This window comes from Cedecea sp. Ae19-4 (assembly GCF_059801165.1).
In genome coordinates, this window is record NZ_JBCHWG010000001.1 from 2112327 (window position 1) to 2227669 (window position 115343).

Annotated in this window: 106 protein-coding genes, 3 tRNA genes, 1 pseudogene and 1 other annotated feature (2 of these 111 cut by a window edge); of the genes and pseudogenes, 34 read left to right on the forward strand and 76 right to left on the reverse strand. The window is 52.9% G+C overall.

Annotation, left to right across the window (positions count from 1 at the left end):
- On the reverse strand, positions 1-274 hold the 5' portion of the coding sequence (locus AAIE02_RS10050) for a hypothetical protein (RefSeq protein WP_034808929.1). The gene continues 92 nt to the left of window position 1, outside the view; the window shows 274 of its 366 coding nt (coding positions 1-274); it begins with the start codon at positions 272-274; its stop codon lies off the left edge, out of view.
- Positions 275-465: 191 nt separating this feature from the next.
- On the opposite strand from AAIE02_RS10050, the gene AAIE02_RS10055 reads away from it, so the two are divergent.
- Positions 466-541: transfer RNA gene (locus AAIE02_RS10055), tRNA-Asn, on the forward strand.
- Positions 542-1099: 558 nt separating this feature from the next.
- Complete coding sequence (locus AAIE02_RS10060; protein ID WP_008457988.1) at positions 1100-1735, forward strand: acyl-homoserine-lactone synthase; 636 nt, start codon at positions 1100-1102, stop codon at positions 1733-1735.
- Positions 1736-1744: 9 nt separating this feature from the next.
- On the opposite strand, the gene AAIE02_RS10065 is transcribed toward AAIE02_RS10060, so the two are convergent.
- From AAIE02_RS10065 to AAIE02_RS10080, 4 genes are all read right to left on the reverse strand, one after another.
- Complete coding sequence (locus tag AAIE02_RS10065; RefSeq protein ID WP_336818010.1) at positions 1745-2449, reverse strand: helix-turn-helix transcriptional regulator; 705 nt, start codon at positions 2447-2449, stop codon at positions 1745-1747.
- 151 nt (positions 2450-2600) lie between these two features.
- Complete coding sequence (nfsB, locus tag AAIE02_RS10070; protein ID WP_498532470.1) at positions 2601-3254, reverse strand: oxygen-insensitive NAD(P)H nitroreductase; 654 nt, start codon at positions 3252-3254, stop codon at positions 2601-2603.
- A gap of 62 nt (positions 3255-3316) precedes the next feature.
- Positions 3317-3622: a putative quinol monooxygenase gene (locus tag AAIE02_RS10075; RefSeq protein ID WP_498532471.1), complete on the reverse strand. Its 306-nt coding sequence runs from the start codon at positions 3620-3622 to the stop codon at positions 3317-3319.
- A gap of 1 nt (position 3623) precedes the next feature.
- Entirely contained in the window at positions 3624-4631 is a 1008-nt protein-coding gene (locus AAIE02_RS10080) for a zinc-binding alcohol dehydrogenase family protein (protein WP_008457981.1), read from the reverse strand.
- Between the two features lie 111 nt (positions 4632-4742).
- On the opposite strand from AAIE02_RS10080, the gene AAIE02_RS10085 reads away from it, so the two are divergent.
- The gene (locus AAIE02_RS10085) at positions 4743-5663 is read left to right on the forward strand and encodes a LysR family transcriptional regulator (RefSeq protein WP_498532472.1); all 921 of its coding nucleotides are present in this window, start codon (positions 4743-4745) and stop codon (positions 5661-5663) included.
- Here AAIE02_RS10085 and AAIE02_RS10090 read toward each other — a convergent pair.
- The gene (locus AAIE02_RS10090; protein ID WP_498532473.1) at positions 5660-7297 is read right to left on the reverse strand and encodes a methyl-accepting chemotaxis protein; all 1638 of its coding nucleotides are present in this window, start codon (positions 7295-7297) and stop codon (positions 5660-5662) included. The genes AAIE02_RS10085 and AAIE02_RS10090 overlap by 4 nt on opposite strands.
- A 200-nt stretch (positions 7298-7497) precedes the next feature.
- Between AAIE02_RS10090 and AAIE02_RS10095 the strand changes: the two genes are divergently transcribed.
- The 3 genes from AAIE02_RS10095 (at position 7498) to AAIE02_RS10105 (ending at position 10959) form a co-directional block, all read left to right on the forward strand.
- On the forward strand, positions 7498-8952 hold the full coding sequence (locus tag AAIE02_RS10095; protein ID WP_008457975.1) for an AMP nucleosidase: 1455 nt from the start codon (positions 7498-7500) through the stop codon (positions 8950-8952).
- A gap of 21 nt (positions 8953-8973) precedes the next feature.
- Entirely contained in the window at positions 8974-10752 is a 1779-nt protein-coding gene (locus AAIE02_RS10100) for an aminopeptidase P family protein (protein ID WP_498532474.1), read from the forward strand.
- A 131-nt stretch (positions 10753-10883) separates the two neighbouring features.
- Positions 10884-10959: transfer RNA gene (locus AAIE02_RS10105), tRNA-Asn, on the forward strand.
- A 125-nt stretch (positions 10960-11084) separates the two neighbouring features.
- Here AAIE02_RS10105 and AAIE02_RS10110 read toward each other — a convergent pair.
- The 3 genes from AAIE02_RS10110 to AAIE02_RS10120 all read right to left on the reverse strand — a co-directional run bounded on the left by AAIE02_RS10110 (position 11085) and on the right by AAIE02_RS10120 (position 14270).
- Positions 11085-12473 (reverse strand): APC family permease, encoded by a 1389-nt coding sequence (locus AAIE02_RS10110; RefSeq protein WP_008454957.1) that lies wholly within the window; start codon positions 12471-12473, stop codon positions 11085-11087.
- Positions 12463-12666, reverse strand: coding sequence for a hypothetical protein (locus AAIE02_RS10115; protein ID WP_157141374.1), 204 nt, complete (start codon positions 12664-12666; stop codon positions 12463-12465). The genes AAIE02_RS10110 and AAIE02_RS10115 overlap by 11 nt, the downstream gene beginning before the upstream one ends.
- A gap of 185 nt (positions 12667-12851) precedes the next feature.
- Positions 12852-14270, reverse strand: a complete 1419-nt coding sequence (locus AAIE02_RS10120) for a glutamine synthetase family protein (RefSeq protein WP_008454958.1) — start codon at positions 14268-14270, stop codon at positions 12852-12854.
- A gap of 212 nt (positions 14271-14482) precedes the next feature.
- On the opposite strand from AAIE02_RS10120, the gene puuD reads away from it, so the two are divergent.
- The 5 genes from puuD (at position 14483) to AAIE02_RS10145 (ending at position 19322) form a co-directional block, all read left to right on the forward strand.
- Complete coding sequence (gene puuD / locus AAIE02_RS10125; protein ID WP_498532686.1) at positions 14483-15247, forward strand: gamma-glutamyl-gamma-aminobutyrate hydrolase; 765 nt, start codon at positions 14483-14485, stop codon at positions 15245-15247.
- Between the two features lie 25 nt (positions 15248-15272).
- Complete coding sequence (gene puuR / locus AAIE02_RS10130) at positions 15273-15830, forward strand: HTH-type transcriptional regulator PuuR (protein ID WP_008454961.1); 558 nt, start codon at positions 15273-15275, stop codon at positions 15828-15830.
- Positions 15831-15967: 137 nt separating this feature from the next.
- Entirely contained in the window at positions 15968-17461 is a 1494-nt protein-coding gene (puuC, locus tag AAIE02_RS10135; RefSeq protein WP_498532475.1) for an aldehyde dehydrogenase PuuC, read from the forward strand.
- Entirely contained in the window at positions 17458-18738 is a 1281-nt protein-coding gene (locus tag AAIE02_RS10140) for an NAD(P)/FAD-dependent oxidoreductase (protein WP_008454965.1), read from the forward strand. The genes puuC and AAIE02_RS10140 overlap by 4 nt, the downstream gene beginning before the upstream one ends.
- Positions 18739-19061: 323 nt before the next feature.
- The gene (locus AAIE02_RS10145) at positions 19062-19322 is read left to right on the forward strand and encodes a YdgH/BhsA/McbA-like domain containing protein (protein WP_336707530.1); all 261 of its coding nucleotides are present in this window, start codon (positions 19062-19064) and stop codon (positions 19320-19322) included.
- A 45-nt stretch (positions 19323-19367) separates the two neighbouring features.
- Here AAIE02_RS10145 and ldtA read toward each other — a convergent pair whose 3' ends face one another.
- Positions 19368-20303 carry a L,D-transpeptidase gene (gene ldtA, locus AAIE02_RS10150; RefSeq protein WP_336707528.1) on the reverse strand — a complete coding sequence of 312 codons (936 nt, stop codon included), beginning with the start codon at positions 20301-20303 and terminating at the stop codon, positions 19368-19370.
- 160 nt (positions 20304-20463) lie between these two features.
- Between ldtA and AAIE02_RS10155 the strand changes: the two genes are divergently transcribed.
- Entirely contained in the window at positions 20464-21705 is a 1242-nt protein-coding gene (locus AAIE02_RS10155) for a mechanosensitive ion channel family protein (protein ID WP_166872702.1), read from the forward strand.
- Here the strand turns inward: AAIE02_RS10155 and AAIE02_RS10160 are convergent.
- Positions 21702-23156, reverse strand: a complete 1455-nt coding sequence (locus AAIE02_RS10160) for an EmmdR/YeeO family multidrug/toxin efflux MATE transporter (protein ID WP_498532476.1) — start codon at positions 23154-23156, stop codon at positions 21702-21704. The two genes, AAIE02_RS10155 and AAIE02_RS10160, sit on opposite strands and share 4 nt — an antisense overlap.
- Positions 23157-23353: 197 nt before the next feature.
- Here AAIE02_RS10160 and AAIE02_RS10165 point away from each other — a divergent pair.
- A tRNA-Asn gene (locus tag AAIE02_RS10165) sits at positions 23354-23429 on the forward strand.
- A 66-nt stretch (positions 23430-23495) separates the two neighbouring features.
- Here the strand turns inward: AAIE02_RS10165 and AAIE02_RS10170 are convergent.
- The 5 genes from AAIE02_RS10170 to AAIE02_RS10190 form a co-directional block, all read right to left on the reverse strand.
- The gene (locus AAIE02_RS10170) at positions 23496-23852 is read right to left on the reverse strand and encodes a putative T6SS immunity periplasmic lipoprotein (protein ID WP_008454976.1); all 357 of its coding nucleotides are present in this window, start codon (positions 23850-23852) and stop codon (positions 23496-23498) included.
- Positions 23853-23976: 124 nt separating this feature from the next.
- Positions 23977-24333: a putative T6SS immunity periplasmic lipoprotein gene (locus AAIE02_RS10175; RefSeq protein WP_498532477.1), complete on the reverse strand. Its 357-nt coding sequence runs from the start codon at positions 24331-24333 to the stop codon at positions 23977-23979.
- Complete coding sequence (locus AAIE02_RS10180) at positions 24330-24866, reverse strand: type IV secretion protein Rhs (RefSeq protein WP_498532478.1); 537 nt, start codon at positions 24864-24866, stop codon at positions 24330-24332. Before AAIE02_RS10180 ends, AAIE02_RS10175 begins: the two co-directional genes overlap by 4 nt.
- 357 nt (positions 24867-25223) lie before the next feature.
- Entirely contained in the window at positions 25224-26351 is a 1128-nt protein-coding gene (locus AAIE02_RS10185) for a DNA alkylation repair protein (protein WP_498532479.1), read from the reverse strand.
- Positions 26352-26435: 84 nt separating this feature from the next.
- A complete protein-coding gene (locus AAIE02_RS10190; protein WP_008454985.1) occupies positions 26436-27104 on the reverse strand; it encodes a Crp/Fnr family transcriptional regulator in 669 nt (222 codons plus the stop codon).
- Between the two features lie 281 nt (positions 27105-27385).
- On the opposite strand from AAIE02_RS10190, the gene deoD reads away from it, so the two are divergent.
- Both deoD and AAIE02_RS10200 read left to right on the forward strand, forming a co-directional pair.
- Positions 27386-28099 (forward strand): purine-nucleoside phosphorylase, encoded by a 714-nt coding sequence (gene deoD / locus AAIE02_RS10195; RefSeq protein WP_498532687.1) that lies wholly within the window; start codon positions 27386-27388, stop codon positions 28097-28099.
- A gap of 22 nt (positions 28100-28121) precedes the next feature.
- Positions 28122-29648 (forward strand): purine-cytosine permease family protein, encoded by a 1527-nt coding sequence (locus AAIE02_RS10200; protein WP_498532480.1) that lies wholly within the window; start codon positions 28122-28124, stop codon positions 29646-29648.
- 17 nt (positions 29649-29665) lie between these two features.
- Here the strand turns inward: AAIE02_RS10200 and AAIE02_RS10205 are convergent, their stop codons facing one another.
- Positions 29666-30565, reverse strand: coding sequence for a LysR family transcriptional regulator (locus AAIE02_RS10205; protein ID WP_498532481.1), 900 nt, complete (start codon positions 30563-30565; stop codon positions 29666-29668).
- A 110-nt stretch (positions 30566-30675) separates the two neighbouring features.
- Between AAIE02_RS10205 and AAIE02_RS10210 the strand changes: the two genes are divergently transcribed.
- Together AAIE02_RS10210 and AAIE02_RS10215 are read left to right on the forward strand one after the other, a co-directional pair.
- Entirely contained in the window at positions 30676-32052 is a 1377-nt protein-coding gene (locus AAIE02_RS10210) for an MFS transporter (protein WP_498532482.1), read from the forward strand.
- 3 nt (positions 32053-32055) lie between these two features.
- Entirely contained in the window at positions 32056-32430 is a 375-nt protein-coding gene (locus AAIE02_RS10215; RefSeq protein WP_008454996.1) for a DUF4440 domain-containing protein, read from the forward strand.
- A gap of 34 nt (positions 32431-32464) precedes the next feature.
- Here the strand turns inward: AAIE02_RS10215 and proR are convergent, their stop codons facing one another.
- From proR to fusA, 3 genes and pseudogenes are all read right to left on the reverse strand, one after another.
- The gene (proR, locus tag AAIE02_RS10220; RefSeq protein ID WP_008454998.1) at positions 32465-32767 is read right to left on the reverse strand and encodes a transcriptional regulator ProR; all 303 of its coding nucleotides are present in this window, start codon (positions 32765-32767) and stop codon (positions 32465-32467) included.
- A pseudogene (locus AAIE02_RS10225) lies at positions 32752-33126 on the reverse strand (type II toxin-antitoxin system RelE/ParE family toxin). The gene proR and the pseudogene AAIE02_RS10225 overlap by 16 nt, the downstream one beginning before the upstream one ends.
- A gap of 221 nt (positions 33127-33347) precedes the next feature.
- Positions 33348-35447, reverse strand: coding sequence for an elongation factor G (gene fusA, locus AAIE02_RS10230; RefSeq protein WP_008455002.1), 2100 nt, complete (start codon positions 35445-35447; stop codon positions 33348-33350).
- 202 nt (positions 35448-35649) lie between these two features.
- Here fusA and AAIE02_RS10235 point away from each other — a divergent pair, with 202 nt between their 5' ends.
- Positions 35650-35958: an ArsR/SmtB family transcription factor gene (locus tag AAIE02_RS10235; protein WP_008455004.1), complete on the forward strand. Its 309-nt coding sequence runs from the start codon at positions 35650-35652 to the stop codon at positions 35956-35958.
- A 37-nt stretch (positions 35959-35995) separates the two neighbouring features.
- Here the strand turns inward: AAIE02_RS10235 and AAIE02_RS10240 are convergent, their stop codons facing one another.
- The 5 genes from AAIE02_RS10240 to dacD all read right to left on the reverse strand — a co-directional run bounded on the left by AAIE02_RS10240 (position 35996) and on the right by dacD (position 39948).
- Positions 35996-36331, reverse strand: a complete 336-nt coding sequence (locus AAIE02_RS10240) for a DUF496 family protein (RefSeq protein ID WP_008455006.1) — start codon at positions 36329-36331, stop codon at positions 35996-35998.
- A gap of 173 nt (positions 36332-36504) precedes the next feature.
- On the reverse strand, positions 36505-37563 hold the full coding sequence (locus tag AAIE02_RS10245; RefSeq protein ID WP_008455009.1) for an FUSC family protein: 1059 nt from the start codon (positions 37561-37563) through the stop codon (positions 36505-36507).
- A 154-nt stretch (positions 37564-37717) separates the two neighbouring features.
- Entirely contained in the window at positions 37718-38152 is a 435-nt protein-coding gene (locus tag AAIE02_RS10250; RefSeq protein ID WP_008455011.1) for a VOC family protein, read from the reverse strand.
- Between the two features lie 12 nt (positions 38153-38164).
- On the reverse strand, positions 38165-38629 hold the full coding sequence (sbmC, locus tag AAIE02_RS10255) for a DNA gyrase inhibitor SbmC (protein WP_008455013.1): 465 nt from the start codon (positions 38627-38629) through the stop codon (positions 38165-38167).
- Between the two features lie 152 nt (positions 38630-38781).
- The gene (gene dacD, locus AAIE02_RS10260) at positions 38782-39948 is read right to left on the reverse strand and encodes a serine-type D-Ala-D-Ala carboxypeptidase DacD (protein ID WP_166872653.1); all 1167 of its coding nucleotides are present in this window, start codon (positions 39946-39948) and stop codon (positions 38782-38784) included.
- Between the two features lie 252 nt (positions 39949-40200).
- On the opposite strand from dacD, the gene AAIE02_RS10265 reads away from it, so the two are divergent.
- Positions 40201-41352, forward strand: coding sequence for an acyltransferase family protein (locus AAIE02_RS10265; protein ID WP_498532483.1), 1152 nt, complete (start codon positions 40201-40203; stop codon positions 41350-41352).
- 76 nt (positions 41353-41428) lie between these two features.
- Positions 41429-42856, forward strand: coding sequence for an exodeoxyribonuclease I (gene sbcB, locus AAIE02_RS10270; protein ID WP_498532484.1), 1428 nt, complete (start codon positions 41429-41431; stop codon positions 42854-42856).
- A 61-nt stretch (positions 42857-42917) separates the two neighbouring features.
- Here sbcB and AAIE02_RS10275 read toward each other — a convergent pair whose 3' ends face one another.
- The 4 genes from AAIE02_RS10275 to AAIE02_RS10290 all read right to left on the reverse strand — a co-directional run bounded on the left by AAIE02_RS10275 (position 42918) and on the right by AAIE02_RS10290 (position 46478).
- Positions 42918-44282 (reverse strand): APC family permease, encoded by a 1365-nt coding sequence (locus AAIE02_RS10275; RefSeq protein WP_166872643.1) that lies wholly within the window; start codon positions 44280-44282, stop codon positions 42918-42920.
- Complete coding sequence (locus AAIE02_RS10280; RefSeq protein WP_494493252.1) at positions 44272-44334, reverse strand: hypothetical protein; 63 nt, start codon at positions 44332-44334, stop codon at positions 44272-44274. Before AAIE02_RS10280 ends, AAIE02_RS10275 begins: the two co-directional genes overlap by 11 nt.
- Positions 44335-44709: 375 nt before the next feature.
- Entirely contained in the window at positions 44710-45624 is a 915-nt protein-coding gene (locus tag AAIE02_RS10285) for a LysR substrate-binding domain-containing protein (RefSeq protein ID WP_008455025.1), read from the reverse strand.
- Between the two features lie 26 nt (positions 45625-45650).
- On the reverse strand, positions 45651-46478 hold the full coding sequence (locus AAIE02_RS10290; RefSeq protein WP_498532485.1) for an SDR family oxidoreductase: 828 nt from the start codon (positions 46476-46478) through the stop codon (positions 45651-45653).
- A gap of 200 nt (positions 46479-46678) precedes the next feature.
- On the opposite strand from AAIE02_RS10290, the gene hisL reads away from it, so the two are divergent.
- The 9 genes from hisL to hisIE all read left to right on the forward strand — a co-directional run bounded on the left by hisL (position 46679) and on the right by hisIE (position 53913).
- Positions 46679-46729: a his operon leader peptide gene (gene hisL / locus AAIE02_RS10295; RefSeq protein WP_126358378.1), complete on the forward strand. Its 51-nt coding sequence runs from the start codon at positions 46679-46681 to the stop codon at positions 46727-46729.
- Positions 46705-46827, forward strand: a sequence feature (His leader region). Its footprint overlaps the gene before it by 25 nt.
- Positions 46828-46864: 37 nt before the next feature.
- Positions 46865-47764: an ATP phosphoribosyltransferase gene (hisG, locus tag AAIE02_RS10300; RefSeq protein ID WP_008455029.1), complete on the forward strand. Its 900-nt coding sequence runs from the start codon at positions 46865-46867 to the stop codon at positions 47762-47764.
- Positions 47765-47768: 4 nt separating this feature from the next.
- A complete protein-coding gene (gene hisD, locus AAIE02_RS10305) occupies positions 47769-49076 on the forward strand; it encodes a histidinol dehydrogenase (RefSeq protein WP_498532486.1) in 1308 nt (435 codons plus the stop codon).
- Positions 49073-50155 (forward strand): histidinol-phosphate transaminase, encoded by a 1083-nt coding sequence (hisC, locus tag AAIE02_RS10310; protein WP_166991315.1) that lies wholly within the window; start codon positions 49073-49075, stop codon positions 50153-50155. Before hisD ends, hisC begins: the two co-directional genes overlap by 4 nt.
- A complete protein-coding gene (gene hisB, locus AAIE02_RS10315) occupies positions 50152-51219 on the forward strand; it encodes a bifunctional histidinol-phosphatase/imidazoleglycerol-phosphate dehydratase HisB (protein WP_498532487.1) in 1068 nt (355 codons plus the stop codon). The genes hisC and hisB overlap by 4 nt, the downstream gene beginning before the upstream one ends.
- The gene (gene hisH, locus AAIE02_RS10320) at positions 51219-51809 is read left to right on the forward strand and encodes an imidazole glycerol phosphate synthase subunit HisH (RefSeq protein ID WP_498532488.1); all 591 of its coding nucleotides are present in this window, start codon (positions 51219-51221) and stop codon (positions 51807-51809) included. The genes hisB and hisH overlap by 1 nt, the downstream gene beginning before the upstream one ends.
- Before the next feature lie 3 nt (positions 51810-51812).
- Positions 51813-52550: a 1-(5-phosphoribosyl)-5-[(5-phosphoribosylamino)methylideneamino]imidazole-4-carboxamide isomerase gene (gene hisA, locus AAIE02_RS10325; protein WP_498532489.1), complete on the forward strand. Its 738-nt coding sequence runs from the start codon at positions 51813-51815 to the stop codon at positions 52548-52550.
- Positions 52532-53308 carry an imidazole glycerol phosphate synthase subunit HisF gene (hisF, locus tag AAIE02_RS10330; RefSeq protein ID WP_336981488.1) on the forward strand — a complete coding sequence of 259 codons (777 nt, stop codon included), beginning with the start codon at positions 52532-52534 and terminating at the stop codon, positions 53306-53308. Before hisA ends, hisF begins: the two co-directional genes overlap by 19 nt.
- On the forward strand, positions 53302-53913 hold the full coding sequence (hisIE, locus tag AAIE02_RS10335) for a bifunctional phosphoribosyl-AMP cyclohydrolase/phosphoribosyl-ATP diphosphatase HisIE (RefSeq protein ID WP_008455044.1): 612 nt from the start codon (positions 53302-53304) through the stop codon (positions 53911-53913). Before hisF ends, hisIE begins: the two co-directional genes overlap by 7 nt.
- A gap of 58 nt (positions 53914-53971) precedes the next feature.
- Here hisIE and wzzB read toward each other — a convergent pair whose 3' ends face one another.
- The 38 genes from wzzB to AAIE02_RS10525 all read right to left on the reverse strand — a co-directional run bounded on the left by wzzB (position 53972) and on the right by AAIE02_RS10525 (position 97122).
- Positions 53972-54967, reverse strand: a complete 996-nt coding sequence (wzzB, locus tag AAIE02_RS10340) for an LPS O-antigen chain length determinant protein WzzB (protein WP_336981490.1) — start codon at positions 54965-54967, stop codon at positions 53972-53974.
- 233 nt (positions 54968-55200) lie between these two features.
- Positions 55201-56610, reverse strand: a complete 1410-nt coding sequence (gene gnd, locus AAIE02_RS10345; RefSeq protein ID WP_336981492.1) for an NADP-dependent phosphogluconate dehydrogenase — start codon at positions 56608-56610, stop codon at positions 55201-55203.
- 242 nt (positions 56611-56852) lie between these two features.
- Positions 56853-57743: a glycosyltransferase gene (locus AAIE02_RS10350; protein WP_336981494.1), complete on the reverse strand. Its 891-nt coding sequence runs from the start codon at positions 57741-57743 to the stop codon at positions 56853-56855.
- 51 nt (positions 57744-57794) lie between these two features.
- The gene (locus AAIE02_RS10355) at positions 57795-58856 is read right to left on the reverse strand and encodes a glycosyltransferase family 4 protein (protein WP_336981496.1); all 1062 of its coding nucleotides are present in this window, start codon (positions 58854-58856) and stop codon (positions 57795-57797) included.
- 85 nt (positions 58857-58941) lie between these two features.
- Entirely contained in the window at positions 58942-60072 is a 1131-nt protein-coding gene (locus tag AAIE02_RS10360) for an EpsG family protein (RefSeq protein WP_336981499.1), read from the reverse strand.
- Positions 60073-60113: 41 nt separating this feature from the next.
- A complete protein-coding gene (locus AAIE02_RS10365; RefSeq protein WP_336981501.1) occupies positions 60114-61124 on the reverse strand; it encodes a glycosyltransferase family 2 protein in 1011 nt (336 codons plus the stop codon).
- A gap of 60 nt (positions 61125-61184) precedes the next feature.
- A complete protein-coding gene (locus AAIE02_RS10370; RefSeq protein ID WP_336981503.1) occupies positions 61185-62549 on the reverse strand; it encodes an MATE family efflux transporter in 1365 nt (454 codons plus the stop codon).
- 26 nt (positions 62550-62575) lie between these two features.
- The gene (locus tag AAIE02_RS10375; RefSeq protein WP_336981506.1) at positions 62576-63523 is read right to left on the reverse strand and encodes an SDR family oxidoreductase; all 948 of its coding nucleotides are present in this window, start codon (positions 63521-63523) and stop codon (positions 62576-62578) included.
- Positions 63524-65230, reverse strand: coding sequence for a thiamine pyrophosphate-binding protein (locus AAIE02_RS10380; protein WP_336981508.1), 1707 nt, complete (start codon positions 65228-65230; stop codon positions 63524-63526).
- 60 nt (positions 65231-65290) lie between these two features.
- Positions 65291-66604 (reverse strand): lipopolysaccharide biosynthesis protein RfbH, encoded by a 1314-nt coding sequence (gene rfbH, locus AAIE02_RS10385; RefSeq protein ID WP_311888956.1) that lies wholly within the window; start codon positions 66602-66604, stop codon positions 65291-65293.
- A gap of 25 nt (positions 66605-66629) precedes the next feature.
- Positions 66630-67709, reverse strand: coding sequence for a CDP-glucose 4,6-dehydratase (gene rfbG, locus AAIE02_RS10390; protein WP_311888955.1), 1080 nt, complete (start codon positions 67707-67709; stop codon positions 66630-66632).
- A 4-nt stretch (positions 67710-67713) separates the two neighbouring features.
- Entirely contained in the window at positions 67714-68487 is a 774-nt protein-coding gene (rfbF, locus tag AAIE02_RS10395) for a glucose-1-phosphate cytidylyltransferase (protein ID WP_038481303.1), read from the reverse strand.
- 15 nt (positions 68488-68502) lie between these two features.
- Entirely contained in the window at positions 68503-69477 is a 975-nt protein-coding gene (locus AAIE02_RS10400) for a CDP-6-deoxy-delta-3,4-glucoseen reductase (protein WP_311888954.1), read from the reverse strand.
- A gap of 5 nt (positions 69478-69482) precedes the next feature.
- On the reverse strand, positions 69483-70031 hold the full coding sequence (gene rfbC / locus AAIE02_RS10405) for a dTDP-4-dehydrorhamnose 3,5-epimerase (protein ID WP_311888953.1): 549 nt from the start codon (positions 70029-70031) through the stop codon (positions 69483-69485).
- A 3-nt stretch (positions 70032-70034) separates the two neighbouring features.
- Positions 70035-70913, reverse strand: coding sequence for a glucose-1-phosphate thymidylyltransferase RfbA (gene rfbA, locus AAIE02_RS10410; protein WP_336981723.1), 879 nt, complete (start codon positions 70911-70913; stop codon positions 70035-70037).
- Positions 70914-70970: 57 nt separating this feature from the next.
- The gene (rfbD, locus tag AAIE02_RS10415; RefSeq protein WP_336981518.1) at positions 70971-71867 is read right to left on the reverse strand and encodes a dTDP-4-dehydrorhamnose reductase; all 897 of its coding nucleotides are present in this window, start codon (positions 71865-71867) and stop codon (positions 70971-70973) included.
- Positions 71864-72949 carry a dTDP-glucose 4,6-dehydratase gene (gene rfbB, locus AAIE02_RS10420; protein WP_336981520.1) on the reverse strand — a complete coding sequence of 362 codons (1086 nt, stop codon included), beginning with the start codon at positions 72947-72949 and terminating at the stop codon, positions 71864-71866. The genes rfbD and rfbB overlap by 4 nt, the downstream gene beginning before the upstream one ends.
- A gap of 395 nt (positions 72950-73344) precedes the next feature.
- A complete protein-coding gene (gene galF, locus AAIE02_RS10425) occupies positions 73345-74244 on the reverse strand; it encodes a UTP--glucose-1-phosphate uridylyltransferase GalF (RefSeq protein ID WP_166991277.1) in 900 nt (299 codons plus the stop codon).
- A 174-nt stretch (positions 74245-74418) separates the two neighbouring features.
- Positions 74419-75843 carry a colanic acid biosynthesis protein WcaM gene (wcaM, locus tag AAIE02_RS10430; protein ID WP_498532490.1) on the reverse strand — a complete coding sequence of 475 codons (1425 nt, stop codon included), beginning with the start codon at positions 75841-75843 and terminating at the stop codon, positions 74419-74421.
- Positions 75844-75869: 26 nt separating this feature from the next.
- Positions 75870-77090: a colanic acid biosynthesis glycosyltransferase WcaL gene (gene wcaL, locus AAIE02_RS10435; RefSeq protein ID WP_498532491.1), complete on the reverse strand. Its 1221-nt coding sequence runs from the start codon at positions 77088-77090 to the stop codon at positions 75870-75872.
- A complete protein-coding gene (gene wcaK / locus AAIE02_RS10440; RefSeq protein ID WP_498532492.1) occupies positions 77087-78367 on the reverse strand; it encodes a colanic acid biosynthesis pyruvyl transferase WcaK in 1281 nt (426 codons plus the stop codon). Before wcaK ends, wcaL begins: the two co-directional genes overlap by 4 nt.
- A 56-nt stretch (positions 78368-78423) precedes the next feature.
- The gene (locus tag AAIE02_RS10445) at positions 78424-79902 is read right to left on the reverse strand and encodes an MOP flippase family protein (RefSeq protein ID WP_498532493.1); all 1479 of its coding nucleotides are present in this window, start codon (positions 79900-79902) and stop codon (positions 78424-78426) included.
- Between the two features lie 12 nt (positions 79903-79914).
- On the reverse strand, positions 79915-81309 hold the full coding sequence (wcaJ, locus tag AAIE02_RS10450; protein ID WP_166991262.1) for an undecaprenyl-phosphate glucose phosphotransferase: 1395 nt from the start codon (positions 81307-81309) through the stop codon (positions 79915-79917).
- A gap of 195 nt (positions 81310-81504) precedes the next feature.
- Positions 81505-82875, reverse strand: a complete 1371-nt coding sequence (cpsG, locus tag AAIE02_RS10455; protein WP_336981531.1) for a phosphomannomutase CpsG — start codon at positions 82873-82875, stop codon at positions 81505-81507.
- 74 nt (positions 82876-82949) lie between these two features.
- Positions 82950-84389 carry a mannose-1-phosphate guanyltransferase gene (cpsB, locus tag AAIE02_RS10460; RefSeq protein ID WP_498532494.1) on the reverse strand — a complete coding sequence of 480 codons (1440 nt, stop codon included), beginning with the start codon at positions 84387-84389 and terminating at the stop codon, positions 82950-82952.
- 3 nt (positions 84390-84392) lie between these two features.
- A complete protein-coding gene (gene wcaI / locus AAIE02_RS10465) occupies positions 84393-85613 on the reverse strand; it encodes a colanic acid biosynthesis fucosyltransferase WcaI (protein ID WP_498532495.1) in 1221 nt (406 codons plus the stop codon).
- On the reverse strand, positions 85610-86089 hold the full coding sequence (locus AAIE02_RS10470) for a GDP-mannose mannosyl hydrolase (protein WP_039295183.1): 480 nt from the start codon (positions 86087-86089) through the stop codon (positions 85610-85612). Before AAIE02_RS10470 ends, wcaI begins: the two co-directional genes overlap by 4 nt.
- A 2-nt stretch (positions 86090-86091) precedes the next feature.
- A complete protein-coding gene (fcl, locus tag AAIE02_RS10475; RefSeq protein ID WP_166991250.1) occupies positions 86092-87057 on the reverse strand; it encodes a GDP-L-fucose synthase in 966 nt (321 codons plus the stop codon).
- A 2-nt stretch (positions 87058-87059) separates the two neighbouring features.
- Positions 87060-88181, reverse strand: coding sequence for a GDP-mannose 4,6-dehydratase (gene gmd, locus AAIE02_RS10480; RefSeq protein WP_008455078.1), 1122 nt, complete (start codon positions 88179-88181; stop codon positions 87060-87062).
- Positions 88182-88284: 103 nt separating this feature from the next.
- Positions 88285-88824: a colanic acid biosynthesis acetyltransferase WcaF gene (wcaF, locus tag AAIE02_RS10485; protein WP_336707482.1), complete on the reverse strand. Its 540-nt coding sequence runs from the start codon at positions 88822-88824 to the stop codon at positions 88285-88287.
- Positions 88825-88841: 17 nt separating this feature from the next.
- Positions 88842-89594, reverse strand: coding sequence for a colanic acid biosynthesis glycosyltransferase WcaE (wcaE, locus tag AAIE02_RS10490; protein ID WP_336981540.1), 753 nt, complete (start codon positions 89592-89594; stop codon positions 88842-88844).
- Positions 89594-90826, reverse strand: a complete 1233-nt coding sequence (wcaD, locus tag AAIE02_RS10495; RefSeq protein WP_498532496.1) for a colanic acid polymerase WcaD — start codon at positions 90824-90826, stop codon at positions 89594-89596. The genes wcaE and wcaD overlap by 1 nt, the downstream gene beginning before the upstream one ends.
- Positions 90801-92018 (reverse strand): glycosyltransferase, encoded by a 1218-nt coding sequence (locus tag AAIE02_RS10500; protein ID WP_498532497.1) that lies wholly within the window; start codon positions 92016-92018, stop codon positions 90801-90803. Before AAIE02_RS10500 ends, wcaD begins: the two co-directional genes overlap by 26 nt.
- Complete coding sequence (gene wcaB, locus AAIE02_RS10505; protein ID WP_498532498.1) at positions 92015-92500, reverse strand: colanic acid biosynthesis acetyltransferase WcaB; 486 nt, start codon at positions 92498-92500, stop codon at positions 92015-92017. The genes AAIE02_RS10500 and wcaB overlap by 4 nt, the downstream gene beginning before the upstream one ends.
- A 2-nt stretch (positions 92501-92502) precedes the next feature.
- Positions 92503-93351, reverse strand: coding sequence for a colanic acid biosynthesis glycosyltransferase WcaA (gene wcaA / locus AAIE02_RS10510; RefSeq protein ID WP_008455089.1), 849 nt, complete (start codon positions 93349-93351; stop codon positions 92503-92505).
- A gap of 10 nt (positions 93352-93361) precedes the next feature.
- Positions 93362-95530 carry a tyrosine-protein kinase Wzc gene (wzc, locus tag AAIE02_RS10515; protein WP_498532499.1) on the reverse strand — a complete coding sequence of 723 codons (2169 nt, stop codon included), beginning with the start codon at positions 95528-95530 and terminating at the stop codon, positions 93362-93364.
- A gap of 2 nt (positions 95531-95532) precedes the next feature.
- Positions 95533-95976, reverse strand: coding sequence for a low molecular weight protein-tyrosine-phosphatase Wzb (gene wzb / locus AAIE02_RS10520; RefSeq protein ID WP_008455093.1), 444 nt, complete (start codon positions 95974-95976; stop codon positions 95533-95535).
- Between the two features lie 6 nt (positions 95977-95982).
- Complete coding sequence (locus AAIE02_RS10525) at positions 95983-97122, reverse strand: polysaccharide export protein (RefSeq protein WP_166862848.1); 1140 nt, start codon at positions 97120-97122, stop codon at positions 95983-95985.
- Between the two features lie 726 nt (positions 97123-97848).
- Here AAIE02_RS10525 and AAIE02_RS10530 point away from each other — a divergent pair.
- Positions 97849-99432: a TerC family protein gene (locus AAIE02_RS10530; protein WP_498532500.1), complete on the forward strand. Its 1584-nt coding sequence runs from the start codon at positions 97849-97851 to the stop codon at positions 99430-99432.
- Between the two features lie 30 nt (positions 99433-99462).
- Here AAIE02_RS10530 and asmA read toward each other — a convergent pair whose 3' ends face one another.
- The 3 genes from asmA to udk all read right to left on the reverse strand — a co-directional run bounded on the left by asmA (position 99463) and on the right by udk (position 102709).
- Complete coding sequence (gene asmA / locus AAIE02_RS10535) at positions 99463-101316, reverse strand: outer membrane assembly protein AsmA (RefSeq protein WP_336981554.1); 1854 nt, start codon at positions 101314-101316, stop codon at positions 99463-99465.
- A 46-nt stretch (positions 101317-101362) separates the two neighbouring features.
- Positions 101363-101944, reverse strand: a complete 582-nt coding sequence (dcd, locus tag AAIE02_RS10540) for a dCTP deaminase (RefSeq protein WP_008455101.1) — start codon at positions 101942-101944, stop codon at positions 101363-101365.
- A gap of 123 nt (positions 101945-102067) precedes the next feature.
- Positions 102068-102709, reverse strand: a complete 642-nt coding sequence (udk, locus tag AAIE02_RS10545) for a uridine kinase (RefSeq protein WP_008455103.1) — start codon at positions 102707-102709, stop codon at positions 102068-102070.
- 355 nt (positions 102710-103064) lie between these two features.
- Here udk and AAIE02_RS10550 point away from each other — a divergent pair, with 355 nt between their 5' ends.
- Positions 103065-106397, forward strand: a complete 3333-nt coding sequence (locus tag AAIE02_RS10550; RefSeq protein WP_498532501.1) for a diguanylate cyclase — start codon at positions 103065-103067, stop codon at positions 106395-106397.
- 123 nt (positions 106398-106520) lie between these two features.
- Here the strand turns inward: AAIE02_RS10550 and AAIE02_RS10555 are convergent, their stop codons facing one another.
- The 4 genes from AAIE02_RS10555 to alkA all read right to left on the reverse strand — a co-directional run bounded on the left by AAIE02_RS10555 (position 106521) and on the right by alkA (position 111507).
- Complete coding sequence (locus AAIE02_RS10555) at positions 106521-108419, reverse strand: polysaccharide biosynthesis protein (RefSeq protein ID WP_498532688.1); 1899 nt, start codon at positions 108417-108419, stop codon at positions 106521-106523.
- A gap of 116 nt (positions 108420-108535) precedes the next feature.
- Positions 108536-109564, reverse strand: a complete 1029-nt coding sequence (locus AAIE02_RS10560) for an MraY family glycosyltransferase (RefSeq protein ID WP_336981558.1) — start codon at positions 109562-109564, stop codon at positions 108536-108538.
- Entirely contained in the window at positions 109564-110508 is a 945-nt protein-coding gene (locus tag AAIE02_RS10565) for an NAD-dependent epimerase/dehydratase family protein (protein ID WP_498532502.1), read from the reverse strand. Before AAIE02_RS10565 ends, AAIE02_RS10560 begins: the two co-directional genes overlap by 1 nt.
- Before the next feature lie 156 nt (positions 110509-110664).
- Entirely contained in the window at positions 110665-111507 is an 843-nt protein-coding gene (gene alkA / locus AAIE02_RS10570; protein ID WP_336981562.1) for a DNA-3-methyladenine glycosylase 2, read from the reverse strand.
- A gap of 161 nt (positions 111508-111668) precedes the next feature.
- Between alkA and yegD the strand changes: the two genes are divergently transcribed.
- Positions 111669-113021: a molecular chaperone gene (gene yegD, locus AAIE02_RS10575; protein WP_336981564.1), complete on the forward strand. Its 1353-nt coding sequence runs from the start codon at positions 111669-111671 to the stop codon at positions 113019-113021.
- Positions 113022-113066: 45 nt separating this feature from the next.
- Here yegD and AAIE02_RS10580 read toward each other — a convergent pair whose 3' ends face one another.
- Together AAIE02_RS10580 and AAIE02_RS10585 are read right to left on the reverse strand one after the other, a co-directional pair.
- The gene (locus tag AAIE02_RS10580; RefSeq protein WP_166872510.1) at positions 113067-113363 is read right to left on the reverse strand and encodes a helix-turn-helix domain-containing protein; all 297 of its coding nucleotides are present in this window, start codon (positions 113361-113363) and stop codon (positions 113067-113069) included.
- The gene (locus AAIE02_RS10585; protein ID WP_336981567.1) at positions 113347-113712 is read right to left on the reverse strand and encodes a type II toxin-antitoxin system RelE/ParE family toxin; all 366 of its coding nucleotides are present in this window, start codon (positions 113710-113712) and stop codon (positions 113347-113349) included. The genes AAIE02_RS10580 and AAIE02_RS10585 overlap by 17 nt, the downstream gene beginning before the upstream one ends.
- A gap of 270 nt (positions 113713-113982) precedes the next feature.
- Here AAIE02_RS10585 and AAIE02_RS10590 point away from each other — a divergent pair, with 270 nt between their 5' ends.
- On the forward strand, positions 113983-115236 hold the full coding sequence (locus AAIE02_RS10590; RefSeq protein ID WP_166991194.1) for an MdtA/MuxA family multidrug efflux RND transporter periplasmic adaptor subunit: 1254 nt from the start codon (positions 113983-113985) through the stop codon (positions 115234-115236).
- A protein-coding gene (locus tag AAIE02_RS10595; RefSeq protein ID WP_336707464.1) for an MdtB/MuxB family multidrug efflux RND transporter permease subunit crosses the window boundary here: on the forward strand, positions 115236-115343 show its 5' end (the start). It continues 3015 nt past the right edge of the window; only the first 108 of its 3123 coding nucleotides appear in the window; the start codon lies at positions 115236-115238; the stop codon falls past the right edge of the window. The genes AAIE02_RS10590 and AAIE02_RS10595 overlap by 1 nt, the downstream gene beginning before the upstream one ends.

Sequence of the window (115343 nt, forward strand, 5' to 3'; positions counted from 1 at the left end):
CGGGCGCCAGTAAGGAAAGCAGCAGGCAAAGTGCGAACAACGCCCCATCAAACAAGACTGGCGGCACGCTCAATAATGATTTAGCGCTAAGTTCGCACGGCGTGACCGGCGAGTCAGCGTCAGCCTGCGGGTTATCCGCCTGGGCAGCAACGGCGCTGGCCGCGGTTTCCATCTGCAACGCGTGCAGGCCCGCCATGCGCTGCGCGGTACAAACCAGTACCACAACACATGCCAGGCAAAGAAACCAAATCCCTATACGCCGCTGTTTTACCATCAGGTCCTCACTGTTTAACCCGGCTTATCTTAGCGGCTGGCGAAAGATTGGCAATCTTTGTGCTGTAAAGTTATGTCTGAGCCTGTTTTCTGGCAATTTTTGCTTGTTTTATCGGCAAACGATACAAAAGACGCTTTGGAGGCTTTGACAAGGCCGTGTGGCCTCGCTAATATGCGGCCCGTTCACACGATTCCTCTGTAGTTCAGTCGGTAGAACGGCGGACTGTTAATCCGTATGTCACTGGTTCGAGTCCAGTCAGAGGAGCCATATTTAAGAAGCCCGCTTAAGGAAACTTAAGCGGGCTTTTTGCTTTTGATTTTTCACAAAGTTTTCTTTCCTTCACAAAATTCATTTTTCCTCTGCATCAGCCGTTCACTTTTTAAATTAGTCGGCTACTATTCAGTTATACCGTACGCTTTTCACGCAACCCAGCCCCGCCGCGTTATAAAATATTTACCCCACATGCAGGCCGTTATGTTAGTAAATTTTCGCGGAGAATTGCAGCATATTGCAGGGAACTGCATTGAACGAGCAGGCTTCTTAATCGATATAAAAGAAAAGCCCCCGCAAATGCAGGGGCTTAATTTTCTTTATTTTTATTTTTTGTAATGTAAAATTACAAGTGCTTACAATCTTGTGCATCGGGAAATCGGTGTACTAGATAATAATCTGTGAACATTTCCCTTGGTGTTGCTCAGGTCTTTGACCGCCTGACCCGCTTGCGTGTTGGCGCGGCCGGTCAGGATTTTTTTAAGTTTAGAGAAGGCCTTAGGCAAAAAAAAGCTGTCTTTAAGTACAGGGGACCTCCACATACAGGGATACGCGATGTGTTCTGCAATTGAATTTTTTATAAGTAATCATAATGATTTACACCCCGGTCTCGCCCGGGAATTGTATGCGTTACGCAAAAAAACATTTCACGAACGGCTCGAATGGAAAGTGGAATGTGAAGATAATCAGGAAAGAGATCAATTCGATAACGCAAATACAACTTATTTAATGGGCATGTTGGAAGGTAAATTATTTTGCGGCGCACGCTTTATTGATGCCAAACATCCGACAATGACAGATGAAATATTTTATCAATATTTTAATAACATTAGTTTACCAAAAGATATTCCATGCTGTGAAATTACCCGATTATTCCTCGACAAAGATCGTCGTGACGAAGGTAATTTACGCACCCTACCCGCCAGTAAAGCATTATTTCTGGCGATGATTATGTATTGCATGAAAAATGGCTATCCCGGTATGCACGCGGTGACAAGTCGGGGAATGTACGCCATTTTCCGTCAGGCCAACTGGAAAGTTGATGTGCTGCAGAAGGGGCTCTCAGAAAAGGGCGAAGCGGTTTATTATATTTACATGCCTGCTAATCAACAGGTTATAGAAGATATTATTAATAAAGATAAAAACAGCGCATGGTTGCGTGAGACGCTCACCCAGCTCAATAACCTGTAACCTCGTCGGTCAGGCACCCAGATCCAACAGCCTGAGTTCGATACTTAGTTTAACCGCGTGACGCGCATTGTTAACGCCAAGCTTTTTCATGGCATTGCCCATGTGGAATTTCACCGTGCGCTCGGTAATGGACAAGATAGTTGCAATCTCGGCATAGGTTTTTCCGGTATAGACCCATTGCAAAATTTGCTGCTCACGCGGTGACAAGAAAACATTCTTTTTCTGCCGAATATCGCTGTATAAATTCAGCATTTTTTGGTGCAGCTTGATAAAGAAAGCGATCGCCGCCTCACGGTTTTCAGTGAGGTTAACATCTGAAGGCTGATGGCTAATCAGCGAAAGCACCGCAAGATTGTTCACATAGTCGTGGAGCGGATAAGTATGCCCCTGCACAATATTGTGCTGTGAACCTTCGTCAAAAATACGCTTCAGCGTATACCCGGAAGAGACCATCATCCCGCTGTCCCATGAAAAATCCTCCAGGGTGCTGAGAGACCGGACAATCACTGGGTCAATAAATTGATATTTATTCTCGAGATAAATGTTAAACCATTGCGGATTGTTATTAATAATACGCATTTGGGAAGGGTCTTTCTTATTCATCACAGCATACGCGTAGGTCGTATGTTTGTAATCCAGAATAAATTCATCAAGTTCGCGCTGAATTAATGAATTTACTTTGCTGTCATTATAATACGTGTCCTTCACAACCATCGCCGTCCGTAGAATTAAGAGAACAAAGTATAGATCATTTCCCTTCGCTTGCCACACCTCAATGCCACCGATTTGATGAATAAACGCAGGAATGGCCTAATATCCATTCCTGCGTCAGCCAGGAAAAGTTAAATCAAGTTATTATCACGCCTTAGATTTCGGTCAGGATCTGACGGAAATCGAGGCGCGACTTTGGCAGTCCAGCGTTAAAGTCCTCCACGCTGCGATAGCCCAGCGCCACCATCACCACGCTGGTCAGGCCCTTCTCGCGCAGGCCAAACTCTGCGTCCAGCGCGGCGGCATCAAAACCTTCAATCGGCACGGCATCAATGTTCAGGGTGGAAACGCCCAGCAGCAGCGTACCGAGGTTGAGGTAAACCTGTTTCTCCATCCAGTGCTGCGCATCTTTCAGGTCAAACCGGTGTTTATTGGCATAGAAAGAGCGGCCTTTGTGCTGCCCTTCTTTGGCCTGTTCCGTGGCAAAGCGCCCATCATCCTGCTCTTTTTGCAGCAATGTTTGCAGGTGCGCATCGTCATAAACTGTTTTGGCGCAGAACACCACGACATGTGAAGCATTCAGCACTTTAGGCTCGTTTGCCGCGTAAGGCCCGGTGGTCGCTTTGGCAATACGCGCCTTGCCTTCATCACTGCTTACCAGCAAGAAATGCCACGGCTGCGAGTTGGTGCTCGACGGGCTCAGTCGCAGCAGATTTTTGATTTTATCCACGTCTTCAGCGGCAATTTTTTTAGACGCATCAAAAGCTTTCGTGGCATAGCGCCGGGAGGCAGCATCAACAATGTTCATTATTTTTCCTGAATAAGTCGTTGTGTTTTGCAGCGGCCAGCCTGGCCGCCGCGAGTAAAGTGTTAAACGGCAACTTCGTCCAGCGGAACCAGCTTCAGCGGTTCCGCCAGCAGGGCGTCCATTTGTTTCACAAAGGCCTGGAAGTGAGGCAGCGTATTGTGCAGGTCGAGCGCCTGCTGCCCGCGCCATGACTCGCGAACGTAAAACGTATCCGGCTCTTGCTGAAGCTGAAACAGGGTGTAGTCGAGGCAGCCTGGCTCAAGGCGGCTCGGCACGACCAGCGCTTTCAACGCGGCTTTCAGGTTTTCCTGCTGGCCAGCTTTCGCCTTCAGCATGGCAATAATCGTCAGGGTTTCTGTCGCTGCCATATCAGAATCCCTCCAGCACAATTTTACCCACCGCACGCCCGGTTTCCAGCAGCGCATGGGCGCGGCGAAGGTTGCCCGCGTTGATTGTGCCATAGTGTTCGCCGAGCGTAGTTCTTAACACGCCCTGGTCGATAAGCGTGGCTACGCGCGTCAGCAGATTATGCTGCTCAATAATATCGCTGGTGACGAACATCGAACGGGTGAACATAAACTCCCAGTGCAGCGAAATGCTTTTGGCCTTCAAGGCGCGAACGTCCAGCGCGGTCGGATCATCAATTAGCGCAAATTTCCCCTGCGGGATGAGCGCCTCAATCAGCTGGGCATAATGTTGTTCGGTATTGGTCAGGCTGGCAACGTGCGTAACGTGCTTTACGCCAATACGCTGTAATTCTTCCGTCAGAGGCTGGCTGTGGTCGATAACGTGGTGGGCGCCGAGTTCGTTCACCCACTTTTGGCTTTCCGGGCGAGAGGCGGTGCCAATCACAGTGGCTTTTGTCAGCCTGCGGGCAAGCTGGGTCAGAATTGAGCCCACGCCGCCGGCCGCGCCCACAATCAACAGCACGGCATCTTCACTGCCGTTTTCCTGAATACCCAGGCGGTCGAAAAGCATTTCCCACGCGGTAATTGCCGTCAGCGGTAATGCGGCAGCAGCGGCATTTTCCACGGACTGAGGCTTAAGTGCCGCAATGCGTTCGTCCACCAGCTGAAACTCACTGTTGCTGCCCGGGCGAGTCAGCGACCCGGCGTACCACACGGCATCGCCAGGCTTGAACAGCGTGACGGCTTCCCCCACTTCCACAACGGTACCCACGGCGTCCCAACCCAGTACGCGAGGGGTTTCGCTACTAAAGCCGCTGCGAACTTTGGTATCAACGGGGTTCACGGAAATGGCGTTCACCGCCACCAGAATGTCGTGCCCCTGAGCAACGGGCTTCGGCAGCGTGATGTCCTGCAGCGCATCAATATTGCTGCCGTCTTTTGCGGCGCGTGTAATAGCAATAGCTTTCATAGCAGCTCCAATAAGGTAATGGGTTCATCAATTGAGTAAAATCATGGTACAAGGAGCGCGTCAGGTGAAAAACCGGCGTCAGGAAACAACACTTATACTCGGAGAGTGAAAATGCTCAGGCTGGAAGACCTTGCGCTGTTTGTCAGGGCGGCGGCGTTAAACAGTTTTAGCGATACCGCCAGGGAAGCCGGGCTGCAGCCAGCTCAGGTCAGCACCGCCATTAAGCGCCTGGAGCAGAACCTCAATATTCGCCTGTTCGCCCGCTCAACGCGCAGCCTGCGCCTGACGCCCGAAGGTGAAGCCTGGCTGCCATACGCCCAGCAGGTGCTGCAGACGCTGGATGCCGGGTATGAACAGATCCAGCCCCCCAGCGACGAAGTACGCGGCACGCTGCAAATCGCCGTCCCTTCGGATCTTGGGCGAAATCTCCTGTTGGATGTTTTTCAGCAATTTCGCAGCAATTACCCGGCGCTAAGCCTGAAACTTCTGTTTTCCGATCGAATCACCGACGTGTTTAAAGATCCGGTGGATGTGGCTTTTCGCTACGGTAATAACGATGATGCGTCTTACATCGCCCTGCCGGTCGCGCCAGAAAACCGCCGCGTGCTGGTTGCATCTCCCGCCTATCTGGCACGCTATGGCGAACCCCAAACCCTTGCCGACCTGGCCCAGCACAATGCGCTGACGTTTGTGCTTCGCGGGCGGGTGCACAATAGCTGGTCGTTCAGCCTGCGCGGCAAAATGCAGCAGGTGGCGGTGAAAGGTTCAATGATGAGCGATGATGCGGAAGTCATTCACCGGCTGGCGGTAAAAGGGGAAGGTATTACCTACAAATCCTGGCTGGATGTCAGCGAGGATGTGCAGGCAGGCCGTTTAAAGCTGCTGCTGCCGCAGTATGAAGGGGACAGCATTCCACTGAATCTGATTTGCCCGCACCGTAAGCAACTGTCGTCCACGGTGCGGCTGCTGCACGAAGCGGTCAAGGCGCGCTGCGAAAACGCGATGCGCACCCTGCCCGCTATCGAAACTTAAAACGTGACCCAGTCATCTCCTGCCGTGGTGGCTGCTGCGGCTTTTGCCTGAGGTTTGACTTTCGTTTCCACCACGGCGTGTTCTTCGCGCCCGGACAGACGGAAACGCGCCACCGCTTTTTGCAGCATTTCAGTCTGGCCTTCGAGCGCCGCCGCCGCCGCCGAGATCTGCTCCACCAGCGCGGCGTTTTGCTGCGTCACGCTGTCCATTTCGCTGACCGCCACGCTCACCTGAGAAATACCTTTGCTTTGCTCGTCCGTTGCCGAGGCAATCTGCTTCATAATTTGCGTGGTGTCAGACACCGCCTTCAGCACCTCTTTCATGGTGTTGCCTGCCTCGTTGACCAGCGCCGCGCCGCTGTTCACCCGGTTTACCGAGTCGGCAATCAGCGTTTCAATCTCTTTCGCCGCGCCCGCACTGCGGCTGGCCAGGTTGCGCACTTCCCCCGCTACCACGGCAAAACCTCTGCCCTGTTCACCCGCGCGGGCGGCCTCAACGGCAGCGTTTAGCGCCAGAATGTTGGTCTGGAAGGCAATGCTGTTGATGACGCTGGTGATCTCACTGATTTTGCGGGAGCTGTCGGAGATCCCTTCCATCGTGACCACCACATCGCCCACCAGCTTGCCGCTGCGGCTGGCGGTTTGTGAAGCTTTTTCCGCAATGCTGCTGGCCTGGCGCGCATTCTCGGCGTTGAATTTAACCGTGGCCGTGAGCTGCTCCATGCTGGCGGCGGTTTCTTCCAGCGCGGCGGCCTGTTCTTCGGTGCGTGAAGAGAGATCGTTATTGCCGGAAGAGATCTCCGCCGAGCCACGATAAATGTTCTCCGTGCCGCTGCGAATCGCGCTCACCGCATCACGCAGGCTGCCCTGCATCTCGGCCAGCAGCGGGAACAGTTTGCCGACGCAGTTCCGCCCAAAGTCCTCCACCGGATGGCTGAGGTCGCCTTTCGCAATGACCGAGAAATGATCCCGAATGCGGTCCAGCGGTTTCACCAGCAGGTTCACCAGATAACGATCGGTAAACAGCAGGATCAGCAGCCCAATCACAATCGCCACCAGCACGGTGATTTTCATCAGGCGAGTCAGAGAGTCCACGGCAACCCGCGTCCGGTCCAGTCGTTCTTCGGCCACGGCGGTAAACTTGCTGCTGCTGGCTCCGAAGGCACGGCTGAGCGGCGGCGTGACCTGGGTGGCCTGCTGGCGATAATCCGACGCGCTTCCCTGCTGGGCAAGCTGCATCTGCACCGCCACGCCGTTATCTAAAAGCTGCTGCCATTTTTCGATCACGTCGGCGGAAACGGCCGGATCCATTGGCCCAGGCGAAACGCTCTTCAGACGCTCAAGTTCGCTTTTCATGTTATCCAGCGCTTCCTGCACGGGCTTAAAATCGGCAGCTTCCCCCGCCGCCTTCGCCTCCATCACCCGCGAAAGACGCGTAATAAAGCGAAAATACTGGTCGTTGCCTTTGCTGAGTATCGTCATCTGCGACACCAACTGATGGTCAACGGCGTTGCCGTCCCCCAGCTTCGCCAGCGAATAAACGGTAAACACGCCCACGGCTGACCACAGCAGGCAGAAGAGCCCCAGCACGGTGAGCAGCACCCGGCGTACGGTAAAATTCTTTAACATTCCCATGTCGTTCCCCTCATCGTTATTGTCGTTATCCCATCAAGCTCGGGTATCAATGGGGTTATCGGCAGCCTCTGCGCGGGTATTCATTTTTTTGTGATGAATTTTTTATGAGGCTCGCAACTCTTCCCGTCTTCCGCTTCCGTTCTGCGCCCGGCGTGACATACTGAGACACTAATCCGGCGAGAACCGGTAAAGGAGAATCAATGAATAATAACGTTGTATGCCAGGGGCTGACGCCTGCTGAAGCCCTGGACAAGCTGGAAGCATTGTACGAAAGTTCGGTAACCGCCCTTCGCGATGCGATTGCCCTCTACACCCAACATGGCACGCTGCCGGACGTAGACGCGCGTTCCGACGGGCTGTTTGTCTACCCCGAACTGCGGGTGAGCTGGGACGGCGTTCCCCGTGGCCCGAAAAATACCCGCTCCTATGCCCGCTTTACCCACTCCGGCAGCTACACCACCACGGTGACCCGTCCCGCGCTGTTTAAGAGCTACCTGCACGAACAGTTGAACCTGCTGAGTGAAGACTACGGAGTGCACATTGAGGTTGGCCCTTCTCAGCATGAGATCCCTTACCCATACGTGATTGACGGCCTGAACCTCGACCGCACGATGAGCGCCGGACTGACGCGCCATTTCCCAACCACCGAGCTGTCACAGATTGGCGATGAAACTGCCGACGGCCTGTTCCACCCGACGGAAGCCTGGCCGCTGTCGCACTTTGACGCCCGCCGCGTGGATTTCTCGCTGGCTCGCCTGCGCCACTACACCGGCACGCCGGTGGAGCACTTCCAGCCCTTCGTGCTGTTCACCAACTACACCCGCTATGTGGACGAGTTTGTCCGCTGGGGCTGCCAGCAAATCCTCGACCCGGACAGCCCGTATATCGCCCTGTCCTGCGCCGGAGGCACCTGGCTGACCGCCGAAACCGAAGCCCCGGAAGAGGCGATTTCCGACCTGGCGTGGAAGAAACACCAGATGCCAGCCTGGCACCTGATCGATAAAAACGGCAGCGGCATTACGCTGATTAACATCGGCGTAGGCCCGTCCAATGCCAAAACCATCTGCGACCACCTCGCGGTGCTGCGCCCGGATGCCTGGCTGATGATTGGCCACTGCGGCGGCCTACGTGAAAGCCAGCAAATTGGCGACTACGTGCTGGCTCACGCCTACCTGCGTGACGATCACGTACTGGATGCTGTGCTGCCGCCGGATATTCCTATTCCAAGCATCGCGGAGGTGCAGCGCGCCCTTTATGACGCCACCAAGCAGGTCAGCGGCATGCCGGGCGAAGAAGTGAAACAGCGCCTGCGCACGGGCACGGTAGTCACCACCGATGACCGCAACTGGGAGCTTCGCTATTCAGCTTCTGCGCTGCGCTTCAACCTCAGCCGCGCGGTGGCTATCGATATGGAAAGTGCGACGATTGCCGCACAGGGTTATCGCTTCCGGGTGCCTTATGGCACGCTGCTGTGCGTTTCAGACAAACCCTTGCACGGCGAAATCAAGCTGCCGGGCCAGGCCAACCGTTTCTATGAAGGGGCGATTTCCGAGCACCTGCAGATTGGCATTCGGGCCATTGATTTGCTGCGTGCCGAAGGTGAAAAGCTGCACTCGCGCAAGCTGCGTACCTTCAACGAACCTCCGTTCCGTTAATAAAAAGAATAAGGAAGCTGGATGCCACACACTTCATCACTCGGCGCACTGCGGGCGCTGCTCCGGGAGCGCGAGCTGGATGGGATCATCGTGCCGCGCGCCGATGCCCATCAAAGCGAATACTGTGCGCCTTATGACAATAAACTCGAGTTTATCAGCGGCTTTACCGGTTCCGCCGGGCTGGCGCTAGTGCTTGCTGACCGCGCCCTGCTGTTTGTGGACGGGCGCTACCAGGTTCAGGCTCGCCATCAGGTGAATCTGGCAGAGTTCGAGATTCATCATCTGCACGACGAGCCGCTGCACCTTTGGCTCCGCGATAATCTTCCGGCAGGTAAACGCATCGCCTTCGAACCGCTGCTGATGGTCAACAGCCAGTACGAAAGCCTGCGTACCAGCGGCTGCGATCTGGTGGCGTTAGATGACGATCCGCTTGATGCAATCTGGCCCGATCGCCCGGCAGCACCCTGCGGGGAAATCATCGCCATGCCGGATGAAATCAATGGCGAAAGCGCTGCGTCAAAGCGTGAGCGGATCGCCCAGGGGCTGAGCACAGCCGGGGCGGATTATCTGGCGCTGACGCAGCCGGACAATATCGCCTGGCTGCTGAACGTACGTGGCTCGGATATTCCAATGAGCCCGGTGCCGCACTCCTTCGCACTGTTGAGCGCCAGGGGGGACATTGAATGGTTTGTAGCGGAAGAAAAACTGCGGAAGCTGGATAAAGCCTGGCTCAACGGCATCACGCTCCGCCCGATGAGTGAATTCCTTGCCCGCTGCCAGCAGTTGGCAACCGGGAAACATACCCTCATCGACGCGGACTCTGCGCCGGTCGCCGTGCGCTTTGCCGTGGAGCAAGGCGGAGGCAGGGTGCTGTGGGCGCCGGATCCTGTCACGCTAATCAAAGCCAATAAGAACGAAACCGAACTGGCAGGCTACCGCGACAGCCACATCGAAGACGGCGTGGCCTGGGTGAATTTCCTTGCCTGGCTGACCCGAGAAGTGCCGCGCCGCGAAGCCGCAGGTAACCCGGTCACCGAGCTGGAGGCGCAGGAAAAACAGCTGAGCTTCCGCCAGCAGGGCTCCACCTTTACCGAGCAAAGCTTTAGCACCATTTCTGCCGCGGGCAGCAACGCCGCGATGTGCCACTACCACTCTTCGCCGGAAACGAACTTCGCCCTAACCGCCGCGCAGTTCTACCTCAATGATTCCGGCGGGCAGTATATCAACGGCACGACGGACGCCACCCGTACGCTCAGTTTTGGCGAGCTGGATGCGACCCGCCGCCTGCACTACACCGCCGTGCTGAAAGGCTTCCTGGCGCTGATCTCGCTGCAGTTCCCGCAGGGGACTCAGGGCCACCAGCTCGATGCCTTTGCCCGCGCTCCGCTCTGGGAGCTGGGACTGGACTACGACCACGGCACCGGGCACGGCGTCGGCCACCGGCTGATGATCCACGAAAACCCGCACCGCATGGCGAAGAAGGTAAACCCGTGGCCGATGCTGCCGGGCAACATCCTCACCATTGAGCCGGGTTATTACCTGGCGGACAGCCACGGGATCCGCATCGAAAACCAGGTCGAGGTCATTGCCTCCCTGCCTGGCTTCTGCAAGTTCTCGTCGCTGACGCTGATCCCTATCGATCTGTCCGCCGTTGACGTTGATTTGCTCAGCTCACAGGACATCGCCTGGCTGGACGATTACCACCGGCAGGTGCGGGAAACGCTCTCCCCGCGCGTGAACGGAGAGGTTCGGGAGTGGCTTGAGGCCGCCACACAGCCCGTCGGCCAGTTGTGCAAGTAGTAACCTTTCAAGGCCGCGTTTGCGGCCTTTTTCATTGATTTGCTGGATTAATCGGCAGTTAAACGCATTTCACCAAAACAGCCTTTGACAACCCGGACTCACGCCGTTAGTATTCGCCCCGTTCACACGATTCCTCTGTAGTTCAGTCGGTAGAACGGCGGACTGTTAATCCGTATGTCACTGGTTCGAGTCCAGTCAGAGGAGCCATATTTAAGAAGCCTGCTTAGGAAACTAAGCGGGCTTTTTGCTTTTCTGAGCTGACAAAATCTGGAACAAAAAAGCCCGTTTAATGCATATTAAGCGAGCTTCTTCTTCTCTAACGCAACCTTCCCTTACTCCCAGGCGCGCTCGGCCTTCGTGGCGTCAAACACCGGCGGTGGCCTGCGGAAGCGGCGGGTGAGGAAGGCCAGATACAGAATACCGACCGCCGCCCACACCAGCCCCAGCGTCAGGGACGTCACTTCCAGGTTCACCCACAGCACCGCCACCGTCGCCGCGCCAATCAGCGGCAGAATGAGGTAATGCAGCTTCTCGCGCCAGGTTTTGTTGCGGCCTTCACGACGCCAGAAGTGGTTAAACACCGACAGATTCACGAAGGTAAAGGCCACCAGCGCGCCGAAGTTGATCAGCGCCGTCGCCGTCACCAGGTCAAAGAACAGCGCGGACAGGGCCACGATCCCGACCATGATCACGTTCAGCGCCGGGGTGCGCCATTTCGGGTGTACGTAGCCGAAGTATTTTTCCGGGAAGACGTTGTCGCGGCCCATCACATAAAGCAGGCGCGAAACGCTGGCGTGGGAGGCCAGCCCGGATGCCAAAGTGTTAACGAAGGTGGTGCAGAGGAAAATCGACTGGAACAGCTTGCCGCCAACGTACAGCGCAATCTCCGGCAGCGCTGCGTCCGGGTTTTTAAAGCGGCTGATGTCCGGGAAGAACAGCTGCATAAAGAACGAGGCAACGATAAAGATAATGCCGCCGTAGGCCGCAGTCAGGAAAATAGCTTTCGGGATGGTGCGCGCCGCATCGGGCGTCTCTTCCGACAGCGTGGTCACCGCATCGAAGCCGAGGAACGAGAAGCAGACTATCGTCGCGCCGGTAATCACCGGGATCAGGTGCGCATTTTCGCTGATAAACGGCTGCAGCGACCAGACGGTGCCCACGCCTTCGCCTTTGTGCAGCCCCTGCACCACCAGAATGATAAACACCACCATAATGGCGATTTGGACCAGCACAAACAGAGTGTTGAAGTTCGCCACCAGATTGACGCTCTTCAGGTTGGCCGCCGTCAGGATACAGACAAAACCGACCACCCAGATCCACGGCGGGACTTCCGGGAACAGCGCCGAAAGGTAGATTTTTGCCAGCAGGACGTTAATCATCGGCAGGAACAGATAATCCAGTAACGATGACCAGCCCACCATAAAGCCTACGTGCGGACTAATGGCCTTTTGGGCGTAGGTATAAGCTGATCCGGCCTGCGGGAACTGGCGCACCAGTTTGCCGTAGCTGATGGCGGTAAACAGCACGCCCGCCAGCGCAAGCAGGTAGGATGCCGGGACATGGCCGTCGCTGATGCCGGACACAATCCCGAAGGTATCAAACACCGACATCGGCGTGAGATAGGCCAGGCCCATCACCACCACCTGCCAGAGTTTCAGAGATTTACGCAGCTGCGGTTTTCCCGCCTGCGAAACAATATCTGCGGAAGAGTTAGTCGCCATGACGATGTCCCCCCACGCGAATACAGGTTTGCGAAACGTTGTTCGTTCGGGCAAACCTGCTTAGCCTGGGGGTTAATCGTAACTGTCGGGGAACGGCAATGGGGTTCACGCAGGCCACTGGCCCGTCGTTGTCAATACGGCAGCAGCGTTCGCCCTCGCCGTGCGGATATTTAAACATTTGCATCTGCATCATTTCATTTCCTCGTCGTACACATTGTCGTTAACTGAAGACCCGTTGCCGCCCGCGCTCCATTACGCGACTTCGGGAAATGGCAGGTTGCCCTGCAAAACGTCCGGCCTGGCTCCGCTCAGTCCGTATGATGCTACTTATTTATTCGCGTGCCCGGACACGTAAGCTCTGCCGGGCAGGCGCCACACTCAGGCGTTTTTCAGCATCCACTCAATTTCAGTTTCTGTGATTAAACGCTCAAACTGCACCAGCTCATCGTGCTTGCACGCATGGAAAACGTGGCTGAAACGCTCGCCCAGCAGGTCGCGCAGACGATCGTTCTGGGTGAATTCCCAAAGCGCGTCGCTCTGGCGGATCGGGAACGGCAGCCCTTCCTGCTCCAGCCCGTTGCCCTCTACCTCTTCCTGCAGCGGCAGGTCGTTATCCAGCCCATGTAAAATCCCGGCCAGAATAGTCGCCATCACCAGATACGGGTTGGCATCCGCCCCCGCCACGCGATACTCCACGCGATGGTTGTCTCTGTCGCCACAAGGAATACGCAGCGCCACGGTGCGGTTGTTATGCCCCCACGACGCCTGAGTCGGGACGTACATCCCCGGCTGGAAACGGCGCCATGAATTCACGTTCGGGGCTAGCAGCGCCATAGAAGAAGGCATCAGGTGGATCATGCCCGCCAGCGCGCGCTTCAGCAGCGCTGAGTCTTCGCCGTCGGCGTCCGCCAGCACGTTTTCACCTTTGTTATTCAGCACGCTGATGTGGATATGCATCCCGCTGCCCGCATGCTCTTCATACGGCTTCGCCATAAAAGTGGCGTGCATCTTATGCTTCTCGGCGACAGTTCGCACCAGGCGTTTTAACGCCAGCGCATCATCGCAGGCATCCAGCACGTTATCGGTGTGGTGCAGGTTGATTTCGAACTGCCCCGGCGAGGCTTCCGCCACCGCGCCATCGGCGGGGATCAGCTGCAGGCGGGCCAGGTCGTCGATGTCGGTCAGCACGTCGGCGAAGTGGTTAAGGTTATCGACGGAGTAGACCTGGCTTTGGGTATTGCGATCGTCGGTGCCCGGCGCGCAGGGCGGCTGCAGGTAGCCTTCGGCGTCGCGCTGGCGGTCAATTAAATAGAACTCCAGCTCTACCGCTACCACGGGGAATAGACCACGCTGGCGCAGCTGCTGCCAGAGTCGGTTCAGCACGTTCCGCGGCTCAACGTCAAAGGGAGCGCCATCTTCATCCAGCATGGTCAGCATCATCTGGCCGATAAATTCCGGGTCAGCCGCCGAAGGGGTCAGCGTGCCCAGCACCGGCACGCAGCGGCGGTCCGGCTCGCCCAGTTCCTGCCCCAGCCCGGCCTCTTCTACTACGTTCCCGAGAATATCCATGGCAAACACGGACGCCGGGAAGTAACAGCCCTTCTCTACCTTACGCAGCCCGGCCACCGGAATACGTTTCCCCCGGAAGCAGCCGTTCAGGTCAGTGAGCAGGACATCGACATATTGGGTATTGGGATAACGTTCAAGGAAGGTATTCACTTCGCGTGCAAACGCGCTACTTCGTCTCTCTTCGGAATGCTGAACAAAATTCTCAACTTCTACGATATTGGTTTCCATGATTCACCGCCGTTGCGTTGGATGCCGGTCGCTGATGTCGACCGTTAAATATAATGTCCACTTATCGACAATGGTGTGAAACAAAATGTTTGTCAAATGTTAATTTAAGTTTGCAAGACAGTTAAACCGCTGCTAAGTTGAGAAAATATTGAACGGAAATGGCCAACATGGAATCGTTTGGAAATAATTTAGTCCAGAATGTGAGGTTGATCATGGTCGATATATTTGACAAGCCATTAATCGGCGTTGTGATGTGCAGAAACAGGCTTAAGGGTCATCTGACCCAAACATTGCAAGAAAAGTACCTGAACGCGGTATTGAATGCGGGCGGCTTGCCCATTGCCCTGCCCCACGCGCTAGCAGAGCCGGAACTGCTGGAAGCGCTGCTGCCAAAACTGGACGGGATCTTCCTGCCAGGCAGCCCCAGCAACGTGCAGCCGCACCTCTATGGTGAAAACGGCGATGAGCCTGACGCCGACCCCGGGCGTGATGAACTGAGCATGGCGCTTATCGCCGCCGGGCTCAAAAGGCGCATCCCCATTTTCGCCATCTGCCGGGGTTTACAGGAACTTGTTGTCGCCACCGGCGGGACTCTGTATCGTCGCCTGAGCGATTGTCCCGAGTTTCTGGAGCACCGTGAAGATCCGGAACTCCCGGTGGAGCAGCAGTATGCCCCATCACACGAAGTCCAGGTTCATGAGGGAGGATTGCTTTCGCAGTTGATACCGGGCTGCAACACGTTTTGGGTGAATTCATTACATGGCCAGGGAGCGAAAACGCTGGGTCCGCTGCTGCGCGTCGAGGCGCGTTCACAGGATGGTCTGGTGGAGGCCGCGAGCGTTCACGATCATCCTTTTGCCCTCGGGGTTCAGTGGCATCCGGAATGGAACAGTATCGAATATGCACTATCGCGTTTGTTGCTTGAGGGTTTTATCACCGCCAGTCAGAACCACCTCGCTGAAAAGCAGCGGCTCTGACCACTACCGTTAAGGAAATGCCATTATGAGCGATGACGGCCTGGCGCCGGGTAAACGTTTGTCAGCGATCCGCCAGCAACTGGGTCTCTCTCAACGTCGTGCCGCCGAACTGTCTGGATTAACGCATAGCGCCATCAGCACCATAGAACAGGACAAAGTCAGTCCTGCTATCAGTACGCTGCAGAAGCTGCTGAAAGTCTACGGGCTGTCGCTCTCCGAGTTCTTCGCGGAACCGGAAAAACCTGATGAGCCGCAGGTCGTGATTAATTACGACGATCTGATTGAAATAGGCAGTCAGGGTGTTTCAATGAAATTAATACACAATGGGAATCCTAACCGTACGCTGGCGATGATCATTGAGACCTATCAGCCGGGAACCACCACCGGCGAGAGGATCAAACACCAGGGTGAGGAGACAGGCACGATACTGGAAGGTGAAGTGGTTTTGACCGTAAACGGCCAGACCTGGCACCTGGTTGCGGGGCAAAGCTATGCCATTAATACCGGCATGCCGCACAGCTTCAGCAACACCTCGGCAGGCATCTGCCGCATTATCAGCGCCCATACCCCCACCACGTTCTAATTATTTTCAGGCCTGAGTAATCAGGCCTTATTTCAAAACCTTTTTTAACAGGACTTATTTCCTGGGGCTTTTTGCAGCCCAAATTTGCCTGAAGAACCCAGTAAGGCCATTTATCCGATTGAATAAAAGGAGTCATCATGGACTTTCAGCATCTTAATTACTGGCAGGAGAAAGCCAAAAATACCTCGCCGGAAACGCGCTTGTTTATTAACGGCGAATATTGCGCGGCACAGGACGGCGAAACATTTAGTACCGTCGATCCTTTTGCCCAGCGTGACCTTGCCGAAGTGGCGCGAGGCAAAAAAGCGGACGTCGATATTGCGGTGAAGGTCGCCCGCGATGTCTTTAATCGCGGCGACTGGGCGCAGGCTTCCCCGGCCAAACGCAAAGCCGTGCTCGGCAGGCTGGCAGATTTAATGGAGCAGCATCGCGAGGAGCTGGCGCTGCTGGAAACGCTCGACACCGGCAAACCTATTCGCCATAGCCTGCGCGATGATATTCCGGGCAGCGCCCGCGCTATTCGCTGGTACGCCGAGGCCATCGACAAAGTCTACGGCGAAGTAGCCACCACCGGCGTCAACGAACTGGCGCTGATTGTGCGCGAACCCATTGGCGTAATTGCCGCCGTTGTGCCGTGGAACTTCCCGCTGCTGCTGGCCTGCTGGAAGCTAGGCCCGGCGCTGGCGGCGGGCAACAGCGTGATCCTTAAACCTTCTGAAAAATCACCGCTGTCGGCAATCCGTCTTGCGGCGCTGGCTAAAGAAGCTGGCCTGCCGGACGGCGTGTTTAACGTCGTGACCGGGTTTGGTCACGAAGCGGGCCAGGCGTTGGCTCAGCACCCGGACGTGGACGTGATTACCTTCACCGGCTCCACCCGCACCGGTAAACAGCTGCTGAAAGATGCGGGCGACAGCAACATGAAACGCGTCTGGCTCGAAGCCGGCGGGAAAAGCGCCAATATCGTTTTTGCCGACTGCCCGGATCTGCTCAAAGCCGCGGCAACCACCGCCGCCGGTATTTTCTATAACCAGGGCCAGGTTTGCATCGCCGGGACTCGCCTGCTGCTGGAAGAGAGCATCGCCGACGAGTTTATTGCCCTGCTGAAAGAGCAGGCAAAAAACTGGCAGCCCGGCAACCCGCTCGACCCGGAAACCACCATGGGGACGCTGATCGACTGCGCCCACGCCGACAACGTTCACGGCTTTATTCGCGACGGGGAAAGCCAGGGCAAGCTGGCGCTCGACGGGCGGAACAACGCTCACCCGGCGGCTATCGGCCCGACGATTTTTACCGATACGGCGGCGGATGCGCGTGTGGGCCGGGAAGAGATCTTCGGCCCGGTGCTCGTCGTCACCCGCTTCACCTCCGAAGCCCAGGCGCTCGCCCTTGCCAACGACAGCGATTATGGCCTCGGTGCTGCCGTGTGGACCCGGGATCTCTCCCGCGCCCACCGCATGAGCCGCAGCCTTAAAGCCGGTTCCGTTTTCGTCAATAACTACAACGACGGCGATATGACCGTCCCGTTCGGCGGCTACAAGCAGAGCGGCAACGGCCGCGATAAATCCCTGCATGCCCTTGAGAAATTTAGCGAACTGAAAACCATCTGGATTGCCCTGGAGCCTTCATCATGACTGAACATACCACCAGCTATTACGCGGCCAGCGCCAACCACTATGAGCCGTTCCCACAGCTGAATGAATCCGTGACCTGCGACGTGTGCGTGGTTGGCGGCGGCTATACCGGCCTTTCGTCTGCACTGCATCTGTCTGAAATGGGTTATGACGTGGTGCTGCTGGAGTCTGCACGCATCGGCTTTGGTGCCAGCGGGCGCAACGGCGGGCAACTGGTGAACTCCTACAGCCGCGACATCGACGTGATTGAGCGCCGCTATGGCCCGGAAGCGGCCAAAATGCTCGGCAGTATGATGTTCGAAGGCGGGGAAATTATTCGCGAGCGCATCAAGCGCTACCAGATTGACTGCGATTATCGTCCGGGCGGCCTGTTTGTGGCGATGAACCATAAGCAAATGGAAACCCTCGAAGAGCAAAAGGCCAACTGGGAGCGCTACGGCAACACCCAGCTTGAACTGCTGGACGCCAGCGAACTGAAGCGGGAAGTGAACAGCGACCGCTACGTCGGCGCTCTGCTCGACCACAGCGGCGGCCATATTCACCCTCTCAACCTGGCCATTGGCGAGGCTAATGCAATTCGCCTGAACGGTGGACGCATTTTCGAACAGTCCCCGGTGACCCACATTGAGCACGCCAGCCCGGCCATCGTCAGCACGGAGAAAGGCAAGGTCACGGCGAAGTACGTGATCGTCGCCGGGAACGCTTATCTCGGCAATAAACTCGAACCTGAACTGGCGAAGCGCAGCATGCCGTGCGGCACGCAGGTGCTGACCACCGAGCCGCTGGGAGAAGATCTCGCCCGCTCGCTGATCCCCAAAAATTACTGTGTGGAAGATTGTAACTACCTGCTGGATTACTACCGCCTGACCGCCGATAACCGCCTGCTGTACGGCGGCGGCGTGGTGTACGGCGCCCGTGACCCGGCGGATATTGAACGCCTGGTGATGCCCAACCTGCTGAAAACCTTCCCACAGCTGAAAGGCGTGAAGATTGACTACAGCTGGACCGGGAACTTCCTGCTGACCCTGTCTCGCCTGCCGCAGGTGGGCCGTCTGGATAAAAATATTTACTACAGTCAGGGCTGCAGCGGGCACGGCGTGACCTATACCCACCTGGCCGGCCGCCTGATTGCAGAGCTGCTGCGCGGCGATGCGGAGCGCTTCAATGCCTTCGCCAACCTGCCGCATTACCCGTTCCCGGGTGGCCGCACGTTCCGCATCCCGTTTACCGCGATGGGCGCGGCTTACTACAGTCTTCGCGATCGCCTTGGGGTTTAATTTGCCTTCGCTATTGCGCTAAAGGCTCAGCGACGCTGGGCCTGACGAGCAATAACCCGACGCACGGAGCGATCCCCTCCGTGCGTTTTTTTATTAGCGGCCCACCGTTTTATAGCCACCAAAACTTCACGTTGCCGCAGATTAATGAAAGAAAAAAATAAGCTGGCTGATATTAATTTACAGTCAATAACACCCGGATATTACCAGCCAGAATTTTTGAAAGTCTTCATCAATAATGCCAGCTGTTCATTGCCCGGACGGCAACCTAACATGCAACGCATCAACCGAAACCTTGTTTAATTATTCACAATGAGAGATTTATTATGATGCGTAAACTGATTAATTCCGCCCTTGCCCTTACCGTATTGACCGCCCTTAGCGGCACGGCTTTAGCCGCCACCGAAGTCCAGTCAACCACCGCCGGCCAGCGCATGGGCTATGTTTCAGTCACCGGTGCCACAACGCTTGACGAGGCCGTTAACAAACTTGCCGATAAAGCCAGCCAGGCCGGGGCAACCACATTTAAAGTCACGTCGGCAGGCGGAAATAATAAACTTTACGCTACGGCAATATTATTCAAATAAAAGAAAAGCTCGCAACGCGCGAGCTTTTCTTTTTCTTACTGATTATTACAGTCGCCCTGTTTCCGTGGCGGCTGAATTTATTTGTACCGGCATTCCCGAGCGGCGATTAAGTGCTTCACTCACCACAGCCGTATTTACACCTGAAGCCTGAGTTTCGCTGCGCAATAAGGTAGTCATCGGCAGCGGCACTTTCTTGTCGGACTCAAACTCCGCACGGTTGCGCGACAGCGGCTCGTGAACTTCCAGCCAGCGCTTGCCGTCCGGCTCGGCGGTCACCTTCACCGGCTGGTCGATGAGCTGAACGCGGGTCCCGACCGGCACATTATCGAACAGGAATTTGATGTCGTCGTTGCGCAAGCGGATGCAGCCCTGGCTGACGCGCAGGCCGATGCCAAAGTTGGCATTGGTGCCGTGGATGGCGTACAGCTTGCCGATGTAAATGGCGTACAGGCCCATCGGGTTATCCGGCCCCGGCGGCACAAAAGCCGGCAGCGTTTTGCCCTCTTTGGCGTATTCGCGACGGGTATTCGGGGTTGGCGTCCAGGCCGGGGCATCCTGTTTGCGCTCGACGCGGGTCACCCAGTTGCGCGGCGTTTCGCGCCCCGCCTGTCCAATACCTATCGGCAGGATTTCTACGGTGTTAGTGTCCTTCGGATAATAATAAAGGCGCATTTCCGCCACGTTCACCACAATCCCTTCCCGCACGGTATCCGGCAAAATCACCTGCTGCGGAATAACCAGCTGCGTACCGACTTTGGGCAGGAACGGATCGACGCCTGGGTTGGCCTCCAGCATATTGCTGAAGCCCTGCCCGTACTGAGCGGCAAAGTGTTCCAGCGGCTCTTTGTTCCCTTCCGGCACGGTAATCGTCAGGGGCGCACCCACCAGGCGGCTGCCTTCAGGCGGTAAAGGATAGGTCACGGCCATCGCGCTCTGCGTGACCGCCGCCAGAACAAATGCCAGCGTGGAGAAACGAATCATAATTTCCCTGTTAGTTAACATGATGTGAATGCATTAAGCATAACCGTCCTGAGACAATTCTGTAAGGATTGCGCGTTAATATGTCTACTAATTGTACAGTCGGGTTGCGACCGCGGACCGCAGAAGGCATGATGTCCTCTTGTTTTTTAAAGGAGACGTTATGCAGGAATTGATATCCGCCCTCGAGCAATACGGCATCCAACCCAGCCACACCACTTCCCTGATCGTCATTTTCGGCATCATTTTTCTTACCGCGCTGGTGGTGCATTTTATTCTGCACGGCATAGTGCTGCGTGCCTTTGAGAAGCGCGCACAGTCCAGCGCCAGCCTCTCTTTGCAGATAATCACCCAGAACAAGCTGTTCCAGCGGCTGGCGTTTCTGCTGCAGGGCATCATCGTTAACGTTCAGGCGGTGCTGTGGCTGCAAAAAGGCAGCGACGCGGCCACCATTCTGACCACCTGCGCCCAGCTATGGGTCATGCTCTACGCGCTGATGTCCTTTTTCTCGCTGCTGGATGTGATCTTCGGTCTGTCGGGGAAATTCGCCTTTGCTTCTCAGCTACCGCTGAAAGGCATTTTCCAGGGCGTGAAGCTGCTGGCCGCGATTGTCGTCGGCATCATGATGGTGTCGCTGCTTATCGGGAAATCCCCGGCAATATTGATAAGCGGTCTCGGTGCGATGGCCGCCGTACTGATGTTGGTGTTTAAAGATCCGATTCTCGGCCTGGTCGCTGGCATTCAGCTTTCTGCCAACAGCATGCTGAAAATGGGCGACTGGCTGGAAATGCCGAAATACGGCGCGGACGGGGCGGTGATCGACATCGGCCTGACGACGGTGAAAGTGCAAAACTGGGACAACACCATTACCACTATCCCAACCTATGCGCTGGTGTCCGACGCGTTTAAAAACTGGAGCGGGATGTCGGCCTCAGGCGGGCGCCGCATCAAGCGCAGCGTGAACATCGACACCACCAGCATTCGTTTTCTTTCGCAGGACGAGCAGGAGAAGCTCCTTAAAGCGAAACTGCTGCAGCCGTATATGGCGGAACGTGGGAAAGAGATCAGCGAATACAACCAGCAGCACGCCGACGACTCGGTGCTGAACCAGCGCCAGATGACCAACGTCGGCACCTTCCGGGCCTATCTGAATGAGTACCTGCGCAACCACCCGCGCATTCGCAAAGACATGACGCTGATGGTGCGCCAGCTTGCTCCTGAAAGCGAAGGATTGCCGGTGGAGATTTATGCCTTCACCAACACCGTGGCCTGGGCCGAGTATGAAAGCATTCAGGCCGACATTTTCGACCATATTTTTGCCGTGGTGGACGAGTTTGGCCTGCGTATTCACCAGACACCAACCGGCAACGACATGCGGGCCATTGCCGGGGCTTTCGAACGCTAAACGGTGCTTTCTTCCTGAACCGAAAGTGGTTCTTTTGGCGGTCGCGGGTATTTTTTCAGCCAGCGGCCGCTGACCATTCGCCAGTAGAAGCAGGCGCCGCGCACCGCCCAGTCGCCGAACATCCCCAGCCAGACGCCCACCACGCCCATGCCCAATACAATCCCCAGCGTGTAACCGGCGATAACGCGGCAACCCCACATCCCCGCCATCGACACCCACATCGCAAAACGTGCGTCACGGGCGCCCTTCAGCCCGGCAGGCAGCACCCAGGACGCGGCCCAGATTGGCATAAAGGCGGCGTTCATCCACAGCAGGACTTTAACGACTTCTTTGACGTCATCTTCGCTGGTGTAGAACGAGGCGAATAACCCGGCGAACGGCGCGGTTCCCCAGGCAATGATCGTCAGGCCAATGGTGGCGAGCCAGAACGTATGGCGCAGCTGGCGCTCGGCCTGGCCGATTTGCCCTTTCCCTAACCGTCTGCCGACGATGATCGTTGACGCCGACCCGAGGGCGTTACCCGGCAGGTTAATCAGCGAGGCCACCGAGAAAGCAATAAAGTTACCGGCAATCACGTTGGTCCCCATCCCGGCAACGAACATCTGCGTCAGCAGCTTACCGCCGTTGAACAGCACCGACTCGACGCTCGCCGGAATGCCGATGCCGAGCACTTCCCACAAAATGCCCCAGTTGAGCGGCGTAAAATAACTTTTCAGCGAGATACGCAGCGCCGGGTTAAAGCCAATCATCAGCACGAAGATAATGCCCGCCGCACCGATGTAGCGGGAAATCGTCAGCCCCAGTCCCGCGCCAACAAAGCCCAGCCCGCCCCAGCCAAAGATGCCGTAGATAAGAATGCTGCTGATGATGATGTTGAGGATGTTCATGCCGCCGTTAATCAGCAGCGGGATTTTGGTGTTCCCCGCCCCGCGCAGGGCGCCGCTACCGATAAGCGCTATGGCTGCCGCCGGGTAGCTCCAGACCGTGGTTTGCAGGTAAGAAAGTGCGAGAGCTTTAACTTCCGGCGTGGCGCTACCGGCAATGACATCGATAATGTGCGTGCCCGCCAGATGAATGCCTGCGGCCATGATAAAAGAAACCATGGTCATCAGCACCAGAGACTGCCGGGCCGCCGCCCTCGCCCGCTCCGGATCCAGCCTGCCAAAGCTGAACGCCACCACCACCGTGGTGCCGAGATCGATAGCGGCGAAGAACGCCATGATAACCATGTTAAAACTGTCGGCGAGCCCTACGCCCGCCATCGCCTCTTTCCCTAACCAACTGACGAGGAAGGTACTCAACACCCCCATCAGCAATACGCAGGTGTTTTCGAGGAAGATTGGCACCGCCAGCGGCGTTATCTCACGCCAGAACAGCACCCGATAACTCTTACGTTTGGCGTACCACGGCGTTTTCGCCACGCTCTGGCGAAGGACTGCATGTAAGTTCAAGCGAGGACCTGCAAGGAAAGATAAAACGGCATTTCAAATAATGGGCGACAAATCGTTATCCTGCAAAGGATTTTTTTGTCTCTGATTGCCTGAAAAGGCAACAAGATGTTGATAGTTTCCGCAAACGCACCACAGGGTGAGATTTTGCCTTTGACAAGCCCCGGAGCCGCCGCTAATATTCGCCCCGTTCACACGATTCCTCTGTAGTTCAGTCGGTAGAACGGCGGACTGTTAATCCGTATGTCACTGGTTCGAGTCCAGTCAGAGGAGCCATATTTGAGAAGCCCGCTTAAGGAAACTTAAGCGGGATTTTTGCTGTTGGTGGTTCAGGCAAAGGCGTTACTTCCCACAGCCGAGCTCGATGAATAATCCGTTGTTGTCGATGAAAAAGCCATATCGATAGACTTTGTTATTCAGCGTATAGGACGTTTGGTAGATGTAGCCACGGGTAAGCGGAACCTTTATGCAGGTATCTGGATAAATGAGGTGTTTGTAGTCAGCAACAGCAAGATTTTTAAAGTCGTCACCTTGTAATGAAGAAATTGAATAGCGACTTAGTACATCGGATTTATCAACGGTAAAACAGAGATTGCCGTTAATAATGTCATAGCTTCGCCACTCGCCTACACCTAGATTTTCACCCACACAGCCAGTAAGCAAAGAACAAGCAGAAACAAATGCAACAACATGCTTCATAAAGGAAATCTCCCCAGTATTTTCTTGTACCGTGAGAACAGTGAAACCGTCGGCTCTGCCGGGTTAAGGTGGCGAAGATTGGTGATGTCGTTCAGGTGGTTGTGTAAGTATCCCGGCAAAGGTGTTACTTCCCACAGCCGAGCTCGATGATTTGCCTGTCATTATCAATAAAAAAACTGTACCGATAGTTTGCTTTATTCATCGTGTAGGATGCCTGGTAAATATATCCCGGTGTTAGCTCGATGTTTATGCATGTATTCGGATAAGAAAGATTATCGAGATCGGTTACGGCAAGGACTTTATATTCGCCACCCTGAGTCGAAGAAAGCACATAGCGAGTCAACACGTCTGATTTGTCCACGGTGAAACAAATGTGGTTTCCGTCAATATAAAGACTCTTCCAATCTCCAACGCCCAAACCTTCGCCGACGCAACCAGACAACGCGGAACACAAAAATATTAACTTGAATAAGCGATTCATAAAGGAAATCTCCCCAGTATTTTCTTGTACCGTGACAACAGTGAAACCGTCGGCTCTGCCGGGTTAAAGTGGCGAAGATTGTAGGTATTAGAATTGCCTTTAAATCCGTGAGTCTTCAATAGCCAGTAATCGCTAACGATACAGGCTTGTTGCTCCAGGCCGTAATCGAGCAGTGTCGGTTTTTCGAGATCATAGTAGTAGTCAGCGGCCCAGGAAAAAGCACCGCGAGTGCGCACCCACATCCCCCGCTGATGCTGCCAGACATGCATCATTTCATGCATGAAGAGATGACTGGCATCGATGGGATTACGTTGAGCTGAGGAGAAATCAGGCTCATAGACACCTTCCTGAAACCATATTTCCCCGTAAGGCGTCATAGCGAAGCTGTTTTTTTGCATATTAAATGGCAAATAGCTCCCACGATGAATCCAAACTTTGTGATATTCAATAGCGTTACCGTAGAGTGTTCTGGCGAGCTTAATTTCCCCAAGCGTCAGCAGCCGTAGGCCACCTCGCTTTATTCCTATAGACATAAACCCTCCTTTTGGAAGGGTTTATGTTACCATCGGATTAAAATCATACAATTATTTAGTTTATGAATGAATTACGATAATGTAATCATGCGGGAAATAGTATGTGGCCGATATATCTTTGAGTCTTAGTAGATTTTCATTAATATTTTTCTTCTTTAAAATTCATCTCCGGCCAGAGAAGCCAAACTGTGAAGCCCATTCAAGAATTTTTCCCTTTACTGCATGAACTTATTTATTCCAGATCTTTTAAATCCATTTATTAAATAGCTTTAAGGCAAAATCTGTTCTTTTGGTATAACCAATGCTTAGGCGCAATAAAACCCTCGCCACCCGCAAAACGCCGGCGGCGGATCCTTGCTATAAATCCAACACCCACTCCTCTCCCCCAAGCACCTTGCCGTTGACCTGGATCTCAATCCGCTGCACGCCGGAGTAATACTGGCGGGTGGTGATTTTCTTCACCGCGTGTTTTTTCTCTATCGTTACCGAGCCGTTGGCCGGGAGTTCGAACGCGCGAAGCTTGAAAACCTTCGGGGCGGTGCTGCCGTTGGCTTTCATAAAGTGGAGCACGTAGTCCACCACGATATTTTGCGGGGTGCTGCTGGTTGAGCGGAGGCTGACTTTAAATGCCAGGTATTCGCCCAACGCAATCGCTTTTTGTTTGAGGGAGAATGCATCCAGCGCGACGTCCGCGCCGTGCTGCACGCCAATAAGCGCCAGCGCATCCGGGTGACCATTCTTAATTAAGGTGCGCAGCGAGTGGCGGGTTATCCAGGCGACTTTCTTTACGTCGTCACCGCCGGACTGTTTCGCCTGCTGCTGCCAGTTTTGCAAAAGCTGAATCACGTAGTCCGGGTGGTCTTTGGTGATGTCGTTCAGATGGTTGGAGACGCTTTTTCTGACGTAAAGCTCCGGGTCGAACTTCAGGGCGTCCAGAATGGCTCTGGTTCCCGCCGGGTCTTCGATAAACAGATGCAGTTTTTCGCCCCACGGCACGCGCGGGCGGGTGCCCTCTGAGGCCCAGCGGCGGATGTCCACGCTTTCGTCCTGCGCACATTTAAGCAGAAACCGCATGGTCGCGTCGGGATCCTGCTTGATAAAAGGCCTCACCGCCCATTCGGCGGTAAAGCAGGCTGTCACCACTTTCAGGGCTTCGAGGGAAAGTGTCGGGTGGTTCAGGCCATAGACCTGAATAAACTCCGCAAAAGGCCAGACGGCAAAACCGCGCAGCTTATGCTCTTTTAATACAGCAACCACCACGCCCAATGCAGCCGGGTAGTCCTGCGGGAGCTCAGACGCCAGTGCGTCGCGGATGGCCTGAACTCTGGCCTTCATTTCCAGCTTATCGAGGTCTTCCGCTTGCTTTAAAAACGCTTTGGCGTTGAAGGCGGGATGATGCCGCGCGATTAAGCTCGCGATGTCCTGCAAAAGCCCATGATTAAAAGCATGTTTAAACGCGTTCTGATTTTCGACGGGCTCACTCACTGCACTACTCCATGGCGGATAACGTATTGCCGGAGTCTATCACTGTTTTTTCTTTGCTTTTTAGCCGTTTGCTACAAAAAACTGCTAACTAATTCGCCCAGGGTTCGTCAGCACCTGACGGAATTTTTCTATGTCACAAATCACGTATTCATGGGCCACTTTCTGAATGTACTGCTCTTCTATCAGCTGGTTGATCACCCGGCGGTAGGTTCTCTCGGAGCAGCCAAACCGTTCAGCCTCGCGGGATACCTGTGAGAAGTCCACCAGCGGCTTGCTCTGCTGATGGCGTTCATACAGGTCGGCCACGATGTTAAACACCAGCGGCTGCAGGAAACGCTCCATGGTTCTCGCCATCCCGCGCTGGTAGCTGGTGGAAAGCAGCTGGCTGAGCCAGACGCCGACTTCCGCGTGGCTGGTCAGAATGGTGTCCATCATCGCCAGCGGGATGACTTTGACCGTCATGGTATCGTGGGCGACGACCGAGAACTGGCTCGGCGTGTGGGTAAGATATTCTATTTCGCCGATGATAGTGTCGCTGACAAAGCGCTGCCCGAGACTGAACGCTTTCCCGTTTTCGGCGTTGTAATGCATGGTGTACTCGCCAAGCGTGATCCAGTAGAGCGCTTTGATCTCTTCGCCCTGGCGCAGAATAAATTCATCGGGGCCGATCTCTTTGCTTTTCAGCGGCGCGGCGTACACGGCATCGCGTAGGATCTGATGCCCGCGCTGAGCGAATTGCTGAATAATATTCATGGTGTTGTCGCTCTCCGGCAGGCTGCCTCGCAGCTAAATAACGTCAAGTATTGCCTGTTTCGCCAGAATCTGCGGCGAAAAAGGCGGCTGAGATTAACTATCGCCCCTCGGTATTGTCAATACTCCGCGTTTTACTCCCCCCTCGCCAGCCCTGGCGTGTCACTTTTCTTGCAAAGGCAAAAATCAAATTTGTGATCGCCGTCGGCCTGGTCGGACATTTGCCTTTTTCTGCAAGCTACGGGGTTTCTATCGTAATGGCATGAAACCAGCCAGGAGATCGTCTGATGACGCCACATATTAACGCCAACCCCGGCGACTTTGCCGAAACCGTGATCATGCCCGGCGACCCGCTGCGCGCGCAGTACATTGCGCAGACGTATTTAACCGATGCAAAGCGCGTGTGCGATACCCGCAATATGTTTGGCTTTACCGGCTACTACAAAGGCAAGCGACTTTCCGTGATGGCTCACGGGATGGGCATTCCGTCCGTTTCCATATACGCCCATGAATTGATCAACGCCTTTGGTGTGAAACAGCTTATTCGCATCGGCACCTGCGGTGCGGTGGATGAAAGCGTGGATATGCGTAAGGTAATTGTCGCCACCGGCGCAGGTACGTCTTCTTCGGTAAACCGCGACCGCTTTAGCGGCTACGACTACGCAGCCGTGCCTGATTTTGATCTGCTGCGCCGCTGCTGGACGGCAGCTGAGCAACATAATATTCCGACCCAGTTCGGCAATACCTTTACCAACGACCTGCTGTACGACAAACCCGAAGGCATGCTCCCTGCCCTCAAAAAGATGAACATCCTTGCGGTGGAAATGGAAACCTCGGCGCTGTTCACCATCGCCGCGCAGTACCGCGCCAAAGCCCTGAGCCTGCTGACCGCCTGCGTAAGCAGCGTCACGGGGGCAGAGCCGACGGCAGAAGAACTACAAAACACGTTAGACAACATGATTGAGCTCGCTTTAGAAACCGCACTTCTCTGCGATTGATTTCTCCCATAAGGGTTCTTCGATGACAAACTCTACACATCAGCCGGCCTCGGGCGGCATAAAAGTTGAAGCAAACGGCGTGAATGCCGTCCCGGAAGCTGAGCGCTACGGCAAACCCGCCGGGCTGTTTCCGATTTGGTTTTCCTGGAACGTTTCTATTCTGGGCATGACCTACGGCATTTACGTTTACTCTCTCGGCCTGAGCGTCTGGCAGTCGATCACCGCCGGGATTATCGGCTACCTGCTGTCCTGCTGCCTGGTTGGCGTGCTGGCGGTGGGCGGGCCAAGAACTGGCCTGCCTACGTTGACGCAAACCCGTTTCTGCTTCGGCTATCACGGTAATAAATTCCCGACCCTGTTCGCCTATATTTCCAATATGGGCTGGAAAATCACCATTATTACCCTCGCCTCGTCTACCGGCGCGGCGCTGTTTGCCAAACTTTGGCCTGCGGCGTTTGCGCTGGCAGACGGCAAACCTACGCTGGTGTGCATTCTTGGCTGGTTTATCGTCAGCCTTGTGCTGACCATGTCGGTCGCCATTTATGGCCACCAGCTGATCATGAAGGTGGAGAAATACATCGCCTGGCTGACCGGGTTTATGAGCATCATCTTTATCTTCCTGATGCTGCCGCATATTCACTGGGAAAAGCTGGGCCAGAGCACGGCGCACGGCGACCTGTTGACCTACATCGGCGGCGTGGTGATGGCAATGACGATGGTGGGCCTTGGCTTCCTGAACTACGGCGGCGACTTCGCGCGCTATTTGCCGAAGAAAACCCAGGCCTCGAAGGTTATTTTCTGGACGACGACGGGGATTTCTCTGCCGGTGAGCATCCTGCTGGTGCTGGGCGCCTTCCTTGCCGACAGCAACCCGGACCTGAGCGCAGCGGCGGCGCAGTCGCCTATTGCCTCGCTGACTAACCTGCTGCCGTTCTGGTTCTACGTGCCGTTCTCCATCGTGATTATTGTTTCACTGCTGGCGGCGGCAATTACCGGCGTATACAGTTCAGGTCTTGCCCTGCTGGCGCTTGGTATTCCGGCCAGCCGCGCCACGACGACCACGCTGAACGCGGCTATCATCGGCTTCGGCGCGTTCTACCTGATGTTTATTTCCGATTCGTTCCTGGCGACCTTCCAGTCGTTCCTGGCCTCTATTTCGGTGGTGATCGGCTCCGCCGGGGCGATTCAGCTGATCGACTTCCTGCGCCAGAAGCGCCTGGGCTGGGATGTGGCGATGGCGAATAAAGCGGGTTTTGGTGGCCGCGATGGCCGCTGGACGGCACTGCTTTCACTGGGTATAGCGACCTTTGTGGGGCTGGGCACAATTACTTCCGGCGATCCGTACATCGCGCACGTGGTGGGCTTCCTGCTGACGGAAGAGACCCGCCACAGCGTCTTTGCGACGGCAAACCTGGGCGTTATTGTCTCGATGCTGACCGGGGGCGTATTGTATTCGCTGCTGACCTTCGGCCTGAAAATTGAGCTGCCGGGCATTTCGTCTGCACAAGCGGCTTCAACCGTGCAGGGTAAAACCCAAAAAGCGCTGTAAGCCGAAAAACAGGCCCGCTAAGCGGGTCTGTTATTTTCCCACTCCTGCAAAAAGTCTATCAGCGCACGCACCTTCGCCGGAACATGCTTCGTGTTCGGGTAAACCGCATAAATTCCCTGGGATGGGAAACGGTATTCCGGTAGCACATGCTGAAGTTCATCGCGCCCTATCGCACTACGCACCAGCCATTCGGGCAATAAACCTACGCCGCAGCCCTGAACCACAAAAGCCATGAGCGCCGCCGCCGTGTCGGTCATAAAGCGGGCCGGCCCGGTGATCGTTAACTCTCTCGTTTCCTGGTCAGGCCCAATGACCTGCCATTCTCTGGGGGTCGGCAGCCGACGATGAATGACCCATTCCGCTTCGGCCAGCGCCTCCAGGCTGCCAATCGGGTTACGCTCAAGCCACTGCGGCGCGGCAACCGCCACAATCTCGAACCGCTCTATCAGCGCCGCGCGGTAGGACGAATCCGCCAGCTTGCCCAGGCGAATAGCCACGTCAAACTGCCCGGAGATGAGATTAGCCGGAGCAGATGAAGATTCGTGCCGGATGGTCAGCCCCGGATGCAGCCTGCCAAAGGCACTTAGCGCCGGGATAACCTTTGCCTGGCCGTATTCCGGCGTTGTCGAAATACTCAGTTCGCCAGAAAATCCGCCGTGATGCCCCTGCACATCTTCCACCAGCGCTTCGCTCTCCCTTAACAGCTGCAGAGCGCGCTGGTAAAACACTTCCCCCGCCTGGGTTAATGCCACGCGCCGCGTGGAGCGTACAAGCAGCGAAACGCCAAGTTCCGCCTCAAGCTGACGAACGTTAAAGCTGATCGCCGCTTTCGTTTGCTGCATGGACTGCGCTGCCGTGGTAAATCCCCCGGCCTCCACCACCGCAACAAACTGCGCCACCCGCTGCAAGTTGAGCATGCCAATTCGCCTGATTATCAAATTATTTTTGACAGTGTATCAGCCGAAACGGGATTTATCCGTCTCGTGGAACCTGCTGAAATCGCCTTTTCTTTTTCACGAGAGCCGCCATGCCTTATCGCTACAGGGTTGCCGCCGTTTATCTGCTCGGTTTTTTTCTCGACTTAATCAATATGTTTATCTCCAACGTCGCCTGGCCTGAAATGGGGAGGGAGTTTCACGCGCCGGTCACCGAGCTGGCGTGGATAAGCCACGGCTATCTTTGCGGCCTGACGCTGGTTATCCCCTGCAGCGCGTGGCTGACGCAGCGGCTGGGTGCCAGGCGCCTGTTTATGCTTTCTTTGGGGCTTTTCTCTCTCGGCACGCTGGCTTCCGGCCTGGCTCCCGGCCTTGAAACGCTGGTCGCCGCACGTATTCTGCAGGGCGTGGGAGGCGGGCTGCTCATCCCAGTTGGTCAGGCCCTGACCTGGCAGCTTTTCGCGGTGCACGAGCGGGCAAAGCTTTCCTCGGCAATTATGCTGGTTGCGCTGCTGGCTCCGGCGCTTTCGCCAACCGCAGGTGGATTGCTGGTGGAATCTTTTGGCTGGCGCTGGATATTTCTCTCCAGCCTGCCGCTGGCGCTGCTGACACTAGTTCTGGCGGGATTTTGGCTAAAACCTGCAGAGCAACAAACTGCCCGCAGACCGCTGGACGTTAAAGGGCTAATGCTGGGATCGGCGGGGCTATTCGCTATTTTGCTGGGCGTCACGCAGGCCGGAAACCCGGCGGCTCATGGCGCGGCATTAGTGTGGCTCATCGCTGGCATGCTTATTCTTTGGTTTTTTATTCGCCGGAATGGCAAACATCCGACCCCGCTGTTCAGCCTGCCGCTGCTGGCAGATCCTCTGCTGCGTTACGCCATGCTGGTTTACCAGTGCATTCCGGGGATTTTTATGGGCACCAGCCTGGTCAGCATTGTCTATCTGCAAACGCAGTTGGGCCTGTCTGCCACTCAAACCGGAATGCTGATGCTGCCGTGGGCGATGGCCTCTTTTGTCGCGATTTCATTTACCGGCAAGATGTTTAATCGCCTCGGCCCTCGCCCGCTGATCGCCGCCGGGGGCATATTTCAGGCCGCAGGGATTTTGCTGCTCACACAAATCAACTCCGGCGAGCAAGCCTCGTGGCTGGTAGCCGCTTACGCGTTGATGGGCCTGGGGGGAAGTCTTTCCAGCAGCACAGCGCAGAGCACCGCTTTTATCGCCATCCCTTCGGAGGCTATGCCGGAAGCGAGCGCACTGTGGAATATTAATCGCCAGTTAAGCTTTTGCTTTGGCGTGGCGCTACTGAGCCTGCTGTTAACTGTTTTACAGGCGCTGATGCCCGCCCCTCGCGCTTATTTTTTCACTTTTAGCCTTGCCGCCGCCGGGACGCTTGCCCCGCTGGTTTACGCCTGGCGGCTCAACAATCAGCAGATTAAAAATCAACTGACCCAAAAGGAACTCTGAGCAATGAATATCTGGTTTGAAGAAGTGATTGAGGCCCATGTTGCCATTGAGCAATGGCTTGGTGCGGGCAAGGGGGAGCTGGAAGCGCTGCTGGCATGCTTTACTCACGACTATTCAATGGTCGCGCTGAGCGGCGCAAGGCTGGATTATCCGGCACTTTGCAGCTTTTTCCGTACCAGCGGCGGCAGCCGCGAAGGGCTGGCGATTGAGGTCGATAGCCTCCAGTTGCTGGACGAATGGCCGCAGGGTGCCGCCGTGCTTTACCGCGAAACGCAAACGCTTAACGGCTCCAGCACCGTGCGCTGGTCTACGGTTATTTTCCGCCGCGAGGGCGAGAAAGTGTTATGGCGACATTTACAGGAAACGGCGCAGGCTTAAGCCGGAGCGGGCGGTGAAAACCGCCCCATCAGTCCTAAAGCGCGATGTTGAAATGCGTCCCGTCCGGCAGCTCGATATCCAGCTTAACCTTACCCCCCGCCGCCTCAACGTAACGCTTGAGGGAAGAAAGCTTGATGTCGCGGCCTTTTTTTTCCATTTCGGCAACGGTGGGCTGCTTCACGCCCAGCTTCTGCGCCATCTCAGTCTGCGTTTTTCTGACTTTGTCACGAAGTTCGGCCAGGTGGATATTCAGCAGCATTTCGTCGGCCATGGCCTGCGCGGCGGCCACCACTTCGGGTTTTTCTTCGGCCATCCATTGTTCTAACGTTCGCCCCATTCTATTTGCTCCTTTTCCGTTAACTGCTGTAAGTGCGCCCGAAACTCGTTGTCTGCTAATGGCACCATGACGTTATAAAAACGCTTCTCGTTCCCGGCTTTATTTCCCGCACAGAGCAGGATGGCACAGCGTTTTATATCAAAAGCAAAAAAGATCCTGAGGGGCTCACCCCGGCACTAAATTCGCAGCTCTTTCATGTTGGAGTACTGCGACCCTTTTACCGTATCGGCATAAGGCCGTCCGAGTATAGGCCCTCTCTCTTTGAGCAGTACAACCCCTGCCATAACGCAGGTTTTGGTCATGTCATCTGACGCCGTAACCCAGGCATCAAACGTATCCGTCATTTTAATCGACCACACATCGCCCTCCGCAATATAGGTTAAATACTATATAGGAACAAGCCTATGTGCCGATTGCGTGAGCAAAGACCAAGTTAATCATTTGGCCTTGGGTGAATCGTCGAGAGAGATTCGGAAATGAATAATGACGTTCAGCGAGTTGCAGCCTCACTGGAAACGGACTCGTAAACTTGCTCAGGTGAAAGGTGGATGAGAAAACCCCATCCACCCTGGCTGACTAATTATGATTTACGGCTGGCAATAATGTCGTCGGCCACGTTACGCGGCGCTTCGGCATAATGATGGAACTCCATGCTGTAGGTCGCCCTGCCCTGAGACATTGAGCGCAGCGTGGTGGAATAACCAAACATTTCTGCCAGCGGGACATCGGCCCGAATAATCTGGCTGCCAAAGCGTTCTTCCATGCCCTGCACCATGCCGCGGCGGGAAGAGAGGTCGCCCATAATGTTACCGGCGTAGTCTTCCGGCGTTTCCACTTCGACGTGCATGATAGGCTCCAGAATAACCGGATCCGCTTTGCGCACTGCGTCCTTGAAACCGAAGATCGCCGCCATCCTGAACGCCATTTCCGAAGAGTCGACGTCATGGTAAGAGCCGAAGGTCAGCGTGGCTTTGACGTCCACCACAGGGTAACCGGCGAGCACACCTGTATTCATCGCCTCACGCAGACCTTTTTCCACAGAAGGAATGAACTCGCGTGGCACTACCCCCCCTTTGGTGGCATCTTCAAACACAAAGCCTTTGCCCGGCTCAAGCGGTTCGAGCGTCAGCACTACATGTCCATACTGGCCTTTACCGCCTGACTGCCGCACAAATTTCCCTTCCACGTCTTTCGCCGTTTTACGGATCGTTTCGCGATAGGTGACCTGTGGCCGGCCAATGTTCGCTTCCACGCCAAACTCACGTTTCATGCGGTCGACGATGATTTCCAGGTGAAGCTCGCCCATGCCGGAGATGATCGTCTGGCCGGATTCTTCGTCCGTATGCAGGCGGAAAGAGGGATCTTCCGCCGCTAAACGCTGCAGTGCGATACCCATTTTCTCCTGGTCGGCCTTGGTCTTCGGCTCGATAGCGAGGGAAATCACCGGCTCAGGGAACTCCATTCGCTCAAGCGTGATCGCCGCATTCGGGTCGGTTAACGTATCGCCAGTGGTGACGTCTTTCAGCCCTACGCAGGCGGCGATATCCCCGGCGCGCAGCTCATCCACCTCGTGGCGGTCGTTCGCATGCATCTGCACAATACGTCCGATACGCTCCTTTTTGCCTTTCACCGGGTTGTAAACCGAATCGCCTTTTTTCAGCACGCCGGAATAAACACGGATAAAGGTCAGTTGCCCAACATACGGGTCGGTCATCAGCTTGAAAGCGAGCGCCGAGAAGGGTTCATCATCACTGGGATGGCGTTCCGCGTGCTCCCCCTTTTCATCCACGCCGTCAATGGCAGGAATGTCGAGCGGAGACGGCATCAGCTCTACCACCGCATCCAGCATGCGCTGCACGCCTTTGTTTTTAAACGCGCTGCCGCACAGCATCGGCTGAATTTCCCCGGAAATGGTGCGCTTGCGCAGACCGGTAATAATTTCCGCTTCGCTCAGATCGCCGGTTTCCAGGTATTTATCCATTAGCTCATCGCTAGCTTCCGCCGCAGCAGAGACCATTTTTTCGCGCCACAGTTGTGCAGTCTGCAGCAAATCCTGCGGCACAGGCCCATAGCTGAACGTCATGCCCTGGGTCGCATCGTCCCAGATAATGGCGCGCATTTTGATGAGATCCACCACGCCAGTGAAGCTGTCTTCTGCCCCGACCGGGATGACGATGGGAACAGGATTGGCTTTCAGGCGGTCAATCATCATCTGCACCACACGGAAGAAATCAGCGCCCGGGCGGTCCATTTTGTTAACGAAGGCCAGCCGCGGCACGCGGTATTTATTAGCCTGCCGCCAAACGGTTTCTGACTGCGGCTGCACGCCGCCCACTGAGTCGTAAACCATTACCGCGCCGTCCAGCACACGCATGGATCGCTCCACCTCAATGGTGAAGTCCACGTGTCCCGGCGTGTCTATGATGTTGATACGGTGCGGTTCAAAACCGCGATCCATACCCGGCCAGAAGCAGCTCACCGCGGCGGACGTAATGGTAATACCGCGCTCTTGCTCCTGAGCCATCCAGTCTGTCGTTGCTGCGCCATCGTGAACTTCACCCAGTTTGTGGCTCATGCCGGTGTAAAACAAAATACGTTCGGTCGTGGTTGTTTTACCGGCATCAATATGGGCTGAAATACCAATGTTGCGATAGCGTTCGAGAGGGATGGGTCGGGGCATGATGTGTCCTTAGTCTTGTTGACTGTTAAGCGACGGCCACTATGGCCGCCAGAGTTGTTCGCCATCAGCATAGTACAATTGTACGAGTATATTCGAACAATTTGAGCTATCGTTAATATCAATACATTCGAAGGGCATCAAGTTTGCTATCAAGTTTGCTATAGTAGCCGGCCGCCGTGCCGCCACCGCCTACAGGAAGAGTATGATCGCCAACCATCCGGAACGAGAACAAATCCGCCTTGAAAATGTGCTTTTTGCGCTGGGCAACCCTTTGCGGATGGGGATCGTCAGATCGCTTGCCGGGGGGGAAGAGCTTACCTGTGGCGCTTTAATTCAGGATGTGGCGAAGTCGACCATGACCCACCACTGGCGAGTTCTGCGCGATAGCGGCGTAATCTGGCAGCGCCCTCAGGGACGTGAAAATTTGATTTCGCTGAGGCGTGAAGATCTGGATGCTCGGTTCCCCGGACTGCTGGAAACCCTACTGCGAGTGATGGTGAACGAGGCATAAAAAAACCGCCCTGAAGGCGGTTTTTTCATCGCTGAAGTTATTCAGACTTGGTGTCAGCCACTTTCTGCTCGCCCATCACTTTCAGCTTCTTAGAGATCTCGCGACGCTCTTTAGACAGCTCGGCGTTTTTGATGATGTAGTCATCCACGCGGTCTTCGTAGTCGGTTTTCATGCTGGCAATGATGCCCTGCACCGCTTCGATGCTCATGCCTGGCTTGATGTAGTCGCTCAGGTTATCAAGCAGCAGCACGCGCTTTTGGTTGTCACGGATCTTTTTCTCTACGTCCTGAATTTCACGCTGCAGTTTGTTTTTACGACGGAACAGACGAACAAACTCCAGAACGTCCTGGAAGGTAGGTTTGATATTTTCCATTTTTACACCCCTGCTAAATTGGTACTCGGATTCGTTAAGACAACCGCCATAACCTTAGTAGTAGCGGTTGACGATTACAATTTTTTGTCAGTCTCACTAACGGGCTTGCCCTATCTTAACCTCAATTTCTGCTGAATCGAAACAAGCATTGTCATTTCTGTGCTTTACGCGCGCTATTTACGCAGTGCGCGGCAAATGAGGTGCGACAGCAGCTCAAGCTGGCGGGCCAGTTCAAGGCTAAGCCAGACGTAGCCGTGAATAGGCGTTTCCTGCAGCTGACTGCCCTTGCCCTCCTCCATCAACTGGCGAAGTTCAAAAACGATCTCATTCAGTTTCTCGGTGTTGGCTGAGATGGGCGAAGGGTTCCCTTCATACAGCGCCGTTGCAATGGCCGACAGTGTGCGCTGCGTCATTTGCTGCGTGTCGCGCAGCGTATGAGCGTTGATCATCACAAAATGGCTTTCCCGCGTCGCCCAATAGGCGTTGATTTGCAGCTCAAGGGTGCAGACCATGTTGCGATTAATGGTCTGAATCGCCTCAAAGACTGACTTCTGAATACGGGTTTCCTTACCCGCGGGGCCAATCAGGGCGCGCATCTTGACCACGTCATTCAGGATTTTCTGCAACGGTTTTTCCAGCCGTGGGCGCTCCACAAGGTTTGGCGAGAACCCCGCAGTGTAGATTTTGCTAAACGCCTGCACGAAGGTCGCCATCTGGATACGCCAGTGAATAAACGCCCGCTGTGGGTAAACGCTGGTGAACAGCATGGCCAGAAGCGAGCCGAAGATAACGTCGCCGCTGCGCCACAGAGCAACTTCCATATCCCCCGGCGGCGCCCCGACAACTACGGAGAGCGTGATGCCGATAAGCAGCGCCTGGTAGGGACGTTTACCCAGCGCCAGATAGCCGCACAGGAACATCGCCAGCCCGCACCAGATGATCATCAGCGGTAAGGAAATAAGCTCCAGCTTAAGGGCTATCAGTCCGATGGCCGCGCCAAAAATGGTGCCACCGATACGCTGGAAGGCGCGCGGAACAACGTTCCCCCAAAAGGAAATGGGGCCCATCACCACCACCAGTGTGATAAGCGGCCAGGTGCCTTCGGGGATGTTCAGCAGGCGAACCAGAACAAATGTCAGCACAAAAGCAAGGGCGATACGTATGCCGTGGGCAACGCGATAGTTGCGGTAAATACGGATCTCAAACGGGGTCAGTGATTTGTCGGGGCGCACACCCGGCTCTCCGAAAATAAAAAAGAAATTGTACCCGTTTTTCTCACAAAGAAATCATGTTGCCAGGTGCGGCGGGGCTTTTACGCGGAATATTTCACATTTCTTTGCTGAATATCAGAAATGGGCGGCAGGCTGCCGCCCGGATTCAAGCCAGCTAGCGCAGCCAGGGCGTAACGGTCACGCCAACCAGCAGCCCTTCAGGACTGAGCATACGTGACACCGTTTGCCCCCAGGGCTCGATACGGTTATCCACCAGCATCTGATACCCGGCCTGCTTTAGTACCGCTGTCGCCTGCCCGACATCTTCTACTTCAAATTCGACCCAGCTTTGGGGCGCGACAATGTGCTCGGGCCAACCGTCCACGCCGAAGCAGGACTGTGCCGCCTGAGCGAGCGGCCAGAGCGCAAAATGCTTCACGCCATCCAGCTCACCGTGTTCCGTTGCCAGATAGTCCTCGTTGCCTTCCATCGCTTTTAACGGCAGACCGAGCACCTGCTGATAAAACCCGGCACTTGCCGCCACGTCGCGCGTAACGGGGCCATACCCGGCGATGAATAACACGTTTAATCCTGCGATAGCTTCCGTCATGGCGAGCTCCTGTCAGACTTTAGCGACCGGAATATACATATCAATTTCCCATACGCCGGACGCCGAGCCGTCGTTGAGATAGATTTCGTAACAGGGTTTGCCGGTTAACTGATAGTCACCATCAGCCTCTACCTGGTCAAAGAAGGTTTCCCAGGCTTCCTGGAATGCTTCGTTTTTTACGATGGCATGCCCGATGGCGTAAGTATCTGCCTCAATAGCCGTGATGATAACGCCTTCGCTGTTTTCCGGTAGTTTGAACTCTTCAGGTACGCCCAGTACCGTGTCCACGCGGAGCTTTTCTGGCGGAACAACATCGGGGTCATCATAGTAAATGGCCAGCCAGTCGCCATGGAGGCTGTGGGTTTTCGCCCACATGGCCAGCTGGCCAAACCCTTGCGGAACCGTGGTTTCCCACGGCCCGACCAGATGAAAACCGGCCACTTTACGCGCCGGAACATGCTGAACTTTGAATGTCATACTGCCTCCACGCTGATGAATAAATACACTGTACATTTATACACTATATTTTTTAAAGGTGGGGCACAAGCTGCCAGATTTGGAAGCAACCTCGCAGGAAATGGCGACAAAAAAACCGCGCAAATTGCGCGGTTCATCAACAAGACAAAGGGTTAAAGCTTGCGGCTGATAAAGTCGCCGAGACGCGAAAACAGCCCGCCCTTCTCCACCGGCGTGAGGTTCACTAGCGGCCAGTGGGAGATAAGCTTGTCGCCATCAAACAGCTGGATCTCGCCCACCTGCGTATTGGCTGCCAGCGGCGCCTCCATATCCTGCTTGCTCAGCACATACTTTGCTTTGATGTTCGGCACTTCCGATTTAGGCAGCGCGAGGAAGACGTCCTGGTCCGGGCCCACATTGATATTGGCCTTGTCGCCGTACCAGATGTGCTCGCTGCCGATAGGTTTGCCTTTTTGCAAGACCTGCACGGTGTCGAAATTATCCTGCCCCCAGTGCAGCAGCTTGCGGGCCTGCTCTTCACGCCCTTTTGAGCTAAGGCCGCCCATAATCACCGCAATCAGGCGGCGCTGGCCCAGCACGCTGGAGGCAATAATGTTAAACCCTGCCGTTTCGGTATGCCCCGTTTTCAGGCCATCCACGTTCAGGGATTTATCCCACAACAGGCCGTTGCGGTTTTGCTGGGTAATCCCGTTCCAGGTGAGACTGCGCTCGCTGTACATATGGTAGAACTGGGGTTCACCGTGGATGATAGCGCGGGACAGCACGGCAAGATCATAGGCGGAGCTGTGCTGCCCCGGCGCGTCCAGGCCATGCACGGTTTCAAAATGAGTATCGTGCAGGCCAAGCTGGTCGACGTAGTGGTTCATCATGGCGACAAACTGTTTCTGTCCCCCGGCAACATAGTCTGCCAGCGCAACGCAGGCATCGTTGCCGGAATCGATAATCAACCCGCGGCTGAGATCGCGCACGGTCACCCGGTCGCCCGGCTTAATGAACATCAGCGATGAGCCGTCAAACACCGGGTTACCTTTTGCCCAGGCGTCTTTCCCCACTGTGACGACGTCGTCCGGGGTAATACGTTTACTGTCGATTGCGCGGTCAACGACATAGCCGGTCATCAGTTTTGTCAGGCTGGCCGGGTTACGCTGGACGTGTTCATTGCCTGCGGTCAGCACCTGCCCGGTGGTGTAATCCATCAGTACCCATGCGCCGGCCTCTACCTGAGGCGGTTGCGGCTGATGGGGGAAAATATCATCAGCATAGGCAGCATTGACGGAAAGGGACAAAAAGCTCAGGGCAACAAGCAGGCGGGTTTTCAACGGAATTTCCTCAAAGACTTAATTTACAGCGGCTCGTTTTACGGGAGTTCTTGTTAATTTGCTTCTTTAAATTGCAAGAAAATATGACATTTCATATTTAGCAATAATAATGAATGATATTTGTACGAAATATATTCCCCCAGACATCACACTGCGTTTATTCCGATATTCCATGTTTGCGTGACATTCTGATTGTGACAGCGCTGATTCATTTTTACTCTGACCGAAGAATACACGCATAAAGGTCATCGTATGGTGGAAAGTAAACGCTGGTCTCCTGAGCTGGAGGGGCTGCGAGGGCTGGCCTCGCTTTGGGTTTTGCTCGGCCACATTTGCCTGCTGGTGCAGTGCCGCATTCCTCTTCTTTACGATCCGGGGATGGGGGTCGATTTATTTATTTTACTGTCAGGGTATTTGATGGCAAAAAATTATCAGGAGCGTCGGGAAAAAGAGCCGTGGAATAGCCCGGATACCTTTCGCAAATTCTGGCTACGCCGCTTCTTTCGCATCGTCCCGCTCTATTATTTGCTGCTGGTCGTGGCGCTGATTTTTGGCAGCTGGTTCGGCGAAATGCGCGATATTATCGCCAGCGCCTGGCCGACAACCGCCACCGCAAGCAGCCGCTATGCCGACCACTCCGCAATGAATATTTTCAGCCATCTGACGTTTATTTTTGGCCTGTTACCGGCCTGGTCCTTCCGCACCGTGTTGCCAGACTGGAGCATTGGGCTGGAGATGCAGTTTTATCTGCTGTTCCCGTTCATTATGCTGCTGGTGATGCGCTACGGGTTTACGGTTAGCGCGACGCTGCTGATGGTGATTTGCCTGGCGGCCCGCTGGCTGTTCCCGGACTACTTCAACGCCTTTCCTATGCCGTCGATGATCCTGATAAAACTGCCGCTGTTTATCGCCGGAATGCTGATATCCCACGCGGTAATGCAAAAAAACCTGCGCTATTGCGCGCTGGCGCTGCTCGCCCCGGTTATTGCCTGGCAGATGCATATCGCCGAAACCCATCTGCGGCTGGTGGCAGAGTGCATGATGATTACCGGCATGACGCTGCTGCTCTGGCAGCCTGACAAAGAAAATCGCCTGCGCCGAATCACGGCGGCACCTCGCCAGCTGCTCACCTGTCGGTTTAGCCTGTTTCTGGGGGATGTCTCTTATTCGGTGTACCTGCTACACCTGATGATTGTCCTCCCCACCATCGGCCTGCTCGTCCGCTACACCGGTTTTGCCCATCAGCCTTCGCTGATGCGTTTCCTGATAGTCACGGCCATCGCGCTGCCCACCGTCTGGCTGATTGCCGTTGCGCTTTACCACAAGGTTGAAAAACGCGGCATCGCGCTGGGTAAACAGTTGCTTAGCGGGGCGAAAATGAAGTCCGAAAGGTCCGTATCTTAAACGCGCTTTTCCTTCTGATGCGCCGGCAGATGGTTTACCATTGAGTCTGATGATAACTAGCTCAATGGTAACCTCTGTGTCCGATTCTGCCTCACTTGCTACCTTTCTGTTTCACGATTACGAAACCTTCGGCAAAAGCCCTTCGCTGGACAGACCGGCCCAGTTTGCCGCGATTCGCACCGACAGCGAATTTAACGTTATTGGCGAACCGGAAGTGTTTTACTGCAAGCCTGCGGATGACTACCTGCCCCAGCCTGAAGCCGTGATGATCACCGGCATAACGCCCCAGCAGGCGCTGGCGCACGGCGAGAACGAAGCGGCCTTCGCGAAGCGTATTCACGACATCTTCACGGTGCCAAAGACTTGCGTGGTGGGCTACAACAACGTGCGCTTCGACGATGAAGTGACGCGGAATATTTTTTACCGTAACTTTTACGATCCGTATGCCTGGAGCTGGCAGAACGACAATTCCCGCTGGGATTTGCTCGACGTGATGCGCGCCTGTTACGCCCTGCGTCCCGAAGGCATTGTCTGGCCGGAAAATGAGGACGGGCTGCCGAGCTTCCGCCTTGAGCACCTGACCAAAGCCAACGGCATTGAACACGCTAACGCACACGATGCGATGTCAGACGTTTACGCCACCATCGCGATGGCTCAGCTAGTGAAAACCCGCCAGCCGCGCCTGTTTGAGTATCTCTACAGCCATCGCTCAAAGCAGAAGTTACAGACGCTGATTGATATCCCGCAGATGAAGCCGCTGGTCCATGTATCCGGCATGTTCGGCGCCCAGCGCGGCAATACCAGTTGGATAGCGCCGCTGGCCTGGCACCCGGACAACCGCAATGCGGTGATAATGGTCGACCTGGCCGGGGATATCTCGCCGCTGCTGGCGCTGGATGCCGCCACCCTGCGTGAACGCCTGTACACACCCAAAGCCGAACTGGGTGATAACGCAGCGGTGCCGATCAAGCTGGTGCATCTGAATAAATGTCCGGTGCTGGCCGTCGCCAACACCCTGCGCCCGGAAGATGCTGAACGCCTCGGCATTAACCGCCAGCAATGCCTTGATAACCTGAAAGTACTGCGCGAACACCCGGAAGTGCGTGAGAAGGTGGTGGCGCTGTTTGCCGAAGCCGAGCCGTTTGTGCCTTCCGATAACGTCGATGCCCAGCTTTACAACGGCTTCTTTAGTGACGCCGACCGTGCCGCAATGCGCATCGTGCTGCAAACCGACCCGCAGAATCTGCCGGCGCTGGATATCACCTTTGCCGATAAGCGCATTGAGAAGCTGTTGTTCAACTACCGCGCGCGCAACTGGCCGGGCACGTTAAGCGAAGATGAGCAGAACCGCTGGCTACAGTATCGCCGGGACGTGCTTTCCCAGGAAGCTCTGCAGGCCTATGCTCTTGAGCTGGAAGCGCTGTATAACCAGCATGAAGGGGATAAAGAGAAAATGGCGCTGCTGAAATCGCTATTTGAATATGCCCAGTACCTGGTCGGTTAACCCTTTTGACAGATAAAAAAATGGCTCCCTTTGGGAGCCATTTTTATTGCTTCGAAACGCATTAAGCGATGTCTTCGTTGTACTGAGGCACCGGGTTACGGAAGCTGCGGGTCACGCAGGCCACGTAAATCAGGCCGATCGCACCCCAAATCAGGCCGAGAATCATCGAGCTTTGTTCCAGGTTAATCCACAGCGCACCCACGGTCAGGGCACCAATCGTCGGCAGAACCAGGAAGTTCAGGTGATCTTTGAACGTCTTGTTGCGCTTTTCGCGGATCCAGAACTGCGAGATAACCGACAGGTTAACGAAGGTAAAGGCAACCAGTGCACCGAAGTTAATCAGCGCGGTGGCGGTAACCAGGTCAAAGTCGATAGCCATCAGCGCAACTGCGCCCACCAGCAGCACGTTGAACGCCGGGGTACGCCATTTCGGATGAATATACCCAAAGAAGCGGTTCGGGAACACGCCGTCACGACCCATCACGTACATCAGGCGGGAAACGCCAGTGTGCGCGGCCATACCGGAAGCCAGTACGGTAATGGTGGAGAAGATCAGCGCGCCAACCTGGAAGGCTTTACCCGCCACAAACAGCATGATTTCCGGCTGAGACGCATCCGGATCCTTGAAGCGAGAGATATCCGGGAAGTACAGCTGCAGGAAATAGGTGGAGACGATGAAGATCAGGCCACCAATCAGCGCGGTCAGGAAGATAGCGCGCGGAATCACACGCTCGGCGTTCTTGGTCTCTTCAGACAGGTTGCTGATGCCGTCAAACCCGGTAAACGAGAAGCACAGGATTGTCGCGCCGGTAATCATCGGCACAATATGCGCGTTCTCGGACCAGAACGGCTTGCTGCTTGTCAGCGTACCCGCACCTTCACCGCCCGCAACGCCGTACACCACCATTCCCATGATTACCGCAATCAGCAGAATCTGCAGGATAACGATGATGCTGTTGAAGTTGGCGACCGTTTTAACGCTGCGCAGGTTAGAAACGGTCATAAAGCCGACCAGCACGACCACGAAGATCCAGGACGGCACCTCAGGCACCAGCGCTTCAAAGTAGATTTTTGCCAGCAGGATGTTAATCATCGGCGCGAACAGGTAGTCCAGCAGCGACGACCAGCCCACCATAAAACCGACCAGCGGGTTAATGGATTTTTGGGCGTAGGTATAAGCGGAACCCGCAGACGGGAAACGACGCACCAGCTTGCCATAGCTCAGCGCGGTGAACAGGATCGCCACCAGAGCAAAGGCATAAGCCGTCGGCACATGGCCATCGGTCATCCCGGAAACAATACCGAAAGTATCAAACAAGGTCATCGGCTGCATGTAGGCAAGGCCCATCATGACTACCGGTACCAGCGTCAGGGTCTTACGCAGACCTGGGCGGGTGTTTGCACCTGCGGTGACGTTAAGCGACATGGTTGTTTCCCTCAGTGGAGAAAGCCTGCGCAAAAGCAAAAATCTGCCCCATCTTAATTTCCTCGGCGACACGACTGTCGTTTTTTAAAAGCTAGTATCTATCCGGTACGAAGCCCGGCCTCTTGGTTTTTTTGGCAAATGCCGTTTGTCTGACTTAATTGATTGCAAAAAAATAACCGACGTCTCTTAAACGTCGGTTAGTTTTCTCTTTTGCAGGCCGCGTATTTTGCACCATACGAAGGCACAATGACAAGATGTTAAAGCCATCTTTGGCAATTTCTTTTTCAGCGCCTGGCGGAAGTAAAAACTCCCACATCCAGCACGGCAGAAGAAGCTAATCCCGTTCCGGCACATCGCTGCCATAACGCACTGCCTGACTGCCATTCAACATAGCCAGGTTAGTAAAATTCCGCCAGTCAAAAAGGCACTATTTTTCTACTGGCATATACACCTGGGCGATATGCGGGTCAGCGACGATTTTTTCTCGCCACCATTCGCTGGCAAGCCCGGCCGTTTGCTCATTCCAGCCTATCCAAACCGGTACATAAGGCACCTGCCCCGCAACCTGTTTTTCCACCAGCGCACCACTCTCAATATAGCGCTGCGCCATATAGCGCGGCATATACCCGCAGCCAATGCCGCTGATTTGCAGCTCGAGCTTGGTTTTGAAATCAAACACGGTGATCGCCTCCTGCTCTTCAAGCAAATGCAGCGCTCGGGCGGACTCGATTCTGGAGGTGTCTCCGACGACCACCGCCCGGGACTGCTTAACCAGCCGTCTGGGCAGTGGCTCCTCCGCTTTCGCCAGCGAATGATGTGGGGCGACAACAAAGACGATCTCCAGCCGGCCCAGAAGCGTAAAGCCAAAACCGCTCAGCGAAGGCGGCTCGCTCATCGCCCCGACAATAATGTCCGCCCGCCCTTCCGTGAGCGCCTCCCACGAGCCGCCAAGCACATCGTTGATAAATTTTAGCCGCGTTACGCTGTAGCTTTGATAGAACGCCTCGATTAAGGGCGTCAGCAGGGAAAAGGGAAAGGCATTGTCCACGCCGATGGTGAGTTCGTGTTCCCAGCCCTGCTGGAGTTTGATCGCCTGCTTTTCCAGCTCGCGTACCGAATGCAGAATTTCCCTGCCTTTTTCCAGCAGGAGCTGGCCGGTTCGCGTAAAGCGCGCCCGGTGGCCGCTGCGGTCGAGGATTTGAATATTGAGGTCGCTTTCCAGCTTTTGCACGCTGTAGCTCAGCGCCGAAGGGGTTTTAAAGAGCTTTGCCGCCGCCGCAGCAAAACTCCCCTCTTTATCCAGCGCATCGAGAATGATCAGGACCTCCAGCAAAGGTTTCATACTCACTCCCGGGTGTGCGGCTGAATTTACTGCATAGGCATAAGCAGCGGATTAGGATATTGATAGTCGAAGCCTAGCTCATTACAGATGCGGCTGCCGTCAATCAGCTTGCCGTGGCCGGTTGCCGCGTCTTTACGGAACGACGGGGCCTCAAGGCCAATTTGCCGCGCCATAAGCGAATAGAATTCTTCCCGCGTTGGGTGGGCCGGAGCACAAAGATTATAGACTCGCCCGCCTTTAGGTGCCTGAAGCAGCAGCGTGATGGCCGAAATCACATCTTCCAGATGCACGAGATTTACGCCGTGCTGCCCGTTTGCCACGTCCCTTTTCCCCGCTAAAAAACGCCCAGGATGGCGTTCCGGCCCCACCAGCCCCGCGAGGCGGAGGATATCCACGGACGTCCCCGGGAGTTTGTGCAGCCAGTCTTCCAGCTCTTTAAGCACTTTCCCGCTGGCGGTGACAGGTTTAAGCGGGGACGTCTCTTTTACGCTACCCTCGCCTTCCCCATACACGGAGGTCGAGCTGGTAAAAATAATGCGCGGCACGGAATGCGCCAGCGCGCTGTCGACTATTTCCTGCACCGCCTGCAGATAAAAATCATCGCCTTCTCCAGTGCGTCGGGCGGGCAGCGTCACCACTAACGCGTCAACGTTCAGCAGCGCTTCCAGGTCTTCACTGTCGCAAACCAGTTCCGGCTGCAGATTCAGCTGATAACTTTCGATCCCGCACATGCGAGCTGCTTCTACGCCATCCTGCGTGGTTTTGCTGCCGGTGACCTGATAACCACGCGCTGACAATGAGAGCGCCAGCGGCATACCCAACCACCCCAACCCGACTATTGCGACCCTTTTCATGCCTTGTCTCCTGACCTTGCAGCATTATCTTCTGAAGAGTGAATTTAGCTCTCCGTTAAGGCTACGCCACCCGGGCAGAACTGACAATTCCCTCAGCCTTACAGAATATTAATCAGCGAGGAAAAAACCCCTTGCGCTCGGTGCGTCATCTGGTTTACGTTAATTAGCACATAATGAATAGTCATTCATACGAGAATTTTATGACACGCGCTCAGTTTAAAAACCACCATCATCACCATCACCCTGACTAGTCTTTCAGGCGATTGGTGCTGGGAGACGAAAAGATCTTCCAGTGGTGCGTGAACGCGAGAAAAAGCCCCCGGAAGATATCTTCCGGGGGCTTTTTTATTGGGCGTCAGACAGGAATTGATAAGGGGTAACTACCGATGACCGACAACAACCGTTTACGCATAGCTATGCAGAAATCTGGCCGTCTTAGCGATGATTCACGCGAATTACTCGCCCGCTGCGGCATAAAAATTAACCTGCACACCCAACGCCTGATTGCGCTGGCCGAAAACATGCCCATCGACATTCTGCGCGTGCGTGATGACGACATTCCAGGGCTGGTGATGGACGGCGTCGTGGACCTCGGTATCATCGGTGAAAACGTGCTCGAAGAAGAGCTGCTGACGCGCCGCGCCCAGGGCGAAGATCCGCGTTATTACACGCTGCGTCGCCTGGACTTTGGCGGCTGCCGCCTGTCGTTGGCCACCGCCGTAGACGAGCCGTGGGATGGCCCGGCCAGCCTCAACAACAAACGCATTGCGACCTCTTACCCGCACCTGCTGAAGCGTTACCTCGACCAGAAAGGCGTGCAGTTTAAATCCTGCCTGCTGAACGGCTCGGTGGAAGTGGCCCCGCGCGCCGGTCTGGCCGATGCCATCTGCGACCTGGTGTCTACCGGCGCAACCCTTGAAGCCAACGGGCTGCGTGAAGTCGAAGTTATCTACCGTTCCAAAGCCTGCCTGATCCAGCGTGACGGCGAAATGCCGGCAGCCAAGCAGCAGCTGATCGACAAACTGCTGACCCGTATCCAGGGCGTGATTCAGGCTCGCGAGTCCAAATACATCATGATGCACGCGCCAACCGAGCGCCTGGATGAAGTGATTGCCCTGCTGCCAGGCGCCGAGCGTCCAACCATTTTGCCGCTGGCCGGCGATCAGCAGCGCGTGGCGATGCACATGGTGAGCAGCGAAACGCTGTTCTGGGAAACCATGGAAAAACTGAAAGCGCTGGGTGCCAGTTCCATTCTGGTGCTGCCGATTGAGAAGATGATGGAGTGATGTGATGAGCAACTTCAACACGCTGATTAACTGGAACGACTGCGACGAAGGCGCGCGACGCGCGCTGCTAATGCGCCCGGCTATCTCCGCTTCGGACAGCATCACTCTCACCGTGGCGGAAATCCTGAACAACGTTAAAAGCAACGGCGATGCCGCCCTGCGTGAATACAGCGCGAAGTTCGATAAAACTGAAGTGAAGCAGCTGCAGGTCAATCAGCAGCAAATCGATGAAGCCGTCGCGAGACTCGGCAGCGAGATTAAAGAGGCGATGGCCGTGGCCGTCGCTAACATCGAAAAATTCCACCTCGCGCAGCAGCTTGCCCCGGTGGATGTGGAAACCATGCCCGGCGTGCGTTGCCAGCAGGTGACTCGCCCTGTAGCCTCCGTGGGCCTGTACATTCCCGGTGGATCCGCCCCGCTGTTCTCCACCGTGCTGATGCTGGCCACGCCTGCCCGCATTGCTGGCTGCAAAAAAGTCGTCCTTTGCTCCCCGCCGCCAATTGCCGATGAGATTCTCTACGCGGCCCAGCTTTGCGGCGTACAGGAAGTGTTTCAGGTCGGCGGCGCCCAGGCTATTGCCGCGCTGGCGCTAGGCACAGAAAGCATTCCGAAAGTGGACAAGATTTTTGGGCCTGGCAACGCCTTCGTCACCGAAGCAAAGCGCCAGGTCAGTCAGCGTCTCGACGGCGCAGCTATTGATATGCCTGCTGGCCCATCGGAAGTGCTGGTGATCGCCGACAGCGGCGCCACGCCTGATTTTGTCGCCTCCGACCTGCTTTCTCAGGCGGAACACGGCCCGGATTCTCAGGTGGTTCTGCTGACCCCAGACAGCACCATGGCCCTGGCCGTTGCCGATGCCGTTGAGCGCCAGCTTGCCGCCCTGCCGCGCGCAGAAACCGCACGCAAAGCGCTGGAAAGCAGTCGCTTAATTGTTGCCCGTGATTTAGCGCAGTGCATTGAGATTTCCAACCAATACGGTCCAGAGCATCTGATCATTCAGACCCGCAACGCCCGTGAACTGGTGGACGATATTACCAGCGCAGGCTCGGTATTTCTGGGCGACTGGTCGCCGGAATCCGCCGGGGATTATGCCTCCGGGACAAACCACGTCCTGCCGACCTACGGTTACACCTCCACCTGCTCAAGCCTCGGGCTGGCGGACTTCCAGAAGCGCATGACCGTGCAGGAGCTGTCTCCGCAGGGTTTTGCTTCTCTGGCAAAAACCATTGAAACCCTGGCCGCCGCCGAGCAGCTGACCGCCCACAAAAACGCCGTTACCCTCCGCGTCGCCGCCCTGAAGGAGCAAGCATGAGCCTCGAAGAGTTAGCCCGCGCCAACGTTCGCGCCCTGACCCCATATCAGTCTGCCCGCCGCCTGGGCGGGAACGGCGACGTCTGGCTGAACGCCAACGAATACCCAACGCCGGTAGAGTTCCAGTTAACCGCGCAGACGCTGAACCGCTACCCGGAGTGCCAGCCAAAGCAGGTCATCGCCAACTATGCCAGCTACGCAGGCGTGAAGCCTGAGCAGGTTTTGGTGAGCCGCGGCGCGGATGAAGGTATCGAACTGCTGATTCGCGCGTTCTGCGAACCGGGCAAAGACGCGATTCTCTATTGCCCGCCGACCTACGGCATGTACACCGTCAGTGCCGAAGCCTTTGGCGTAGAGTGCCGCACCGTGGCCACGCTGGATAACTGGCAACTGGATCTTCCGGCGATTGCAGAGAACCTCGACGGCGTAAAAGTTGTTTATGTTTGCAGCCCAAACAACCCAACCGGCCAGTTGATTAATCCGCAGGATCTGCGCGCGCTGCTGGAAATGACCCGCGATAAAGCGCTGGTCGTTGCCGATGAAGCCTATATCGAGTTTTGCCCCCAGGCGACGCTGGCAGGCTGGCTTCAGGAATATCCCAACCTGGTCGTACTGCGGACGCTCTCCAAAGCATTTGCGCTTGCAGGCCTGCGCTGCGGATTTACGCTGGCGAATGAGGAAGTGATTAACCTGCTGCTAAAAGTCATCGCCCCTTACCCGCTTTCTACACCGGTAGCTGACATCGCCGCCCAGGCGCTAAGCCCGCAGGGCATCAACGCGATGCGTGAGCGCGTGGCCGAAGTGCTGCTTAATCGCCAGTATCTGATCAATGAGCTGAAAAGCGTCCCTTGCGTTGAGCAGGTTTTCGACAGCGAAACCAACTACGTCATCGCCAGAATGACCGCCTCCAGCGCAGTCTTTAAATCACTGTGGGATCAGGGCATTATCTTACGTGACCAGAATAAACAACCGACGTTAAGCGGCTGCCTGCGCATCAGCATCGGCACGCGAGAAGAGTGCCAGCGCGCCATTGAGGCGCTGCGTCAGCAACCCGGCCTGCAGGCCACGGAGAGCAAATGAGCCAGAAAGTACTTTTTATTGACCGCGACGGGACCCTGATTTCCGAACCACCGAGCGATTACCAGGTCGACCGCATGGAGAAACTCGCCTTTGAGCCTGCGGTGATCCCGGCTCTGCTGCAGCTGCAAAAGGCGGGTTACCGTCTGGTGATGATCACCAACCAGGACGGCCTGGGTACCGCCAGCTTCCCTCAGGCCGATTTCGACGGCCCGCACAACCTGATGATGCAGGTGCTGACCTCACAGGACATTCTTTTTGATGAGGTGCTGATTTGCCCTCACCTGCCAGCGGACAACTGCGACTGCCGCAAGCCGAAGCTGGCGCTGGTCACTGGCTACCTGCAGGACGGCGTGCTGGATAAAGCCAATAGTTACGTGATTGGCGACCGCGCCACGGACATTGAGCTGGCCGCAAACATGGGCATTCAGGGCCTGCGCTACAACAGCGATGGCCTGGACTGGAAGCAAATCGCCGAGAAACTCACTAAGCGCGATCGCTACGCCCACGTGGAGCGCAACACCAAAGAAACGCAGATTGACGTGAAGGTGTGGCTGGATCGTGAAGGCGGCAGCAAGATCGCCACCGGCGTCGGTTTCTTTGATCACATGCTGGACCAGGTCTGCACCCACGGCGGCTTCCGCATGGAGATCGCGGTGAAAGGCGATTTATACATCGACGATCACCACACCGTGGAAGATACCGGTCTGGCGCTGGGCGAAGCGCTGAAGCTGGCGCTGGGCGACAAACGTGGCATCACCCGCTTTGGCTTTGTGCTGCCGATGGACGAATGCCTCGCCCGCTGCGCGCTGGATATCTCCGGCCGGCCGCACCTCGAATATAAAGCCGAGTTCAACTACCAGCGCGTGGGCGATCTCAGCACCGAAATGGTGGAACACTTCTTCCGCTCGCTCTCTTACACCATGGGCGTGACGCTGCACCTGAAGACCAAAGGCAAGAACGATCACCACCGCGTGGAGAGCCTGTTTAAAGTCTTTGGCCGCACCCTGCGCCAGGCGATTCGCGTAGAGGGCGATACGCTCCCCTCCTCGAAAGGAGTGCTCTGATGAACGTGGTGATCCTCGACACGGGCTGCGCCAACCTGCATTCGGTGAAATCGGCCATTCAGCGCCACGGCTATGAGCCGCTGGTCAGCCGTGACCCGGACGTGGTGCTGCGCGCCGATAAGCTTTTTCTGCCGGGCGTAGGCACCGCGCAGGCGGCCATGAACCAAATCATCGAGCGCGATTTGGTGGAGTTGATTAAAGCCTGTACCCAGCCCGTGCTGGGTATTTGCCTGGGAATGCAGCTTCTCGGCAGCCGCAGTGACGAAAGCCACGGCGTGGAAATGCTGGGCATTATCGAGCAGCCGGTATTGCAGATGAAAGACTTCGGCCTGCCGCTGCCGCACATGGGCTGGAACCGTGTTTACCCGAAGGCGGGCGACCGCCTGTTTCGCGGCATTGAAGACGGGGCGTATTTCTACTTCGTTCACAGCTACGCGATGCCGGTCTGCGAAAACACCATCGCCCAGGCAAACTACGGTGAAGCCTTCACCGCGGCGGTGCAAAAAGATAATTTCTGGGGCGTTCAGTTCCACCCCGAACGTTCCGGTGCGGCTGGGGCTCAGCTGCTGAAAAACTTTCTGGAGATGTAGACGATGATCATTCCGGCTCTTGATTTAATTGACGGCAACGTGGTGCGTCTCCATCAGGGAGATTACGGCCAGCAGCGTGACTACGGCAGCGATCCGCTTCCGCGTTTACAGGATTATCAGGCTCAGGGTGCGGAAGTGCTGCACCTCGTTGACCTGACCGGGGCTAAAGATCCGGCGGCCCGCCAAATTCCTCTGCTGCAAAAAATGCTGGCTGGCGTGAGCGTGCCGGTTCAGGTTGGCGGCGGTGTGCGTACCGAGCAGGACGTTGAGGCCCTGCTGGATGCGGGTGCCGCTCGCGTGGTGGTTGGCTCCACCGCGGTGAAATCTCCGGCGCTGGTACAAAGCTGGTTTAAACGCTTTGGCGCCGATGCTCTGGTGCTGGCGCTGGACGTGCGCATTGATGCCGAAGGTAACAAACAGGTTGCGGTGAGCGGCTGGCAGGAAACCTCCGGCACCACGCTGGAACAGCTTGTCGATGAGTTCCTGCCGTTTGGCCTGAAGCATGTGCTGTGCACCGACATCTCTCGCGATGGCACGCTGGCAGGCTCAAACGTCGAGCTTTATCAGGAAGTGTGCGCGCGCTTTCCGCAGGTCGCCTTTCAGGCTTCAGGCGGTATTGGCGGGCTGGATGATATTGCCGCCCTGCGCGGCAGCGGCGTGAAAGGCGTGATTGTTGGGCGCGCGCTTCTGGAAGGTAAATTTAACGTGAAGGAGGCGATTTCATGCTGGCAAAACGGATAATCCCTTGCCTGGACGTGCGTGACGGCCAGGTCGTGAAAGGCGTGCAATTCCGTAATCACGAAATCATCGGCGACATCGTGCCGCTGGCGCAGCGCTATGCTCAGGAAGGCGCAGACGAACTGGTGTTTTATGATATCACCGCCTCGAGCGATGGCCGCGTGGTAGACAAAAGCTGGGTGACTCGGGTGGCGGAAGTGATCGATATTCCTTTCTGCGTGGCGGGCGGGATTAAATCCGTGGAGGATGCCGCGCAGATCCTGTCGTTCGGGGCGGATAAGATTTCCATTAACTCCCCTGCCCTGGCCGATCCTGAGCTTATCACTCGCCTGGCGGATCGCTTCGGCGTGCAGTGCATCGTGGTCGGCATTGATACCTGGTTTGACGCTGAAACCGGCAAATACCACGTGAATCAGTACACCGGCGACGAAAGCCGTACCCGCGTAACAAAGTGGGAAACGCTGGATTGGGTGCAGGAAGTGCAGAAGCGCGGCGCCGGGGAAATCGTCCTGAATATGATGAACCAGGATGGCGTGCGTAACGGCTATGACTTGACGCAACTGAATAAAGTGCGTGAAGTGTGTCACGTGCCGCTTATCGCCTCCGGTGGCGCAGGCACCATGGAACACTTCCATGAGGCCTTCCGCGATGCGGACGTTGACGGCGCTCTGGCAGCTTCCGTGTTCCATAAGCAAATTATCAATATTGGTGAACTGAAGGCGTTTCTGGTTCAGCAAGGCGTGGAGATTCGAGTGTGTTAACAGAACAACAGCTAGCCCAGCTGGACTGGGAAAAAACCGATGGCCTGATGCCGGTTATCGTTCAGCACGCGGTGTCCGGTGAAGTCCTGATGCTCGGCTATATGAACCAGGACGCGCTGGCAAAAACCCAGGAAAGCGGCAAAGTGACCTTCTTCTCGCGCACCAAACAGCGCCTGTGGACTAAAGGTGAAACGTCAGGCCATTTCCTGAACGTGGTACGTATTGCGCCAGACTGCGATAACGACACGCTGCTGGTGCTGGTGAACCCCATCGGCCCAACCTGCCACCTCGGCACCTCAAGCTGCTTTGGGGATACTCACCACGACTGGCTTTTCCTGTTTGAACTTGAACAGTTGCTGGCCTCGCGGAAAACTGCCGATCCCGCCAGTTCCTATACCGCCAAACTGTACGCCAGCGGCACCAAGCGTATTGCGCAGAAAGTGGGCGAAGAAGGCGTGGAAACCGCGCTGGCAGCAACCGTGAACGATCGTCACGAACTGACCAACGAAGCTTCTGACTTGATGTATCACCTGCTGGTGCTGCTGCAGGATCAGGATTTGGACTTGAGTACGGTGATTGAGAATTTACGGGCCCGGCATAAATAAGCCCTGGAACAGATGTAAAAAAGGCCGCTAATGCGGCCTTTTTGTTTTTTTAGCAAGCTTAGGCTGCTGATTTATAGTTACGCAGCGCGTTTCGCCCCAGGACATAGCCCGAGCCGACAATAATGCCCAACAAGGCGGCAAGCACCAGCGTCAGGCCTTTTTTCGGGCTGTCTTTACGCACCGGCAAAGTTGCCTTCATGACATACCGAAACGCATAGGTCGTTTCCGGCGTCGATTTTAATTCACTCACCGCAAGGAGCGACTGACGGGCGTTAAAATAAGAGTTATCTAAAGGCAGCGGGCGGGACGCTTCGTTTTTGATCATAGAAGAAAGCGCCTCGCTCCCCAGGACAAACAGAGTATCTTCAGACATTGTTTCAGCCTGAGAAACCGCAGGCTTAGCAATATTAGATTGCTGAGCCACCAACAGCGCCTGGTTCAGCTCGTCCAGACGCTTTTGCTGTTTCTCCTTAGCAACTTTTACTTTTGTGTCGAGCACGCCTTTTAAATCGCTTATTTTTGCGTCAACGGAAGTTTTAAGGTCATCATCCAGCTCAGCGACAGTCCGCTCATTAATCTGCTGAAGATAAGTATTCAGTGTTGTCTGCGCCTGTTCAGCTGAACTCGCCACATAGCTAATCTTGAGCGGCAGCGGTTGATCCTTTCCGGCGGGTTCTATGGTCAGTTTTTCTGGTATTTGCTGATTGCCCAACTGCTCAGAGAGGGCCGAAATGGCAGAGTTGAATCGCCCAAAATAACGCTGTTGGATCTCGGCCAGCGAGGGCACAGCCTCTGGAGACCGGGCATTAAGAACGCTCATGGCATTGCTGTAGTTCGAAATCTGCCCGGTATCCGGGAGCGTAACTATCGCCTCAGAAGTCCATTTTTCTGTTGCAAAAGTGAGATAAGCAATAGCGATTAAGATGGCTAAAATCATTGCTGCCGCAATTGCGATTTTACCGCGCCATAGCTGTATAAGAAGATCAATTAAATCAATATTTTCCTGTTGATTGCTGGTGTGTTCTTTCGCCACATTTATGTCAGTTTGATTCATAATTGCCTTTGAAAAAATAATGAGAACAGCTTCGTATATTCATCAGATTTATAGTATAGAAAGATAGTAGGCAAAAGACCTTAATGATTTGTAAGGAAAAGATCGGAATTTGCTGAAAAATCAGCACAGAGACCGAATGCCAAAAAATCACAAAAAGAAGCTGTGTGATATTCGACCAGCCCTCAAATATAAATAAGGCCCTCGAAGGGCCTTTTATCAGATCGTGAAAAGAATCAGTCAAGCCACTCGGTGTGGAAGACTCCCTCTTTGTCCGTGCGCTTATAGGTATGCGCCCCGAAATAGTCACGCTGAGCCTGGATCAGGTTAGCCGGCAGAACCGCTGCGCGGTAGCTGTCGTAGTAGGCAATCGCCGCGGAGAAGGTCGGCGTTGGGATACCGTTCTGCACAGCGTAAGAGATCACATCACGCAGGGCCTGCTGGTAATCGTCGGCAACCTTCTTGAAGTAAGGGGCCAACAGCAGGTTCGCAATAGCTGGCGTTTCAGCATAGGCATCGGTGATTTTCTGCAAGAACTGAGCACGAATGATGCAGCCCGCACGGAAAATCTTCGCAATTTCACCGTAGTTCAGATCCCAGTTATTCTCTTCAGACGCGGCACGCAGCTGGGAGAAGCCCTGAGCATAAGATACGATTTTACCCAGGTACAGTGCGCGACGAACTTTCTCGCTAAACTCAGCTTTGTCACCGGTGAATGGCTTGGCCTGCGGGCCACTCAGCACTTTAGAGGCCGCCACACGCTGCTCTTTCAGAGAAGAGATATAGCGCGCGAATACGGATTCAGTGATCAGGGACAGCGGCTCACCGAGATCCAGGGAGCTCTGGCTGGTCCATTTCCCGGTACCCTTGTTGGCCGCTTCGTCCAGAATCACATCAACCAGGTATTTCCCTTCTTCATCTTTCTTGGTGAAGATATCTTTGGTGATGTCGATCAGGTAGCTGCTCAGCTCACCTTTGTTCCACTCGGTGAAGGTTTCAGCCAGCTCTTCGTTAGACAGATCCAGACCGTGCTTCAGCAGGGAATAAGCTTCTGCAATCAGCTGCATATCGCCGTATTCGATTCCGTTGTGCACCATCTTCACGTAGTGACCAGCACCATCAGGACCGATATACGTTACGCAAGGCTCGCCGTCTTCAGCAACCGCAGCGATTTTGGTCAAAATTGGAGCAACCAGCTCGTACGCGTCTTTCTGGCCGCCAGGCATGATGGATGGGCCTTTCAGGGCGCCCTCTTCACCGCCGGACACGCCGGTCCCAATGAAGTTAAAGCCTTCAGCCGACAGGTCACGGTTACGGCGAATGGTGTCCTGGTAGAAGGTGTTCCCGCCATCAATGATGATGTCGCCCTTATCGAGATAAGGCTTCAGGGAGTCGATGGCAGCATCGGTGCCAGCGCCCGCCTGCACCATCAACAGGATGCGACGTGGTGTTTCAAGAGACTCAACGAACTCTTTTACGGTGTAGTAAGGAACAAGTTTCTTACCCGGGTTCTCCGCGACAACTTCTTCAGTTTTCTCACGGGAGCGGTTGAATACGGAAACGGTATAACCACGGCTTTCAATGTTCAGCGCCAGGTTGCGCCCCATCACGGCCATACCAACAACGCCGATCTGCTGCTTGGACATTACATACTCCTGTCTTTTAGATAGTTATACTATTAACACTAAACGGGTCTCGGTGCTAATCCCCTTCATCATATGATGAATAAGTGCCTGTTCATACTCTAACAGCTCAAAGTGCTTAGCTAGAAACGAATAATTGTAATATTAAATAATCTGTCCAGAAACTACGAATTTAGAATTATTATAATTAAAATCACCTTTAACGTATAATATTAAATAGATTAAATTGACGTTCTCTTTCGCAACTAGAAAAAACCTATCGCAACAATAACAAAGAAAAAAACTCGCTCAGAAAATTTCCTTCTTATTTTATTAATGTTTTTAAGCAGCAGGATACGCGAGCTTAAACTTCGCTCTGATAGGCATCGCGATAAGAATTGATCATGTATAGACAGTACATTTATCGTTCTTTTTACTTGACTTCTATACCAACCGCTTCGAATCATAGATATACGTTTCATTGCAGCTCGCCAGCTATTATTAGTCCCTATTTGGTTGCGCTCATGCTGTCGATACTTCATAGTGGGCAATGCATCAATGTACCATTTACATCCAGAACTTCGCACGAGTGCATAGACAAACCAGTCATGATACTCAATTTTCTTTATCTCATCACTTTCTATAAGCACTTTTTTAAATGCGCATGCAATATTTTTATTAACAACAACCGAACAACCAGGACCCGCTGATTCAAATAAAAAATCATATTGAACCTGCTTCTGTGATTTATTTATTATTTTTGTCCTTCCATCCGCCCAAAAAGCAAGCACATTACTTGAATAGCCTGCGTATTCCCCACTGGACAATTTAGCTACCGCTCTGGAGATTTTATCTTCATACCATATATCATCCTGGTCAGAGAACGATATAAAATCATAACGACTTACATCAACATTCTTTATTAAATGATAAAAATTACTTGCAGCATCTCCAAACCTTTCACCATACGGCAACATATGAATATTATCATATTTTTCAGCCAAGCCAGTGCAAAAAATCTCCGTACCGTCAGTGGAAACATCAACACTTATATAGATATCTAATACAACATTTTTTTGATTTAATATGGACTGAACTTGCTCTTCAATCCATTCCATTCCATTATATGCTGCAAGCAAAACTACGACGCTGGACACAATAAAGCACTCCAAATGCTAGAAAATTATAAGAAATTGCAAAGTTCCGCTTTACTTAAGATATATATCTAAGTATTTATCAGCCATAATTTCTCGCGTATAAGCCGTATCAAACTTAATCTTTGCTGCATTGGCTAATCTCTGTGAGTTGCTAATAGAATGATGAACAGCTTTTTTTAATGAAATGATGTCGTCTAATTTAAAGAATGTGGTCGTGTTGTAATCTAATATTTCCTCAAAAACAGGTATGTCTGAACACACGGTCACGACATTGCTACTTAAAGCCTCAGTTAATGCCAGCGGAAAACCTTCCTCCCGGCTAGGCATGACATAACAATCGAACAGAAATATATGCTCCTTTCCATTATCTCTAAAACCAGTAAAATAGACTCTATCAACAACATCCAGTGATTCGCTGAGCGATTTCAATTCATTCATTATTGGGCCATCCCCAATAATTACACAGGACAATTCAGAGTCAATTGCAAGCACTCTAATAATCTGCTCCAATCCTTTTCTTTTATTAAAAAGTGCAATCGAGCCTAAAACCTTTAGTCCTTTAGATCTGAAGTTACTTACCGCGTCGAATATATCTTTATCAAAAGTAGATGTTTTATTTAAAGGTTTGACGCCATTGTTGATTACTTCAATTTCATTCCCCTTAATTTTTATTTTTTTTATATAATACTCCCTTGCAACTTCTGTCAAAACTATTTTAGTGTCCAAATGACGCCAAATCGATCCCCAGATTTTACTAAAAACAAATGAAACAACTTTGCCATAAGTATAAAAAAGATCAGTTTCCACAATATTATGAATGGTAGAAACTTTCTTCCCTTTGAAAAAGGGGATTATGGCGTTAATAAAATCTGGCCGAATCATGTGTGAATGAATAACATCAAAATCATACAATTTGTGAAAATTTTTAATCGTCAACTTCCTTTGACTGCAAGGGAATTGCATATTGCCTTTGTTGTCCAAATAGAAAACTTCGAAATAAACTACGTTAGATGTCACTGAATATTTATTCTGCAATTGTTCTATTATGTCATATGCAACACGTACTGGACCAACATTTTGAACTGAGGGTATAATTACAGCAATCTTTTTCACATTAATACCTAAATAATATTTTATATACACATTATGAATGTCATGTTATTACCATGTGATTTTTCTTAACGTGCATAGATAAAAATCAATTAGAAACCACCATTCTATATCCGTCAAAAATATCTTTAACTTCTAAATTAATACATAAGAGGGCTAAACTAACGATCACAGTTGTAAGGAAAACAATAATAGCCAGTGCCGTCCTCTTGCATTCTATAAGTCTATTTATAATAGCAGGTATAAGAATAAATTCTGAACAAGACAATGTGCTAGCAGTTCTCGCACCTAGAATAGCAGTATCATTGAATGCAATATAGAAACAGATAGACAAAAAATAAGAAAATAAAAACACATTCAGTTTATCACTCAATCCAATCGCTCTTTTCACATATAAAAACAATGCGAAATAAAATATCATCCTTAAAAGAATTGGATTAAATAACGAAAGCGAATAATTGTAAGCATCCCACATTATATATTGGTATGTTTTCTGGACAACCCCAATATTTTGAGGTAAAAGTGCGAAAATTTGATGCCATGTGAAATAGAAAAAAAATGAAATCAGTATTCCAATGCAATAAATTGAATTTCTTTTTTGAGAAAAGAATCTGCTACCGTATAACAGAATGCCAACCAAACCCGAAGAGTGAGCCAAAAAAGAAAAACATAAAAACGCGGTAGCTTTTAAATTTTTTCTTTCGCTTAAATAACACAACATAACCAACAATAGTGCCGAAGATAAACCATTTCTAATCTGGGTCATTTCTTTATTTAGAAAGGCATGGCAAAAATATATTAATAAAGACAAAAAAGGAAGGCATGAGTACTTTATAAAACACCAGCGATACAAAGATAAAGACAACAAACTGAAAATTAGAAATAACAAATAGGGCTCACCACCAATCAAATTAACGAGTGATGCAATGAAATAAAATATAGGATCGCCATGAACATTTGATAAATCAGCGGATAGCACAGCCGGAAATGCTGGCACTTGCACCAACATATTCAAATATTCTGGATAGTCGTGATCAACACCCTCAGCCCTTAATCCACAAAAAATTATTAAAAAAAGAAAAACAAGAAAATAACCCAACCGAAAATATATACTACGTCCAATCTTGACAAATGATTGAGTGCCTGCATTCATTATCTTTAATGAAATTTCAAGGCAGCAAAATAAAACCAAAAATCCAGCCACAATATAAAAAAGCATACAATCACCGCGTAATATACTCTGCAAACAGAAAAAATCAGTTAGATATAAAACTCGAAAGAACCTTTCTGCAAATAACTGTATATTGTGTCATTTTTTATACGTTTAAATACAACATTCAAAATATTAAGATACGTGGTAGGGAATCTTATTAAAATTTTCAGCATACGTGCTCTTAGTTTCAAGCTGAAGCTACCATACTCGGCATAAATATTGAGAATACGTCGGGCATAGGAGTCAATTTTTTCGTTGTCATCTGTACCAATTTTATAATATGCGAGTTGAGCCAGTAATTTTTCAGGTGCAGGGAGAGAACTCATTACCGATCTTATTGCCTTTTTTCTAATTTTTGATGCAGAGATAACATCAGGAAGAAATAGTAAATTATACAGATTTGCAAAACGCCAACCTCCAGCACCATTTTTTTCTGGACTACCCCACTTCACGATGTTATCGCTACTTAAAAATATGGTTGCCCCGTGTTGTAATGCCGCAAATACGGGGACAAGATGCTGTGCATTAATATATGCCCCCCAAAATGCTAGCGTCAAATATGGTAAGACACTCTTAATTTTATAGATATTATTAGAGATCAATAAATGATTACTTATCCCTGACCCGATAGAGTCGATATACTCCTCAATATTATTACATAACGTATTTTCTCTAGAAGTGGAAAGCAAATCAGTCGAGAAATTATAAAAATCCGCATTATATTTTACAATTGTGGTTCTAATAATATCTAATGCATCTGCCACTATTTCATCATCATCACTGAGCAGCCATAGATATTCAGTGTCAGCATATTCGAAACATCTTATTATGTTAGCATTAGCACCAATATTAACTTTATTCTGACGAATAGCTATTCGATCATCATGAAAAGATTCAACAATAACTCTTAGCTCGTCTCCTGGTGTGGCATTATCTGAAATTATAACTCTGTCGTTTATCGATAATTGTGGCAGAAGCCTTCCCAGTTGTTTTTTTACTCTATCAACTCGGTTGTAAGTTGGAATGGCTATGGTTATTTCTATTCCGTTTTTATACACGACACACCTTTTTTAGCTTAAAATTACTCAGAACAATATTAGTTTTATTATTCATCAATTTCAATCAGGCAAAACATTCCGGTTGTGATACTGTCTAAATAAGATTAAAACCCACGGCAAAGTGACTACAACAAGTATGGCCAGATAGCTGCCAATCATGATAAATACACTGTGCTTAGACATAAAATATGCAAACACCGCCACCAAAACACCAGTAACTACTGAGTTCAATAGCAGTGGTTCTTCTTTGTGTGCACGCATATATGATGCTAAACAAAAAATTATATGATTAATAATATTTATAATGGCAATTGACACTACAGTATTAAAGCCTGAAATTCTATCAGCCAACGGTATCCCCATGCATATCATAACCTTAACCGACACTACGAACAGAAGAGATAACAAGGCATTAAAGGCAAGTGAACATATGAATATGTTTTTAAACAGTATATTTAACTCTACTCTATTGCCGCATGATATCAATCTAGACATCGACGGTATTTTTGCATTTACCCAGCTCATTGATAACGTTAGTATCGTGGAAAATATTGTAAGTAGAAGCCCCAACTTGCCAGCCTCAACAGCACCTTGATTTGAAAAAACCAATGGATTGAAAAGTTGAAATATAAAATAACCGCTTATCCAGCTAATGGCTATCCGCCACTGAAATGGAAATATTTCATGACGCCATGAAATACGAACATTATCTTTAACATCTTCTTTCCACATTTTAAATACGGGTGAAAAGAGTATATTGAATTTTACCTTAAGTATATAAATTAAACTAAATAGTGCTGCCATGCCAGAAATAACAGGAATAGCGTTTAATTTAAAATTAAAAAATAATAAAACAGTAAGACTGAGATAACCGGCAATTGATTGATATAGCCGCAAACGCGCAACACGACCAACAAGTCCCATTCCTTCCAACACCGACAAAAATGGACTAGCGAATATATTTAACGATGAGAAGAACACAATGCCGAGCCATGCATAATTCCAATCTGACTTATTCAATGAACCATTAGTATTGAAAAAGTGAAGACCAACATAATACACAGTAACAAAAAACAATAATGAAATAACGGCATACCATTTAACTAACATGGATATAAGCGAATAAACTCTACTGATGGAACTGTCTTTACCCTCTAACTTCTCATCAGTTATTTTTATATTTACCATCTCATGACTAATCATTTGAGTAATGACAAAGTTAAAGCCAAGCTCAAAAAATATCTGCATCCCAATAAGACTGGCAAAAGTGAAGTAATAACCTTGTTCAGGTGTCGATAAGAAGAAAGGGATAATCAACACAAGTAATGCGCCTGATACCGTCGACCATAATCTTAGTAAGAGGGTATTACCAATATCAAAATCGATACCGAGCTTTTGAGTCATTTTTTTAAAAAAAATTATCATTTATGCTTCACTGATTTATTAATCATTTAAATATTATAAGAACCAATAAGCGCATCAATTTCAAGTTGCACTGATTCTAATGATGTATAACGAGGCTCAAATCCAAACTTGGTAGCTGATTTATTTTTAGAGTAATAATTACTTTTAGATCCTGTTGCGTTTATTATATTTTTATCTTTTTCCTCGCGCCATTTGAGTTCATATCTCTGCTCACAAAAATTTAACAGCTCAAGTTTATCTACTGGGGTTTTAGAAAAACAATCAACCGCCATATTAACATGCTCTTCATAAGTCAAGATGGCTTCAATAAGCTGGTGAAAATCTTCGGGATGCAGATAATCTCTCACCATATGAGACGGCGATACTGTCAAAGTACTTTTGTTTTTAATCGCACTAACAATGTCTGTAATAAAAAAACCAGTATTCAGGCTTTGATAACGGCTAAATACGTTAAAAACTCGAATATCGACAATTTGTTTATCTTTATTCAGCCGATGATTTGCTTCCGCGTATAACTTGGCAATTGCATATGCATTATTTTCACTAAGTCCATTAATTGGTATTTGTGCCATGCTTTGTTCTGTAACAGGCTCAGAGAAAACAGATCCATATACGGCACCACTACTTAAAAACAAATATTTACAGTTTTGATGTAATGATAGATAGTTCATTACCATGTTGTCATATAGTTCTGTGACTTTCATTATTTCTGAACTATTTTCAACGATATTTATTGGTTTACCTTGACCAATAAAATTGATTATCGCATCGAAAGGTTTATCTTCATGACTAAAATCGGCAATGTCATAGGAATTATATGAGGAAGCCCAATTTATTTCCTTCATAAATCCAAAAACCTTTTCTGGCCGCCTGGAATATAGCGTCAAAAAATGAGTACTGTTAGTTTCAGCCCATTGCCTAAGTAAATCTTGAGCTATTTGACTGGTTGCACCTAATATGGCAATGTTCATCATTCAATCTTTCACCGGATACTGTTTATCAATTGGATTTCCAAATGCAAGTCTCGGGCGACACTCCCGAGCATCGCTCATCGAAACTTCAATAAGCATTGGCTTAGGATTTTTGATGAAATTACTAATGTAGCCCGTAAACTCGGTCAGATCGGCAGTGGCGAATGACTCAATATTATAAGCTTTACCAATACTGCTGAAGGATGAACTGTATCCGCTCCAGAAAGTCGAGTCATTGCGCCCATCAAAATACATTTCTTGGAATGCACGAACCATTCCTAACGATTGATTATTGAAGACAACTGTCAATACAGGAAGGCGCTCTCTGGCAATAATATCCAGCTCCTGAATATTCAATTGCGCACCACCATCACCGGTTAATATCACCGTTGGGCATTCAGCAGCGTAGGCAACGCCAACGGCCGTTGGGATAGCAAATCCCATAGCGCCAAGACCGCCAGAATGATGAATTGCTTGCTTTTCTCCCAGCAGTAAAGAATGAGCAACCCACATCTGGTTATTGCCTACATCTGCGACATAATGTACAGGTTTATTTTCAAACGCTTTGTTAAGGGTTTGACATATTTGGAATGGACTAATTGACCAATCTGTATATTCATCCTGGTAATTTTTCTTCCAGTGCGTATCCAGCTCAAGCCGCCATGCTTTTTTTTCTATGTGACTTTGCTCTTCTAAATATTGCAAATGTGCCACAAAAAAATCTTCGCAGGTTGAATTGACATTAATATCACCGATGACTCTGTTTCCTAACTGGGCTTCATCGAGATCAATTTGTATGATTTTAGCATTTCGTGCAAAATCAGCGGTATCAGCCCCCGTTTGTCTCACATCCATACGGCTGCCGAGCACAATGAGCAGATCGCAATTTTGTACGGCATAGTTGGCGGTTCGCGTACCGTAACTACCAATCATTCCATAGTAAGCAGGCCGTTGACGCGTTTTTTCACTTCCTTTCAGACTGCTTACGTGAGGTAGGTCAGACTCAGAGATAGTTTTTTGCCATGTGATGAAATGAGGCTCGTTAATTGCCCCGCCTCCAATAAGGAACATTGGCTTCTGAGCGCTGGAAAATAGCTTCAGTACTTCATAAAATACCTTCGTGTTATTATTTTTGGCATTTTTCTTTTCTTTTTTATCGGTCAAGTAATCAATAATATCGTCAGGTAATTCTGCTCGCTGCAGATCCATCGGGATGTCTATCAACACCGGTCCAGGGCGACCACTCTTAGCTGTGTCGATAGCCTGTTGTAGCACTGGAATGATTTCTTCTTTGCATGTTACTTGATGTGCAAACTTAGTAATGCTTTTAACAATACTAACAATATCCAGCTCCTGGAATCCCTGCTGGCGGATATTCCTTTCTAATTTTAGCTCATTAGTATTTACCTGACCCGTTATAAAAATGCATGGGCAACTATCGAGCCAGCAGTCTGCAATACCCGTAATAAGATTTGTTGCTCCAGGTCCACTCGTACCCAGCGCCAATCCTAATTTCTGATTGTTTGTAGCACGAGCGATACCGCCTGCTGCAAATGCTGCCGCTTGCTCATGGTGCAAAGAGATCATTTTGGTTTTGCCCAGAACATTAATACTATCGACAAGATGGGCAATCATTCCACCAATAAGCTCAAAGCCATAATCGACATGATTCGCACTAAGCACTTCAGCAATAGCATCAGAAGCTTTCATTATAACCTCAGAAATTAGGCGAACCAGAATGCCTCTGGTTCGTCATTTTTTAATTAAAAATTAGAAATTCAGACCAAAGAATTCTTCGAACTTGCTAACCACATAATCCAGGTGGTCGGTAGTCAGGCCTGGGTAGATACCAATCCAGAAGGTTTGGTTCATGATGCGGTCAGTGTTCGTCAGCTCACCCACAACGCGATATTTGACGTTTGCGAAGTAAGGCTGGCGAGTCAGGTTACCTGCAAACAGCAAACGGGTGCCGATTTTGGCTTCGTCCAGGAATTTCACCAGGTCAACACGGTTTACGCCGCTGGTTTCTTTCAGCGTAATAGGGAAACCGAACCATGATGGATCAGATTTCTCGGTTGCTTCCGGCAGCTCCAGGAACTCAGCACAAGACTGTAGCGCTTGCTTCAGATAAGCGAAGTTAGCCTTACGCTGTTCGACGAACTCTTCCACGCGCTCCAGCTGAGCCAGGCCACAGGCAGCCTGCATATCGGTGATTTTAAGGTTGTAACCCAGGTGAGAGTAGGTGTATTTGTGGTCGTAACCTTCCGGCAGAGAACCCAACTGTTGACCAAAACGCTTGCCACAGGTGTTATCGCAGCCTGGTGCACAGTAGCAGTCACGGCCCCAGTCACGGAAGGACTCAATCAGCTTCTTCAATTCACCGGATTTGGTAAACACAGCGCCACCTTCACCCATGGTGATGTGGTGAGCCGGGTAGAAACTCACGGTACCAATGTCACCGAAAGTGCCAACCATCTGACCATCATAGGTCGTACCCAGCGCGTCACAGCAGTCTTCAATCAGCCACAGATTGTATTTATCCGCAATGCGACGAACTTCGCTCAGGTTGAACGCGTTGCCGAGCGTGTGAGCAATCATGATTGCTTTTGATTTCTCGGTAACGGCAGCTTCAATCAGGGAAGCGTCGATGTTATAGGTTGGGATATCAACGTCAACAAATACAGGGATCAGGCCGTTCTGAATCGCAGGGTTAACGGTGGTTGGGAAACCGGCCGCCACGGTAATCACTTCATCGCCCGGTTTCAGGGCGCGATCGCCCAGTTTTGGCGACGTTAATGCGGTCAGTGCGAGTAAATTTGCAGAAGAACCGGAAGTGGTAGTTAAAACATGAGGGACACCAATAAATTCCCCCAGTTTCTTTTCGAAAGCATCGTTAAAACGGCCGGTCGTTAACCATCCGTCCAGGGAAGCCTCTACCATCAGCTGGAGTTCTTTGGCACCAATAACTTTACCTGATGGAGGCACCACGCTTGCACCTGCCACAAAAGGTTTTGGGCTCAGTGCCACATCTGCGTATTGGGCGACGAGTTGGGAGATTTGTTCCCGCAGGTTATTTGCTGTCATTGCTCAGATTCCTGTTACTTATTTCTTAACTAATAGTGGTGGTCATGTAGTCATGGATTTCGCGCTTTGAACAAGCCAGCATATCTTCGCCGTTTATCCATGCTTTATGCCATTTAACGATGCGACCAAGTGTTTCAACCAGCCCCCAACGAGGTTGCCAGCCTAATTGCATGTGTGCTTTCGAGCAATCCAGCTTCAGGTAATGTGCCTCATGAGGATGGTTTTCACCATCCAGATGCCAGCTTGCACCCTCCCCCCAAAGCCCGACCATCTTATCGACGATAAACTCGACGGTTTTTGCATCTTCTTCACGTGGACCAAAATTCCACCCTTCGGAGAACTTCGCACCATCGGAATATAAATGCTGAGCCACGACAAGATAGCCCGACAGCGGCTCAAGAACATGCTGCCATGGGCGGATAGAGTGCGGGTTACGAATAACAACCTGCTGGTTATTTTCAAAAGAACGCAAAATATCAGGAATTAAACGATCTTTTGCCCAATCACCGCCGCCAATCACGTTACCCGCTCTGACCGAAGCCAGGCCGACGCCGTGTTTATCATAATCTGCCGGGTTAAAGAATGAGCTACGGAACGCGGAGGCAACCAGCTCGGCGCAGCCTTTGCTGTTCGAGTAAGGGTCATATCCGCCCATCGCTTCATTTTCACGATAGCCCCAAACCCACTCGCGATTCTCATAGCATTTATCGCTAGTGATATTAACCACGGCCTTGACTCCCCCAACCTGTTTCACCGCTTCGAGCAGATGAACGGTGCCCATCACATTGGTCGAATAGGTTTCAATCGGTTGTTCGTAAGAGAGACGGACCAGCGGCTGAGCCGCCATATGGAAAATGATTTCGGGCTTAAACGCCGCAATAGATCCACGTAGCTTTTCAAAATCACGGATGTCGCCAATTTCTGACTCCATGAAGTCATCAAGATGTGCGATTTCAAAAAGGCTTGGGTCTGTAGGCGCCGCTAGCGAGTAGCCTTTTACCTCTGCGCCCATTTCAGTCAGCCATAGTGAAAGCCAGCTTCCTTTAAAACCTGTGTGGCCGGTAACGAAGACTCGCTTCCCCTGCCAAAAGTTTTGATTAATCATTCAACTATTCCCAGGTTTTCCACGGAGCTTTACCTTTTTCCCACAGGCCTTCCAGGTAAGTCTTATCACGCAGCGTATCCATTGGCTGCCAGAAGCCGGTGTGTTCATAGGCCATCAGTTCACCCTGTTTTGCCAGGGCCATCAAAGGCTCCTGCTCCCAGGTCGTTGCATCGTTGTCGATGAGATCGATGACGGAAGGATTCAGAACAAAGAAGCCGCCGTTGATCATCGCGCCGTCACCTTTCGGTTTTTCCTGGAACGAACGAACCTGACCCGCGTTAATATCCAACGCGCCAAAACGACCCGGTGGGAAGGTTGCCGTTAACGTGGCTTTTTTACCGTGCGACTTATGGAAATCAATAGTCGCTTTGATATCCAGATCGGCGACACCGTCTCCATAGGTGAACAGGAAAGCCTCATCATCTTTTACATACTCTGCAACGCGTTTCAGACGGCCACCGGTCATTGAAGCATCGCCGGTATCTACTAAAGTGACGTTCCATGGTTCAACACGCTTGTGGTGAACTTCCATGCGGTTTTCTGCCATATGGAATGTGACATCGGACATGTGCAGGAAGTAGTTCGCAAAATATTCTTTAATCACATAGCCTTTATAACCACAGCAGATAATGAAATCTTTAATACCGTGGGCGGAATACATTTTCATAATGTGCCAGAGAATTGGCTTGCCACCGATTTCAACCATCGGTTTTGGCTTTACAATTGTCTCTTCACTTAATCTGGTTCCAAGTCCACCAGCCAGAATCACCGCTTTCATGTCTTGCCCTCAATTTTATTTCGATGCGGTAAAGGCATCAGAATAGAAGTTCTCTACGGAGAGATGTTTAGTCATAAAGTCCTTTTTACTGGCATCGATCATGACAGGCGACCCGCATGCATAAATGTCGAAGGACTCAAGGGAATCAAAATCATCCATTACGGCGTGATGGACAAATCCTTTACGCCCGTTCCAGTTTGCATCTTCGCCTGAAACCACTGGAACAAAATGAATGTTGTCGTGCTGTTCACACCATTGCTGTGGCAGCGGTGAATAGAAGTCATTTCCCTGCGGCATGCCCCAGTAGATATGAATCTCGCGCGTACTGTTATTCCGCACAAGATGTTCAACCATTGATTTTACCGGTGCAAACCCAGTACCACCGGCCAGGAAAATAAGCGGCCGCTCATTCTCTCTGATAAAGAACGTCCCGCAAGGCCCTTCAATTCGCATCAGCGTATTTTCTTGCAGATCGCTGAAAATAAGCGTGCTCATTTGGCCATTGGGTACATTTCTGATATGAAGCTCAACGCCGTCGGCCTCATTGCTATTAGCAATTGAATAGCTACGTGTCACGCCTTTATATTGCAAATTAATATACTGCCCAGGCAGGAAACCCATTTTTGCAGTAGGCGGCATGCGCAGCTTCAGGCTGATAACATCTGCAGAAACCAGTTCGGCGCTATTCACTTTGCAAGGAACGATTTTCTTTACTTGCCCAGCCAGTTCCGGGAAGTAGTGCGCCTTAAGCTCCAAAGCTGTTTTGGGCTTACAGCAGCAAGTCAGTATTTTTTCCCCGTGGCCGAATACTCTGCCACTGGTATCGATAGCCTCCCCGGCAAGCAGGTCAGATTCGCAAATACCACAATCGCCGTTTTTACAGCTGTGCTCAAGGTGAATACCTGCTGAAAGCGCCGCATCGAGAATCGATTCATCCTCTTTGCCAGGAAACTCAATGTTTGAGGGAAATATTTTTATAATGTGAGACACGTTTTTTACTCTGATAATGAAGCTTGCTGTAACACTGGCGCTACAGCATCTTTTGCTGACAATTCTGGTGGTTGAGAGATTGGCCAATCGATACCAATACTCTCGTCATTCCACAGAATGCTTCCTTCAGCGGAAGGGGCATAGTATTGAGTTGCTTTATATAAAAATTCAGCGGTATCACTCAGCGTGACAAAACCATGCGCAAAGCCTTCGGGGATCCACAGCTGGCGTTTATTTTCCGCAGATAGATGAACGCCAACCCACTGACCAAACGTTGCTGAGCCTTGACGAATATCAACCGCAACGTCAAATACTTCGCCGGCAGTGCAGCGGACTAATTTACCCTGCGCGTGTTCGCCTTTTTGGAAATGCAAACCTCTCAGAACACCTTTACGGGACTTCGAATGATTATCCTGCACGAAAGCCACCTGGCGCCCAACAGCTTCTTCGAAAATACGCTGACTAAAACTTTCAAAAAAGAAACCGCGATCATCACCGAACACTTTAGGTTCAAAGATCAGAACTTCTGGTATTGCCGTTTTTATTACGTTCATGACTTATAAACCTTTGACCATCTTCAGGAGATATTTGCCGTAGTCATTTTTAGACAGGGGTTCAGCCAGTTTCCTGACCTGCTGGGCGTCAATAAACCCTTTACGGAAGGCGATCTCTTCCGGGCAGGCGACTTTGAGCCCCTGGCGGACTTCAATAGTCTGGATAAAATTACTGGCCTCAATCAGGCTCTGGTGAGTACCGGTATCAAGCCATGCATATCCGCGCCCCATCATAGCAACAGAGAGTGTCTCTTGCTCCATATACAGCCGGTTAATGTCGGTAATCTCGAGTTCACCGCGCGGGGATGGCTTCAGTTTTCTTGCCATTTCTATTACTTTATTGTCGTAGAAATATAATCCCGTTACCGCATAGTTACTTTTAGGCTCCAACGGTTTCTCTTCAAGCGATACGGCCTTACCACTTTTATCAAATTCCACCACACCGTAACGCTCCGGGTCATTAACATGGTAGGCAAAGACAGTGGCACCAGATTTCTTGACAGTTGCATTTTCCAGCTGCTTTTGCAGGTCGTGCCCGTAGAAAATGTTGTCGCCCAGCACTAATGCACAATCACTCTTGCCAATAAACTCTTCTCCGATAATAAAGGCCTGTGCCAGCCCGTCAGGACTTGGCTGCACTTTATATTGCAGGTTGAGCCCCCACTGCTTGCCATCACCTAACAATTGTTCAAAGCGTGGCGTATCCTGCGGCGTACTGATAATTAAGATGTCTCGAATACCCGCCAGCATTAGCGTACTGAGGGGATAGTAGATCATCGGTTTATCGTAAATAGGTAACAGCTGCTTGCTCACTGCCATAGTTACCGGATAAAGACGAGTGCCGGAACCCCCGGCCAGAATGATGCCTTTGCGTGAAATCATGTTCATTTCTCTACTCATGTGTTTCACCCATCCCAGGTCAAACACGTTACTGAAAAACTATGCGTTTGCCGTAAACAACTCTGTCAGCATGCGTTTTACTCCGAGATCCCAAGCTGGCAGTACCAAACCAAATATCTGTTGGAACCGGGCATTGTCCAATCGAGAGTTTGACGGTCGGCGCGCGGGTGTTGGGTAAGAAGATGTTGGCAAAGGGTTCGTTTTCGTGACAGCCAAATCAACACCTGCTTTTTTAGCTTCAGCAAAAACTAATTGGGCATAGTCGTACCAGGTTGTCGAGCCGGAAGCAACCAGATGATATAGACCTGCGACATCAGGTTTTTTTAACGCAATTCGAATGGCGTGAGCCGTGCAATCTGCCAGCAATTCGGCACCAGTTGGGGCACCTGTTTGATCGTTGATAATAGAAAGTTCTTTACGATCTTTTGCCAGGCGCAGCATGGTCTTCGCGAAATTGTTGCCTTTAGCGGCATAAACCCAGCTGGTTCTGAAAATCAGATGATTAGGGCAATGTGTCTGTAACGCTATTTCACCCTCACGCTTGGTCTTACCGTAGACATTCAGCGGTGCCGTCTCATCGGTTTCTTTCCAGGGTGTTTCACCGTCACCGGGAAAAACATAATCGGTCGAGTAATGGACAACCCATGCACCAATTTTTGCAGCCTCTTTAGCAATAGCTTCAACGCTTATTGCGTTCAACAGTCGTGCTAATTCGGGTTCTGATTCTGCTTTATCAACGGCCGTGTGGGCTGCAGCATTGACGATGACATCTGGTTTAATACGGCGTACGGTTTCAGCGATACCTTCAGGGTTGCTGAAATCGCCGCAGAACTTTTCTGAACGAACATCCAGTGCGGTAACTTTGCCTAACGGCGCCAGTGCGCGCTGCAGTTCCCAGCCGACCTGCCCTGTTTTACCGAAGAGTAGAATATTCATTCGCGCTCACCGTAGTTCTCTTCGATCCAGCTCTTGTAGGCGCCGCTTTTCACATTCCCCACCCACTGCTGGTTATCTAAATACCACTGCACCGTTTTACGAATACCCGACTCAAACGTTTCCTGCGGCTTCCAGCTCAGTTCGTGAGAAATTTTTTCAGCATCAATTGCATACCGGCGATCGTGCCCAGGCCGGTCAGCAACATAAGTAATTTGTTCACGGTATGAGCCAGACTTTGGCACGATTTCATCCAGCAGGTCACAGATGGTGTGTACGACTTCCAGATTTTGCTTCTCATTGTGCCCGCCGATATTGTAGGTTTCGCCAATTTTCCCCTGAGTCACCACGGTATAGAGCGCGCGGGCATGGTCTTCAACATAAAGCCAGTCGCGAATCTGATCGCCTTTGCCGTATATTGGCAAAGGCTTTCCGTCGAGCGCATTAAGAATAACCAGCGGGATCAGTTTCTCAGGGAAATGGAACGGACCATAATTATTTGAGCAGTTGGTGACAACCGTCGGTAGACCATAGGTACGCAGCCAGGCGCGAACCAGATGGTCGCTGGAGGCTTTAGAAGCAGAATATGGGCTGCTTGGCGCATAGGCAGTCGTTTCAGTAAACAGAGGTAATGCCTCGCCCTGCCCTGCTTCATCGGGGTGAGGCAGATCGCCGTAAACTTCATCGGTGGAAATATGATGGAAACGGAAAGCAGATTTTTTCTCGCCGCTCAGTTCAGACCAATATCGACGTGCAGCTTCCAGCAGGACATAAGTGCCAATAATGTTTGTTTCAACAAATGCCGCCGGGCCGGTAATAGAGCGATCTACATGGCTTTCAGCTGCCAAATGCATGACGGCATCAGGCTGATGTTCATGGAAAATGCGGTCGATGGCGGCTGCATCGCAGATATCTGCCTGAACAAAGTGATAACGCTGATTCGCGGCGATGTCTGCTAAGGACTCCAAATTACCGGCGTAGGTCAATTTATCTACGTTAACTACGCTATCCTGGGTGTTATTTATGATGTGGCGGACAACGGCTGAGCCGATAAAACCCGCACCGCCGGTAACAAGAATTTTCACTTGAGCAGTCTCTCTATAATTTTAGCATTACACTTCTATAACGCCCTGAAATGTAATATATCTCATGGCTGTGCTTATCACATATGGTATGGCTATAGACCATGCTACCGCCCCTGGCTCAACAGCTACCAGTGCACTGCAAACATGGGCAATCGCGTACCTTCCGGTACTGCGTGTCAGAAATCGCCACGATTTTATATTTCACACAGCGATTCTCAAGGAAAAATTTGGTCTATACAGAACGACCAAAAAAATGATAACCCTATGAAAATCTTAAACTTCATTGTTTATTTATAAAGCAAAAACGGCGGCTCAACGTTCAAAGCCAGCCTAAGACTGAACGCCATGCCACCGTTTACCCCGCTCTCCTCCATGACAGCGACTTAAAACAGAACTTATGCCTTAGCTAGCAGCTTCTGAATGCTTTCTCGAAACTTCTGGCCTTCCTTGTGGTTGCGCAGCCCGTACTGGACGAACGCCTGCATATAGCCCATTTTCTTACCACAGTCGTAGCTCTCGCCGGTCATCTGCATCACTTCAACCGGCTGAGTTTCATTCAATACCGCGATGGCATCCGTGAGCTGAATACGTCCCCATGCACCCGGTTCTGTTTTTTCCAGCAACGGCCAAATATCAGCCGAAAGGACATAACGTCCAACGGCTGCAAGATCGGAGTCCAGCGTTTGCGGCTGGTCAGGTTTTTCAACAAACTCGACCATACGGCTCACCTGCCCTTCATTCTGCAGCGGTTCTTTCGTGGTGATCACAGAATACGCCGCCAGATCTTCATTTGGCATGTGCTTAGCAAGAACCTGAGTTCGCCCCGTTTCATTGAAGCGAGCCACCATTGCAGCCAGGTTATAGCGCAGCGGGTCGGCAGTAGCACCATCAAGCACAACATCCGGCAGTACCACAACAAAAGGATTGTTACCCACGATAGGCTGTGCGCAAAGTATAGAGTGCCCCAGCCCAAGCGGTTGGGCCTGACGAACGTTCATGATGGTAACGCCTGGCGGGCAAATAGACTGGACTTCGGCCAGCAGCTGACGCTTAACGCGCTGCTCAAGCAGGGCTTCCAGCTCGTATGAGGTGTCGAAGTGGTTTTCAACAGCATTCTTGGAAGAGTGGGTTACCAGCACGATTTCTTTGATACCAGCGGCAACAATTTCGTCGACAATGTACTGGATCATCGGCTTATCAACGATAGGCAGCATCTCTTTAGGAATCGCCTTAGTGGCAGGCAGCATATGCATGCCCAAACCGGCTACCGGGATAACTGCTTTTAAATTAGTCATTCTTAGTCCCACCTCTAAATGGTTGGAAGATTATAGTCTTTTCGTGCTCTGATGCCAGCATGAATTTATTAAACGAATGATTCATGCTAGCGCCATAGAAGTGTCAACGAAATATGTCAATGCCGCTATTTCAGCCTTCGTTGACTCAGAATTGTCGTAAAAGGGGTTGCATTATTATTTACTTACTTTTGAGAGCGTAAAATTAAGATTCTCACCGTTGACGTGCAGCTGATCGATCCGGTCTATGTCTACCGAGCTTTGCCCCCTTTCATTTACTGCGTGAATATTCGCCAGCGACAGCAGCGTGCCGTCTTTGGCCATGAACTTGCCGCGCACATCCTTGCGGAGGTCGAAGTTCAGCTTCAGGGCTGGTCCTGCCGTAGAAAGCTGCATTACGTTGATATTTCGCATGAAAAGGTGCTGAGGTTTGTTATGAAACTCAAGCGAGGCGCGCTTGAGTGTGATGTTATTCAGTGCCACAAAGGAGGTTGCGTTCCCGGATGAGATCTGAATGCCGCGCAGAGGGCTACTCAGTTCGCTATTATCGAGTTTAATATCGCTTAACTTAAAGTTTTGCGGAATAGACAGGTAATTTCCCTTAATGACGCCATAACCAATCAGCATCCCGGCGCTGTTAACCATATCCACATCGTCAATGACAAAGTTATCGCAGCCATATATTGCCACGGTTGCGTTATCAATCCCTGCCGTGCGGCTAAAGCTCGGATTAATATTGCGCGCCTTTACGTTACGTATAAGGAAATGCTTCCCATTCTCAACATGGACTAATTGCCGGCAGTTGCTGCCGGTAATGTTGGCCACAACGAAGTTTTTTACCGCCTGATCTTCGGGATAATTATTGTCATATGTGCTGCCCGCCAGCCCAATACCTATTCCCCAGTTAATCTTTCCATTAGTACAGTTAATGTTGTCAATAACGTGGTCGGAAATCAGCAGGTCGTGGTCGTTGATCGCCACATTCCACTCAATGGCATCCCCTTGCAGATGGCTGAAGTGGCCGTTGGTGATACGCACATTCTCCATCCGGTTGTGAAACCCCTGCCGCAGGATGGCGTAGTTGGCATCATGTACCGTGATGTTGTCGATAGTCAGATTGCGCATAGTCCGGTTATCTTTCCCGCCAATGTAAATCTGCGCCACATTGACAAACCCGCTCATATCTATGCCCTTGATCGTACAGTCGGATCCCCTCACATCCAGCGTGATGTTGTTAAATCGCCCTTTTCCCTCCCCGACTATCTGGCAGCTATCCTGCAGTACAAATCGCCCTTTGCCATTCCCTTTCAGCCCACCAGCCACATGAAGCGTTTTCCCCTGCGGCATAAAAATGGCGGTATTCATGCTGTCACAGACAACGTCTGCCGGGACTTCAACCACATCCGCTGCGGCAAACGCCTTGTTAAACGCGGCGATCCAATCGGCCTGGTAGAAATCTTTGATGTTTACCTGTGTTCCCCGGCCAATGGCGTTTACCGTGCCGGGAATAAGGGATGTCGCCGCTAACGCAGAGCCTGCGGCGAGCAGTTTGCGGCGAGACGCAGAGAAAGGAAGATGCTTCAGTGAATTGCTTTTCGACATAAGTCCTCAGCATAAGATTCGGTGATTTATAGCGTCTGAAGCTGACGGGCAAGCTGCTGGTAGATAACCTGCTGATTGAACTGGCCGGCGACTTTCTCTCTTGCCCGAGCCAGTATTAACTGCAGGTCACTTTCTGGCACAGAAGCCGCAACCTGTAGCTTATCGGCAAGCGCAAAAGCATCCTTTTCCGGCACCAGCCAGCCCGATTCATCGGCGTCGATAAGCTCAGGAATACCGCTATGCACGGTAGACACGACCGGAATGCCAACGGCCATCGCCTCCATCAGCGCCACGGGGATGCCTTCCATATCCCCGTCTTCGCCGGTCACCGAAGGAAGCAAGAACAGGTCGGCCTGGTCCAGCATCGCCTTCACTTCATGGCTCGGCTTAAAACCGGGCATAAAGACCACGTCCTCCAGCTGCAGTTGCTCAATCAGCGTCTTCAGACGACGCTCCCAGGGGCCAATGCCTAAAATGTTGTAGCGAAATGCCACGCCGCGTGCCTTCAGCAGGCGACAGGCTTCAATGGCAAAATGTAACCCTTTTTTTTCCGTCAGCCGCGCCACCGAGATAATCTCCAGCGTCGCCCCCGGCGTTTTCATGGGTCTTAAAGAAAACTTGTCCATATCCACGCCCATCCTTGAGACCGCAATTTTGCTCTCCGGGCAGCCCATGTTCTTCAGGCGGCTGGCCCAGAGATTGCTGATGGGTAGCATTAAGTCCCCGCGCTCAAACAGCTGCCTGTATTCCGACGTATAGTGAGCCAGCGCATCCCGGTGCGAGATATCAATCCCGTGAAACACGGTGGCAATTTTGCCGTTGAGCATGCCAAGCTCCTTCAGCTTGGTGGCCGTAACGCCCGCCGGGCCAAAGTGAGCAATAAAAACGTCGGCCTCAAGCGGCTGTTTCTGCCGGCCACAAATCGAGGACAGGATCAGATTGCGGGCTTCATCGCCATAGCGCGTGCGGTTAAGCGCTCGCCATGTGCTGCCTCGCAAAGCCCCCCGCAGCGTATTCCACGCCCGGTTATTCAGCTTCGCGACTTTACCTTCTGGCTCGTCGAGCAGCCAGACGGTTTTTTCCGAAAGCCCATAGCTTTTAAACGCCGCGTGGGTATTGGTCATGTCGCCCTTTTGCAGAGCAACAATCTCAACCTCGTGGCCCATGTCGATAAAAGCGGTTATCTGATTCAGCACAAAAGTTTCCGACGCCAGGGGAAACTTCAGCAGGAAGAAACCGACCTTCATTTATCCTCCTTAACTCGCTCAAGCACCGACCGCACCATGTTCATGCCGTTAGCACGCTCAGCGCTCACTGCCGCCGTAAGACGTTGGTTAATCGCGGGCAATTGCCCCAACACATCCGCCACTGCGCCCTGCAAAGAGCCGTCCAGCAGTTGGCGAATATCAATAGCCATTTCTGGCATGCCCAGTTGCTGCATGATGCCCGCAGATTTGTGCTCGTAGTTGATGGCGATAGCCGGCGTGCCGAAGTTCATCGAAATAATGGCCGAGTGGAGACGCGTGCCCACCGTGAGCTCGCAGGCAGCAAAAATTTTGCCCATTTCCAGGTCGTTCAGCTCGTCCATCACGACGTGGTAGTCATCGGGTTGGGTGATGTACTGGCGGATATTGAGCGCCACCATGCGGTCGTCTTTGTTATAGCTGTCGATGCCGGTGCAGGTGGAAAGCGCCAGGACCTGATAGCCCTGTTCAATCGTGCGATTTACCACTTCGGCAAAGGCCTTCTCGTAGGCTTCCTGGGTGGTGCCGAGGCGTTTATCAAACGGCGCCAGTTCGCGGAGCGTAATCGCCACGGTTTTCTTTCTCTCGACCACGCCCAGCCAGTGCTTAACCGCATAACCCGGCACAAAATCCTCTTCATGCTGCGCCACCAGCCACGCCGTATCGACGCCCTGTTCCACCTTGCTGGTGTCGATTTGACTTTGCTTCATCAACGCCAGACTTACGGTTTCCCGCAGAATCAGGGACTTCGCGTGCCCAAAGACGTAGTTCGCCAGTTGGTTAAATTGCGGCTCCTGGAACGGGCCCACGCTGTGGCCAACCATATAAACCGGCTTGCGGGCCATGAAGCTGCACAGCGCGTGCTCAAACTGCGTGACGCCATAAAGATCGACAAAGAAAGAGCCGCCCACCTGAATAATCGCGTCGTATTCCTGCAGCGATTTCACAAAATCAATAAACCCCTGTGGGATGGCGATGTTACGCAACCGCCCGGTGTTGCTTGCTTTCGCTACCAGCACATGGTGCTGATATTTACGGCGCAGGACTTTTTTGACCCGCCCGACCAGCCCGGCGGCGTTGTTATACCGCTTCATCTGCTTGTAGAGCCCGTCACCCAGCACCGGGCGCCCCAGCAGCCAGGCAGAACTGACCGGGTAGCGGCTCATTACATCCACATGAATGCTGTCATCAAGCGTCGTGATGGCGTCAATCAACCCGCGCAAAATGGCGCTATCACCGCGGTTGCCGCAAGTATGGTTGCCAAGAATAAGTAATTTCATATCGACCTCTAACTTTATGACAAAGGGGAAAATGTGGTTTCCCCTCTTTGTTGTTCTTAGCCAGCGCGGAGCAGCGCTTTCAGGCGTTCGCTGCGGCAAAACTGCCGCTTCAGTTCAACGATCAGCGCATTGCGGGACAAAATAATCACCACCATAAACGTCGCCGCTCCCGCGACGACCTGTGCCGCCAGCAACATCGCCAGAGGCAAATGCCCGGTCAGCGCGATGCCTAGCCCGGCGCTGACAATCAGCGTTGGGAGTGAGAGATAAAAAGGCAGCCAGATGCTGAGGATGTATTCCCGATAGCTGGAGCCCAGCACGGGTTTAATCATGATGAAATAGCTGAGCACGGTGTTCACAACCTGAACCAGCAGGAAACCGAGCGTCACGCCGAGCGCGCCGCCGAGCTGGCCGCCGACAATAATCGCCGGAATAAACAGGCAGGTTTTAAACACGTTGAATTTGAAGCTGATGTCCACGCGCGCTTTGGCCATCAGCAGCGAACCGATGGGATTCCCGATGGAACGCAGCAGGCCAACAACGCACAACAGCTGCAGGATGGGCGTGATGAACTGCCACTTCTCCCCAAACACCAGCGGGACGAAGTTATTGGAGACCACCATCAGCCCCAGCAGCGCCGGGAAATTAATGATGCCCACAATCGACAGCAGCTTGTAAAAATTCACCCGGAGCTTCGCCGTGTCGTCCTGAATTTTGGCAAACGCCGGAAACAGCACGCGGGTGATGATCGGATTGAGCTTCATCGGCGGCACGACGGCCACGTTATAAGCCAGGTTATAGCCGCCGGCGACCCCAGCCCCGAGAATACGCGCCAGTACCAGCGTGGAAAGGTTGGTATTGACGTAGTTGATCACGCTGTCGGCGGTCAGCCAGGCGCCAAACTTCAGGTTGGAACTCACCGACTTCAGGGAGAAGTGGAAGCCAGGGCGGTAAATCTTGCGGCCAAAGAAGCCAAACAGTGAGGTACGAACGACGGTATTCACCAGGTAACCGATGATTGCCGTGATGGCAAACGGGTAGTACATCGCCGCCGTCACGGTGACGCTGAACCCCACCAGCACGGACACAGTCTCAATCGAGCCGATTTTTGAAAACTCCAGCTCCTTTTGCATCAGGGCGCGAAACTGCTGCCCGTGAGGGATGACAATAAAAGCAAAGGCCAGCGTTTTAATCAGCGGCGACAGGTCCGGGTTATGCAGCACGCCGGCAATCACATCGCTCAGTAAAAACACCGCGATGCACACCAGCACGCCCAGCCCGACATTCAGCCAGTAGAGCGTGGTCAACTCCAGCTGGCTTATCTCTTTGCGCTGAATAATCGAGTTGGCGATACCAAAATCAGACAGCGTATCGGCCAGGGCGATGATCACCAGCGACACCGTCAGCAGGCCAAACTGGTGGTTATCAATAGTTCTGGCCAGAATCGTCATCTGCGCCAGCCCTAAACCAATAATGATCACCGTTGCAATCGCGGACCACTTCGCCCCGCTGATGGTTTTTTCTCTCAGGCTCATGTTGGATTCCGGTCAGTATGCCGCTTTGTGAACAAAGCCTTTGAAAACGGTCAGGAAGACAATCTTGATGTCGAACCACAGGCTCCACTCGCGAATGTATTCCAGGTCGAACTCCACGCGCTTTTCCATCTTGTCGAGCGTATCCGTTTCCCCGCGCCAGCCGTTAATTTGCGCCCAGCCGGTAATGCCCGGTTTGACCTTGTGGCGCAGCATGTAGCCTTCTATTAACGCGCGATATTGCTCGTTATGGGCCACGGCATGGGGACGAGGGCCGACGATGGACATACCGCCCAGCAGCACGTTGATAAACTGCGGCAGTTCGTCGAGGGAGGTGCGGCGCAGAAAGCTGCCTACCGGCGTGATGCGCGAATCCCCTTTCGTGGCCTGCACAACCACCGCGTCGTTTTCCATCACCTTCATAGAGCGGAATTTCCACACTTTGATTGGCTTGCCGTCCATGCCGTAGCGCGTCTGGCGGAAAATAACCGGCCCGGGCGAAGTCAGCTTCACCGCCAGGCTAATGCAAAGCAGAACAGGGGAAATGAGCAGCAGGATAAAAGAGGAGAGCACGATATCTTCCAGCCGTTTGAGTACGCTGTTAAAGCCACTCAAAGGCGTTTCAAACAGGGGCACAACCGGCACGCCGTTGACCTCTTCGGTGCGGGCATTAAGGATATTAAAGGTGAAAACATCGGGGATCAGCAGTACCGAACAGGTGGTATCCGCCAGCTCACTCACCAGCTTTTTAATGCGCGACTCGTGGCTCATTTCCATCGCAATATAGACTTTATCAATTTGGCCGCTGCGGGCGTCCGCCACCAGCGTATTGAAGTTGCCAATATAGCTAACCAGGGCACCTGCAGGCGGCTCATCGTCATACACGCCAAGCACGTTGAAGCCGAGCCACGGTTCATTCTTGAAGCTCTGCGCCAGCATCTGTCCGACCGGCAAAGAGCCCGCAATGGCAACGCGTCGCGTATTAAAACCTTTATTACGCAGCCAGCCTGCGGCAAAACGGATCCATGACCGGCAGATAACCATCCCCACACCGGCCAAGGCATACCAGGCCAGATAAACCCAGAAAGAGCCATCAAAATCGCTGTTAAACGCCAGCAGCCCGGCGCTGAAAACCACGCTCAGCGTCCAGTTTTGCAGCAACAGGAATAGCTCGCTGGACATTTTCACCCCGCGCCATGAACGGTAAAAATCCGTCATCCCACCGATCATCTGGAACACAACGAGGGTTAATAAAGCCATCAGCAAATGCATATAGAGAAAAGGCAAAGCGTTAGCCTTGCAAACCATCCATAGCCCGGCAAACATGATGCTGATGTCAGAAAAACGTTGCACCATAGAGATCAACGATGCGTTGGTTTTTGGCAGCTCACGCTTTTTTAGATTTGTCATCGTTTTACCTTTGAAAGTTGTCGCATCGGTGTTTTCCCCCTCACCCCAGCCCTCTCCCCACGGTGGAGAGGGAGAAAAGCTGGCACCTGACTATTCCCTCTCCACTGGAGAGTGCGAGAAAAGCTGGCACTTGATATTCCCTCTCCCTTCCAGGGAGAGGGTCAGGGTGAGGGTTAAACACCTCAATACGGCAGATTATTGGTTCAGCAGAGCCATAATTTCCTGCGTTCGCGCCTGCATCAGCGCCTCGTTTCCGCGGGACTCCACGTTCAGGCGCACCACAGGCTCGGTGTTAGAGCTGCGCAGGTTGAAGCGCCAGTCGCCAAACGCCATGCTGATGCCGTCCGTGTGGTCAATCTCTGCCGCGTGCGGGCCGAAATGCGCGCGTACACGTTCAATCGCCTCTGCCGGCGCTTCCAGCTTGCTGTTAATTTCACCGCTGGCCGGCCACGCAGCCATGCGATCCTCGACCAGCTCGCCCAGCGTTTTGCCCTTCAGGCACAGCAATTCGGTCACCAGCAGCCACGGGATCATCCCGCTGTCGCAATAGGCAAAATCGCGGAAATAGTGATGGGCGCTCATCTCCCCGCCGTAAATGGCATCCTCTTCACGCATCCGCTCTTTGATAAACGCATGCCCGGTTTTCGACATCACCGGCTGGCCACCCGCACGCTCGACGATATCGACCGTGTTCCAGGACAGCCGCGGGTCGTGAATGATTTTTGCCCCGGGCTGTTTCTCAAGAAACGCCGCCGCCAGCAGGCCCACGATGTAGTACCCCTCGATAAACTGCCCTTTCTCGTCGAACAGGAAGCAGCGGTCAAAGTCCCCGTCAAACGCGATGCCCATATCCGCCCCGTGCGCAATCACCGCGTCGCGCGTATCGGCGCGGCACTCCGGCAACAGCGGGTTAGGAATACCGTTCGGGAAATTGCCGTCCGGCGTGTTGTGCACCTTCACAAACGTCAGCGGGACATTAAGTGCCTTAAAGCGGGCTTCGATGGCGTCCACAATCGGGCCGGCCGCGCCGTTACCGGAGTTCACCACCAGCTTCAGCGGCTTGATGTGGCTGACGTTGATGTACGAGAAAAGATGGTCGAGATAAGCGTCTACCACCGACACTTTCTGATAGCTGCCGCGCGCCGCCTCATCCACCGGCGGGAAGTCGTTGGCTTCCGCCAGGCACTGTACGTCCCGCAGGCCGGTGTCACCGCTGATAGGGCGAGCTCCCTGGCGCACCAGCTTCATGCCGTTGTAGTCCATCGGGTTGTGGCTGGCGGTCACTTCGATGCCGCCGTCCACGTCCAGATGCCAGGTGGCAAAGTAAATCTCTTCGGTACCGGACAGGCCAATATCCAGCACGTCCACGCCCGCATCCTGCAGGCCACGCGCCAGCGCCTGCTTCAGCGATTCGCTGGTCAGACGCACGTCGCCGCCCAGCACGATAGTTTTTGGCTTCAGGTACTCACCGTAGGCGCGGCCAATGCGCCAGGCGATGTCTTCATTTAGCTCGTCGCCCAGGCGGCCGCGGATGTCGTAGGCTTTAAAACAGGTCAGTTGCTGCATGATTTCGCTCCTTCGGGCAACAGTTACCCAACCCACGGGTCTTTGGCCCGTGGAGCTTGTTTTTTAGTCAGGGATTAAATACGTCCGTAGCGATCCTGGAAGCGGACGATGTCGTCTTCTTCCAGATAGGTACCGGAGCGGACCTCAATCAGGTCGAGGGGAATTTTGCCGGGGTTTTCCAGGCAGTGGGTCATGCCGAGCGGAATGTAGATAGACTCGTTTTCACCCAGCAGCTTAATCTCATCCCCCAGAGTGACTTTGGCGGTGCCCGCCACCACAATCCAGTGTTCGGCGCGGTGGTGGTGCATTTGCAGCGAGAGCCCTTCGCCAGGCTTAACGGTGATGCGCTTCACCTGGTAACGCTCCCCGGCGTCGATGGAGTCGTATTTCCCCCACGGGCGGTAAACTTCCCGGTGGTTATGGTGCTCGTGGCGGCCATCACCTTTGATGCGCTCCACCACTTTCTTCACGTTCTGTACGTGGTCACGGTCGGCAATCAGCACCGCATCTTTGGTTTGCACCACGACCAGGTCTTTCACCCCCACGGTAGTGACCAGGCCGGATTCGGCATAGATGTAGCTGTTTTCGGTTTCGTGACTGATGACATCGCCGTGATGTACGTTCCCTTCCGGACTCTTGGCGCTGATTTCCCACAGCGAGGACCACGAGCCCACATCGCTCCAGCCGGCGTCCATCGGCACCACCACCGCATCGTCGGTTTTTTCCATTACCGCATAGTCGATAGACTCATCCGGGCAGGCCAGGAACGCCTGTTCATCCACGCGAACGAAATCCAGATCCGGGTCAACGCCCGCCATGGCTTTTTCGCAGGCGGCCAGAATGTCGGGGCGGAACTTCGCCAGCTCTTCCAGATAGCGGCCCGCGCGGAACAGGAACATGCCGCTGTTCCAGTAGTATTCGCCGCAGGCGACATAGGCCTGGGCGGTGGAGAGATCGGGTTTTTCGACAAACTGCGCGACGCTAAACGCCAGGGCGTCGCCGTTTTCCGGCGTCGTCACTGCGCCACGGCGAATATAGCCGTAGCCCGTTTCCGGCAGGTCGGGGACGATCCCGAAGGTCACCAGCTTGCCTGCTTCCGCATAAGGCATCGCGCAGCGCACCGCCTCGCGGAAGGCTTCTTCATTCTGGATGACGTGATCGGCGGCGAGGATCAGCATCAGCGGGTCCTGCTGCGGCTGGTTACGCAGCGCGGCCAGGGCAGCCAGCGCAATGGCTGGCGCGGTGTTGCGCCCGGCCGGTTCCAGCACGATATTTTCGGTCAGTTTACTTAGCTGGCGCAGCTGCTCGGCGACAATAAAGCGGTGTTCCTCATTGCAAATCACCACCGGGCTTTCGCACTCTACCCCGTTCAGGCGATTGATGGTGGTTTGCAGCATGGTCAGATCCCCTTTCAGGCAGAGGAACTGCTTGGGGTACAGCACGCGGGACAGCGGCCAGAGACGGCTCCCGTTTCCGCCCGCCATGATCACCGGATAGAGTTGTGACTGACTCATCATTTATCCCCGAATGTCAGCAATAAATTGGCTTAACACGTTCTCTTTTTCGAGCGTGCGTTCGGCATATTCACGTGCCGTCGTGTTGTGTTGTGGCAGCTGCAGACAGCGTTCAATGCCCGCCGCCAGCGCATCGGCGGATTCAGGCATCACGCAAACCGCAATGCCCGGATACGCTTCGCAAAGCTGGCCCAGCTCTGTTTCAGGCTCGGCGGTAATCACCGCATTGCCGCCGACGGCCAGGATATTGGTGAGTTTTGACGGCAGGACGGCGTCCGCCGCTCCCCGGCGCTGGATAACCAGATGACAATCGGCTAGGCAGAGCAGCGCGGGCAGCGCGTCGTAAGACTGAAGCGGGTGGAACACCACGTTACTCAGCCCGTGAACGTGCACCAGTTTTTCGAGCCTCTCTTTACCGCCGCCCTGGCCCACAATCACGAACAGATACGGGCTCTCAGAGAAGCGGCTCGCCACTTCAATCACCGTTTCCAGCCCCTGTTTTTCGCCGATGTTGCCGGAGTAAAGAATGATTTTTTTATCTTCCGGCAGGTTGAGCGCCTGGCGCACGGCCTGGATTTGCGCCGGATCAACATCACGGAAACGCGCCACTTCCGACCAGTTAGGGAAAAAAATCACCCGCTGTGGATCGACGCCTTTCTCGGTAGCCTTGTTCATCATCGAGCGAGAAATGGTGGAGACGTTATCAACGTTGTGCAGCCCGCTTTTTTCAAAGCGCTGGGCCAGGCGAGCAATTTTTCCCGGTGTCTTTCCGGCCATACCGAGGCCGAGCATCGCGTCCACCTCGTAGTCCTGAATGTGCAGCAGCGTGCGCGCCCCGCTCAGTTTTGCCAGCAGGCGCATCCCCGGCACGCAAAACAGCGTCGGCACCACGCCAATGACCCGGTCTGGCTTCCAGCTGCGTTGCGCCAGAAGCGGAAAAAATGAACTCAGCGCGAAGCTCCCCAGGTGAATCAGGCGTTTGAGCGTCGAAGGCTGCTTCGGCACATACAGCGGGCAGCGCCAGACGGTCGCTTTCCCCGACTCTTTTTTGTATTTCCACGCCGAGTAGTCCGGGTGCACGCGCCAGACCGGATAATAAGGCGGCGCGGTGATCACCCGCACCTCATGGCCCCGGCTGGTCATCCACTCCACCATTTCACCGGTGTACTTGCCGATGCCGGTCAGCTCCGGGGAATAGTTAATGCCGTAGACCAGAATTTTCATAAGCCCGGTACCTTCCCTTTGCCCTGGGTGATGAAGTAAGCACGGCTGTTGTCGTGCACGTCTTCCCGCTTGAGCAGCGCTTCCGGCGTCAGCCAGCAGTACGCTTTGTGCTGCTCAGCAGGCAGGTTCAGCTGTTTGTCGTCCACCCGCAGGCGGAAACCCAGCACCACGTAATGGGTCGAGAAATCCTTCCCGGAGAAGTTATCGCCGTAGAAATGCTGCCAGACGCCGTAAAACTCCCCGTCCAGCAGAGTGAACGATTTGCCCAGCTCAGCCTCGGTGAGACGAATAAAAGCATTCGCCAGCGTTTCGTTCTTCAGCACCCTTCCCCCCGGCACAAACCAAAAGCCCTTCGCAGGGCGATTGGTCCGCAAACCCAGCAGGAATTCGCCCGCCTGGTTTTCGACGATAAGGTCGATGGAGATCAGCGGCGTGGCGCTCACTACGGTGGCAAAATCTTCCGCGCTCAAAAACATGCTTACCCCCGGAACCGCTGCTGATTTTCGAGGAACCACTGGTAAGTGCTGGCGAGGCCCGCCTCCAGGGAAATCTCGTGATACCAGCCGAGGCGATGCAGGCGGGATACATCCAGCAGCTTGCGCGGCGTGCCGTCAGGTTTGGTGGCGTCAAACACCACGCGCCCCCGGTAGCCGGTCACTTTGGCCAGCGTCTGCGCCAGTTCACGGATAGTGCAGTCCACGCCGGTGCCGACGTTAATGTGCGACAGCATCGGGTCGGTATTCTCCTGCCACACTTCCCGATCCAGTTCCATCACGTGAATGCTGGCTGCCGCCATGTCGTCGACGTGTAAGAACTCACGCATCGGCGTGCCGCTGCCCCATACCACCACGTCCGGGGCATTTTCCTGCGTGGCTTCATGGAAGCGACGCAGCAGGGCCGGAATAACGTGGGAGTTGCTCGGGTGGAAGTTGTCGTTCGGCCCGTACAGATTGGTCGGCATCACCGAGCGGTAATCCCGCCCGTACTGGCGGTTGTAGGACTCGCACAGCTTGATCCCGGCAATCTTGGCAATCGCATACGGCTCGTTCGTGGCTTCAAGCGTGCCCTGCAGCAACTCGCTTTCGGCCATCGGCTGCTTCGCCATCTTCGGGTAAATACAGGATGAGCCGAGGAACAACAGTTTGTTCACGCCGTGCGTGTGCGCGGCATGAATAATGTTGCTTTCGATCATCATGTTCTCGTAGATAAACTCTGCCGGGAACGTGTTATTGGCGACGATACCGCCCACTTTTGCCGCCGCCAGGTAAACCTGGTCGATTTTCTCGCTGGCGAAGAAGGCATTAACGTCCCCAGCGTCCAGCAGATTCAGCTCATCGCGCCCGCGCAGCACCAGCTCAACGTCATCGCGCTGCCCGAGCTGGCGGACGATGGCCGAGCCGACCATCCCACGGTGACCGGCAACAAAGATACGTTTTTTATTCATGCTCAGGACTCCAGCGCGATGGCGACCTCATAACCATGGGACTTCAGCAGAGAGTGTTTCTTCGCCGCTTCAAGGTCTTTGGCTACCATTTCACCAACCATCTCCTGCAGGGTAATTTCCGGCTTCCAGCCCAGCGTTTCGTGCGCTTTGGTTGGATCGCCCAGCAGGGTTTCCACTTCCGCAGGACGGAAGTAACGCGGATCAACGGAGACGATAACGTCGCCTGGTTTCACGCCCGGCGCGTCGTGACCCGTGACGGAAACCACAATGCCTTTCTCTTCCACGCCCTGACCTTCAAAGCGCAGTTTGATGCCGAGCTGAGCCGCCGCCATTTCTACGAACTGACGCACGGAGTACTGCACGCCGGTGGCGATCACGAAGTCTTCCGGTTTTTCCTGCTGCAGCATCATCCACTGCATTTTCACGTAGTCTTTGGCGTGGCCCCAGTCGCGCAGGGAATCCATGTTGCCGAGGTACAGGCACTTCTCCAGGCCCTGAGCGATGTTGGCAATCGCGCGGGTAATTTTGCGAGTGACGAAGGTTTCGCCGCGACGCGGAGATTCGTGGTTGAACAGAATGCCGTTACAGGCATACATGCCGTAGGATTCACGGTAGTTGACGGTGATCCAGTAGGCGTAAAGCTTGGCGACTGCGTAGGGGGAACGCGGGTAGAAAGGCGTGGTTTCTTTCTGTGGGATCTCCTGCACCAGGCCGTACAGCTCTGAAGTGGATGCCTGGTAGAAGCGCGTTTTCTTTTCGAGGCCGAGGAAGCGAATGGCTTCCAGCAGGCGCAGGGTGCCCATCGCATCCACGTCCGCGGTGTATTCCGGTGACTCAAAAGACACCGCGACGTGGCTCATCGCGCCCAGGTTGTAGACTTCATCCGGCTGCACTTCGGACAAAATACGGGTCAGGTTGGAGGTATCGGTCAGGTCGCCATAGTGCAGATGGAATTTTGGGTTACCCGCGTGCGGATCCTGATAAATGTGGTCCACACGTTCGGTATTGAAAGAAGAGGCGCGGCGCTTGATACCGTGGACTTCATAGCCTTTTTCCAGCAGGAATTCCGCCAGGTAAGAGCCGTCTTGTCCGGTGACACCCGTAATGAGAGCTACTTTAGTCATGATAATTTATCCTCTGTGAACATTTTTATTGGCCCTTACCCCTCACTCCCTGTCTCTCCGCAGAGGGAGATAAACAGTCACAAACAGAGCAAGGGTGAAAGCATTACGCGCGGTCGCGTATTTTTACTGCCGGGTTTCCCCGGCAAACGGCATTCGCCGGTAATGATTTATAAACGCTGCTCCGGGCTCCCACGACACAGCCATCGCCTATCGTGACGCCCGGGGAAACAAATACATCCGTTGCCAGCCAGCATTTTTCGCCGATAACAATCGGTGACTGGGTAATATCGAAATGCTGACTCATATAATCGTGACTGCCGGTGCACAAATAACATTTTTGCGACACCACGGAATTTGCGCCGATGCTAATTTCACCGAGGGTATAGAGCACGGCATCATCGCCAACCCAGGCATAATCTCCGAGCGTTAACTTCCAGGGGTAGGTAATTTTCACCGAGGGGCGAACAACAACCTTCTTGCCTACCTTCGCTCCAAAAACACGTAATAAAAAGGCACGCCACGGATATAAAACTTGCGGAGACCAGGCAAATAGAGTGGCCTGAACCGCCCACCACAACTGCACTTTAATGCCGCTCGCGCCGCGAAACCCCCTCGGTACACTGAAGCCGCTTAAATCCTGCATAATATTTCCTGTGAGCTTTAAGCTTTGTTATAAAGCGCTTTTGCTTTGCCGGTTGTTTTTAATCTGAGTCGGAAAGAGAGCTCGGCAATAAAGCCCGGCACGCGTAATATTTTTCGCTGAACATGTCTCGCATCACGGCACAATTCAATATTGTTAGAAGTAGACACGCCGCCCATTGAAAATTCAGACACCAGCCCTTTGATACGCTTAAAGGCATAGCCGTTTTTATACATTTTTGCCGCCAGCGCGTAATCGGATGAGACTTTATATTGCAGATCGTAGGGATATTTACGCAGTCCAGAGAGCGGGAAAAAGATAGCCTGATGGCTGGCCGGCAGGCTATGGTAGATATACCAGCCCCGCTTGGCGCTGCGGCGAATTTTATTACCATCACCAAAGTCCAGCAGCGCGTCACCAATCACCATCGCGTCATCGCGCTCGCCTAAGGCTGCCAGCTGATAAATCACCTCGGCAATCTCAGGGTGGAAAGCATCGCCGGAGTTCAGAAAGAGCGCATAGCGCCCCTGCGCCATGGCGATGCCTTTGTTCATCGCATCGTAAATGCCGCTGTCTTTCTCACTGACAAAGCGCAGGTTGTACTGGCCCTGCAGGCCAGCAAGAAACTCAGCCGTGCCGTCTGGAGAGTTGCCGTCCACCACAATCCATTCGAACTCGATGCCTTTGGCCTGTGCCAGATGCGCCAGCGATTGCCAGGTCTTCACGACCCCGGCATGGTTACGCCATGCCACTGTAATAACACTTAATAACATTATTGCGCACCTCCTGGCAGCGAATGCTGAATTGCTTTACGCAAAATAAATGGGCAAACAATTAAAAATGCATATTCCGGGCTAAAAATAGAACCGGTAAAAAACAAAGATACAGGCATAAACAACCAAAGCTGAACACGATAATTCTCATTATTGCCAAAGGCATTGCGCATCATTTTCATGACTCGCCACATATAGCCAGCGGTCATTAACACTGCAAACCATGAGAAATAAATAATCAGCAGATACAGTCCATTGTCCACGGTTTTCCCTACATCCGCACCGTTAAATATTCCGAATGATGCGACATATTCATAGAGAGAACCAAACCGTACTACGCCATCAACATTTGCCAGAGAGTAACCAACCATCGCCAATGGACCAATAATACGATAATACGATGACGACCCTTCGGTTCCCAAATCGCCAACACGGGTTGCGATATAAGGGAAAGCGAATACCAAACCGATTAAAAAAACAGCCAGTGAAATAATTGCCAATGGCAACTTCTTTTTAATGGCGCTTTTATTAAGGTATTGAAACGCCCACTCCAGCAGATAAAACAAAATAAACGTCATTACCCCGGAGAAAGATCCTGACAGGATTATCCCTAAAAGAATCATAACATCAGTTTTCGGCGTTTTGATACCAAACTGTTTGATGCTGAGCCAAATTGAGATTAATGCCAGGGCGAAGAAAGCGGGCTCGAAATAGAGCGCCGTAGTGCGCCGTCCACCAAAGCTAATAAAGTTGAGCACGTAACTGTTGCTGTAGATGAGAAACTTTGAAATTTTCTCAATCAGGCTACTGCCGCCGGTCAGAATAATCTGAGCCATTTCCGCCGCCGCCAGCGCCACAATAATGCCCACCACGGCATAGAAAAACCGTAATATCTTGCGGTGATTGCGCTGAGAAATAGTTTTGAATCGGCAGCTCCATGTCATGCCCAATATCAGCACAATATAGACAAACAGCATCATCGAGGTGACATACTTGGCCGGGTCGAGCGACTGGCCAAAAATGTAGTTAAATGCCGTCAGTCCCGCCCCCACACCCAACGCAATCATCAATTTTTTAAGGTTGATGCGCTCGATATACAGAAACAAAATCGCCGGCAGGAAGGTCACGATGGTTATCGGGAAGCTCTCCCCCAGCGAGGCGAGCTTAATGTTCACCACCAGATAGATGAACGGCAGCAGCAGATAGCTACAGACCCTGATAGAACGAGACATATTCCTCCAGCATCTGCTTGCCGCTATAGGCCGTGCGGCTGGCTGCACGGAACGTCGCTAAATCGGTCGCGAAAACCTGCTCTGCCAGCTGCGTTTTTTTAAGCTGCACCAGCGCCAGAACGTGTTCCGGGGTGAAGGTTTTGCCCCCCACTTTACGCAGAACTTCATCCGCGGCCTCGCTGCTCGTCGCCACCACCGGCACGCCGATAGACAGCGCCTCGCACAGGATCAGCGGATAGTTATCCACACGGGAACTGAACACCAGGCTGTCCATCGTGTTCAGCTCGCTCATCAGCGCGCGCTTGTCGGTCATATAGCCGTGGTTCACCACGTTAGCGCCTTCAAACGGCGAGAACTTGCCGAAGGTATGCAGCTCAATTTTGTCGCCCAGCGCCATCATTGCCTGTACCAGTTTCTGGTTGGTTTTGCCGTCATAGCGCAGGTCGTGGGCCACAATAGCCACGCGGGGCTTCACCGTCGCGATGCCGCTTTCAGGCAGCTCCGCCAGAATCGCCTCGGTGGCGACGTCGATACCGTTATTAATGATGCTGCAGCGCCCGGCACCATAGAGCTGATTAAAAGCTTCTGCGACGTGCTGGCTGGGGGAGATAAACTTGCAGCCCAGCGCCAGCATCTCGCGAAACAGCTGGCGCTTGCCCGCCACCTGCTGGTGCGCCTTATCTACTTTGACCGGCGGATAGTTGTTCAGCGTCGGGCATTTAACACAGCCGGTTTTCCAGCCTTCGCAGCCGTCCAGAAAGGCGCAGCGCCCGGTAATGCTCCAGTGATCGTGCAGCGTCCAGACGAAGGTAACATCCGGCTTGTGCGCCTTCACCCGCTGGCAAAACGACACCATTTCGTCCAGGTTCAGCCAATAGCTGTGCACCACATGGAAGTGCAGCACAACCGGCTGTGGGCTGCGAGTGACCCGACGGTAAAGCTTATTCAGATTGCCGAATGGATCGCGGTTCAGAAAACGGAACAGCGCGATATTGGCAACCGACACCAGGCGAGGCGTGTGTTTCTCAACGTCGGGATAAATGTCGTGGCTGGCGCTTTTCTTGCCGCCTTTGCCATAGCCATAGATAAAACGTGAGGACAGCCCGGCCAGACGTGCACGCTGGTGCAGATCGAGCGCCACGCCCGCCGCACCACCTTCGGCCAGGCGGACATTAAATTGCATGATGTTCATTGGATCACCTTCACCCGAGCTTTTTCACCGACCACCAGCGCATTGTCCGGCACGCTGTCCAGCACCACGCTGCCCGCGCCTACCGTCACGTTATTGCCGAGGGTGATATCGCCCACAATGATTACGTTAGCGCCCAGCTCAACGCCGTTGCCAATCACAGGGCAGGCGAGACTGTTCCCCCGGTTACCAATGGTGACGCCGTGGCGGATGGTGAAATCATCCCCGACGACGACGAACTTATTGATAACCACCGCATAGCCGTGATGAATAGTGAACCGGCGGCCAATGGTGGCTGCCGCCTGAATTTCATAGCCAAACAGGCATTCGGTAATGAATCGGTAGGCCAGCAGCACGGGCGCAGCCCAAAGGTTGTTGATGACGTTTTTCTTGCGCCACACCGAGCAAAAGTGGGCTACGCGATAGGCCAGCACCATGCAGCACGGGCGCAGGCTCCAGCTATTGGCACGAATATCCTCCAGCACGCTTACCTCCCCCGCAGACTATCGGCCAGGCGCTTGCCGTTGCGCACCGTCAGCAGAGCTAACAGGGTGCGCCACGACATGCGCTTATTGCGGATTTGGTAGAGCGTATACAGCTGATATTTCTTGCTGGCCCGGTCGAACTTGGCTTTGTGCTTGCGGTAAAAGTGGAAATAACCGGCAAATTTCTTGGGGGATTTGGTTATCTGCATTTCGCCGTGATTAACGTGCAGAATTTGGGTCGCCTCTTCCACCTTCCACGGCTGGCCGAACGCCACCACCATGCGCAGGAAGATGTCGTAATCCTGCGCCGCCTTCAGCTCGGTATCAAACAGGCTGCTTTTAAAGCGTTCGGCGTAGGTAAAGACCTGATTGCCGATGATATTGCGCTTGTAGAACAGCTTCAGGGAATACGGCGACTTCGGGTACAGCGGCAGGCTGGTCGGCTGCGAGTAGACCTGCCCTTCACACAAATAGTCGTTGGCATATAAAAACGCGTGGGTGACCAACTGATTCTGGTGGGACAGAAACACCGACAGCCGGTTCGGCGTCCATTCGTCATCATCATCAATGCCGGTGATAAAACGCCCTTGCGCCAGCCCAATGGCCTGGTTACGTACCGCACAGGCACCGCTGTTCATGTCGTTGTGAATGTAACGCACCCGAGGATCGCCGAGGTCTGCAACAAACTGCTCCAGCTGCTGGAAGCTGGCGGAACAGTCATCGACGATGATCATTTCCCAGTGGTCATAATCCTGCCGCAGCACCGAGTTGATGGCGCGAATGGCCAACTGCTGGCGGTTCCACGTCGGCATATATATAGAGATAAGCGGGCGAGTTGCGCTGCTGTTCATGGCTATCACCTTATTTAGCATCCGACTTATATTCGTATTCGTAATACCCGTAATCCTGGTAGCCCGTGGCCCGGCGGAAAATCGAGTTAAGGATCACGCCGCGCACGGCAATGCCGTTCTGCTCAAAGCGGCTCAGGCTGGTTTCCACTTCTTTCAGCGTGTTCACCGCGTAGCGAGCCACCATCAGCGTGGTGCCCGCATGGCGCCCCACAATTGCCGCATCGGTGACAGCCAGAATCGGCGGCGTATCTATCAGCACCAGGTCATAATTTTCACTGGCCCACTTCACCAACTGAGAGAAGCGCTCGTTCATCAACAGTTCGGACGGGTTAGCCGGGACCTGCCCGCGTGGGATAAGGTCAAAGTTCGGCACGGAGGTTTTCTGCGCGCAGCGGGTAATATCCCCCTGCCCTGACAGCACATCGGACAGCCCGTTAACGTTGGTGGTCCCCAGCAGTTCGTGGGTATAGCCTTTGCGCATGTCGCAGTCCATCAGCAGCACGCGCTTGTTGGTCTGGCTGATCACCGCCGCGAGGTTGGCGCACACAAAGGTTTTACCGATAGACGGGCTAACGCCGGTGAGCATCAGGACGTTGTTGGGGGCCTGCATCATGGCGAAATGCAGGCTGGTGCGCAGGCTGCGAATGGCTTCAATGGCCAGGTCGGTCGGGTTACCCACCGCCAGCAACTGGCTCTGTTTGAAGCGCTTAGTGCCTTTGACGTTGCGCAGGTTGGCCTGGTCGCGGGTTTTCTGCCATTCGGAGAGCGGAATGCTCGCATACACGCTGAGCCCCGCCTCTTCCAGCACGGTCGGGCTTTCAATGCCGCCGTTAAACAGCGAGCGCAGCAGCACCCCGATCACAGACACAATCAGGCCCAGAATGATGCTGCCCAGCACCACCAGCACGCGCTGAGGTTTAACCATGCCAGGCTGCGTAATCGCCGGGTCGACGATGCGCACATCACCCACCGTACTGGCTTCGGTGATTTTCAGCTCTTGCTGCTTGTTCAACAGCTGCATATAAACCTGCTGCCCGGACTCCACATCGCGGGTCAGGCGCACAATTTCCTGCTGGGTTTTGGGCATCGCGGCGATGCTGTTGGTCAGGCGAGCTTTCTGATCTTCCAGCGTTCGGCGTTGCTCCAGCAACGTGCGGTAGGACGGGTGGGCTTTGGTGTACAGCTTGGAGATTTCAGCTTCTTTGAAGGTCAGCTGATTCAGCTGAGCGTCGATGTTGACCACGGAATCCAGCAGCGATTTCGCCTCCAGAGAAAGATCCACCGAATCCTGGCGCTGACGATAGGCATTCAGTTTGTTCTCTGCGGCATCCAGATTGCGACGCACTTCAGGCAACTGCTCGGCCAGGAACTTCAGGCTTTTGGCGGCCTCTTCAGATTTACGCTGCACGTTCTGCGCCAGGTAGTTGCGGGTGATACTGTCGAGAATGGTGCGGATCTGATCTTTATCCTCCCCGGTGTAGGACAAACTAAGCACGCCGGTATCTTTGCCGTTTTCAGTCACCGTCAGGTTGCCCAGCAGCTGGTTGATCATCCCCAACGTGGAATACTTCACCACCGTGAAATTGTCACCGGGCTGCGCCTGGATGCCCTCCACCTGCATCGTAACGCCCGATTTACTCAGCAGCTTGCCCACTTCACCTTTGGCGCTAAAGCCATTGTCGCTGGTCAGCTGATACTGTTTATCGTTCAGCACTTCCACGGTAAAGGTGTCTTTGTTCATCGCCGCCGGCAGCGTAAACGTGGTGACATTCACCGTGTCGTTCTGGTGCCCCTGCAGGCGGTCCCAGCCAGCGCCGAACAGCCAGAAGGTGTTCTTAGTCACCGAGATGTCCAGATTCAGGTCATCAACGGTTTTCCCCAGCACCATGCGGGACTGGATCAGCTGAATTTCTGCGGCAGACGCCGGTGGCTTATTGCTGAGCGCGGAGCTGATGTCGTTCACCAGCGTGTTACCGGCATTTTGTTCGATTTGCACCAGCGCGTCGGCCTTGTAGACCGGCGTGGCAAACAGGGCATAAACCGCGGCCAGCACGGCAAACAGCCCCGTAATGCCGATAACCCACCAGCGAGCCTCCAGCACGGTGCCAAACAAACGGCCAATATCAATTTCGTCATTGCCCTCGGTCGGGGCGCTCGAACGGCGTACTTTCTCTGTCATTGTTATCCCTGATGAGCGTTGAGTGCGTTAGCCCACTTTTGGGCAGAAAGGTCGAGCATGCTGTAGACCGCTTCGAAGGCGTCGCGGCTTTTACGATAGGGGTCAGGAATTTCTCTGCCGGCATCCCAGTGGCCAAACAGCATCACTTTGCCGCGCATTTCGGGTGCCATTTCGCACAGCGTGGTGATGTGGCGTTTTTCCATCGCCAGAATCAGATCGTGCTCCCGGCATAGACGCCCCGAAACCTGGCGGGCTAAATGCCCCTCAAGCGAAAGGTTGTGCCGCCCGGCAACCTCAACAGCACCGGCATCAGCGCCCTTGCCGACCAGCGCCCCCAGCCCGGCTGAGCTGACGCTAAGCTCCGGGTGGTAACGTTTGAGCAGCCGTTCAGCCGTGGGGGAACGGCAGATGTTCCCCACGCAAACCACAAGTATTTTGTTGAACATAGCGCGTTACCAGGTGTGAATATCTTTGGCGGTATCGGTCATGTAACGCACGCCGCTGATGGTTGGCAGAAGCTGGTTGATCAGGCGATTCCAGCGAGAAACTGGGGCGGTAGTGACGTACACCACGTCATACGGCTGGAGCTGGAACTCGGTGCCCATCACCAGCGAAGTCGCATCGGACATATCGAGCTGATAAATGTTGGCAATCTTGCCGTTTTGCTGCGTCTGGCCTTTGAGCGGACGGATCACGAAGATGCCGCTGGCGTTGGACGAGGTGAGATCGATACCTTCGGCCTGGCCAAGCGCCTCGGTAAGCGTCATGCCGCTGAAGTCCATTTTGAGGGTGGTTTGCTTCTTCACTTCCCCCATCACAAACACTTTCAGATCGTCATTACGCGGCACAAACAGAATGTCGCCGGGGTAGAGCAAATGGTTTTGGCTGAGGTCGCCATTTTGCATCAGCGCCTGCAGAGAAATGCGTTTTTCCTGCCCGTTATGGGTCAGAACGACGTTACGCCAGTCGGCTACTTCGGTTAAACCGCCTGCGGCATTTATCGCGTCGAGGATAGTCAGCGGTACGTTAGTGATGGGCTGCTGGCCGGATTTATTTACCTGCCCGGAGATATAGGCCTTTTGCGAGCGGAAGGCAGCGATATTAACGTCCACCTGCGGCTGGGCAATGTACTGCGCAAGACGGCTGGTAATATCGCTGCGAATTTCTGCCAGCGTTTTGCCGGTCACGCTGATTTTGCCCACATACGGATAGAACATGGTGCCATCGGGCTGTACCCAGTTACCGGTGTCGCTTGAACTGCGATATTGCCCCGCAGGCGTGGTGAGTTCCGGATGATCCCAGACCGTGACGTTTAATACATCCCCCGGCCCGACGCGGTACTGGTAATTGGCGATATCTTTATCCAGCCCGGCATTCGGCTGGGCAACCACTGGACGAGGCCTCAGTTGCTCCACCAGTCGCGGCGTTAAAGGATAAACGTTGACCATTCGGTCAAGGTCGAAATCGGCATCCTGTTGTTTGATGACGTCTTTTCCCGACGTAGACATATTGCTGCCGGGAAATATCGTGCAGCCGCTCATCAGGGTGACTGACACCAATAATGGCATCAACTTCAGTTTGTATTTTATCATTGAATATTTATCACTATGGCAGAGTAATTATCCTGAGCGAATAAAACAGGCAAGCAATTAACCGTGAGAACGAAGTGCAGAATTGAACATATTCAGAGAATGAGAAAACTGGCATTATTCCTAAAATAAGCTTATTCCCCGACATTCTGATGACGCCATCACTTGCTGTTATCTGGCCGCATCCGGGCATGCTACCGCCCCTGGCTCACAGTCACCAACCCACTGAAAAAGGTAAATAATCCTAATAACCTGAGATTCTCTAATATCCGAAAGATATTGAAAAAAATGAATCAGGTCTTATGACAATGCTGGGACAAACTATTACTAAACGAGTAATCACACATTCATTGCTAATCATCGCCAAAGATTGTTGCAGCTTAAAACTCAGCAGGCAAGGAGACAAAAGGCTGGAGGCGGACTTTTAAGAATAATATGAACCACGCAATAATAACATTTTAGGATTTTCTTTATATTGACAATAAAAATAATAAGACAATGCCTGGGAAAATATGCAGAACTATCTCATAGCGGCGTATTCATATATAAAATATATAACTCAAATGCTTCTTTAAATATTATCCGCAATAATTTGCCGGGCATTCATTTAATGCTGAAAATTCTATTAGTCATTACGGATTATTCTCAGACAAACATTGCTTTTTGTCCGACAATTATCCATCATTTCCGTGTGGCATTTGCCCGTAAGTTAAAGGCTATAAACCCCGTATGGAATGGATTGCCGACCCCTCAGTCTGGGCCGGGTTAGTTACCCTGGTCGTTTTAGAACTGGTTCTGGGCATTGATAACCTCGTTTTTATTGCCATCCTCGCCGAAAAGCTGCCTCCTAAACTGCGCGATCGCGCCCGCGTCACGGGCTTACTGCTGGCGATGGTTATGCGCCTGCTGCTGCTGGCCTCCATTTCGTGGCTGGTGACGCTTACCCGACCGCTATTCACCCTTCACGACCTTAGCTTTAGCGCCAGGGATCTGATCATGCTGTTGGGCGGTATGTTCCTGCTGTTTAAGGCCACGATGGAGCTGAATGAGCGGCTGGAGGGCAAAGACAGCGAGCATCACACGCAAAAACGGGGGGCCAAATTCTGGCCCGTTGTGGCGCAAATCGTCATCCTTGACGCCGTGTTTTCCCTTGATTCGGTGGTCACCGCCGTTGGCATGGTCGACCATCTGGCGGTCATGATGGTCGCGGTTATCATCGCCATCGGGCTGATGGTGCTGGCCAGCAAGTCGCTGACTCGGTTTGTGAACAGCCACCCGACCATCGTGATTTTGTGCCTGAGTTTCCTGCTGATGATTGGCTTTAGCCTGGTGGCCGACGGCTTTGGCTATCAAATCCCGAAAGGCTATCTCTATGCCGCCATCGGATTCTCGGTGATGATTGAATCACTCAATCAACTGGCGATATTTAACCGCCGACGTTTTCTTTCCGCAAATCAGTCGCTGCGGGAGCGCACCGCCGAAGCCGTGCTGCGGCTATTGAACGGCAAGAAAGAAGACGCGGAACTGGATGCCCAGACCGCCTCACTTATTGCCGACAGCGGCATTAACAGCGATGTTTTTAACCCGCAGGAAACGCGGATGATCGAGCGCGTGCTGCACCTGAACCAGCGCAGCGTCAGCAGTATCATGACCTCCCGCCACGACGTCGAGCATCTGGACATTACCGCCCCGGAAGCCGAGGTTCGCGAACTTCTGAATAAAAACCAGCACACGCGCATCGTGGTCACGGACAATGACGATGACATCCTCGGCGTGGTGCACGTTATCGATTTATTGCAGCAGTCGCTGCACGGCGAAGCGCTGAATATTACGCCGTTGATTCGTCAGCCGCTGGTTTTCCCGGAGGCATTACCGCTGCTGCAGGCGTTAGAACAGTTCCGCAACGCGCGCACCCATTTTGCTTTTGTCGTCGATGAGTTTGGCTCGGTGGAAGGCATTGTCACCCTAAGCGACGTGATGGAAACCATCGCCGGTAATCTGCCGAACGAAGTGGAAGAGATAGATGCCCGCCACGATATCCAGAAAAATCAGGACGGCAGCTGGACGGCTAACGGCCACATGCCGCTGGACGACCTGGTGCAGTACATCGCCCTTCCCCTGGATGAGAAACGGGAATACCACACCATTGCCGGGTTGCTGATGGAGCATTTGCAGCATATTCCAGCCGAAGGCGAGAGCGTTGAAGTGGGGAATTATTTGCTCAAAACGCTGGAGGTGGTGAATCACAGGGTCAACAAAGTACAAATCATCCCGCTCGAACAAGGCGATAATCTGCTGGATTATGAGGTATAAAAAAACCGGCGAGAGCCGGTTTTTTTGTCGTTAAAGCTTATTCAGTAACTGCTGAGCGTCTTTCGCCTTGTCGCTCTCTTTATGCTTATCCAGCCAGTCATTGAGCCGACGCTTAGCTTCATCCTGCAGCTGCTTACGCAGCACCTGGTCAACCTGCAGCGTGTAATTCAGCTGCTGCCACGGGCCATAAACCCGGAGCGGAACGGCCGTGTTTTTTAGCACTTCAATCAGTTTACTGTCGCTGCCCTGCCAGCCGCCGCCGACTTTAATTGCAAAGTTGGTGTCGCAGACCTCTTTCACCAGATCCATCGTGCCTTCGCCGGTCAGGGACAATACGCTGGACTCACCGACCATCTTCGTCATCGTCAGAAGCCCGTTATCCAGCGACGCAGACGTGGAGAAGTGATCAAGCTCGGTGACGTTCTGAACATTCTGCTGCGCATCCACGCCCTCATTGTTCCGACTGACCGCCTGCTGAATCAGCTGCTGGAAGTTCATCCCCTCGAGGCGGGAATGGGCCAGCTCAAGCTGGGCGTCTCCCTGCCAGTTACTGCGGAAATCCTCCGCATCAAGGCGTTCACCGCTGAAATCACCCGTCATAGAAAACTGCCCGGTTAACGCAATCGGGTAATCAAACGCGGTCAGAATTTTGCCGATCTCAATATTTTTCACCTGCGGCTGGAAGGCAAGCTCAGGCGTCTTGCCGCTGGCATCCAGGAAGCCCGGCAGCGAGAGCGTGCCCTGCCCCAGCTTGCCGTTGAGCTGGTTAATACTGAGTTTACCCTCCTGATTCACCAGCGCGGTCTGCACATCGCTGAACGCCAGGCCGCGCCAGCGCACTTCACCAGCCTTGATATTCAGTACGGCATTAAAATTACGCAGGCTGTGGTAGTTGGTTTCACCCTGTTGTTCGGCAATCACCGGGCCCGGGCGGGACGGTTGCTGAGCCTGCTGGGCCTGTTGGTTAATCAAGGTATCCGCAACGGGCGCATTGGCCACCAGTTTGTCGAGATTGAGCAGGCGAGATTGCAGATCCACCGTCCACTGCGGTTTATCCTGCATCGCCACGCTGACATTGCCCTGTAAATCACTGTCGTTGGCCGTGAGCTGCATATTTGACAGCGAAAGCTGGCTGCCCGTGTTTTTCCAGCCCAGTTGAAGCGATCCCGAGCCGCCGATGCCGCCAGCCGGAAGGTCGGCGCCCTGCAGCTGGTAGTCAATTTGGCTTAACGTGGCGTTGATTTGCTGCGGATAGTCATGGAGATCGACATCTGCGGTGACCGAAAGCGTTAAATCCCGCTGGTCACGGTTGATTTGGCTGCTGAATTCAATATGCGCCTGGCGCTTATCATCCTGCGTCATTTGCAGGTTAATGTTGCGGACGGTGATCTGCTCGTCATTGATATGCTGGAAGACCAGCACGCTGTCGACGACCTTAAGCTTCGCGACATCAAAGGACCAGCCACGCCCGGTATCCGGTTCACTAATGGTGTCTTTTGGCCCTACCGGCGCGTTAGCCGAAAGCTTCGCTTCAGCCTGCGGCGTCATCTGAATCACCGCGCTTTTCAGCATGACCTGGCGAACCTGAAGCTGGTGAGAAAGCAGCGGAATCAGCGCTACATCCAGACGCATATTTTCCGCGCTAACCATTGGCAAACTGGCACCCGGCGCAGTCAGTGACATGCGACCAGACAAAATACTCAGCTGCGGCCAGACATGCCAGCGCAGCGGCCCTTCCAGCTCAAGGTGATAGCCGCTGCGGGCCTCAACCTGACGAACCATATAACCACGGAAGTCGTTAGGGTTAACCAACAACACGAGTGAGGTCAGGCCGGCTATCAGCACAACCAGCAGAATCATCAACGTGGTTAATAGTCGTCTCATAACATTCTCCATATCATTCGCCAGAGGGCGAACAACTCACTGCAATTCAGTCTTTATCGATACGGCTTGCTACCGCACCCTGCTGGTCGCGGTATTTGGCATCCTGACGGCGATTATAAGGGCGAGCGGCTGGCCCGGAGAGGGGTTCAAAGCTCAGCGCGCCAATCATCATGCCCGGACGCAGCGCCAGCGGCAGCTTCCCTGAATTGTAGAATTCAAGCACGATACAGCCATGCCAGCCCGGATCGATGCGGTGGGCGGTGACGTGTACCATCAGGCCCAGGCGCGCTAACGAGGAACGCCCATCCAGCCAGCCCACAAGGTCGTCCGGCAGCGTGACAGATTCCAGCGTTACCGCCAGCGCCAGTTCACCGGGGTGTAGAAAGAAAGCTTCACCTTCTTCCAGCACAATCTCATCACTCATCACGCGCTCTAACGCTTCGGTGACTTCATCTTTTGGGCCGCTGAGATCGATAAAAGGTGCGGTATGCCCGCTAAACGTGCGGAATTTATTGCCGAGGCGCACATCCACGGTGGCACCGTTAATGCGTTCAACCGGAGGACGGGGGGTAATCGCTAAACGGCCATCATCCAGCCAGGCTTCGATATCACGATCGCAAAGGCGCATCGCAGATTCTCCTTATCAATCTCAGTTTACACACACTGCCACAGAGCGTCGACGATAGCCAATTGGCAATGGATGAGGGATTCAACGTAAAAGCGAGCGGCTTACGCGCGCCCGCAAAGGTCTTTATTCAAAGAACTGACTGATTTTGGCTTTCAGAATATCGATTGCGATGCGGTTCTTGCCCCCGCGCGGCACGATAATATCGGCGTATTGTTTGGAAGGCTCAATAAATTGCAGGAACATTGGGCGTACCGTTTTTTGATACTGCGCCATCACGGAGTCCATTGAACGGCCGCGCTCGTTAACGTCGCGCTTCATACGGCGCATCAGGCAGATATCCAGCGGTGTATCAACAAAAATAGAGAAGTTCATTTCCTGGCGCAGGCGCGCATCGGTCAGCAGCAGGATGCCTTCCAGAATGATCACCTTCTTCGGGACCAAATGCACGGTCTGGTCGGTGCGGGTGTGCTCCACGTAGCTATAAACCGGCAGTTCGATAGCTTTGCCGGACTTCAACGTCTGCAAATGCTGGAAAAGCAGGTTGTGGTCCATTGCGCTGGGGTGATCGTAGTTGGTTTTAACACGCTCTTCCATCGACAGATGGCTTTGATCTTTGTAGTAACTGTCTTCTGGAATGACACCAATGTGTTCATCGCCGACTTGCTCGCGCAGTTCACGATACAACGTGCTGGCAATGAGGCTTTTCCCTGAAGCCGATGCGCCGGCTATCCCGATGATGACGCATTGATGAGACTGATCGGTCATATTATTTACGGCCTGAATACGAAAAGTGTTGGAAGGACGACGCGGAGGCGTCAAACGCCGCAATTATAGGGACAACCGCCTTTTGATACCAGTCTCTTACCCCCTGCAATCGTGAAATTACGCGGCAAAGGGCCAACAAAGTGACAAAGGCATGACAGCGCACCATCGCCAGGCAACGGGTAAAGTGGAATTATTTAATTACGTGATTTGACTACGCAATTTCTGACACTCTGTAGGTAAATTCTGACAACCGAGCATAGGAATTGTAAATTGTTTGTACTAGCATAAACCGATTCTTTATTTATATGCATCCGGGCATGACTCCTGGCGGCAGTGTCCAAGCGGATTTGCGGTAATGATTAGAAAAAACAGACAAACAGAAGCCGCCGTCCATTCACTGATACTGCTGGCTGGCTTGGGGTTACTCAGCTTTGTTTTCACCCTCTATTCCCTTGAGCTGACGTTAAAAGGCACCGATCTGGTGCCTATCTGGTTTACCACCTCGGTGATGATGGCGGCATTTTTCCGTTCTCCTTTCCGTCAATGGCCGTTCATTGCCGCCGTCTGTGCACTGGGCAGCATGGCAGCCAGCGCCGCCGTTTTTTCATTTAGCGGTCTGAATATCTCGTTAACCGCAATAAACCTGTTTGAGGCGCTGCTGGGCGCGCTTTTGTTACGCCGCTTTTTGCCGCGGGAAAACCCCTTACAAAACCTCAATAACTGGTCACGACTTGCCGTGTGCAGTGCGGTAATCCCTCCGCTGGTCGGCGGCCTGCTGGTGACGCTATTGCCGATACCGGTTGACTCCTCGTCGCTGAAAACCTTCTTTATATGGGTGCTGTCTGAATCCATCGGGGCGCTGGCGCTGATGCCGGCAGGGCTGCTGTTTAAACCTTATTATTTGCTTCGTCACCGCAAAGCGGCCCTGCTATTCGAAACCGTGGCAACCTTCGCCGTCACGCTGGCACTCAGCTATTTTTCATTAATTTATCTGCCCTGGCCGTTCACTTTTATCATCGTCATTCTGATGTGGAGCGCCATTCGGCTGCCGCGTCTGGAAGCCTTTATTATTTTCCTTGCCACGCTGATGATGGTCTCGGCGATGATAGCCATCGGCAAGCTCCCGATGTTAACGCCCCACCCGCGCGTGCTGGAATATGCGCCGTGGCTGCCGTTTCTGCTGATTCTGCTGCCGGCAAACGTCATCACAATGGTGATGTACTCCTCCCGCACAGAGCGTAAACACATCACCGAAAGCGAAACGCGCTTTCGTAACGCCATGGAATACTCGGCTATTGGCATGGCGCTGGTCTCTACCGAGGGCAAATGGCTGCAGGTCAATAAGTCATTATGTAAGTTCCTCGGCTATTCCAGCGAAGAGCTGAGCGATCTCACCTTCCAGCAAATTACCTGGCCCGAAGATTTGAATCTCGATCTTCAGCACCTGAGCAAGCTTGAGGCCGGGCATATCAATAGCTATTCAATGGAAAAGCGCTATTACACCAGCGCGGGCAATGTCGTGTGGGCCATGCTCACGGCGTCCGTTGTGCGTCATACCGACGGCACGCCGCTCTACTACATAGCCCAGATTGAAGACATCAACGACCTGAAGCATACCGAGTGGATCAACAAGCGGCTGATGGAGCGGATTACGCTTGCCAATGAAGCCGGCGGCATCGGCATCTGGGAGTGGGATCTGACCAACGATGTCATCAGCTGGGATAAGCGGATGTTTGAGCTTTACGACGTGCCGCCGCATACCAAACCCACCTACCAGCTCTGGCTGAACAGGCTGGTGAAAGAAGATCTCGCCCACTCGGAAACCGTTATTCGCGAGTCGTTAAAAAATCGCCTGCCGTTTAAGCTTGAATTTCGTATCCATGTCAAAGACGGTATCCGCCATATCCGCTCCTTGGCTAACCGCGTGCTGAATAAGAACGGCGACGTGGAACGGCTGCTGGGCATCAATATGGACATGACCGAAGTTAAGCAGCTCAACGAAGCGCTGTACCAGGAAAAAGAGCGGCTGCACATCACGCTGGACTCGATCGGCGAAGCGGTAATTTGCACCGACGTCGACATGAATGTCTCCTTTATGAACCCGATTGCCGAGAAGCTCAGCGGCTGGGCGCAGGAGGCGGCCATCGGCCAGCACATTCTGGCGATTCTGCGCATCACCTTCGGCGATAACGGCCCGGTGATGGAAAACATACACAGCGGCGATTTTTCCCGGAGCGCTATAGAGCAGGATGTCGTGCTGCATTGCCGCAACGGCGGTAGCTACGACATCCACTACACCATTACGCCGCTGACCACGCTGGACGGCCAAAGCATTGGCTCCGTGCTGGTTATCCAGGATGTGACTGAGTCCCGGAAAATGCTCAAACAGCTGAGCTACAGCGCCTCGCACGATAGCCTGACGCACCTGGCCAACCGGGTAAGCTTTGAGAATCACCTGAAGCGCTTACTGCAGGGTGCGGTTGAACACCGCCAGCGCCATGCCCTGGTGTTCATTGACCTCGACCGTTTTAAAGCCGTAAACGACTCCGCGGGCCATGCCGCAGGTGATGCTTTGCTGCGGGAGCTGGCGGCGATGATGCTGAGTATGCTGCGCACGGGGGATTTCCTTGCTCGCCTCGGCGGCGACGAATTTGGTTTGCTGCTGCCAGATTGTTCCACTGAAAACGCACGTTATATTTCTGAGCGCATCATTCGCAGTATCAACGACTACCACTTTATGTGGGATGGCCGTCTGCACCGCATCGGCGCCAGCGCCGGGATCACGCACATTGACGGCGATAATGCTATCGCGTCTGAAGTGCTCTCCCAGGCCGATATCGCCTGCTACGCCTCGAAGAACAACGGCCGCGGCCAGGTCACGGTTTATGAACCGCATCGCCACTACATGGAACAAGGGCGAGACACCATGCCCCTCGACGAGCAGTGGCAGGTGATCAAAGACAATCCGATGCTGATGATAGCGATGGCGATTGCGCCGCCGCGCATCCCGGAATCGACCTGTTTCTATCTCCTGACCCTGCGCTTCTGGGGCAACGAAGGGGACGTTATCAACGAAGCCGCATTCCGCTCAGGCCTCGCCGACCCGGCACTTCACCATGCGCTGGATCGCCGCGTATTTAGCGAATTTTTTGACAAGTATGCCGCTCAGGTCGCAAGGAAAGGTTTTGGCGTCGCGCTGCCCGTTTCCGGTGCGGGCCTGGTCAGCGACACCTTCGTCAATGAGCTGCTGGAACAGCTTTCCTCCAGCAGAATGCCGGCCCGTCTGCTGCACCTGACGATTCAAAGCAGCGACTTGCTCACCGAGCCACAGCGCGCTTATGCCAGCCTGAAACGGCTGCGCAAAGCCGGTTGCCGCATGGTGCTGAGCCACGTTGGGCGCGATCTGGAACTGTTTAATACCCTGAGCCATCATCTGTTCGACTACGTGATGTTAGACCCGGACCTGATCCTCAACGTGCACTGTAATCTGATGGACGAAATGATGGTGACGATTGTGCATGGTCACGCCCAACGCATGGCGCTGCAAACTATCGCCGGTCCGGCGGATATGCCTCTGGTAATGGATACGCTGTCGGGCATTGGCATTGATTTAATCTATGGGGAAACCATCGCCCAGCCGCAGCCGCTGGAGCTGCTGCTGACGAATAGTTATTTTGGCATTAACTGACCGGCCCCACCCCAATAAAAAAACCCCTGTCCGGTTGACCGATTCAGGGGTTTTTATTTAGCGTCTGCCAGCCAGAACTGGCTTAGTCACCGCTGAGTTCAACTCGTGACCTTCATCCTGACTTTAATTGGGCATATCGTAGGGAGCATTCTTCCATACGATATCGCAAATATCATCGCTAGGATTAAAGCCTGTAGGCGCCTTGAGCAAAATGGAACGAATGGTATCCATGTCATAATGTCCACAGGCGTCGTTCATGTCGGTGAGATAAACGTTAAGCTCCTCCCATGAAAGCTTCACTTCACTGGCGGCCATGATTCGTGGGTGCTGCGTCGTCATCACATTGTCACCAATGAGGAGTTCCTCAAAGAGCTTCTCACCTGGTCTCAATCCGGTGGTTTTAATCTCAATATCACCCTCCGGATTCGAATCATCACGTAAGGTAAAGCCACTTAAAGAAACCATACGCTCTGCCAGGTCGATGATTTTTACCGGATCGCCCATATCGAGGACAAAAACGTCTCCGCCGTTGCCCATCGCACCAGCCTGTATAACCAGCTGCGCGGCCTCTGGAATCGTCATGAAGTAGCGAATAATGTCCGGGTGTGTCAACGTAATTGGCCCCCCTTTAGCTATCTGCTTTTCAAAGAGTGGCACAACAGAACCTGAAGACCCCAGCACATTACCAAATCTCACCATGCTAAAGCAGGTACCTGACTGCTGTACCGCCAATGCCTGCAGCACAAGCTCCGCCATGCGTTTTGTTGCCCCCATCGTGTTGGTCGGGCGAACAGCTTTATCCGTAGAGATCAATACAAATTTCGGGACACCGCAGCGGATTGCTGCCTGTGCACAGGCCAGCGTACCAAAGACGTTATTTCTGACGCCATCGGCAACGTTATACTCAACTAAAGGAACGTGTTTATAAGCCGCGGCGTGGTAGATAGTTTCGATACCGAAACTCCCGATAACCCGCTCCAGATGAGCCTGGTTTTGCACATTACCCAGCACAGGATAGAGTTTGATCGTCAATCCCTTGCTCTTGATCATCTCAGATAATTCGCGCTCGATAGCGTAAAGCGAAAACTCAGAGATCTCATAGAGAACTAACGCTTTTGGCCCGTTCAGAATAATCTGGCGACAAAGTTCTGAGCCGATGGATCCCCCCGCCCCTGTCACCATGACCGACTTATCCTGGATATTCCGGGCAATTAACTCAGGTACAGGCGCCACGGGGTCACGTCCTAAAAGGTCGGTAATAGAGACTTTTTTCAGCGTAGCAATGCTGGCTTTCCCTTCCACCAGATCAACCATTCCGGGAATAGAAAGCACCTCACAGGGGAGACCTTCCAGCTTTTTCATCACTTCGCTTTTACGAGTGCGGCTCAAGCTTGGCATGGCCAACAGGATTTTTTTGGCCTCGTACTTCTCGACTAACCAGGCCAGCTTTTCAGGCGAGTAAACCGTCACACCATGCATAACGGTTTTTTGTAGACGTGGGTTATCGTCAACAAAAGCAATCGGGTAATACTCAGACGCCTGGCTTAAGGCAGGCAGTAACTGGCAGCCTGATGCACCTGCACCGTAGATAATGACCTTGGTTCCCAGTTTTAATCCATGGTTGACCAGCATTCTTAACGCCAGTCTGGAGCCTGTAACCAACAGTAAACCAAAGGAAAAATAGATAAATGGGATTGTACGAGGCAAATAAATATTTGTATAAAACGCGGTCACGATAAGCAGGATGGACGACGCCACCATACCCACCGCAACCGAGACAAAAACTTTAGCCGTAATATATCGAATAACCGCACGATAGAGGCCAAGTCTGACAAAGAAGCCTAGCGTGACCAGAATAATCGACAGAATCAGTAACCAGTGCGGCCCACTTGTCAGAGGTGTCAGGGCATCAATACGCACCCAGAAAGAGAACCAGAAAGCACACAACAGCAGCACAACATCAATTGCCAGCGTAATAATTCTTTTTACCGGTCTTGGTAAAGCAAGCAGAAACGTAAGCATATTTTCAATAGAACAGGACACCTGTTCACCAACCTGTTGTTATAGAGTGAAAATTTTTACTGAGCACCCTCTGGTACAACTAAATATATATCAGTGGTGCCCGTAACCCTGCTTTATTAGCCCTTATCCTCTACGCCAGCTCCGCAGCGCCACGCGACAATCACAACCGGAGCCCAGGCTATCGCTAATCCTACCACTCCCGTAATGGCACCCGCTGCAATCAACATGGCAAAAGGGGTTAACCAGATAAAATTGACGCACAGCGCACCAAGAGTAACGGGCTTATGGCTACCATATTTTCTTGCAAGTATCTGGTAGCCATGGCTTGCGTGAGCTTCGTACACCTTTTTGCCTGCCAGCAAACGGCGCAGTAACGTTAAGGTAGCATCTACGATAAAAACGCCAAGTAAACACATCTCGGCAAGGAAGAGTTTGCTATCAAGCAGGCCAATATGAAGAGCCAGTAAGCCGATGGTTATTCCCAGAAAGCCACTTCCGGCATCGCCCATGAAAATTTTTGCGTTCGGGAAATTCCAGAAGATAAAACCGAGCGCGGCAGCCCCCAGCAGCAAAACGCTAAGCGATGCGTCTGACCCCAAAGCATCAGGCACAGCAATCCAGACAATCAGCAGAGATGAAAGGGAAAAAACAATCGCCTCCATGCTCGCCAGCCCATTAATGCCATCCATAAAGTTATAAAGATTCAGCATCCATACCAGATAGACTAATCCGAAAACCATCCCAATCCATCCGGCAGAGAAGGTGTAGCCGAAAAGCTCGATCGCAGGAAAGTTTCCAAGAAAGAAAAGCCCTGCTGCGGCGGCCAGGAAGTGCATCAGTAATCGCCAGCGAGCCGCAATGTGCCCATGGTCGTCAAGAAAACCGACCACCGCGGTAATTCCGCCGGCAACAATCAGCGAGAACATCGTCGAGTATGAAATGAGCTGAAGGAGGGACAGCGCAATCAACCCAACCATAAGACTGATAACAATGGCCACACCGCCACCACGAGGCGTCGGTATAGAGTGAGAGCTACGTTGATTCGGTATATCAATAACGTTGTTTTTTAACGCATAGGCTCGTAGGCACCAGGTCAGAATAAATGAGAGAATAAAAACGACTACGGCCACAATTAATGCCTGCATTACTGAGCGTCCTTTGAATAATATTTTGCTGCTTTTTCCATCGTTTCGGAAAGCGTAACGGGTTGCTGCCAACCCAACAGCTCGGAGGCGTAGGAGGCATCAATATCCAATGAGCCATAGAGCTGCTCATAAATGCTTTGCTTCCCTGTTAGCATCAGTAAAACCTTCAATATAGCCGCTGGAAACCAAAAGACACGAGGAGATTTGTTCATTCCACCCGCGAATGATCGAACAATATCTTCCGTGGTGGGTTTATCTTTATCGGCGAGAACAAAAAGCTGATTTTTTGAACGAGGATCGTTCAGGCAAGTGGCAATAAAGCTGACAACGTTTTCCAGAGAAACCATGCTTCGCTTGTTTTTTATTCCTTTGAAAGGAAGTGGCAGCCCACTGGCAACCAGTTTTAACAAACGCCGAATATTGCCCGGTGCATTTTCGCCACAGATAAGCGCCGGGCGAATCACCGTAATCGCCATTGGGCCTGAAGAAAATGCTTCGTTCAGCTTTTGCTCAGCTTCAAATTTAGAAATCGCATAATCTGAGACAGGCTTAGGTATTGATTTTTCGTTAAATGGCGTATGAGTAGTGGCATTGCCATTTACGCCAATAGAACTGATGAAAACAAAATGGTTGACCCCTGCATTCAACGCGTCGTGAGCAAGCTTTAAGGTTGCGTCACAGTTAACCTGCCGAAACGCCGAGAGTTTATCCGCAGCTGAATCTTTTAAGATATGAGCCCGACCGGCGGTATGCACGACGGCATCACACCCTTCAAGCACCGGGGACCAGTCCGTTGTTGCCGAAATATCGCCGATATCAACCAGTCCAGCAGTATTCTGCGAGCCACGACGAGTTGTGCCGACGATTTCATACCCCAATTCCCTGAGCGTTGTAACCAAGCGACTCCCCACGAAACCCGTGGCCCCTGTAACTAAAACTCTCACATTCGACCCTTATAATCCGTTCATCTGAATTAAAAATGAAACTCATTCAGTAATATTAATTTAAATATAAAATTCGGACACCACTTTTATATCGGGATTTTCTTACTAATAAAGGTCGGTTACAAGTTCAAATATCGTAGCATATAATCCTGTGAGTCAGTCTGGCGTCCAGCCGTCGCTATACCAGATGTGTAACAGCGCGTAAGAGCGCCAGGGCTGCCAGCGCTCGGCGTAGCGGCGGATTTGTGCAGGCGTCATATCAGGAAAGCGCTGTTTAATCAGGTAATCGTCCGGCAGGAAAACGTCGCTGGCCTGCCAGCCGCGCAGGGCGAAATAGTTGGCTGTCCAGCGCCCGATACCGGGCAATGCTATCAGGTTTTTTATTCCCTGCTCCAAATCATCGGGTAGCTGCAGCGGAAACTGCCCTTTCACCACCTCTCCGGCAAGATGCACAATAGCCTCTGCACGCTTAAGCGACATGCCTAAAGATTTCAGCTGTTGAACATCGCAGTTTGCCAGCGTCCTGGCATCCGGAAACAGATACCAGCCCTCGTGACCTTCAAGCTTCCCTCCGAAGGTCTTTGCCACTTTGCCGGTCAATTTTGCCGCCATCGCCACGCTAACCAGTTGCCCAAGAATGGCCCGAATGGCCTGTTCGAACGGGTCCATACATCCCGGCAGACGCAGGCCGGGCCGGGCTGCCGCCAACGTGCCCAGGCTGCTTAATACCTGCTGCGGATCCTTGTCCAAATCCAGTAAGTTCTTCACGCGCTGTAAAACTTCGCCTGCCACAGGCTGCAGGCCGTCGCTTAGCGTCACATTGAGGCAAAGATTTTTCTCGTCTGGTTCAAGCGTCACCAGCCCGGCATATTCTCCCAGCGCGAAGCTGCGCTGATAGCGACTGGCGGTAACAACTTCCACGCCCTCCACGGCACGTCCCCGTAAAAAACCAAGGATCCAGGACCAGTCATAGGGCGGTTGATAGCTAAGGGTGTACATAAATAATCCTGAAGAGAATGAGGGCATTAGGCAGACAACACTGCTTATTTAGCATACCGCCAAATGCCGATTTCTGCCTTGCTTTCATATTCAGTTGCCCACGGACCGGCATTCCGCTAAAGTCGCCCCCCTTCTCACTGGCATGGGGATAATCAACGAAAATGAAAATCGGTTTTGACTACGGGACGGCGAACTGCTCGGTCGCCATTATGCACGACGGAAAACCACAGTTGCTGGAGATGGAGAACGGCTCATCGCTGCTGCCTTCTATGCTCTGTGCACCGACGCGTGAAGCGGTGAGCGAGTGGCTCTTCCGCCACCACGAAGTTCCGGCTACGGGAAGCGAGACCCAGGCGCTGCTGCGCCGTGCGGTGAGCTACAATCGCGAAGAAGACATTGATGTGCTGCCCGGCAGCGTAAAATTTGGCTTAAGTTCTCTTGGCCAGTACATGGAAGATCCGGAAGAGGTTTACTTCGTTAAATCGCCAAAGTCCTTCCTCGGCGCCACCGGCCTGAAACCGCAGCAGGTCGCGCTGTTTGAAGATCTGGTCTGCGCGATGATGCTGCACATCCGCAAACAGGCGGAAAACCAGCTGGAAGGCACCATCGACCAGGCCGTGATTGGCAGGCCGATTAACTTCCAGGGACTGGGCGGGGAAGATGCTAACCAGCAGGCTCAGGGGATTCTGGAACGCGCCGCGCACCGCGCTGGCTTCCGCGACGTGGTGTTTCAGTTTGAACCCGTAGCCGCGGGGCTGGATTTTGAAGCCACGCTACAGGAAGAAAAGCAGGTGCTGGTGGTCGACATTGGCGGCGGCACCACCGACTGCTCGGTACTGCTGATGGGGCCTGACTGGCACCTGCGCCGCGACCGTGAACAAAGCCTTCTGGGCCACAGCGGCTGCCGCGTGGGCGGTAACGATCTGGATATTATGCTGGCATTTAAACAGCTGGCTCCGCTGCTTGGTATGGGCGGCCAGACGGAAAAAGGCATCGCGCTGCCGGTATTACCCTGGTGGAACGCCGTCGCGATTAACGATGTCCCGGCTCAGAATGACTTCTACAGCGCGGCTAACGGCCGCTCGCTCAATGAGCTGGTGCGGGACGCGCGCGAGCCGGAAAAGGTGGCGTTTCTGCAGAAAGTCTGGCGTCAGCGTCTGAGCTATCGCCTTGTCAGGGCGGCAGAAGAGAGCAAGATTGCGCTCTCCAACAGCCAGCAGGTTTCAGCATTGCTGCCGTTTATTGCCAAAGACGTAGGCTGCGACATCAGCCAGCAAGCGCTGGAAACCGCTATCAGCCAGCCGCTACAGCGGATCATGGAACAGGTCACGCTGGCGATGGACAACAGCCAGGCTAAACCTGAGGTTATATACCTGACCGGCGGCAGCGCTCGTTCTCCGCTGCTGCGCCATGCGCTCGCCCAGCAGTTGCCTGATATTCCAATTGCCGGAGGGGATGACTTTGGCTCGGTGACGCAGGGGCTTGCCCGTTGGTCAGACGTGGTTTTTAGATAATCACGTTCAAACATACCGCTCAAACCGCAGGCCTCCTGCGGTTTTTTATATCTGGAAACGCCGGTCGCTTTCTGGAAACTCCAGATGCAGCGAAAGTTTACCGCCCAGCGCCTCAACGTAGCGCTTCAGCGTGAGCACTTTGAGATCGTTGCCGCGTTGTTCAATCGCGGCGATTGCCGGCTGGGAAACCCCCATTTTTTGCGCCACTTGTTTTTGAGAAAGTCCCTGCTGCTCACGTACCAGCTGTAATCCCGTTTCCAGAATTAAGACTTCGGTCATTGCGCGGATCTCGGCCTGCTCTTCCGCCGAAAACTCCGCCATCACTTCAGTTAACGTTTTCATTTTCATCTTCCAGTTCTGCCAGGTGATGCGCAAACTGCGTATCGGCCACTTTCATCTGCGCCTGATAAAAACGCGTATCGTTTGATTGGTCTCCACCACACAGCACAACGGCTCTGCGATGCGGGTCAAAAGCAAAAAAGATCCGATATGGCTTGCCGCGGCATAGCAAACGTAATGCCTTCATATTGGGATAGCGAGATCCCTTTACCGTGTCCGCCTGCGGGCGGCTTAAAGCCGGCCTCCAGAACTCAATATTGCCGAAGGCCGCCCCAAGTCGTTTGCGGAGCTCTACGGGCTGGGCCTGATACCAAAAGTAGAAAGAGTCGGTAAATATCGCGCGCCAGATCATCACTCACCTCATAAACTATAGGTTATATTTAAAATATAAACCACAGCTTATTTCTCGCTTCGTGATATGACTACTCCTGGGACTGAAAATTGCGTGACGCCTCGGAAAACGTTTTGGGAAAAACAGTTTTATTTGGCCACGAAAACATCACTTACTTACTATATGTTGCTAATCTGACAGTACTTCATATTTCCTCCATCATTACGGGGCTATTGATTACTAAACTAGTCACATTAAGCCTAATCGTTTCAGAAAGAGAACACGTCATCTATGAAAGGCACGCAGACTTCTCGCTGGTTGTGGATTACAGCCTTTATTCTGGTGGTGATTGCCGCCGTCTGGTTCTGGCGCAGCCACAATACATCTTCGGGGACTCAGCCCCAGGCTAAATCAGGCCAGACATCCGCCCAGGGCGGCCGACGCGGAATGCGCGGCGGTGCGCTGGCCCCGGTTCAGGCTGCAACGGCAACCAGTGAAGCCGTGCCGCATTACTTAACCGGCTTGGGCACTATCACCGCGGCCAATACCGTGACGGTGCGCAGCCGCGTTGACGGGCAACTTCTGGCCATTCATTTCCAGGAAGGCCAGCAGGTAAAAGCCGGTGATTTGCTGGCAGAAATTGACCCGAGCCAGTTCAAAGTCGCCCTGGCTCAGGCCCAGGGGCAGTTGGCTAAGGATCAGGCAACCCTGGCAAATGCTCGCCGCGACCTCGCCCGCTACCAACAACTGGTAAAAACCAACTTAGTCTCCCGCCAGGACCTCGATACTCAGCTGTCGCTTGTGGAATCCACACTCGGCACGGTTAAGGCCGATGAAGCCAGCGTTGCCAGCGCTCAGTTGCAGCTTAACTGGAGTCGCGTCACCGCCCCTATCGACGGCCGGGTTGGCCTGAAGCAGGTCGATATTGGCAACCAGATCTCCACCAGCGACACCAACGGTATTGTCGTGCTGACGCAAACGCACCCGATTGACCTGGTGTTCACCCTGCCGGAAAACGACATCGCCACGGTGATTAAAGCGCAGAAAGCCGGCGAAACGCTGAGCGTTGAAGCCTGGGACCGCACCAACAGCGCAAAACTCAGCAGCGGTAAACTGCTGAGCCTTGATAACCAAATCGATACCACCACCGGCACCATCAAGCTGAAAGCGCGCTTTGATAATCTGGATGACGCTCTGTTCCCAAATCAGTTTGTGAACGCCCGTATGCTGGTGGACACCCAGCAAAATGCCGTGGTGATCCCAGCCGGTGCGTTGCAAATGGGCAATGAAGGCCACTTCGTCTGGGTACTGAACGGCGATAACAAAGTCAGTAAACACCTGGTTACGCCGGGAATTCAGGACAGTCAGAAAGTCGTGATTAGCGCCGGCGTTTCCGCAGGCGATCGCGTGGTGACCGACGGTATTGACCGCCTGACGGAAGGCGCGCAGGTTGAGGTTGTCGAACCGCACAGCGCGGCCGACGATAACGCCAAACCTGCCGCCCAGGCAAAATCCGGTCACAAACACAACGGAGCACGCTCCTGATGCAGGTGTTACCTCCAGGCTCCACTGGCGGCCCTTCCCGCCTGTTTATTCTTCGTCCAGTTGCCACCACGCTATTGATGGTGGCTATCCTGCTGGCGGGGATTATT

Coding starts and splice junctions, on each gene's coding strand:
- AAIE02_RS10060 (WP_008457988.1), top strand. CDS start 1,100: ATGTGTTCTGCAATTGAATTTTTTATAAGTAATCATAATGATTTACAC.
- AAIE02_RS10065 (WP_336818010.1), bottom strand. CDS start 2,449: ATGGTTGTGAAGGACACGTATTATAATGACAGCAAAGTAAATTCATTA.
- nfsB (WP_498532470.1), bottom strand. CDS start 3,254: ATGAACATTGTTGATGCTGCCTCCCGGCGCTATGCCACGAAAGCTTTT.
- AAIE02_RS10075 (WP_498532471.1), bottom strand. CDS start 3,622: ATGGCAGCGACAGAAACCCTGACGATTATTGCCATGCTGAAGGCGAAA.
- AAIE02_RS10080 (WP_008457981.1), bottom strand. CDS start 4,631: ATGAAAGCTATTGCTATTACACGCGCCGCAAAAGACGGCAGCAATATT.
- AAIE02_RS10085 (WP_498532472.1), top strand. CDS start 4,743: ATGCTCAGGCTGGAAGACCTTGCGCTGTTTGTCAGGGCGGCGGCGTTA.
- AAIE02_RS10090 (WP_498532473.1), bottom strand. CDS start 7,297: ATGGGAATGTTAAAGAATTTTACCGTACGCCGGGTGCTGCTCACCGTG.
- AAIE02_RS10095 (WP_008457975.1), top strand. CDS start 7,498: ATGAATAATAACGTTGTATGCCAGGGGCTGACGCCTGCTGAAGCCCTG.
- AAIE02_RS10100 (WP_498532474.1), top strand. CDS start 8,974: ATGCCACACACTTCATCACTCGGCGCACTGCGGGCGCTGCTCCGGGAG.
- AAIE02_RS10110 (WP_008454957.1), bottom strand. CDS start 12,473: ATGGCGACTAACTCTTCCGCAGATATTGTTTCGCAGGCGGGAAAACCG.
- AAIE02_RS10115 (WP_157141374.1), bottom strand. CDS start 12,666: ATGATGCAGATGCAAATGTTTAAATATCCGCACGGCGAGGGCGAACGC.
- AAIE02_RS10120 (WP_008454958.1), bottom strand. CDS start 14,270: ATGGAAACCAATATCGTAGAAGTTGAGAATTTTGTTCAGCATTCCGAA.
- puuD (WP_498532686.1), top strand. CDS start 14,483: ATGGTCGATATATTTGACAAGCCATTAATCGGCGTTGTGATGTGCAGA.
- puuR (WP_008454961.1), top strand. CDS start 15,273: ATGAGCGATGACGGCCTGGCGCCGGGTAAACGTTTGTCAGCGATCCGC.
- puuC (WP_498532475.1), top strand. CDS start 15,968: ATGGACTTTCAGCATCTTAATTACTGGCAGGAGAAAGCCAAAAATACC.
- AAIE02_RS10140 (WP_008454965.1), top strand. CDS start 17,458: ATGACTGAACATACCACCAGCTATTACGCGGCCAGCGCCAACCACTAT.
- AAIE02_RS10145 (WP_336707530.1), top strand. CDS start 19,062: ATGATGCGTAAACTGATTAATTCCGCCCTTGCCCTTACCGTATTGACC.
- ldtA (WP_336707528.1), bottom strand. CDS start 20,303: ATGATTCGTTTCTCCACGCTGGCATTTGTTCTGGCGGCGGTCACGCAG.
- AAIE02_RS10155 (WP_166872702.1), top strand. CDS start 20,464: ATGCAGGAATTGATATCCGCCCTCGAGCAATACGGCATCCAACCCAGC.
- AAIE02_RS10170 (WP_008454976.1), bottom strand. CDS start 23,852: ATGAAGCATGTTGTTGCATTTGTTTCTGCTTGTTCTTTGCTTACTGGC.
- AAIE02_RS10175 (WP_498532477.1), bottom strand. CDS start 24,333: ATGAATCGCTTATTCAAGTTAATATTTTTGTGTTCCGCGTTGTCTGGT.
- AAIE02_RS10180 (WP_498532478.1), bottom strand. CDS start 24,866: ATGTCTATAGGAATAAAGCGAGGTGGCCTACGGCTGCTGACGCTTGGG.
- AAIE02_RS10190 (WP_008454985.1), bottom strand. CDS start 27,104: ATGAATATTATTCAGCAATTCGCTCAGCGCGGGCATCAGATCCTACGC.
- AAIE02_RS10200 (WP_498532480.1), top strand. CDS start 28,122: ATGACAAACTCTACACATCAGCCGGCCTCGGGCGGCATAAAAGTTGAA.
- AAIE02_RS10205 (WP_498532481.1), bottom strand. CDS start 30,565: ATGCTCAACTTGCAGCGGGTGGCGCAGTTTGTTGCGGTGGTGGAGGCC.
- AAIE02_RS10210 (WP_498532482.1), top strand. CDS start 30,676: ATGCCTTATCGCTACAGGGTTGCCGCCGTTTATCTGCTCGGTTTTTTT.
- AAIE02_RS10215 (WP_008454996.1), top strand. CDS start 32,056: ATGAATATCTGGTTTGAAGAAGTGATTGAGGCCCATGTTGCCATTGAG.
- proR (WP_008454998.1), bottom strand. CDS start 32,767: ATGGGGCGAACGTTAGAACAATGGATGGCCGAAGAAAAACCCGAAGTG.
- fusA (WP_008455002.1), bottom strand. CDS start 35,447: ATGCCCCGACCCATCCCTCTCGAACGCTATCGCAACATTGGTATTTCA.
- AAIE02_RS10235 (WP_008455004.1), top strand. CDS start 35,650: ATGATCGCCAACCATCCGGAACGAGAACAAATCCGCCTTGAAAATGTG.
- AAIE02_RS10240 (WP_008455006.1), bottom strand. CDS start 36,331: ATGGAAAATATCAAACCTACCTTCCAGGACGTTCTGGAGTTTGTTCGT.
- AAIE02_RS10250 (WP_008455011.1), bottom strand. CDS start 38,152: ATGACGGAAGCTATCGCAGGATTAAACGTGTTATTCATCGCCGGGTAT.
- sbmC (WP_008455013.1), bottom strand. CDS start 38,629: ATGACATTCAAAGTTCAGCATGTTCCGGCGCGTAAAGTGGCCGGTTTT.
- AAIE02_RS10265 (WP_498532483.1), top strand. CDS start 40,201: ATGGTGGAAAGTAAACGCTGGTCTCCTGAGCTGGAGGGGCTGCGAGGG.
- AAIE02_RS10275 (WP_166872643.1), bottom strand. CDS start 44,282: ATGTCGCTTAACGTCACCGCAGGTGCAAACACCCGCCCAGGTCTGCGT.
- AAIE02_RS10285 (WP_008455025.1), bottom strand. CDS start 45,624: ATGAAACCTTTGCTGGAGGTCCTGATCATTCTCGATGCGCTGGATAAA.
- AAIE02_RS10290 (WP_498532485.1), bottom strand. CDS start 46,478: ATGAAAAGGGTCGCAATAGTCGGGTTGGGGTGGTTGGGTATGCCGCTG.
- hisG (WP_008455029.1), top strand. CDS start 46,865: ATGACCGACAACAACCGTTTACGCATAGCTATGCAGAAATCTGGCCGT.
- hisD (WP_498532486.1), top strand. CDS start 47,769: ATGAGCAACTTCAACACGCTGATTAACTGGAACGACTGCGACGAAGGC.
- hisC (WP_166991315.1), top strand. CDS start 49,073: ATGAGCCTCGAAGAGTTAGCCCGCGCCAACGTTCGCGCCCTGACCCCA.
- hisB (WP_498532487.1), top strand. CDS start 50,152: ATGAGCCAGAAAGTACTTTTTATTGACCGCGACGGGACCCTGATTTCC.
- hisH (WP_498532488.1), top strand. CDS start 51,219: ATGAACGTGGTGATCCTCGACACGGGCTGCGCCAACCTGCATTCGGTG.
- hisA (WP_498532489.1), top strand. CDS start 51,813: ATGATCATTCCGGCTCTTGATTTAATTGACGGCAACGTGGTGCGTCTC.
- hisF (WP_336981488.1), top strand. CDS start 52,532: ATGCTGGCAAAACGGATAATCCCTTGCCTGGACGTGCGTGACGGCCAG.
- wzzB (WP_336981490.1), bottom strand. CDS start 54,967: ATGAATCAAACTGACATAAATGTGGCGAAAGAACACACCAGCAATCAA.
- gnd (WP_336981492.1), bottom strand. CDS start 56,610: ATGTCCAAGCAGCAGATCGGCGTTGTTGGTATGGCCGTGATGGGGCGC.
- AAIE02_RS10360 (WP_336981499.1), bottom strand. CDS start 60,072: ATGCTTTTTTATATTGTGGCTGGATTTTTGGTTTTATTTTGCTGCCTT.
- AAIE02_RS10370 (WP_336981503.1), bottom strand. CDS start 62,549: ATGATAATTTTTTTTAAAAAAATGACTCAAAAGCTCGGTATCGATTTT.
- AAIE02_RS10375 (WP_336981506.1), bottom strand. CDS start 63,523: ATGATGAACATTGCCATATTAGGTGCAACCAGTCAAATAGCTCAAGAT.
- AAIE02_RS10380 (WP_336981508.1), bottom strand. CDS start 65,230: ATGAAAGCTTCTGATGCTATTGCTGAAGTGCTTAGTGCGAATCATGTC.
- rfbH (WP_311888956.1), bottom strand. CDS start 66,604: ATGACAGCAAATAACCTGCGGGAACAAATCTCCCAACTCGTCGCCCAA.
- rfbG (WP_311888955.1), bottom strand. CDS start 67,709: ATGATTAATCAAAACTTTTGGCAGGGGAAGCGAGTCTTCGTTACCGGC.
- rfbF (WP_038481303.1), bottom strand. CDS start 68,487: ATGAAAGCGGTGATTCTGGCTGGTGGACTTGGAACCAGATTAAGTGAA.
- rfbC (WP_311888953.1), bottom strand. CDS start 70,031: ATGAACGTAATAAAAACGGCAATACCAGAAGTTCTGATCTTTGAACCT.
- rfbA (WP_336981723.1), bottom strand. CDS start 70,913: ATGATTTCACGCAAAGGCATCATTCTGGCCGGGGGTTCCGGCACTCGT.
- rfbD (WP_336981518.1), bottom strand. CDS start 71,867: ATGAATATTCTACTCTTCGGTAAAACAGGGCAGGTCGGCTGGGAACTG.
- galF (WP_166991277.1), bottom strand. CDS start 74,244: ATGACTAATTTAAAAGCAGTTATCCCGGTAGCCGGTTTGGGCATGCAT.
- wcaM (WP_498532490.1), bottom strand. CDS start 75,843: ATGTCGAAAAGCAATTCACTGAAGCATCTTCCTTTCTCTGCGTCTCGC.
- wcaL (WP_498532491.1), bottom strand. CDS start 77,090: ATGAAGGTCGGTTTCTTCCTGCTGAAGTTTCCCCTGGCGTCGGAAACT.
- wcaK (WP_498532492.1), bottom strand. CDS start 78,367: ATGAAATTACTTATTCTTGGCAACCATACTTGCGGCAACCGCGGTGAT.
- AAIE02_RS10445 (WP_498532493.1), bottom strand. CDS start 79,902: ATGAGCCTGAGAGAAAAAACCATCAGCGGGGCGAAGTGGTCCGCGATT.
- wcaJ (WP_166991262.1), bottom strand. CDS start 81,309: ATGACAAATCTAAAAAAGCGTGAGCTGCCAAAAACCAACGCATCGTTG.
- cpsG (WP_336981531.1), bottom strand. CDS start 82,875: ATGCAGCAACTGACCTGTTTTAAAGCCTACGACATCCGCGGCCGCCTG.
- cpsB (WP_498532494.1), bottom strand. CDS start 84,389: ATGAGTCAGTCACAACTCTATCCGGTGATCATGGCGGGCGGAAACGGG.
- wcaI (WP_498532495.1), bottom strand. CDS start 85,613: ATGAAAATTCTGGTCTACGGCATTAACTATTCCCCGGAGCTGACCGGC.
- AAIE02_RS10470 (WP_039295183.1), bottom strand. CDS start 86,089: ATGTTTTTGAGCGCGGAAGATTTTGCCACCGTAGTGAGCGCCACGCCG.
- fcl (WP_166991250.1), bottom strand. CDS start 87,057: ATGAATAAAAAACGTATCTTTGTTGCCGGTCACCGTGGGATGGTCGGC.
- gmd (WP_008455078.1), bottom strand. CDS start 88,181: ATGACTAAAGTAGCTCTCATTACGGGTGTCACCGGACAAGACGGCTCT.
- wcaF (WP_336707482.1), bottom strand. CDS start 88,824: ATGCAGGATTTAAGCGGCTTCAGTGTACCGAGGGGGTTTCGCGGCGCG.
- wcaE (WP_336981540.1), bottom strand. CDS start 89,594: ATGTTATTAAGTGTTATTACAGTGGCATGGCGTAACCATGCCGGGGTC.
- wcaD (WP_498532496.1), bottom strand. CDS start 90,826: ATGTCTCGTTCTATCAGGGTCTGTAGCTATCTGCTGCTGCCGTTCATC.
- AAIE02_RS10500 (WP_498532497.1), bottom strand. CDS start 92,018: ATGAACATCATGCAATTTAATGTCCGCCTGGCCGAAGGTGGTGCGGCG.
- wcaA (WP_008455089.1), bottom strand. CDS start 93,351: ATGAACAGCAGCGCAACTCGCCCGCTTATCTCTATATATATGCCGACG.
- wzc (WP_498532499.1), bottom strand. CDS start 95,530: ATGACAGAGAAAGTACGCCGTTCGAGCGCCCCGACCGAGGGCAATGAC.
- wzb (WP_008455093.1), bottom strand. CDS start 95,976: ATGTTCAACAAAATACTTGTGGTTTGCGTGGGGAACATCTGCCGTTCC.
- AAIE02_RS10525 (WP_166862848.1), bottom strand. CDS start 97,122: ATGATAAAATACAAACTGAAGTTGATGCCATTATTGGTGTCAGTCACC.
- AAIE02_RS10530 (WP_498532500.1), top strand. CDS start 97,849: ATGGAATGGATTGCCGACCCCTCAGTCTGGGCCGGGTTAGTTACCCTG.
- asmA (WP_336981554.1), bottom strand. CDS start 101,316: ATGAGACGACTATTAACCACGTTGATGATTCTGCTGGTTGTGCTGATA.
- dcd (WP_008455101.1), bottom strand. CDS start 101,944: ATGCGCCTTTGCGATCGTGATATCGAAGCCTGGCTGGATGATGGCCGT.
- udk (WP_008455103.1), bottom strand. CDS start 102,709: ATGACCGATCAGTCTCATCAATGCGTCATCATCGGGATAGCCGGCGCA.
- AAIE02_RS10550 (WP_498532501.1), top strand. CDS start 103,065: ATGATTAGAAAAAACAGACAAACAGAAGCCGCCGTCCATTCACTGATA.
- AAIE02_RS10555 (WP_498532688.1), bottom strand. CDS start 108,419: ATGCTTACGTTTCTGCTTGCTTTACCAAGACCGGTAAAAAGAATTATT.
- AAIE02_RS10560 (WP_336981558.1), bottom strand. CDS start 109,564: ATGCAGGCATTAATTGTGGCCGTAGTCGTTTTTATTCTCTCATTTATT.
- alkA (WP_336981562.1), bottom strand. CDS start 111,507: ATGTACACCCTTAGCTATCAACCGCCCTATGACTGGTCCTGGATCCTT.
- yegD (WP_336981564.1), top strand. CDS start 111,669: ATGAAAATCGGTTTTGACTACGGGACGGCGAACTGCTCGGTCGCCATT.
- AAIE02_RS10580 (WP_166872510.1), bottom strand. CDS start 113,363: ATGAAAACGTTAACTGAAGTGATGGCGGAGTTTTCGGCGGAAGAGCAG.
- AAIE02_RS10585 (WP_336981567.1), bottom strand. CDS start 113,712: ATGATCTGGCGCGCGATATTTACCGACTCTTTCTACTTTTGGTATCAG.
- AAIE02_RS10590 (WP_166991194.1), top strand. CDS start 113,983: ATGAAAGGCACGCAGACTTCTCGCTGGTTGTGGATTACAGCCTTTATT.